104 protein-coding genes, 1 riboswitch and 1 other annotated feature (1 of these 106 only partly in view) are annotated in these 115,343 nt (G+C 33.6%); of the genes, 21 read left to right on the forward strand and 83 right to left on the reverse strand.

What is annotated here, in order from left to right:
- The 3 genes in view from citF to citD are tightly spaced (at most 1 nt apart) and all read right to left on the reverse strand, a layout consistent with a single transcriptional unit that may run on beyond the window.
- Positions 1-733: the 5' portion of a citrate lyase subunit alpha gene (gene citF / locus JK636_RS21025; RefSeq protein WP_202750939.1), read on the reverse strand. It extends 764 nt beyond the left edge of the window; only the first 733 of its 1,497 coding nucleotides appear in the window; its start codon is at positions 731-733; the stop codon falls past the left edge of the window.
- Position 734: 1 nt separating this feature from the next.
- Positions 735-1,634: an aldolase/citrate lyase family protein gene (locus tag JK636_RS21030; RefSeq protein WP_202750940.1), complete on the reverse strand. Its 900-nt coding sequence runs from the start codon at positions 1,632-1,634 to the stop codon at positions 735-737.
- Complete coding sequence (gene citD, locus JK636_RS21035) at positions 1,624-1,980, reverse strand: citrate lyase acyl carrier protein (protein ID WP_202750941.1); 357 nt, start codon at positions 1,978-1,980, stop codon at positions 1,624-1,626. The genes JK636_RS21030 and citD overlap by 11 nt, the downstream gene beginning before the upstream one ends.
- A 134-nt stretch (positions 1,981-2,114) precedes the next feature.
- Between citD and JK636_RS21040 the strand changes: the two genes are divergently transcribed.
- A complete protein-coding gene (locus JK636_RS21040) occupies positions 2,115-2,984 on the forward strand; it encodes a LysR family transcriptional regulator (protein WP_202750942.1) in 870 nt (289 codons plus the stop codon).
- 132 nt (positions 2,985-3,116) lie between these two features.
- Here JK636_RS21040 and JK636_RS21045 read toward each other — a convergent pair whose 3' ends face one another.
- The 5 genes from JK636_RS21045 to JK636_RS21065 all read right to left on the reverse strand — a co-directional run bounded on the left by JK636_RS21045 (position 3,117) and on the right by JK636_RS21065 (position 10,699).
- Complete coding sequence (locus tag JK636_RS21045) at positions 3,117-5,108, reverse strand: methyl-accepting chemotaxis protein (protein ID WP_202750943.1); 1,992 nt, start codon at positions 5,106-5,108, stop codon at positions 3,117-3,119.
- Positions 5,109-5,245: 137 nt separating this feature from the next.
- Entirely contained in the window at positions 5,246-6,550 is a 1,305-nt protein-coding gene (locus JK636_RS21050) for a CitMHS family transporter (protein ID WP_202750944.1), read from the reverse strand.
- A 257-nt stretch (positions 6,551-6,807) separates the two neighbouring features.
- Positions 6,808-7,686: a triphosphoribosyl-dephospho-CoA synthase CitG gene (citG, locus tag JK636_RS21055; protein WP_202750945.1), complete on the reverse strand. Its 879-nt coding sequence runs from the start codon at positions 7,684-7,686 to the stop codon at positions 6,808-6,810.
- 9 nt (positions 7,687-7,695) lie between these two features.
- Positions 7,696-8,388, reverse strand: a complete 693-nt coding sequence (locus tag JK636_RS21060) for a GntR family transcriptional regulator (protein ID WP_202750946.1) — start codon at positions 8,386-8,388, stop codon at positions 7,696-7,698.
- Between the two features lie 100 nt (positions 8,389-8,488).
- A complete protein-coding gene (locus JK636_RS21065) occupies positions 8,489-10,699 on the reverse strand; it encodes a sensor histidine kinase (protein ID WP_243428280.1) in 2,211 nt (736 codons plus the stop codon).
- Between the two features lie 233 nt (positions 10,700-10,932).
- Here JK636_RS21065 and JK636_RS21070 point away from each other — a divergent pair, with 233 nt between their 5' ends.
- The gene (locus JK636_RS21070; protein WP_202750947.1) at positions 10,933-11,628 is read left to right on the forward strand and encodes a response regulator transcription factor; all 696 of its coding nucleotides are present in this window, start codon (positions 10,933-10,935) and stop codon (positions 11,626-11,628) included.
- 97 nt (positions 11,629-11,725) lie between these two features.
- On the opposite strand, the gene JK636_RS21075 is transcribed toward JK636_RS21070, so the two are convergent.
- Positions 11,726-12,811 (reverse strand): AbrB family transcriptional regulator, encoded by a 1,086-nt coding sequence (locus JK636_RS21075; protein ID WP_202750948.1) that lies wholly within the window; start codon positions 12,809-12,811, stop codon positions 11,726-11,728.
- A 234-nt stretch (positions 12,812-13,045) separates the two neighbouring features.
- Between JK636_RS21075 and JK636_RS21080 the strand changes: the two genes are divergently transcribed.
- Entirely contained in the window at positions 13,046-13,936 is an 891-nt protein-coding gene (locus JK636_RS21080) for a LysR family transcriptional regulator (RefSeq protein ID WP_202750949.1), read from the forward strand.
- Between the two features lie 129 nt (positions 13,937-14,065).
- On the opposite strand, the gene citC is transcribed toward JK636_RS21080, so the two are convergent.
- Entirely contained in the window at positions 14,066-15,100 is a 1,035-nt protein-coding gene (gene citC, locus JK636_RS21085; RefSeq protein WP_202750950.1) for a [citrate (pro-3S)-lyase] ligase, read from the reverse strand.
- Between the two features lie 296 nt (positions 15,101-15,396).
- Between citC and JK636_RS21090 the strand changes: the two genes are divergently transcribed.
- From JK636_RS21090 to JK636_RS21100, 3 genes are all read left to right on the forward strand, one after another.
- The gene (locus JK636_RS21090) at positions 15,397-16,419 is read left to right on the forward strand and encodes an ABC transporter substrate-binding protein (RefSeq protein WP_202750951.1); all 1,023 of its coding nucleotides are present in this window, start codon (positions 15,397-15,399) and stop codon (positions 16,417-16,419) included.
- A gap of 187 nt (positions 16,420-16,606) precedes the next feature.
- The gene (locus tag JK636_RS21095; protein ID WP_202750952.1) at positions 16,607-17,569 is read left to right on the forward strand and encodes an L-lactate dehydrogenase; all 963 of its coding nucleotides are present in this window, start codon (positions 16,607-16,609) and stop codon (positions 17,567-17,569) included.
- A 108-nt stretch (positions 17,570-17,677) separates the two neighbouring features.
- The gene (locus JK636_RS21100; protein ID WP_202750953.1) at positions 17,678-17,920 is read left to right on the forward strand and encodes a hypothetical protein; all 243 of its coding nucleotides are present in this window, start codon (positions 17,678-17,680) and stop codon (positions 17,918-17,920) included.
- Between the two features lie 418 nt (positions 17,921-18,338).
- On the opposite strand, the gene JK636_RS21105 is transcribed toward JK636_RS21100, so the two are convergent.
- The 3 genes from JK636_RS21105 to JK636_RS21115 form a co-directional block, all read right to left on the reverse strand.
- Complete coding sequence (locus JK636_RS21105) at positions 18,339-19,160, reverse strand: TIM barrel protein (RefSeq protein ID WP_202750954.1); 822 nt, start codon at positions 19,158-19,160, stop codon at positions 18,339-18,341.
- A gap of 152 nt (positions 19,161-19,312) precedes the next feature.
- A complete protein-coding gene (locus JK636_RS24190) occupies positions 19,313-19,435 on the reverse strand; it encodes a hypothetical protein (protein ID WP_202750955.1) in 123 nt (40 codons plus the stop codon).
- 26 nt (positions 19,436-19,461) lie between these two features.
- Complete coding sequence (locus JK636_RS21115) at positions 19,462-20,304, reverse strand: NAD(P)/FAD-dependent oxidoreductase (RefSeq protein WP_274601633.1); 843 nt, start codon at positions 20,302-20,304, stop codon at positions 19,462-19,464.
- A gap of 262 nt (positions 20,305-20,566) precedes the next feature.
- On the opposite strand from JK636_RS21115, the gene JK636_RS21120 reads away from it, so the two are divergent.
- Positions 20,567-20,926, forward strand: coding sequence for a hypothetical protein (locus JK636_RS21120; RefSeq protein ID WP_202750957.1), 360 nt, complete (start codon positions 20,567-20,569; stop codon positions 20,924-20,926).
- 232 nt (positions 20,927-21,158) lie between these two features.
- On the opposite strand, the gene JK636_RS21125 is transcribed toward JK636_RS21120, so the two are convergent.
- Both JK636_RS21125 and JK636_RS21130 read right to left on the reverse strand, forming a co-directional pair.
- Positions 21,159-21,494, reverse strand: a complete 336-nt coding sequence (locus tag JK636_RS21125) for a cation-translocating P-type ATPase (protein ID WP_202750958.1) — start codon at positions 21,492-21,494, stop codon at positions 21,159-21,161.
- Entirely contained in the window at positions 21,494-21,673 is a 180-nt protein-coding gene (locus tag JK636_RS21130; RefSeq protein WP_202750959.1) for a heavy-metal-associated domain-containing protein, read from the reverse strand. The genes JK636_RS21125 and JK636_RS21130 overlap by 1 nt, the downstream gene beginning before the upstream one ends.
- A 379-nt stretch (positions 21,674-22,052) precedes the next feature.
- Here JK636_RS21130 and rsmH point away from each other — a divergent pair, with 379 nt between their 5' ends.
- Positions 22,053-23,117 carry a 16S rRNA (cytosine(1402)-N(4))-methyltransferase RsmH gene (rsmH, locus tag JK636_RS21135; protein ID WP_202750960.1) on the forward strand — a complete coding sequence of 355 codons (1,065 nt, stop codon included), beginning with the start codon at positions 22,053-22,055 and terminating at the stop codon, positions 23,115-23,117.
- A gap of 294 nt (positions 23,118-23,411) precedes the next feature.
- On the opposite strand, the gene polC is transcribed toward rsmH, so the two are convergent.
- The 16 genes from polC to JK636_RS21215 all read right to left on the reverse strand — a co-directional run bounded on the left by polC (position 23,412) and on the right by JK636_RS21215 (position 42,563).
- Entirely contained in the window at positions 23,412-27,770 is a 4,359-nt protein-coding gene (gene polC, locus JK636_RS21140) for a DNA polymerase III subunit alpha (RefSeq protein WP_202750961.1), read from the reverse strand.
- Between the two features lie 136 nt (positions 27,771-27,906).
- Positions 27,907-28,350 carry a MarR family winged helix-turn-helix transcriptional regulator gene (locus JK636_RS21145; RefSeq protein ID WP_202750962.1) on the reverse strand — a complete coding sequence of 148 codons (444 nt, stop codon included), beginning with the start codon at positions 28,348-28,350 and terminating at the stop codon, positions 27,907-27,909.
- A gap of 26 nt (positions 28,351-28,376) precedes the next feature.
- Entirely contained in the window at positions 28,377-29,135 is a 759-nt protein-coding gene (locus JK636_RS21150) for a flagellar motor protein MotB (RefSeq protein ID WP_202750963.1), read from the reverse strand.
- 20 nt (positions 29,136-29,155) lie between these two features.
- A complete protein-coding gene (gene motA, locus JK636_RS21155; RefSeq protein WP_202750964.1) occupies positions 29,156-29,938 on the reverse strand; it encodes a flagellar motor stator protein MotA in 783 nt (260 codons plus the stop codon).
- Between the two features lie 268 nt (positions 29,939-30,206).
- Complete coding sequence (locus JK636_RS21160) at positions 30,207-30,671, reverse strand: GreA/GreB family elongation factor (RefSeq protein WP_202750965.1); 465 nt, start codon at positions 30,669-30,671, stop codon at positions 30,207-30,209.
- Positions 30,672-30,781: 110 nt separating this feature from the next.
- Entirely contained in the window at positions 30,782-35,092 is a 4,311-nt protein-coding gene (locus JK636_RS21165) for a 2-hydroxyacyl-CoA dehydratase (RefSeq protein WP_202750966.1), read from the reverse strand.
- A 175-nt stretch (positions 35,093-35,267) separates the two neighbouring features.
- A complete protein-coding gene (atpC, locus tag JK636_RS21170; RefSeq protein WP_202750967.1) occupies positions 35,268-35,666 on the reverse strand; it encodes an ATP synthase F1 subunit epsilon in 399 nt (132 codons plus the stop codon).
- A gap of 13 nt (positions 35,667-35,679) precedes the next feature.
- Complete coding sequence (atpD, locus tag JK636_RS21175; protein WP_202750968.1) at positions 35,680-37,080, reverse strand: F0F1 ATP synthase subunit beta; 1,401 nt, start codon at positions 37,078-37,080, stop codon at positions 35,680-35,682.
- Positions 37,081-37,150: 70 nt separating this feature from the next.
- Positions 37,151-38,002: an ATP synthase F1 subunit gamma gene (gene atpG / locus JK636_RS21180; protein WP_202750969.1), complete on the reverse strand. Its 852-nt coding sequence runs from the start codon at positions 38,000-38,002 to the stop codon at positions 37,151-37,153.
- A 27-nt stretch (positions 38,003-38,029) separates the two neighbouring features.
- Positions 38,030-39,541 carry a F0F1 ATP synthase subunit alpha gene (gene atpA / locus JK636_RS21185; protein WP_202750970.1) on the reverse strand — a complete coding sequence of 504 codons (1,512 nt, stop codon included), beginning with the start codon at positions 39,539-39,541 and terminating at the stop codon, positions 38,030-38,032.
- 10 nt (positions 39,542-39,551) lie between these two features.
- Positions 39,552-40,091, reverse strand: coding sequence for a F0F1 ATP synthase subunit delta (locus tag JK636_RS21190; RefSeq protein ID WP_202750971.1), 540 nt, complete (start codon positions 40,089-40,091; stop codon positions 39,552-39,554).
- Between the two features lie 2 nt (positions 40,092-40,093).
- A complete protein-coding gene (locus JK636_RS21195; RefSeq protein WP_202750972.1) occupies positions 40,094-40,573 on the reverse strand; it encodes a F0F1 ATP synthase subunit B in 480 nt (159 codons plus the stop codon).
- A gap of 116 nt (positions 40,574-40,689) precedes the next feature.
- On the reverse strand, positions 40,690-40,923 hold the full coding sequence (gene atpE, locus JK636_RS21200; RefSeq protein WP_202750973.1) for an ATP synthase F0 subunit C: 234 nt from the start codon (positions 40,921-40,923) through the stop codon (positions 40,690-40,692).
- Between the two features lie 120 nt (positions 40,924-41,043).
- Entirely contained in the window at positions 41,044-41,724 is a 681-nt protein-coding gene (locus JK636_RS21205; protein ID WP_202750974.1) for a F0F1 ATP synthase subunit A, read from the reverse strand.
- A 4-nt stretch (positions 41,725-41,728) separates the two neighbouring features.
- Positions 41,729-42,082 (reverse strand): hypothetical protein, encoded by a 354-nt coding sequence (locus JK636_RS21210; protein ID WP_202750975.1) that lies wholly within the window; start codon positions 42,080-42,082, stop codon positions 41,729-41,731.
- 280 nt (positions 42,083-42,362) lie between these two features.
- Positions 42,363-42,563 carry a hypothetical protein gene (locus JK636_RS21215; RefSeq protein ID WP_202750976.1) on the reverse strand — a complete coding sequence of 67 codons (201 nt, stop codon included), beginning with the start codon at positions 42,561-42,563 and terminating at the stop codon, positions 42,363-42,365.
- A gap of 342 nt (positions 42,564-42,905) precedes the next feature.
- On the opposite strand from JK636_RS21215, the gene JK636_RS21220 reads away from it, so the two are divergent.
- The 3 genes from JK636_RS21220 (at position 42,906) to JK636_RS21230 (ending at position 44,998) form a co-directional block, all read left to right on the forward strand.
- Positions 42,906-43,673 (forward strand): ABC transporter ATP-binding protein, encoded by a 768-nt coding sequence (locus JK636_RS21220; RefSeq protein ID WP_202750977.1) that lies wholly within the window; start codon positions 42,906-42,908, stop codon positions 43,671-43,673.
- Positions 43,663-44,460 (forward strand): ABC transporter permease, encoded by a 798-nt coding sequence (locus JK636_RS21225; RefSeq protein ID WP_202750978.1) that lies wholly within the window; start codon positions 43,663-43,665, stop codon positions 44,458-44,460. Before JK636_RS21220 ends, JK636_RS21225 begins: the two co-directional genes overlap by 11 nt.
- Positions 44,461-44,644: 184 nt before the next feature.
- Entirely contained in the window at positions 44,645-44,998 is a 354-nt protein-coding gene (locus JK636_RS21230) for a tetratricopeptide repeat protein (RefSeq protein ID WP_202750979.1), read from the forward strand.
- A gap of 2 nt (positions 44,999-45,000) precedes the next feature.
- Here the strand turns inward: JK636_RS21230 and JK636_RS21235 are convergent, their stop codons facing one another.
- The 9 genes from JK636_RS21235 to JK636_RS21275 form a co-directional block, all read right to left on the reverse strand.
- Positions 45,001-45,873 (reverse strand): polysaccharide deacetylase family protein, encoded by an 873-nt coding sequence (locus JK636_RS21235; protein WP_202750980.1) that lies wholly within the window; start codon positions 45,871-45,873, stop codon positions 45,001-45,003.
- An 86-nt stretch (positions 45,874-45,959) separates the two neighbouring features.
- Entirely contained in the window at positions 45,960-47,141 is a 1,182-nt protein-coding gene (locus tag JK636_RS21240; protein ID WP_202750981.1) for a transglutaminase domain-containing protein, read from the reverse strand.
- Positions 47,142-47,182: 41 nt separating this feature from the next.
- The gene (locus JK636_RS21245) at positions 47,183-50,026 is read right to left on the reverse strand and encodes an ATP-binding protein (RefSeq protein WP_202750982.1); all 2,844 of its coding nucleotides are present in this window, start codon (positions 50,024-50,026) and stop codon (positions 47,183-47,185) included.
- Complete coding sequence (locus JK636_RS21250; RefSeq protein ID WP_202750983.1) at positions 50,023-51,372, reverse strand: metallophosphoesterase family protein; 1,350 nt, start codon at positions 51,370-51,372, stop codon at positions 50,023-50,025. The genes JK636_RS21245 and JK636_RS21250 overlap by 4 nt, the downstream gene beginning before the upstream one ends.
- Positions 51,373-51,474: 102 nt before the next feature.
- Positions 51,475-52,557 carry a 4Fe-4S binding protein gene (locus JK636_RS21255; protein WP_202750984.1) on the reverse strand — a complete coding sequence of 361 codons (1,083 nt, stop codon included), beginning with the start codon at positions 52,555-52,557 and terminating at the stop codon, positions 51,475-51,477.
- Between the two features lie 26 nt (positions 52,558-52,583).
- A complete protein-coding gene (gene ssnA / locus JK636_RS21260) occupies positions 52,584-53,906 on the reverse strand; it encodes a putative aminohydrolase SsnA (protein ID WP_202750985.1) in 1,323 nt (440 codons plus the stop codon).
- Between the two features lie 4 nt (positions 53,907-53,910).
- A complete protein-coding gene (locus tag JK636_RS21265) occupies positions 53,911-54,912 on the reverse strand; it encodes an ornithine carbamoyltransferase (RefSeq protein WP_202750986.1) in 1,002 nt (333 codons plus the stop codon).
- A 22-nt stretch (positions 54,913-54,934) separates the two neighbouring features.
- Complete coding sequence (locus tag JK636_RS21270) at positions 54,935-56,134, reverse strand: YgeY family selenium metabolism-linked hydrolase (protein ID WP_202750987.1); 1,200 nt, start codon at positions 56,132-56,134, stop codon at positions 54,935-54,937.
- A 61-nt stretch (positions 56,135-56,195) separates the two neighbouring features.
- Entirely contained in the window at positions 56,196-57,647 is a 1,452-nt protein-coding gene (locus JK636_RS21275) for a sigma-54 interaction domain-containing protein (protein WP_202750988.1), read from the reverse strand.
- 248 nt (positions 57,648-57,895) lie between these two features.
- On the opposite strand from JK636_RS21275, the gene nudC reads away from it, so the two are divergent.
- The gene (gene nudC, locus JK636_RS21280) at positions 57,896-58,741 is read left to right on the forward strand and encodes an NAD(+) diphosphatase (RefSeq protein ID WP_202750989.1); all 846 of its coding nucleotides are present in this window, start codon (positions 57,896-57,898) and stop codon (positions 58,739-58,741) included.
- A gap of 34 nt (positions 58,742-58,775) precedes the next feature.
- Here the strand turns inward: nudC and JK636_RS21285 are convergent, their stop codons facing one another.
- From JK636_RS21285 to JK636_RS21325, 9 genes are all read right to left on the reverse strand, one after another.
- Positions 58,776-60,131 (reverse strand): PLP-dependent cysteine synthase family protein, encoded by a 1,356-nt coding sequence (locus tag JK636_RS21285; RefSeq protein ID WP_202750990.1) that lies wholly within the window; start codon positions 60,129-60,131, stop codon positions 58,776-58,778.
- An 89-nt stretch (positions 60,132-60,220) separates the two neighbouring features.
- A complete protein-coding gene (locus JK636_RS21290; RefSeq protein ID WP_202750991.1) occupies positions 60,221-61,453 on the reverse strand; it encodes a threonine synthase in 1,233 nt (410 codons plus the stop codon).
- A 317-nt stretch (positions 61,454-61,770) separates the two neighbouring features.
- A complete protein-coding gene (locus JK636_RS21295) occupies positions 61,771-62,301 on the reverse strand; it encodes a flavodoxin domain-containing protein (protein ID WP_202750992.1) in 531 nt (176 codons plus the stop codon).
- A 77-nt stretch (positions 62,302-62,378) separates the two neighbouring features.
- On the reverse strand, positions 62,379-62,597 hold the full coding sequence (locus JK636_RS21300; protein WP_202750993.1) for a glycine zipper domain-containing protein: 219 nt from the start codon (positions 62,595-62,597) through the stop codon (positions 62,379-62,381).
- Positions 62,598-62,599: 2 nt separating this feature from the next.
- Positions 62,600-63,148: a GNAT family N-acetyltransferase gene (locus JK636_RS21305; protein ID WP_202750994.1), complete on the reverse strand. Its 549-nt coding sequence runs from the start codon at positions 63,146-63,148 to the stop codon at positions 62,600-62,602.
- 19 nt (positions 63,149-63,167) lie between these two features.
- Positions 63,168-64,088, reverse strand: coding sequence for a GNAT family N-acetyltransferase (locus tag JK636_RS21310; protein ID WP_202750995.1), 921 nt, complete (start codon positions 64,086-64,088; stop codon positions 63,168-63,170).
- 51 nt (positions 64,089-64,139) lie between these two features.
- Complete coding sequence (locus JK636_RS21315) at positions 64,140-64,943, reverse strand: sugar phosphate isomerase/epimerase family protein (protein WP_202750996.1); 804 nt, start codon at positions 64,941-64,943, stop codon at positions 64,140-64,142.
- A complete protein-coding gene (locus tag JK636_RS21320; protein WP_202750997.1) occupies positions 64,940-65,692 on the reverse strand; it encodes an AAA family ATPase in 753 nt (250 codons plus the stop codon). Before JK636_RS21320 ends, JK636_RS21315 begins: the two co-directional genes overlap by 4 nt.
- A 257-nt stretch (positions 65,693-65,949) precedes the next feature.
- Complete coding sequence (locus tag JK636_RS21325) at positions 65,950-66,576, reverse strand: alpha/beta hydrolase (protein WP_202750998.1); 627 nt, start codon at positions 66,574-66,576, stop codon at positions 65,950-65,952.
- A gap of 316 nt (positions 66,577-66,892) precedes the next feature.
- On the opposite strand from JK636_RS21325, the gene JK636_RS21330 reads away from it, so the two are divergent.
- Together JK636_RS21330 and JK636_RS21335 are read left to right on the forward strand one after the other, a co-directional pair.
- On the forward strand, positions 66,893-67,567 hold the full coding sequence (locus JK636_RS21330) for a response regulator transcription factor (protein WP_202750999.1): 675 nt from the start codon (positions 66,893-66,895) through the stop codon (positions 67,565-67,567).
- Complete coding sequence (locus JK636_RS21335) at positions 67,564-68,607, forward strand: sensor histidine kinase (protein ID WP_202751000.1); 1,044 nt, start codon at positions 67,564-67,566, stop codon at positions 68,605-68,607. The genes JK636_RS21330 and JK636_RS21335 overlap by 4 nt, the downstream gene beginning before the upstream one ends.
- Positions 68,608-68,650: 43 nt before the next feature.
- Here the strand turns inward: JK636_RS21335 and JK636_RS21340 are convergent, their stop codons facing one another.
- From JK636_RS21340 to nagZ, 4 genes are all read right to left on the reverse strand, one after another.
- Complete coding sequence (locus tag JK636_RS21340; RefSeq protein ID WP_202751001.1) at positions 68,651-69,508, reverse strand: 2-oxoacid:ferredoxin oxidoreductase subunit beta; 858 nt, start codon at positions 69,506-69,508, stop codon at positions 68,651-68,653.
- Between the two features lie 48 nt (positions 69,509-69,556).
- A complete protein-coding gene (locus JK636_RS21345) occupies positions 69,557-71,233 on the reverse strand; it encodes a 2-oxoacid:acceptor oxidoreductase subunit alpha (RefSeq protein ID WP_202751002.1) in 1,677 nt (558 codons plus the stop codon).
- Between the two features lie 278 nt (positions 71,234-71,511).
- Positions 71,512-72,504, reverse strand: a complete 993-nt coding sequence (locus tag JK636_RS21350; protein WP_202751003.1) for a patatin-like phospholipase family protein — start codon at positions 72,502-72,504, stop codon at positions 71,512-71,514.
- A 260-nt stretch (positions 72,505-72,764) separates the two neighbouring features.
- Positions 72,765-75,452: a beta-N-acetylhexosaminidase gene (gene nagZ / locus JK636_RS21355; protein WP_202751004.1), complete on the reverse strand. Its 2,688-nt coding sequence runs from the start codon at positions 75,450-75,452 to the stop codon at positions 72,765-72,767.
- A gap of 450 nt (positions 75,453-75,902) precedes the next feature.
- On the opposite strand from nagZ, the gene gltX reads away from it, so the two are divergent.
- Positions 75,903-77,363, forward strand: coding sequence for a glutamate--tRNA ligase (gltX, locus tag JK636_RS21360; RefSeq protein WP_202751005.1), 1,461 nt, complete (start codon positions 75,903-75,905; stop codon positions 77,361-77,363).
- Positions 77,364-77,401: 38 nt separating this feature from the next.
- Here gltX and larA read toward each other — a convergent pair whose 3' ends face one another.
- The 7 genes from larA to JK636_RS21395 form a co-directional block, all read right to left on the reverse strand.
- Positions 77,402-78,676 carry a nickel-dependent lactate racemase gene (larA, locus tag JK636_RS21365; protein WP_202751006.1) on the reverse strand — a complete coding sequence of 425 codons (1,275 nt, stop codon included), beginning with the start codon at positions 78,674-78,676 and terminating at the stop codon, positions 77,402-77,404.
- A gap of 69 nt (positions 78,677-78,745) precedes the next feature.
- Positions 78,746-80,161 carry an FAD-binding oxidoreductase gene (locus tag JK636_RS21370; RefSeq protein WP_202751007.1) on the reverse strand — a complete coding sequence of 472 codons (1,416 nt, stop codon included), beginning with the start codon at positions 80,159-80,161 and terminating at the stop codon, positions 78,746-78,748.
- A gap of 68 nt (positions 80,162-80,229) precedes the next feature.
- Entirely contained in the window at positions 80,230-81,426 is a 1,197-nt protein-coding gene (locus tag JK636_RS21375) for an electron transfer flavoprotein subunit alpha (RefSeq protein WP_202751008.1), read from the reverse strand.
- A 22-nt stretch (positions 81,427-81,448) separates the two neighbouring features.
- Entirely contained in the window at positions 81,449-82,237 is a 789-nt protein-coding gene (locus JK636_RS21380) for an electron transfer flavoprotein subunit beta/FixA family protein (RefSeq protein WP_202751009.1), read from the reverse strand.
- A 31-nt stretch (positions 82,238-82,268) separates the two neighbouring features.
- Positions 82,269-83,819 (reverse strand): L-lactate permease, encoded by a 1,551-nt coding sequence (locus JK636_RS21385; RefSeq protein WP_202751010.1) that lies wholly within the window; start codon positions 83,817-83,819, stop codon positions 82,269-82,271.
- Between the two features lie 238 nt (positions 83,820-84,057).
- Positions 84,058-84,753, reverse strand: a complete 696-nt coding sequence (locus JK636_RS21390) for a FadR/GntR family transcriptional regulator (RefSeq protein WP_202751011.1) — start codon at positions 84,751-84,753, stop codon at positions 84,058-84,060.
- Between the two features lie 81 nt (positions 84,754-84,834).
- Complete coding sequence (locus JK636_RS21395) at positions 84,835-85,299, reverse strand: pyridoxamine 5'-phosphate oxidase family protein (RefSeq protein WP_202751012.1); 465 nt, start codon at positions 85,297-85,299, stop codon at positions 84,835-84,837.
- A gap of 135 nt (positions 85,300-85,434) precedes the next feature.
- Positions 85,435-85,643 (forward strand) — a binding site (T-box leader).
- Positions 85,644-85,692: 49 nt separating this feature from the next.
- Here JK636_RS21395 and proS point away from each other — a divergent pair.
- From proS to JK636_RS21420, 5 genes are all read left to right on the forward strand, one after another.
- Entirely contained in the window at positions 85,693-87,135 is a 1,443-nt protein-coding gene (proS, locus tag JK636_RS21400) for a proline--tRNA ligase (protein ID WP_202751013.1), read from the forward strand.
- 136 nt (positions 87,136-87,271) lie between these two features.
- Positions 87,272-87,802, forward strand: coding sequence for a TetR/AcrR family transcriptional regulator (locus JK636_RS21405; protein ID WP_202751014.1), 531 nt, complete (start codon positions 87,272-87,274; stop codon positions 87,800-87,802).
- A gap of 496 nt (positions 87,803-88,298) precedes the next feature.
- A complete protein-coding gene (locus JK636_RS21410) occupies positions 88,299-88,676 on the forward strand; it encodes a GntR family transcriptional regulator (protein WP_202751015.1) in 378 nt (125 codons plus the stop codon).
- A 14-nt stretch (positions 88,677-88,690) separates the two neighbouring features.
- Positions 88,691-89,581, forward strand: a complete 891-nt coding sequence (locus tag JK636_RS21415; protein ID WP_202751016.1) for an ABC transporter ATP-binding protein — start codon at positions 88,691-88,693, stop codon at positions 89,579-89,581.
- On the forward strand, positions 89,574-90,290 hold the full coding sequence (locus JK636_RS21420) for a hypothetical protein (protein WP_202751017.1): 717 nt from the start codon (positions 89,574-89,576) through the stop codon (positions 90,288-90,290). Before JK636_RS21415 ends, JK636_RS21420 begins: the two co-directional genes overlap by 8 nt.
- A gap of 82 nt (positions 90,291-90,372) precedes the next feature.
- Here the strand turns inward: JK636_RS21420 and JK636_RS21425 are convergent, their stop codons facing one another.
- From JK636_RS21425 to JK636_RS21435, 3 genes are read right to left on the reverse strand one after another with little or no spacing between them, the layout of a single operon-like run.
- Entirely contained in the window at positions 90,373-91,278 is a 906-nt protein-coding gene (locus tag JK636_RS21425; protein ID WP_202751018.1) for a RelA/SpoT domain-containing protein, read from the reverse strand.
- A gap of 54 nt (positions 91,279-91,332) precedes the next feature.
- Positions 91,333-91,944: a GNAT family N-acetyltransferase gene (locus tag JK636_RS21430; protein WP_202751019.1), complete on the reverse strand. Its 612-nt coding sequence runs from the start codon at positions 91,942-91,944 to the stop codon at positions 91,333-91,335.
- 16 nt (positions 91,945-91,960) lie between these two features.
- Entirely contained in the window at positions 91,961-92,515 is a 555-nt protein-coding gene (locus JK636_RS21435; protein WP_202751020.1) for a 2'-5' RNA ligase family protein, read from the reverse strand.
- Between the two features lie 172 nt (positions 92,516-92,687).
- Here JK636_RS21435 and JK636_RS21440 point away from each other — a divergent pair, with 172 nt between their 5' ends.
- Positions 92,688-93,086 (forward strand): VOC family protein, encoded by a 399-nt coding sequence (locus JK636_RS21440; RefSeq protein ID WP_202751021.1) that lies wholly within the window; start codon positions 92,688-92,690, stop codon positions 93,084-93,086.
- An 85-nt stretch (positions 93,087-93,171) separates the two neighbouring features.
- Here JK636_RS21440 and JK636_RS21445 read toward each other — a convergent pair whose 3' ends face one another.
- The 20 genes from JK636_RS21445 to pflB all read right to left on the reverse strand — a co-directional run bounded on the left by JK636_RS21445 (position 93,172) and on the right by pflB (position 115,246).
- Entirely contained in the window at positions 93,172-93,726 is a 555-nt protein-coding gene (locus JK636_RS21445) for an NTP transferase domain-containing protein (protein WP_202751022.1), read from the reverse strand.
- 25 nt (positions 93,727-93,751) lie between these two features.
- Positions 93,752-95,443 (reverse strand): adenine deaminase, encoded by a 1,692-nt coding sequence (gene ade, locus JK636_RS21450; RefSeq protein ID WP_202751023.1) that lies wholly within the window; start codon positions 95,441-95,443, stop codon positions 93,752-93,754.
- Positions 95,436-96,356, reverse strand: a complete 921-nt coding sequence (locus tag JK636_RS24080) for a molybdopterin cofactor-binding domain-containing protein (RefSeq protein WP_202751024.1) — start codon at positions 96,354-96,356, stop codon at positions 95,436-95,438. Before JK636_RS24080 ends, ade begins: the two co-directional genes overlap by 8 nt.
- A 12-nt stretch (positions 96,357-96,368) precedes the next feature.
- Positions 96,369-97,622: a molybdopterin cofactor-binding domain-containing protein gene (locus JK636_RS24085; protein WP_202751025.1), complete on the reverse strand. Its 1,254-nt coding sequence runs from the start codon at positions 97,620-97,622 to the stop codon at positions 96,369-96,371.
- A 4-nt stretch (positions 97,623-97,626) separates the two neighbouring features.
- Positions 97,627-98,094 carry a (2Fe-2S)-binding protein gene (locus JK636_RS21465; RefSeq protein ID WP_202751026.1) on the reverse strand — a complete coding sequence of 156 codons (468 nt, stop codon included), beginning with the start codon at positions 98,092-98,094 and terminating at the stop codon, positions 97,627-97,629.
- On the reverse strand, positions 98,087-98,950 hold the full coding sequence (locus tag JK636_RS21470) for an FAD binding domain-containing protein (protein WP_202751027.1): 864 nt from the start codon (positions 98,948-98,950) through the stop codon (positions 98,087-98,089). Before JK636_RS21470 ends, JK636_RS21465 begins: the two co-directional genes overlap by 8 nt.
- Entirely contained in the window at positions 98,941-100,278 is a 1,338-nt protein-coding gene (locus JK636_RS21475; protein WP_202751028.1) for a 5'-deoxyadenosine deaminase, read from the reverse strand. The genes JK636_RS21470 and JK636_RS21475 overlap by 10 nt, the downstream gene beginning before the upstream one ends.
- Positions 100,279-100,294: 16 nt before the next feature.
- Positions 100,295-101,125 (reverse strand): FAD binding domain-containing protein, encoded by an 831-nt coding sequence (locus JK636_RS21480; RefSeq protein WP_202751029.1) that lies wholly within the window; start codon positions 101,123-101,125, stop codon positions 100,295-100,297.
- Positions 101,118-101,603, reverse strand: a complete 486-nt coding sequence (locus tag JK636_RS21485) for a 2Fe-2S iron-sulfur cluster-binding protein (protein ID WP_202751030.1) — start codon at positions 101,601-101,603, stop codon at positions 101,118-101,120. The genes JK636_RS21480 and JK636_RS21485 overlap by 8 nt, the downstream gene beginning before the upstream one ends.
- 11 nt (positions 101,604-101,614) lie before the next feature.
- Positions 101,615-102,082 carry a (2Fe-2S)-binding protein gene (locus tag JK636_RS21490; RefSeq protein ID WP_202751031.1) on the reverse strand — a complete coding sequence of 156 codons (468 nt, stop codon included), beginning with the start codon at positions 102,080-102,082 and terminating at the stop codon, positions 101,615-101,617.
- Positions 102,066-102,920 (reverse strand): FAD binding domain-containing protein, encoded by an 855-nt coding sequence (locus JK636_RS21495; RefSeq protein WP_202751032.1) that lies wholly within the window; start codon positions 102,918-102,920, stop codon positions 102,066-102,068. The genes JK636_RS21490 and JK636_RS21495 overlap by 17 nt, the downstream gene beginning before the upstream one ends.
- Positions 102,895-105,150: a xanthine dehydrogenase family protein molybdopterin-binding subunit gene (locus JK636_RS21500; RefSeq protein WP_202751033.1), complete on the reverse strand. Its 2,256-nt coding sequence runs from the start codon at positions 105,148-105,150 to the stop codon at positions 102,895-102,897. The genes JK636_RS21495 and JK636_RS21500 overlap by 26 nt, the downstream gene beginning before the upstream one ends.
- Before the next feature lie 11 nt (positions 105,151-105,161).
- Positions 105,162-107,408 (reverse strand): xanthine dehydrogenase family protein molybdopterin-binding subunit, encoded by a 2,247-nt coding sequence (locus tag JK636_RS21505; RefSeq protein ID WP_202751034.1) that lies wholly within the window; start codon positions 107,406-107,408, stop codon positions 105,162-105,164.
- Positions 107,409-107,633: 225 nt separating this feature from the next.
- Positions 107,634-108,341: a ribonuclease H-like domain-containing protein gene (locus JK636_RS21510; protein WP_202751035.1), complete on the reverse strand. Its 708-nt coding sequence runs from the start codon at positions 108,339-108,341 to the stop codon at positions 107,634-107,636.
- Between the two features lie 15 nt (positions 108,342-108,356).
- Positions 108,357-109,088 (reverse strand): HAD-IB family hydrolase, encoded by a 732-nt coding sequence (locus tag JK636_RS21515; protein ID WP_202751036.1) that lies wholly within the window; start codon positions 109,086-109,088, stop codon positions 108,357-108,359.
- A gap of 139 nt (positions 109,089-109,227) precedes the next feature.
- Entirely contained in the window at positions 109,228-110,058 is an 831-nt protein-coding gene (locus tag JK636_RS21520) for a MetQ/NlpA family ABC transporter substrate-binding protein (protein WP_202751037.1), read from the reverse strand.
- A 55-nt stretch (positions 110,059-110,113) separates the two neighbouring features.
- Positions 110,114-110,770 carry a methionine ABC transporter permease gene (locus JK636_RS21525; RefSeq protein ID WP_202751038.1) on the reverse strand — a complete coding sequence of 219 codons (657 nt, stop codon included), beginning with the start codon at positions 110,768-110,770 and terminating at the stop codon, positions 110,114-110,116.
- Entirely contained in the window at positions 110,760-111,728 is a 969-nt protein-coding gene (locus JK636_RS21530) for a methionine ABC transporter ATP-binding protein (RefSeq protein WP_202751039.1), read from the reverse strand. The genes JK636_RS21525 and JK636_RS21530 overlap by 11 nt, the downstream gene beginning before the upstream one ends.
- 121 nt (positions 111,729-111,849) lie before the next feature.
- Positions 111,850-111,966: riboswitch (SAM riboswitch) on the reverse strand.
- Between the two features lie 179 nt (positions 111,967-112,145).
- Positions 112,146-112,868: a pyruvate formate-lyase-activating protein gene (gene pflA, locus JK636_RS21535; RefSeq protein WP_202751040.1), complete on the reverse strand. Its 723-nt coding sequence runs from the start codon at positions 112,866-112,868 to the stop codon at positions 112,146-112,148.
- 155 nt (positions 112,869-113,023) lie between these two features.
- Positions 113,024-115,246: a formate C-acetyltransferase gene (gene pflB / locus JK636_RS21540; protein WP_202751041.1), complete on the reverse strand. Its 2,223-nt coding sequence runs from the start codon at positions 115,244-115,246 to the stop codon at positions 113,024-113,026.
- Positions 115,247-115,343: the final 97 nt, after the last annotated feature.

A 115,343-nucleotide genomic window follows, 5' to 3' on the forward strand; every position in this document is an offset into this window, starting at 1 on the left:
GCGTACAATAGTCAGCCATCATAAGTTCTCTTGGATCACTAGTTAAACGAATAATATTGCTTACAATCTTCTTAGGATCTCCAATCTCATCAACAACTACCACATAGTCTACATCTACAGCCTGAATACTTGGAGGAAAATTAGGATAATCTACTAAACAATCAGTTATTATCACTACCTTGTCCGCATATTTTGCATCCACCATTGAATAAGACAGTACACCGCAATCGGACTTTCCTCCTATGCCTCTTGCATTTCCATAGGGATCAGAAGTTGGTGCTCCAATAAATGCTACATCAATATGAACTTCTCCTTCTTCTATAGCTCTTACTCTGCCTCCATGGGACCTGATAATTGCTGTTTTCTTCAATTTTCCTGTAGAAATCGCCTCTCCGATTTTACCTCTTACTCCGGATGTCTGAATTCCAGTTATAGTTCCGTTCTCTATATATTTGCCAATAGGGTCATGCGCATCCCCTAATGAGCTGGCACAAATGGTAATATCTTTGATTCCTAATTTAGCAATTTCCTCAACCACCATATTAACTACATAATCTCCGTCACGAAAATGATGGTGAAAGGAAATAGTCATTCCATCTTTAAGACCACACTTTAAAATAGCTTCTCTAATGAATGAAATAATTTTATCATTCTCCTGGTTAGGAGTGCCTTGAAAGGCTCTTCTATTTATTAATAATTCGTCAGGAATTTCCCTCAGAGCTTTATTAAGCATCTTACAATCCCCCCTTATATACACCGGCTGCTTTGGCAAGAGCAATTGTTCTCTCAGCACCTTCTAAAAATGCAATATCTATCATTTTTCCTTCTACCATGAATACACCCACACCAGTTTCTGCATTTTCTTTAATAGCTCTTACTATCTTTTCTGCTTGTCGGATTTCCAGCTCGGTTGGAGTGAAAATCCTATGAACTATTTCAATCTGTTTTGGACTTATAATAGATTTTCCATCAAATCCAAGCTGCTTTATAAGCTTTACTTCTGTCTCAAAAACATCCATTTTATCAAGCTCTGTGTACGCAGTATCGAAGCACTGTATACCGGCAAGCTTAGCCGCATTTAAAACCATTCCCCTGGCGAAGGCCATTTCCTGACCATCATCGTATCTTCTGGTTCCCATAGTTCTCATGTAGTCCCCTGCTCCAATGGCAATTCCCATTAATCTGCCAGTAGATTCGCAAAGCTCTACAGCATTAAATATACCTCTTGGAGATTCAATAGCAGCCATCATCAGTGTGGAACCTTGAGGTCTTCCAAATTCCTTTTCTGCCTTTTCAATTTCTTCTTCTACCGCTTTTATTTCGCTGACATATTCACATTTTGGAAGGCGTATGCAGTCGCAGCCGCCGGCTACAGATACTCTTATATCTTCTTTCCAATAAGAAGTGTTCAAGCCGTTAATTCTCACAACTCTTTCAACTCCTCTGTAATTTACTTCTATTAAAGTATGGTACAATGAAAATCTTGCTGTATCCTTCTGATTTTCTGCCACCGCATCCTCCAAATCAAAGATAACAGAGTCTGCTCTGTATACGTAGGCGTCCTTCATAAGACTCGGCTTTTGAGCATTTAAGAACATCATAGTTCTTCTAAGACGTTTTTTATTAGGATTCATTACTTAACCCCACCTCCATGTATTCCTTTTTCTGCACGTTCAGATTATTAATCTTTACGCCCCATGGGATACTATCATACTTCTCTATGGAACGATAAACTGCGCCTTCAACTCTTGCTTTTATAGTGCAGTCTAAAGCCCCCTTATCAACAATGCTGACTTTTGCCTCTGTCACTTCTAAGTTATTTAGAGTTTCCAACACCACTTTTTTAATCTGTTTTCCATACTGTCTGAGCACACTGCTTTTTATTGACAGCTCAATTCCATTACCCTCATTTGGCTCAATGGTAACAAGAACATCGCAGGATTCAAGCGTACCTGCGATGGCAACTTTTTTCAATTTCAATTAGTTAGCCTCCTTTATGAAACCGTTTATTGACTTCTGTAACTATAGTTTAGTACACTATAATCAATAATTAAAATATTAAAACATTATATTTAATCATAAATAAAATTTATATCTAAATTTGAGGGGAATCCATGGATAATAGAGATTGGCTTATCCTAAAACTTTTATATGAAAAGAAAAATATCAGCAAAACTGCTCTAAGCCTTTACATATCTCAGCCCGCGCTGACAAACAGGCTACAGCAACTAGAAAAAGAATTTGGGGTTCAAATTGTGCTAAGGGAAAGAAGAGGTGTATCCTTTACTCCTGAGGGAGAATATTTAGTGAAATATGCCGAGGAAATGCTCTTAAGGCTTGATCGGGTAAAGGAAAATATCTCGAACATGAAAGATGGCGTTTCTGGAACCTTAAGGCTTGGAGCTTCCAAGTTTATGATGAAGCACAAACTTCCACGCATATTAAAGCTGTTTAAAGAGAACTATCCTAATGTGGAGTTTAAAATAGTAACAGGCTGGAGCAGAGATGTATTTAATTTAATATATAATCAGGATGTCCATATAGGCTTTGTCCGCGGAGACTACAATTGGCCTGATAGCAGGCATTTGCTGTTTGAAGAAAATATCTGTGTTGTATCAAAAAGTATGATTGATATGAAAGCTCTTCCCAAACTTCCTAGGATAGAATATAAAACAGACTACCTGTTTAAATCTATACTAGATAATTGGTGGTCAGAAAATTATTCAGCACCTCCTCTTGTAAGCATAGAAGTGGATCAAGTGGATACCTGCAGAGAAATGGTTATAAACGATTTAGGCTATGCTATTATGCATGATATTGTAGTTAAAGAAACGGATGATTTGCATAGGATTAATATAACGGATAAAGATGGTGAGCCTATATTAAGAAGGACCTGGATGTTTTATCATGAGGATCTCTTAAAATTAAATCTGGTTAAAGCTTTCGTTGATTTTATTAAAAGCTGTGATTTAACTAGTTTATAATGTATTTATTAATATTTTAAATAACTCAAAGTTTTTCTTATCTTATTAAGGAAACCCCTGGCTAACCTTTAGCGATATGTCCAAATTATGTAAGGTATGCCGTCTTTTTCTCTCATATGTCAAAAGGTCAAACTAATGCACAATTGAACCCTGCTCATCGAATAACCTTCCATTTTTAACTTTATCCTTTAGAGTTAGCTTTAATTTAGCTACTATCTTATTTAAATCTTCAGCCAGCTTTGACAAAGATTCTGCAGATGAGGCAATTCTCTCAGTAGCACCCGACTGCTGATTAATGCTCGTCGAAATAGATTCTATCTCATTAGTAGTTGCATCTGAGGCTTGTTCGATACGAGCTAAAGCCTCACTTATCTTTACACTTCCTTTTGAAACATTATCAAGCAGAACAGACATTTCAGAAATCTTTTCCGCAGCTTGTTTTGTTTCTAAAGATATTTGCTTAAATGTTCCTCCGGCATTGCCCACTACTAATGCACCTTCATTTATTATCTCCATAAAGTGTTTCATTCCATCAACGGCAGTTTGAGCTTCCTTTTGAGTTTCCTCTACAAGCTCTTTTATAACACTGGCTGAGGATTGGTACTGCTCAGCCAGTTTTCTGATTTCATCCGCAACTACGGAGAAGCCTTTCCATGACTCTCCCGCTCTTACTGCTTCAATAGTTGCATTTAAAGCAAGAAGATTTGTCTGCCGAGCGATTCCTGTAATACTTCCTGTTATGGTTCCTATTTCGTTGGATTTGTCATTAAGCTTACCTATAAACTCATGAAGCTCTTTTGAAGAATTTAGTATAAGATTCATTTGATTAACTGCTTCCTGCATAGCTAATTGACCTTCTCCCGCAACCTTTGCAGTATCTTCTACAGTTTCTACAATCTGTCTGGTGCTTGTTGATAAGTTATTTATCATTGCAAGCCCTTCCTGAGCCTCTGAATTTGACTGCTCAATTGCTGCATTCTGATCTAAATTGTTACCTTGAACCTTCTCAACTGCTACTGACACATATTGAGCTGAGCCATAAAATTCTTCTGTTGTCGCAGTAAGCTCCTGTGAGGAAGCGGCTAGCTGCTCTACCTTGTTAATAATAGCTTTAACCATTTCTCTTAAACTGTTTGCCATTAATGCAACACTTTCTGAAAGCTTAACTATAGGCGAAGTAATTTTGCTGCTGTATATTATGGAAATAAGTACAGCTAAACCTATAAATACGCACGAAACAGTAATAAATGTTAGACTAAGCTTGCTTAATTCCTTAAGAACTTCTTTCTTATTTACAGATAAAGCAAAATACCATATATCTATGCCATTCATCTTAATAGGAACAATCAAAGCTTCAGATTCTCCGTCTGATAAGCTATATGTAATTATTGTATCCTTAGCTTCCTTTCTTTTTTCCCACACAGACTTAAGTTCATCTTTTGTATCTTCTTTTCCAAGCTCAAGCTTTCCAACGACCTCAGCATTTTTCCCATTTGATAAAATTTTACCTTTATCATCAAATGTAAATCCAAAACCACTTTCTCCATACTTAAGCTTCCCTGTCATTTCTTGAAGCTTTGCCAAACTAAGTGTAGCGTATGCAATACCTTTAGCATTGTTTTGATCGTCCAGTATTGGAGCTGCTACAACTACAGAAAGCTTTCCAGTTGTATTTGAAATTAAAACATCCGAAACTTGAGGCTTTTTTGTAGACATTGCTTCAGCAAAATATTTTCTGTCTGCAATAGTATCCTTTTCTCCTTTATAATTCCATCTGACTCCTTCTGCATTTGCAAAAGAAATATTATCAAAGGTATCTTTATAATGAGAAAACACCCTTGAAAGCGCCTTAACTCCTTGTTCCGGATCTGCGTTTTCCAACCCTTCTAAAAGAGCAATACCCTGAACCTTTGTAACTGCATCATTGAGAAAGCTTTGTACTTCTTTACCTCTGCTTTCTACAATACTTTTAATTAAGTCATCGTTTGTTTTTACTACGGTTTTTTGAGAAAAAACAAACCCAGTAATAGAAACTGCACCTAAACTGACTATTACTATTAAAGATACAATCAAGGCTGTTTTAAATCTCATTCCAATTGACTTAAATATTCCTCCAACTATCATTATACTTTACTCTCTTGCAATGCTCTTAATCACTATATTTAAAATGATTCTGCCATATATATTTACTAATATATAATAGAAAAAGTTCCCTAAGGAACTTTTTCTATTATATATGATATTATCAAACTGACTAAATTTTATAAAGGTAATACCCCTCCAATAGCTAATGTAACAACATAGATTACGAATAGCCCCATTGTAATTGGGAAACAGAATTTCTGCCATTCTCCAAGGTCTTGATCTGTTAAATTTAATAGTAGATATATTGATGCAACTAACGGACTTAGTAAGTGAACTGCTTGTCCAGTTAATGCAGCAATACCAATCTGTAAATTGCTGAAGCCATATGCTGCACCGGCTTTTAGAAGTACAGGCAGTACACCGAAGTAGTAGGCATCATTTGATAAGAAGAATGTTCCCGGTATACTTAATAAGCTTGTAATTCCAAGGAAGTGTGAACCCATGGATGCAGGTACTAAACTTACAATGTGATTTCCCATAGCTTCTGCCATCTTGGATTCTGTTAATATGCCCATAAATACACCAGCTGCCAATATCATACCAACAGTATGGATAATGCTGTCAGCTTGAAATGATATTGCTGATCTTTGATCTTTTAGTGTTCTAAAGTTTACTATAAGTGCTAAGGCTGTACCTATTTCAAAGGCTACGTTTGCAGGAACCTTTTGTGAAAGAAGTGCAACAAGAACTAAAATAGTTATAATAAAGTTTACAAAAACAAGTTTTGGTCTCTTAAGAGCCAGTTCTTCTTCTGTTAATGTTGCAGCCATTTCACCATGTGATGCCCCATCAAGAGTAGTAATTCCTAATCTCTTACGTTCCTTTAATCCTAGCCAGTAAGCAACTACCAATATGTATATTATACCAATCACCATTGCTGGAAGAAACGGTTTCATTAGTACGCCGCCATCAATGTTTGTAGTTGCGGCAACACGTGCAGTTGGACCTCCCCAAGGAATAAGGTTAAGAATAGTATTCATTAATACAACTAATGCTGCTAAATACATCTTTTTAATTTTAAGCTTGTTATAAATAGGAACTAAAGCTGAACATACTATAATATCTGTAGTTGCTCCATCACCATCTAAAGAAACAATTGCAGCTAACACAGCTGTTCCAATAAGAATCTTAAGCGGGTCGCCCTTTACTAGCTTAATTACCTTATTAACAAGTGGATCGAATAATCCTACTGTTAACATTATTCCAAAGAAAAGGATTGCAAAGAATAACATAAATGAAGTTGTTGCTACACCCTTAAGACCAGCCTGAATAAATGCAGGTAGCTTATTGGTAAACCCACCAATAATTGCAAATATTATTGGTACAATAATTAGTGATGTGAATGGACTTAATTTCTTAGTCATTATCAATACCATGAAGACAACAACGGTTAAGTAACCTAATCCGGCTAATAATGTCATAAAATTTACCCCCTAATTTTTTTGCTGATATAGCTTTAACAATATTGCGCGCATGATATGGTTTAACTATATCTTATGTAAAAACATTATTGATACGTTTTCATTATATTAAGGGGTAACTTTAATATCAATTGCATTTTTAACAATTTTGCAATTTTATGATGTATTTTCCGTGTATTCTTAAAATATTCTTAAAATACTTTTAAAATATTCTTAAAAACTGTTTTTTTAATGTACTCCTTATTAACTTACTTTATTTATCTGATTATACCTTCTATCAATCCGAGGAAAATTGTTACCGCAAGTAAATCAGCTGAGCCGCCAGGACTAATGTTTCTGTTTATAAAATCTAAATTCATATTCTGCAGTTTTTCTACAGCATTTACCTGGTGCATACCACCTGACATTATAAATTGCTTTGAGATTTTCATTACATAATATAAGCTTTCTATACCGCCTCTTGTAATTATATTTGTATCCTCACTATTAGACATAATATTTAGAAGAATGTCCAAAAACAATTCATTCTTTGAAAGTTCCTTTTTATTTCTCCATTCTCTAAAAACCCTGATTGCATTTTTTTGAACACTTGAAAAACCACTTTCAACTTCTCCTCTTATTCCTTTGAAGCCATACTTTTTATACAGGCTTTCTCCATGCGTAAGCACTGTCTTTTTTTCTACTCCTTTAAAATCCTTATCAGTTAAACCATTTGCAACTTTCTTTACCTCTTCTAAGACCTGCTCAATAGAAAAATTCTCTTTTCCTTCCCGCTCATATAGCCTTCCTACTGCTGTGCAAAGGATACCCATCGAAAATATAATGCCTTTATGTGTATTTATCCCTTCGGTGGCCACAAACATTGCTTTTTCACATTCTATTCCCGGTATTCTTATTCTATCCATAAGTTCTGTGCTTTCTTCACCTTGAAAATAAGCACCTTCTAAGACACACTCATATAAACCTTTGTATAAAGCAGAACTGCTAGCCATAAAAGTAAAAAAATCCATATCTTTATGAGCTCCTGAATCGTCTCTATCAACTAACCCCGGCTTTGGAGTTGTACTAACTTCGTACAATACGGCTCTTTGAGCTAATGCTGCAACATAATGGGCAAATTCTTCCTTAGTTTTCAAAATAAACTCCTACTTTCTTGTTTCATCTATTTCAGCAAGAACAATCTCGAGAGAGTATTCCAAATGCTCTTTAATAATACTATCTATAATCTCTTTATTTTTTTGAGTTATAGCCTTTAAAATTTCTCGATGTTCCTTCAGCGCCTTCTCTCTTCTTTCATTTTCAGAAATTGAAATATTTCTAAATCTTTGAAGATATTCATTTAACCTGCTTATCATTCCTGCAAGTCTTTTCATCCTACTAGCTTCGTAAATCTTTGAATTAAACACTCCAAACAGCCTTATTACTTCCTGAACATCTCCTTCTTTGTTTTTTTGCTCGGTCAAATCCAGTAAATTGGTAATATCTCTTATCTCTTCCTTTGTTATGTTGTCCATCGCATTTATAGATGCCAACACCTCCAGATTATGCCTAATTTTATATATCTCAATTACATCTTCAATAGATATCCTCTTGACTATTACGCCTACTCTAGGTATATTTTCAACCAGTTCTTCCATCTCCAGCATTCTTAAGGCTTCCCTAACAGGAGTCCTGCTTATATTTAGTCTATCAGCATATTCTTTTTCAACTATTCTTTCACCAACAGGAATAACTCCACTGATTATTGTTCTTCTTAAACTTTCATATACTACTTCTCTTATAGGCTTATTCTGACTAAAGTTTGTATTTTCAATTAGAACCTCTATATAATCTCTCATATGATAACTTCCCTTCCTAAGTTAAAAGCTACTTTTATATATAGATTTTAACTTAAAATAAAGAAAAAATCGAGGATATAAAAAAAGTTCCCTAAGGAACTTATAAAAGCCTGCTTATAACTTGGTAAAGTTTATTGAGCTCAATGGGCTTTAGAACATATTCATCAATATCCTCACTATAGTCCATAGCTTCTATATTTTCATCCATATATCCAGTCATAAGGACTATTTTTATATCTTTTCTAACAGCTTTAATAGCTGCTGCAAGCTCATTTCCTTTAAGATTTGGCATCATAAAATCTGTAATAATCAAGTCAGCCTCATGGGGATTTTTCTTAAATCCTTCCAGAGCTTTTGCACTGTCTGTCTCAGTCTCTACCAAATATCCCTCATGCTTTAAGCCATTTTTTAATACCTTTAGTATATCTTTATTATCATCCACTACTAATATTCTTTTTCTTATTCCAGAACTATTATTAAAAGTTACTTTTTTATTTGCTTTTATTTTCTTTTCTGAAAGAGGAAAATATACTTTAAAGGTACTTCCCACATCTTTCTTGCTTGATACAGTTATTGACCCTCCGTACTTATCAATTATACTTTGAACTACAAAAAGACCAAGGCCAGTTCCTTCACTCAATGTTTTAGTAGTAAAGAAAGGCTCAAAAATTCTTAACTTTGTTTCTTCACTCATTCCACAGCCATTATCACTAATAGTAAGTAAAGCATAATTTTTACCAACGGCTAGTTTACCTGTATCCTTCCTAGCCTCTTCTCTGGAAATAGTACATAAACCAATTTCAAGCACTCCATCTTTGTCCTTAATTGCCTGATATGCATTTGTACATAAATTAAATATAACCTGATGCAGTTGAGTGAAGTTAGCATTGACATATCCGTCAACTTCTTCAATACTCTCCTTGATGATTATATCTTTAGGCTTAACTGCCTTTACCAATTTGATAGTATCTTTTGTTACTTCCTTTATATCAATTGGCTCAGTCTTAGTGATTCCACTATCTTTTCTACTGAAAATCAGCAGTTGTTCAACCAGGTCTTTCCCTTTTCGTGATGCTTTGTATACCTCATTGAGTTCATCATGATACTCTTCTCCTTCAGGTATCTGCATGAGCAGCAGTTCAGAATAGCCAAGAATAGGAGTAAGCAAATTATTAATATCATGAGCTATCCCGCCGGTCAAAGTACCAATCATCTTTAATTTATGTGCATGGTTAAGTTCAGCTTCCTTTTTTCTAAGCTGTTCAGAGGTTTCATTTAGCATTTTCAAGTATCTTGTTTCATCTTCAAGTTCTTCTTTATTTTTTTTCATTCTTAGCAAAGTTGTAACGAAGAAATAAATAATAATAATAATTAAACTTACAATACCAACTATTTTAATAAGGAATCCATTTATCGGTCCTTGAATTTCATCATAGGACATAGTTAATGCAATAATCCAAAAATGCTCACCTAAGTTAACGGGAGTATATGCATTCAGCTTTCTAGCTTTTTTCAGCACATTGTCCCCCCACCAATAAGAGTGATAAATCGCTGTTCCTTCATTGCCCTTAAGCTGTTCATCTATTAACTTTTCTAGTTCATTGTAATCTAAATCAGGATATACCTGTTTTCTTGATTCTATAACATCCATGCCTACCTGCTCTTTAACAGTATGCATTATAATGATACCTTTCTGATCCTTTACTAGAGCGTAACCTTTTTCACCTACTTTTACAGGGGCAATTAACTTATCATAAATTATATCCAAATTAATAGCCGAGCAAAACATCCCAATAAAATTTTTACCGTCAAAAATAGGTTCATAGATATTTAAGGTAAAATAATTCTTGTCCTTGTTGTAGTAAGCATTTCCTATATAGGTTTCTTTTTTTGATAGGGCAGTTTTGATATCTTCCAATACTCCTTCATTAACATTGTCTAAAGTCTGAGGATATCGTATTATAATATTTCCGCTCGTATCTATATAATAAACGGAATCTATTTCTTCCCCGCCTGCATCATAATAGGTCTCCAGTTTTTTCTTATAGTTTAAAGAAGTTTTGTTTTGATCTAATTCTTTTACTTCTTTTATGAAGTCCTTGTCCAAAGTAACTACTTTCATGGTGTTTACTGTGTCGTTTACAAAGAGCTCAATGCTTCTTGCGATGGACCTTGAGTTTCCAAGCATATTCTGCAGTTGTTGATTTAGAATAGTTTTCTTGTATCCATCATAAGTAAGATAAATAAGTGTACTTAATATTAAAATTATAACGATAGCTATAGGTGTTTTTATTTTATCAACTTTTACCAACTGCTTGCCCCCCAGCTTGTACTTAAAATTTATATTGATTTATATGTGTTAATTTTATTATAATATAATAAAATTACTTTATCAAAACGTTTAACATTCTTTATTATAGATAAATAACTTCAACTATAAACTTATACCGCGTGAAAAAGGTGAAGATTCGCTATTTTTCCACTGTATAAGTTAAGTTTATATATTGTTTATCTAAATATCATTGTTAATTATGAGAGGTAGCTATGGATAAGTATAAAATTCTTATTGTTGAAGATGACACATCTATAAGTAAACTAGTTGATAAATCACTTTCAGCTCAAGGCATGCTGGTGTTTCAAGCTCCTAATGGCAAAAATGGTCTTGATATGATAAGTAAAGAAAACTTCGATTTAGTAATATTAGATATTTTTATGGATGATATATCCGGTTATGAAGTAGCAAAGGAAATTCGCAAACATAATCTGCAGCTTCCAATAATATTCCTAAGCGGAAAAAGCCAGGACGAATATATAATTAAGGGTCTTGATATAGGTGCTGACTGTTATATAACAAAGCCTTTCAGTCCTTTAGTACTTTGTGCTGAAGTTAAATCTAAAATAAAAAGACACAATGAAATTAAAAATAATAAAATCAAAATGCCTGAAGCTATTGTAAATGGCCCTTTCAGATTAGATCTAAAAAGTTACAAGTTCTATAAAAACGATATTGAGATTAGATTATCTTCAAAAGAGGTTAAGATAATTAAGTTTTTTATGGAGCATCCTAATCAGGTATTTTCTAAAGAAGAATTATACAAAAAAATTTGGAGTGATAATTCCTCCGATGATAATAGTATTATGGTATATATGAAGTATCTTAGAAATAAAATCGAAGAAGTACCAAACAAACCTAAATACATTAAAACAATATGGGGAATAGGCTACCAGTTTTCCGTATGAGTATGTTTCAAGTTAAACTTATACATCTCATAAAAGATTTATAGCTGACTGTTTTATGAGATGTATAAGTTTAATTCCATTATCAAAACTATGCTACTTATATAATTAAGCTTATATACTTTATTATTACAGGGAAAAATGCAATGATACATACATATCTAGCAAGTTGCATTATAGCTACTTTGGGTGCATCTCCTCCTAGGTCTTTAGCTATAAGCGCCATATCTGATACTCCTCCCGGAGCGCTTGCCAGCAGTGCAGTTACTATCTCTATCCCGCCAATCCTGCTTATAAAAAAACCAATGCAGAAGTTAACAAAAATAATGCCTACAAGCATAATAATAGCAGGTACAATTACGCTTTTTAACGCAATTACGTCAGTATAAGTCATTCTGCCACCAATAAGTATTCCAGCAAAAACCTGAGTTGCCCTCCTTAAATTAAGAGGCATATATCCTCTGCCTGTAAATATATTTAAAGTACCCGCTGCTATCATTGCAAAAGTCATAGCTCCCGCAGGAATTTTGAGTTCGAATCCAATAAATCCAAAAATCAGAGCTGTCAGCAAAGTTATTAGCAAGTTTATAGTCCTATCTTTACTAAGTTTTTTTCTATTTTCAATAAACTTATCAGCTTTAGCTGAATCAGTACATACCGCTTCTTCTCTAGCCGTATTAAGAATCTCATCTTTGTACAATTTCGAATGGATCATCTTCATCATTGGAGGCAGTACTATAAATACAATTAATAGTCTTATCATTTGCAATATGGCAACCTTTGAAGTATCTGCTCCCATATCACTGCTTATGAGTGACATATCTACAATTCCTCCTGGGGCGCTGGCAAAAAGGCAGGTAGTCAAATCGACTCCAGTTACTTTATACATGATATATCCCATTAGCAAATCCAGTAGAATCATACTTAATACCATTAAAACTGCAGGTTTTATAACAAATTTCAAATCAACAACATCTTTACGAGTTATACCGGCTCCAATAAATGCTCCAGCGGCTATTTGAGTTACAACTTTCACATCCTGAGGCATAAAAACTCTTCCTGTTGCTATATTAAAGGCAGCAGTGAAAATCATTGATCCCACCATAGCACCTGCCGGAACTTTAAGTCTTAAAGCAATTATCCCCCCCATAAAACCTACTAATATTGTTAAGATCAAATTAGTCATAAGCTTCCCTTTCTAATTTAGACTTGTCTTAATTTCTTAATTATTGTACCATTAAAACTATATTGTATCTAATACTATAATATTTATAAACATTATAGGTTTTAACCTATACAGAAAGCATTAAAATTCTTACATTGTGCCGAGCAAAATATCCAGTCTTCAAAGATTTTTGTAAAAGTAGAATGTAATAGAATTTTTGCTTTGTATATATTGAAATTAGGAGGAATGTATTTTATGGATTTTAGACAGCTCCAATATATGCTTAAAGTTGCCGAAGAAAAAAGTTTTTCAAAGGCAGCACAAAAATTATATATCGCTCAACCATCACTTAGCCAGTATATTCAAAAAATGGAGCAGCAGCTTGGTGTACAGCTTTTTGATCGTACAAACAATCCAATTACTCTCACTTATGCCGGAGAGCTTTATATAGAGACAGCTAAAAAAATATTAGACTTGAAAAATCAGCTTATACAGCAGATGGAGGATATTGTCGAGCTAAAAAAAGGTTGCCTTAAAATAGGTGTGGCGTCCTTCAGAAGTACATACTTTATACCAAAAGTTCTTCCTTTGTTTTATGAAAGATTTCCTGGAATTGAAGTGATTCTTTTTGAAGGAACATCCGGAGAATTGGAGGAATTAGCCTTAAAAGGTACTACAGATATAACAATTATGATGATGCCTGTACCAAAAGAGCTGTTTTCTTATGAAATCATTTTAAAAGAAGAAATACTTCTGGCTGTTCCTCCAAAACATCCTTTGAGTAAAAAAGAAGGTAATAAAATAAACTTAGCTGCACTTAAAAATGAATCTTTTATTTTACTTAAGCAAAATCAAAAACTACATCAAATTGCTGTTAATCTATGCAAACAAGTTGGTTTCAAACCAAAGATCCTACTTGAAACTGAAAGCATTGAAACTGCTCATGCTTTAGTTGCTGCTGGTATGGGCATATCTTTTATTCCTGATATCCTGCTTCTAGCAAATACCTACTCTAAGCAGCCTAAATATTTTTCCATAGAAGATTTTTCGGCAACCAGAGAAATGGTTGTTGCCTATAGGAAAGGAAGATATTTATCTACTGCTTCAAAGGAATTTATTAATGTGATGAAAGAGGCTTTAAGCTGATATAATATTGCAGCAGAAAAACAAAGGGTCTGCCCTGAAAATACTTAAACATAGAGAAGTTTTTATGGACTTCAAATAATACGCTGTAAGTTTAATGTATTTTGGGACAGCCCCAATTTTATAATTATTCTATAGTTCTTTAATTTTATTTATTATAGTTTCAGCTTCTTCTGACATTAAAAAATTATAAGTAGTCCCAGGTACCAAAGTTTTCAGCTCAGTGAAATTATCTTCTTTAATGAGGTTTCTGACTCTTGAGGCACTTACTGCACTATCTCCAATAAATATTCTCGGCACCTCAACAACTTCAACTCCTGATGCAGGAAGAAGTTCCTTCATAGTACTGTTATATACCTTCGTAACCTCACAAAAGGGTTCCTCTCCTACATACCTTCTGTTAATTCCAAGAGCAGGTACAATATACTTTATAAATATTTCAATGTCTAGTAAGGTATGAAGCTTAACAGCCTCGTCCTGCTTTTTCAAAAAGTATGATGGAAAGGTTGCCGAAGAAATTATATATTCTTCACCTTTATGCAATATTACATTTCCAAAATCTTTTTTGCCCTCTTCAACTAATTTAAATCTTATATCTGCAGGGAAAATAGATTTATCCTCTGTAACTACAAACACATGAACAACGTCACTTTCTTTAGAAGCTTTTTCTATTAAATACCTATGCCCTAAAGTAAAAGGATTACAATTTACCACTATACTTGAAACAATTTTTCCATCAACTTTTTTCTTACTAAGTTTTTCTGTAAACTTTTTTATTCCTCTTAAATCATTTTCAAATAAAATAACTTTTTCAGATACCTCAGCTATTTCGTAAAAGCCTAAATCCCTAAAAATATGCTTATTCTCCGGTTTAGTAAAAATAAATAAATGATATCTTCCTCTGCTGTACTGCTCATTAATTAAGTTAGTAATAAGTTTATTGGTAATCCCCATACCCTTATATTCATTGTCTACTGCAATACATTTTAAAACCTTCCCCTCTATAGAGGCAGTTCCAACTATCCTATTGTCATCATATAGTGCAGTAGTATATTCCAAACTTTTATCATATCTCAAGCCTTCTTTTAAGAGAAAGTTTCTCACTTCTTCTATTTTTTTGTAGTCATTTTTCCTTATAATCTCTTCTCTTAGGTTTAACCACTCCATTTCAATCACCCTCTAGTTCATGACTCCTGATTAATTGTAATTTTATCATATAAATTGTATATTCTCAATGCACCCTCTCCGAAGTATCTATTTTTAAAAATAGCTCCAGACCATTAAACTTTACAATAGCCCTCTAGCCGTTTTATTATATTCCTCTTTATTATCCCAAGTGTTCTTATGTTATGACTTATGTATATACTTTCAAAACTCAAATAATAATTTTCAGTCAATTATTAACCGATTTCTCCTTCAAATCATACAATAAAGTATGTTCATATTTATACTGGAGGTGCGTTATGAAAAAGAAACATCTTATTTTGTTTTCCTTTGTTCTGTCATTTTTACTAATAGGTACTTTGTTTACAGGCTGCAGTAGTCAAGCTTCCAAAACTACCGTTAAAGTTAGACTTAACGAAGTTACCCGTTCCATCTTCTATGCTCCTTTCTATGCAGCAATGAATCAAGGTTTCTTTAAAGAAGAAGGCTTGGATATAGATCTTACAACTGGCGAAGGGGCAGACAAAACAATGCAGCAAGTACTTAGCGGCAGTGCTGATATAGGTTTTTGCGGACCAGAGCAGGTAATTTATATTTATAATCAAAAGCGAGAAGATTATCCTGTGCTGTTCGGTCAGCTGACTCAAAAGGATGGTTCATTTTTTGTATCCAGAAAAGAAGAAAAGAATTTTACCTGGGAATCCTTAAAGGGAAGAACTATATTAGGCGGCAGACCTGGAGGAGTTCCTGAAATGGCTCTTGAGTATGTACTTAAAAATCACGGATTAACTCCTGGAAAAGATGTTAACATTATTACTAACGTAGCATTTGCCGCTGCTCCTGGTGCTTTTAAAGGCGGCACTGGCGAATACGCAGCACTTTTCGAGCCAAGTGCAAGTATGCTCACTAAGGATAATTCAGCCTATATAGTAGCTTCTGTAGGAAAAGAGGCTGGCGTTATTCCTTATACCTGCTACTTTACTGCAAAGTCTTATATGGATAAAAACCCTGATGTACTAGAAAAATTTACAAGAGCCGTATATAAAGGACAATTATGGGTTCAGAAGAATAGTGATGCAGATGTAGCAAAATCTATAAAATCCTTCTTTCCTGGAACTGATGAAGCTCTTATAGCTAATGTAATTAAAAATTATAAATCAATTGATGCTTTTGCTCCAAATCTAACACTCAAGGCAGAAGATCTTACTAAGTTAATGGATATAATTCAATCCTACAAAGCCGATCTTATCAGTGAACGACCACCTTTCAGCAAGATAGTTAATAATTCCTTTGCCGATAAAGCAATAAAAGATGTGAAGTAGTTTTGATGGCATGCCAAATTTAAGGCATGCCATTTTAATTTAAAATTCAATCTATATTGATATAAAAATAATTTATCAATCATTATCCTACATAATAATTATTATCAATTGATTATAATCACATTATTTTTGAAATAATAGCTTTATACTATATTTATAAAACAAACTTTTACAAATTAATCGAAGGATGGAGGTTTTAAACTTGAAAAATACTGGAGCAAAAATATCAATTATTGGTTCTGGTTTTGTTGGATCCACTACGGCTTTTGCCCTAATGACAGGAGGAATTGCCTCCAAAATAGTCATAGTTGACATAAATAAAAACAAGGCTGAAGGAGAAGCCATGGATTTATCTCATGGAGCTTCTTTTGTTAAACCTGTTGATGTTACTGCAGGTGATTATATAGATACTAAGGATTCAGATATAATTATCATAACAGCTGGTGCTTCACAAAAGCCCGGCGAAACTAGATTAGATCTTATAGGTAGAAACTTATCTATTTTTAGATCAATTATTCCTGAGGTAGTTAAGTATAGTCCCAACTCAATACTTCTTGTAGTATCTAATCCAGTTGACATTTTAACCTATATCACCTACAAGCTGTCTGGCTTTCCTAAGGAAAGAGTTATTGGCTCCGGAACTGTTTTAGATACTTCAAGGCTTAAATATATTCTTGGGCAAAGTTTCAATATTGATGCAAGAAATATTCATACTTATATTATGGGAGAACATGGTGATTCTGAAATAGCCACTTGGAGCTTGACGAATATAGCTGGCATGAGTTTAGATGAGTTTTGCACTAACTTATGTACTGAGTGTGGAGAAAACAAGAAGAAAGAAATACATGAATCAGTTAAAAATGCTGCTTACGAGGTGATTAAGAAAAAAGGAGCAACCTATTATGCAGTTGCTTTAGCAATAAAGAGAATTGTAGAAGTAATCTTACGAGACGAAAATTCTATCTTAACAGTTTCAGCTCTGCTTAGCGGAGAATACGGAATTAATGACTTATATCTAGGAGTTCCATCTATTGTGGGTTCATCAGGGATTAAAAAAATACTGGAAGTTCCGCTAAATTCTACTGAGCTAAAAAACTTAAAGGATTCGGCAGATACTTTAAAAGAATTACAAATAAGTGCTCATATTTAACAGTCAGCTTTCGAATGGAAGCTGGCACGCTAGGTTACCCAATATTTAGAGTGAAAGGAACGAGCAGTCCTAAACTGCTCAGTGCTTCCGACTAAAAGGAGGAACAAAATGATAATCATAAGCAATAACTGCAGAGACCCGAACTTTAATCTAGCTCTTGAGGAATATGTAGTAAAATATATGAACCCAAAGGAAGATTACGTTATACAGTGCAAAATGAACCTTTGTTCCGCCATGACCTATATAGGTCATGGTGACCTCAGATTCTCCATTATAATTTGCTGCCATAGCAATTCCTACAGCATGAAGAAGCTGAGAGGCTACAGGCTTAACCCCTGTAAAATCAAATAATATCAATGTGCCGCGCTTAAAGAACTGCCGATTTCGATAGAATGTACCCTTAAAGATACAATTGAAAAAGATTATTTCGAAAAATATACTATAGCCCTGGCAGAAGTAAAGGGAAGATATATCTCCTTAGACCTTATTGGAAGTGGGGATCAGCTTTTGTATTCCTATTTGAATCCCGTTCTTTATATAGGAAACGGAAACAGAGGTGCCTACAGATATACTCAGGAAAAACTTATGCACAGACTTCAATCCTTTTTATAACCTCTTATCTTAATGATATACCCCCCCTGATTTACATAAGCACTGTGAATAAGGGGGGTGATTTTATAAAGGAGCATAAATTAAAAATACCCAAATAGTTTAACCTATTGATGGTATTTTTAATTATTTAACTTATTACTTAATCTCTCATAATCTCTCATAATTTCTCATAAGTATTTTTAAGTATTAAGGCATCCCATTCCAGCCTTGGACCCTCAGCAATAATGCAGCCCTTTACTCCAAAGTCCTTTATGGCCTTCAGGCAATCAGTAAAATTAAAATCACTCTCTAATAACGGAAGATGATTTCTTTCACCTTTCTCGTTATAATTTATTCCACCCATATGAATATGAAGATCTTTAAGTGCAGCCTTGCCTAATTCATCGGACACATACTGAAGAATTCTGGCAAAATCCTCATAGGTTTTCAATGCACCATTGCCTCTGGCATGAATATGAGCAAAATCGATACAAAGCTTGCAGGTACTTACTTCTTTACAAAGAGAGACTAATTCCTCAAGAGTTCCAAACTGAGTTCCCTTCCCTGTAGTTTCAGGCCTGTAATCTACTCTATTATAAGGCAGCTTTAATAAGTTATTCTTTATAGTAGAATAAGTTTCACTCTTTGAGTTGTTTAAATAATAGCCTGGATGAAAAATAAGGCTTCTGCCATTAACCTTTTGCAACCCTTCAGACGCTTTTATAATCCTTTCAAGAGATGCCTCCTGCTTGCTTATTTCATCTGAATTTAAATTTATATAATGTGAACCATGCGCAGATAAATAAATATTATTTTCCAGCTTTGATTTTAAAATTTTATCTCTATTATTTTCAGTTACATTTACATTTCTCACAAAAAGCAATTCAAGAGCATCAAGACCTACTGATTTAATATAGTCTATTGCTGTTGAATAATTAAATTTATCCTTCGGGCTGGTTCCTAAGGGAAGTCCTGATATTCCAAATAAAAGTTTATCCATATCATATTCCTTTCAGAATTAAAGATTTTTTTAAGATTAATTATATACTTACTGAAATAGATACTTGATAACATAAATATTTCTTCATTTCTATACATCCCAGATTTATTTTATTACTAAAACTACCTATATTTTTGTCTTTATTAATTTAATTATTTTTTAAATTTCATAATTAACTCATCAACTGATATTCCGGATAAATATATATTAGAAATATCAGTCTTGTTCTCTATCATACTCTTTAATAAACTGGATTGTTTATTATCACCTATCATGATACTTCCTACTATTTTATTGTCTTTTATAAATAGCTTTTATAGGTTAATCCTTCTGAATTATCATCCGTTAAGGTTAAGTCACAGCTGTTTTCATCAATATCTCCCGCAGAAAATAATGATATATTAAAGGCATTCATCATTGTAACCGGAACAGAACCAGTATATACACTCTCCCTGCCTGTAATATTGTAGCCAGCTATTTTTCCCTGCTCAATTGCAGTGCCCCAAAGTCTACCCAGCTTTCCGTAAAGTTCTGCAGTATCGCCAGCAGCATACACATTTTTTACATTGCTCTGCATTTTATTGTTAATAATTATCCCATGATTTGATTTTACAGGAGTATTTTCTAAAAGCTTTTTATTAGGTCTAATGCCAACAGAATAGATTATCATATCGCATTTAATAATATCTCCATTCTTAGTTGCAACACCTTCTACCGCATCTAATCCGGTGATTTCTTTAATCTGTGTGTTTAAAATCAGCTTTATGTTGAAATCTTCAATTGCTTTCCTTAAAATCTCGGAAGCTCTGCTATCTATTTGACGGGGCATTAATCTTTCCAGAGCTTCTACTACAATAACCTCCATACCATGCTGATGAAGAACCCATGCAGTTTCTAGGCCTTGAATTCCACCTCCCACAATCAATACAGCTTTTTTATCCTCAATATTAGCTTTTATATCTTGAATATCGCTTAGTTTCCTTATAGTATATACATTTTCTTTTTCAATTCCTTCTATTGGCAGAATAAAATTACTTGTACCATTTGCTATTAGAAGCTTATCATAGCTAAACCTCATTTCATTGTCTAAGGCAATCTCCTGCATATCAGTTTCAATATCAATTACTTCCATACCTAGCTGCAAATTTATATTATTTAAGCCACCACCTTATGTAATTTTGAAGAAATTAACTATTTGTTTGTTAATTTCTTAACTATATTTTTATTATAGATATAGTTATGTAAAAAAACTGTGATTTGAATCAAAACAAAAGAGCATATTAAATAGTATAATTTCTTTATAATACTTATGTTTCATTTGGGATTTATTAAATAGAACAGGAGTTGAATTAGATGAGTATTAACCAAAAACTACATTCAAGTAATAAGGAAGATATACTTCAAGCTTGACTCCATTAAATGAGCATGTATTGGATAATAGGGAAAGGCTCCTAAAAGCTTTAATACAAAGAGATTATGTTATTGCTCAAGATGGACGTATAAGATGGTCACCTTTCTTATTAAGCGGTAAAATAAAGCCTATAAATAAGTTAACTGAAGAAAAAGTTAAAGAGATAGATTTGATACTTAAGAATAAGGAATTCATGGAGAGAATAGAGTCTTGTGCAGCACAATTTCATCTTGAGATATTAAAATTTTGTGATGGATTTCAAGTTAATTTATCAGCAACAAAAGACATTGATGATGAAAAAAAAGAAGAAGCTTTGCTGGACTCTATATCTTATTTTGTATGGAAATCCCGTTAGCAGTGAACCGCAAAAATATATAAATATTTATAAAAGGCTGTAATAAACAGCCTTTTATACTTACCATATCAATTTAAACATCGTGGACAGTTTCTAGTGCTACTTTATTTAAAATCTTAATTTTTCTTTGTCCTTCCTGCTTAACAATAACTATATATTCCTTTTTTACTTCATCCGCCGGCAGATCTATCGCTTTTCCCTCTCTTAAAACTCTAGCAGTTAGAGGAGCTAATTAAAAAATCGCCTTTATAGCGAACCTGGTCTTTTCAAGAGTTTTAGACTCCAGATAATTTCCAAGCATAAAAAGGAAGGTTACAGCAGCGGCTTCAAAGTTCTCACCTATGAGTACAGCTCCAATAACTGCCAAAGTAACTAAGGCATCAATTCCAAGTATTTTATATCTTGCCGTTCTAATTGCATTTAAAGCAATAGGATATCCGGCAATATACGCTGCAGCTAAAAGTATGATATTTACCTTATTTGTATAAAGCTCCAGTTTCATTAGTATTAATCCTGCAGCTATTATAATACCCGAAGCAGCCACCCTCTGACCCTTACTGATTTTCATTACTTTTCACCTAACACTTCATAGCCTAGCTTTTCAACAGTTCTTCGTATGTCATCTCCATTAACTTGACTTTCATCAAATTCTACCTTTAACTTACTGGCATTGAAAAACACCTCTGCTTTATTAACACCTTCTATCTTCTTGACTGTTCCTTCAATCTTAATAACACAGCTGGGCATATTAGAGTTTCTAATTGGTATGATTTTTTCATATTTAATTCCGCCTTGTTTTTATCTTATAGCTCTTTTATAGGAGGAATGAGTAAATAAAACATTAACTACAGTCAAATTTCATAGTAAATACCAAACAAAAAAACCTTACTAAACAATAATCAATTAGAGGTTTCAACATATCCTTTTACATATAATTATGAATAATAATTGCTATCCATGGTGTTAACCCAGACTTGTAGAGAGAAGAGACTCTGCTATACTATATCAACTTTCAGAGTGGTTACTTATATTGAAAATTAGAGGACAAACTGTTGGTATTGCTTTAACAAATTGTATCTGCTATCATATAATGTAACAAAAATATATGATAAAATGAGGGAAGAAAATGAGCCTAGATAACACATTAGATGAGAAAGCTCCCAAACACCAGAGACGTCCTCGATATAAAGGTACTCATCCTAAAAATTACAAAGAAAAATACAAGGAACTTAATCCAGAGAAATATGCTGACGATATCGCAAAAATAATTCAAAAGGGCAATACTCCTGCAGGTATGCATATTTCGATTTGCGTTAATGAAATATTGGAGTTTTTGCAAATCAAACCAGGCCAAACCGGTTTAGATGCAACACTAGGTTATGGCGGCCATACTTTAGAGATGCTTAAATGTTTGGATTCAAAGGGGCGTTTGTATGCAATTGATGTAGATCCTATTGAGCTTCCGCGCACCAAAGAACGTTTAGAACGTTTGGGTTATGGGTCAGAAATATTAGATATAAAACAGATGAACTTTTCCCAAATAGATGAAGTTACTTCCAAACCAGAATCCTTTAATTTTGTATTGGCTGATTTAGGTGTTTCTTCTATGCAAATAGACAATCCTGATAGAGGTTTTACATTTAAGGCTGAAGGACCCTTGGACTTAAGATTAAATCCAAATATAGGTATTTCTGCAGCAGATCTTTTAAAAGAAATGACACTATTTGAAATAGAAGATATGCTTATCGAAAATTCCGACGAGCCCCATGCAGCAGTAATCGCTCGCGCTATTCTTTCAAGTATAAAAAGAGGAATTGATATAACCACGACAACTGGGCTTAGAAATATCATCAAAGATGCGCTGAAATATGTTAAAGGAATCAAAGAGGATGATATAAAAAAGTCTTGTCAGCGAACCTTTCAAGCGCTGAGAATTAATGTTAATCATGAGTTTGAAGTGCTGGATGAGTTTTTAGAAAAGCTCCCCAATGTACTTGCTAAGGGCGGCCGTGTTGCCATACTTACCTTCCATTCAGGGGAAGATCGTCGTGTTAAGAAATCTTTTCAGCATTTTTTCCGTGAAGGCATCTATTCCGAAATAGCAAAGGAGCCTATTCGCCCATCAGCAGAAGAATGTCATGTCAATAGTCGTGCACGTTCTGCTAAATTACGCTTTGCAATTAAAGCATAAGCTTAGGGCGCAAAATAATTTATCTGGATTTCGCTAAGCACGGAATCCAGTTTTTTATGCAGATTTTTCATAAATAGAAAAAACTGATTTAGATTATCTATGTTTCTTGTTATTATAATTTGCTACTGAACCCTTCAGGAAAAATGTAGTTCCACTCAGTTCAATATAGTTTGGGCATTCCTAAAACATCAAATGAATCTTAAAAAAGGTTTTATCAATAAAAATAGGATGGTAAAATTACCATCCTATTTTTATGCAGAACCTTGAACATATTGCAATTTCTATATTAAAAATTTATGCCAGCAAATCAAAAAGAGACATCTGATCACTTTCTGGAAGACCTTTCAAACATCCAAACTTTTTAAGCAGGTCTACAGCTGAATTACCAATCTTAGATCGCTTTCTTAAATCTTCTATGGAACTTAAAGGTCTTTCTTCCTTGGAAGCTTCTTGAACAGCATTATATATACCCTCAGCAGCCACATTTCCCATTCCAGCTATACTGTTTAGAGGCGGTCTTATGCCATCTTCCTCTACAAGAAATTTTACAGCATGAGATTTGTATAAATCTATTGGTAAGAATTTAATTTCTCTCTCATACATCTCCAAAACTAATTCCAGATCATCATACATATCTTTATCCTTTGGAGCAGCTTGGTTGCCCATCATGTCAATTTCCTTCATCTTCTCCTTGACCTTTTCTTTGCCAAATATCATATACTCTGCATCAAAGGCTTTTGCTCTGATAGTGAAATAGGCTGCGTAGTAAGCCTTTGGTATATGAACCTTAAACCAGGCTATTCTAAAAGCCATCATTACATAGGCTGCAGCATGAGCCTTAGGAAACATATACTTTATCTTTTTACAAGACTCTATATACCATTCGGGCACCTGATATTCTCTCATCAAGGCTTCATATTCAGGAAACTTAGGATCCTTTAATGCCTTTCCTTTACGCACTGTCTCCATTATCTTGAAGGCAGTATTTGGAGGAAGACCTTTCTTAATAAGATACACCATTATATCATCCCTTGTACAAACTGCTTCACTTATGCTGGTTACTATTCCTGCATCGATTAAGTCTTTTGCATTGCCAAGCCATACGTCTGTACCATGGGAAAGTCCCGATATACATATTAAATCCATAAAGGTTTTTGGCATTGTATCCAGCAGCATTCCCCTTACAAATTTAGTTCCAAACTCAGGAATACCAAAGCTTCCTACCTTCGAATTTATCTGCTGCGGAGATACACCTAAGGCTCCTGTGGAGGAAAATATAGACATAGTCTCTCTATCATCCATAGGTATGCTTTGAGGATCAACTCCCGTTATGTCCTGTAGCATTCTTATAACTGTTGGATCGTCGTGCCCTAGTATATCTAGCTTTAAAAGATTCTGATCAATAGAGTGATAATCAAAATGTGTCGTTATAATATCTGAATTCGGATCATCTGCAGGATGCTGCACAGGACAGAATTCAAATATCTCACGTCCCTTAGGGACAACTATAATTCCGCCAGGATGCTGTCCTGTTGTTCTTTTTATACCAGTACATCCTTTTGAAATTCTCATAATTTCTGCTTTATTTACAGTAATACCTTTTTCCTCAAAATATTTTTTCACGTATCCAAAGGCTGTTTTTTCTGCTATAGTACCTATAGTTCCCGCCTTAAAGGTTGTGCCTTTTCCAAAGATAACCTCTGTGTATCTATGAGCTTTGGCTTGATATTCACCTGAAAAGTTTAAGTCTATATCAGGCTCCTTATCTCCGTTGAAACCTAAGAAGGTTTCAAAAGGAATATCTATGCCATCCTTAGCTAGAACTTCTCCGCAAACAGGACAAGTTTTATCCGGCAGGTCAAACCCTATATTATATCCATAATCCGTAAAGTCAGAGTGCTTGCATTTACGGCATCTATAGTGCGGCGGCAGAGCATTTACTTCAGTTATACCAGTCATATATGCAACAACAGAAGAACCAACGGAACCTCTGGAACCTACTAAGTATCCATCTTCATTTGATTTCCACACAAGCTTTTGAGCAATTATATACATAACGGAGAATCCATTTTTTATGATAGAATCCAATTCCTTTTCAAGTCGTTGCTGAACAATTTCAGGAAGCGGTTCTCCATACAGTTCATGAGCCTTTTCATAGGTAATATCTCTAATAGTCTGCTCACAGCCATCTATGTGTGGTGTTGCTTTTTCAGATGAGATAGGACTTATAGGGTCACACATTTCTGCAATCATGTTAGTATTTGTAACTACTACTTCATAGGCCTTATCTCTTCCTAGATAAGAAAACTCTTCAAGCATTTCCTCTGTAGTTTTTAAATATAAAGGAGCTTGATTGTCTGCATCCTTAAAGCCCTGTCCTGCTTCAAGTATACGTCTATATATCTCATCTTGAGGATCAATAAAGTGAACATCTCCAGTTGCAACCACAGGCTTATTTAATTTTTCTCCAAGTGCTACAATCTTTCTGTTAATTTCCCTTAAATATTCTTTACCAGGTACCTGCTCTGTTCTTACCAAGTAGTCATTATTTCCTAGGGGCTGAATTTCCAAATAATCATACTCCTCTGCAATTGCTTCTATTTCCTCGTCGGATTTCCCAAGAAGTATTGCTTGATACAGCTCCCCTTCACTGCAGGCACTGCCAAGAATTAATCCTTCAGAATATTTTTTAAACAGACTCTTCAATATACGAGGCTTTTTATAGAAGTAATGTAAATGCGAGTATGACACAAGCTTATATAAATTTTTTAATCCCTCATAGTTCTTAGCAAGTATTATTGCATGGTAGGTTTTAACCTTCTTATATTCTTCTCTTCTGGCTGTTTCATCAGAGCCGTATATGTCTATATCTTCAAGGGTTTCTGCTCCTCTTTCTTTAAGCTTTTCAAGCATTATCTTAAAAACCTTGACAGTAGTATCTACATCATCTAAAGCTCTATGAGCAACTTCCACTTTTATACCAAGGTTTTTTGCAATTCTACCCAGTTTATAACTTTTAAACTCAGGAAAAATCTCTTTAGCTAAAGATAATGTATCAACATATGTAAAATGAAAATCATAGCCTAGAACTTTGGCATTGTGTCTTAAAAAGCCTACATCAAACTCTGCATTATGAGCAACCAAAACACTGTCTTTAATAAAATCCAGCATTTTAGGAAATACAACTTCTATGGTTTCTGCATCCTTTACCATATCGTCAGTTATGTTAGTAACCTCCACAACCTTTGCTGGAATAGACTTCTCTGGATTTACAAAACAGCTGAAGGAATCTATTACCTTTCCACCTTCATATTTTATAATACCTATTTCAGTAATTTTTTCAGTTACTGGCGAAAAACCTGTGGTTTCCAAATCCAGCACACAATAGGTCGCATCAATACTTTGACCCTTAGGATTAGTCACAGATGGCTTTTTATCTGGTGCTAAATATGCCTCTACTCCGTATATAATCTTCATATCCGGATTATTCCTTCCTAAGAGTTTATGTGCCTCAGGAAAAGACTGCACAACACCATGATCTGTTATTGCTATAGATTTCATCCCCCAGCTCATAGCTCTCTTAATCAAATCAGCTGCACCTGTCATAGCATCCATCTGACTCATTTGAGTATGCATGTGAAGCTCTACTCTCTTTAACTCTGCTTTATCCTGTCTCTTTGCCTTCCTAATTCCTTCTGTTTCTACTATAGTATTTGCAATAAGCTCGACCTCACCTGAAAACTTACTGTAACCTGCATTACCTACAAGTTTTATAGCCTTAGCCTTTTTAAGTCTTGGCAGCACTTCTTCTTCTTCGCCAGGTTTTAGAAAGCTTTTACAGGTCATAGAACTTGAACCATCGTATAAGTCAAATGAAACCAAGGTTTTCCCACTTTTTAATTCCTTCGCTTCTATATTGGATATTTCACCTTGTAAAGCTATTCTTCCTTCATCGGGTGTAATATCAGTAATTTTTATTACAGGTTCTTTAAATTTAGAGTTTCTTCCCAATATGAGTAATGAATCGCCTTTTTTGCCTTCAGTTTCTTCTTTAGCTTCCTGTTTACTTTCAAAAACCTTAGGCATTTTTGATTCGTTCCTGCTCGTCTCCACCCTAGCTTCCTTTTGGATAAATCTCCTTTCACTTGCACGTATTTCTTCTTCAAGCCTTAATATTTCTTCACTGCCTACTTCATCTGAAAAGTTTATTTTATAGGGTGTACCATACAGATTTTTTATCGCTTCATGAATTTTTTTGTCATAATCCATAGCCTTCAAAAAGCCTGATACTGCTATTTTAAAATTAAAATTTATATTATTCTCAGCTACTTTATATTCACTATTACTCAATACTGCTTTTAGAGCAGGATATTTTTCAGAGAGCGTAAATATAATATTTTTCATTTCCTGCTCTATTGGCTTTTTATCCGTTCCTTCATCATATTTTACAATAATTATAGAATTCTCTAAGGCAAATCTTTCTTTTATAAACTTATTTAGACTTTCAAATTCTCTTATATCAATATATTTATCTGAGTTTATCTTTAATTCAAGGGTTTTAGTTTTTTTACTTAATACTACTCCTTCTACTAGAGCAGTCATTATGTTTCCAGACGCTTTATAATCACTAAAAATTTCATTTATCTTTTTCATGTTAATTTAACCTTCTCTCTAAAATTTTTAGTCTGTTACTATTATATAAGATAGGATTTACTTTGTCATGTATCAAAAAAGAGGTATATAGACACTGCTTTGTTAAAAGTGCCTATATACCACATTATTAACTCATCTATGCTCCAATTTTTTCAAACAGTTCCTTTATTGTAGAAAAAGCATCTGAAAGTCGTACTAGCTCTTCCATATCCAATATTCCAAGTTTATCTATCATTTGCTTATCCATAAGACTAATAGATCTTTTAACTACTTCAATTCCTTTTTTAGTGAGTCTTATATGAGTTATTCTTCTATCATTATCATCTTTAACTTTGATAATATATGCTAAATCACTGAGCTGCTGCAAACATCTGCTTGTATTTGGTACAGTAATAGCTAATCTTTTAGTTAAAAGAGATGGAGTTATATCATTTGTATAATAAATCTCACGAAGCACCTTTGACAAAAGAGGAGTTAACTCAGAACTATTCTCTGGAAAAGTATCCAGAACTTCCTTTTGAAAAATTGAATAAAAGCCAGCTATGTTGCGTATGACTTTTTTCTTTTCATCTTCACTCATTGTATTTCCTCCACAAAACTTATAAGCTACTGTGTACTTTTAGTATTATTAGTGTTAAATGTATATTTACGGACGATAAGTATATCTACACTTCTGTTCTTTGCCCTTCCAGCCTCAGATGAATTATCATATTTAGGTCTATATTCTCCATAAGCTTGAATCGAAAATTTGTCAGGTGAAATGTGCCCCTTATCTACCATAAAGTTCATAACATTTGAAGCACGCATATAGCTTAAGTCCCAGTTAGAACGGAATTTATTATTTTTAATAGGGACATTATCTGTATGTCCGCTTATCCTTATCTCATTATCTAAATTCTTAATCATATTTGATATTTGGATAAGTACTGTATCAAAATTATTTAATACATCTGCCTCTCCCGAGTTAAAAATTACTGTATCCTGTATGGATATGCTTAGCCCTTCTCCAGTAAGATCAACTTTAACTTTATCCGCATACCCCTCACTTTTAATCTCTTGCTCTAGTGTATTTTTAATCACAGCCATTTTATCCTGTTCAACTAGGCCATTCGTTTCATTATCAGTACTGGAATCACCAACTGCCACAACATTTGAGTTGTTTGCCCCACTGTCTTTCAGTACTCCGGTGCCTCCTGAAAAAATCACATTAAATTGTTTACTTATCTGTTTCATTTTCTGGTTGTCCACTTTACTCATAGCAAACATAACAATAAAGAGTGCCAAAAGGAGTGTTAGCATATCTGAATATGGAAGCAGCCATGTTTCATCAACATGTTCCTCATGATGTTGTTTTTTGCCTTTCATCATTAATCTCCTTTACTCTATTACTCTTTATTTGCCTCTAAAAACTTTTTTCTATCCTTTGGCTTCACTAATGTTAAAAGCTTAGTTTGAATAGTTTTAGGGTTTTTTCCCTCTTGAAGGGCGAGAATACCTTCCATTATTAATTGTTTATTGCTTACTTCTTCATGAGACTTTCTTTTCAATCTTGAAGCAAAAGGATGCCAAATAACATATCCGAAGAAAATTCCGTATAAAGTAGCAACGAAAGCTGCAGCTATTGATTCACCTAGTTTTTCAGTATCATTTAAGTTTCCAAGGGCACCAATTAGTCCTATAACCGCTCCTAAAACTCCCAGAGTAGGAGATGCTCCCCCTGCTGTTGCAAAAACAGCAGCATTGCTTCTATGTCTTTCTTCCATAGCCTCAATATCATCACTTAGGATTTGTCTAATATATTCCGGCTCAGTACCGTCAACAACCATTTCTAATCCTTGTTTCATAAATTCATTATTTATCTCTTGAATTTTACTTTCCAGCGACAATAATCCATTTTTTCTAGTTTCTGTTGCCATTTCAACAATCTGCTTAATTAGTTCTGCTGGATCTTCCTTTTGCTTGTCCTTAAAAACAGCTCCAAACAATTTAGGGATATTTTTAAATTCATTCTTGGGGAAAGAATTCATTATTGCTGCTGCAGTACCTACAAGAATTACTATCATGGCTTCCGGACTAAATAATATGGAAACACTTGCACCTTTCATAAGTAATCCAGTAAGGACTGCGAAAAGTCCAACAAAAATACCAATTATTAAGAATAAATCCATTTTTCCACCTCTGTAATATTTAAAATTGATTTATTGCGCAAAATTTGTATATGCTTGTACAAATTTGCCGTTTTAATATATAATATATTAACATAATATCTAACTTATGAAAACTATCTTATGATAGATTTTTACAAACATTTTTTAAAATCATATAATTTCATTAAATCATAAAATAATAAAGGCTTGGAAATGTATATACTTATATACATTTCCAAGCCTTAACCACTAAAGTTTTACCCTAAATCAAAAGTAAAGTAACATTATCTTATAAAACTTCCAGTATCTCCACAGTATATGCACCGCTTGGAGCATTGACTTCTACTACATCTCCATCTTTTTTGCCAGCTAATGCTTTTCCCAACTCTGATTCAATACTTATAATCATATTCTCAGGTTCGGCATCCAATGTTGTTACTAAAGATACTATTTCTTCTTCATCATCTTCTTTAAACTTAACGCGGGCTTTACAATTAATCCCAAGTACAGACCTATCTATACTTTTATCATCTATTACAATTGCAGTAGAAATCATAGTTAATAAATATTGGATTCTATTATCATTTTCCCTATAGTTTGCACAGGCCTCTTTATATTCTGCATTTTCCGATCTGTCACCATGTGCTGCAGCTTCCATCTTTTCTTTTGCTATTTCAGCTCTTTTTACAGTCATTCTATATTCTAATTCTTCTTTTAACTTACTTATATTTTCTTCTGTTAGTATATTTTTCATTTAAGGTCTGCCTCCCAGATATATATTATTTTAATATTATATCAAACTAGCTTAAAAATAAAAATAGAGGTCTTAGCAGATTTTACATAAAATCCGCTAAGACCTCAAATTTAAAATCCTATATTTATTGAAGCTTCACCTTCATCAATAATTTTTTTGTCGCTGGCTGCTTCTGTGAACGCTTCCTCTTGTCTATCATAGTAAAGATTTTTAAATGCCACGGAAAGCATAAGTTTGATTCTATTTAGCTGATTAACTTCACTTGCACCTGGATCATAGTCTATAGCAGTTATATTTGCTCCAGTGTACTTCGCCTTTAGAGCTTTTATCATTCCTTTACCAGTAACGTGGTTTGGAAGGCAGGCAAAAGGCTGCATACAAATTACATTCTTAACTCCGCTTTCAACAAGCTCTACCATTTCTGCAGTTAAGAACCAGCCTTCACCAGTTTGATTTCCTAGCGATAATATAGGCTCTGCCCCTTCTGCCAGTTTTCTTATACTCTTTGGAGGCTCAAAGCGCTTGCTTTTATGCAAAGCCTTTTTCATTTCCTTTCGGTAAAATTCCATTCCAAGTATTGCTGCATTACTGTAAATTTGTCTTTTTCTTGTTCCTGAAAGATATTTATACTTAAAATTAGCATCATAAGCACAATAAAGCATAAAGTCCATCAGGTCAGGCATTACTGCTTCTGCGCCCTCTCTCTCTATAACATCAATAACATTGTTATTAGCGGTAGGATGGAACTTAACAAGTATTTCACCAACAAGGCCTACTTTAGGCTTAACAATATCCTTTATAGGAAGATTATCAAAGTCATTTACTATTTTCCTAATATTTTTTGTAAACAGATTAATGTCACCGTTTCTAACAGATTCTTTACAGATATCTACCCAGGATTCATAGAGAAGATTTGCTGAACCTTGGATTTTTTCATAAGGTCTTGTCTTTAAAAGAACTCTCATTAACAAGTCTCCATAAACAATTCCTATCATTGCTTTATTTAAAAGTCCTGCTGATATTTTAAATCCTGGATTCTTTTCCATTCCCAATGCATTTAATGATATAACAGGAATGTTATCATACCTAGCTTCCTTTAAAGCTTTTCTTAAAAATCCTATATAATTTGTAGCTCTGCAGCCTCCTCCAGTTTGTGATATTAAAACAGCTAGCTTATTAATATCATATCTGCCTGATTTAACTGCTTCAATTATCTGTCCTACAACTATTATGGAAGGATAACACGCATCATTATTAACATACTTCAAGCCCTCATCTACAGCCTTAGTGTCAACTGAAGGCAAAACTTCAACCTTATAGCCTGAAGCATTAAAAGCTTCTTCTATAAATTGAAAATGAATAGGTGACATTTGAGGCGCAAGTATAGTATACTGTTCTCTCATTTTCTCAGTAAATACTATTTTACTATCGTCTAAAGACACCCTTTCTATCTTAAAACCGCTTCTTTCTCGCTCTTCCATGGCAGCTTTAAGCGAGCGCATACGAATTCTTGCTGCTCCCAAATTGTTTCCCTCATCAATTTTCAGCACGGTGTAAATCTTATTATATTTACTTAATATTTCCTGAACCTGATCAGTAGTTACAGCATCAAGCCCACATCCAAAAGAGTTTAATTGAACCACTTCAATATTTTCCTGCTTTGCTGCAAAGCTTGCCGCTGCATAGAGCCTTGAGTGGTAAACCCATTGATCTACTACTCTTAATGGTCTTTCAACCTCACTGAGATGATCTACAGAATCCTCTGTAAGAACAGCCATACCAAACTCAGTTATTAAATTTGGAAGTCCATGGTTTATTTCAGGATCTACATGATAAGGTCTACCTGCAAGCACAATACCTTTTCTTCCTGTTTCCTTAAGGTATTTGAGTACTTCCTCGCCTTTTCTTCTAATATCATTTCTTACAATATCCTGCTCAGCCCAAGCTTTTTCTACAGCTGATTCAATTTCAGCTTTCGATATATTAAAGGATTTTAATTCTTCAAATAATCTTTTCTTAAGCTTACTTTTATCATCAAAGCCTACAAATGGATTCATGAATGTTATATCCTTTTCTTTTAGAACATCCATGTTTGTCTTTATGACCTCAGCATAGGAAGTAACTATAGGACAGTTATAGTGGTTGTCTGCATTTGGATGCTCGTTTCTCTCATATGGTACACAAGGGTAAAATATAAACTTAATCCCCTTATTTACTAAACTCATTATATGTCCATGAGTTAATTTTGCCGGATAGCAGGCTGATTCTGAAGGAATTGTTTCTATTCCAAGCTCATACACTGTCTTAGAGGATCTTGGTGAAAGCTCTACCCTGAATTTTAAATCATTAAAGAAAGTAAACCAGAAGGGATAATTTTCATACATATTTAAAACTCTTGGTATTCCAACTGTTCCTCTTGATGCCTCTTCTAGCTTTAAGGGCTTATAGGCAAACAGTCTTTTATATTTATATTCATAAAGATTTGGTATATCTTCTTTTTTACTGCTGAGTCCTAACGGTCTTTCACATCTGTTTCCGGATATAAATTCTTTTTCATCATTAAATTTATTTATAGTCAAAAGACAATTGTTACCGCAAAGTCCGCATCTTCTCATAGAGGTTTGTGAACTGAAACTTTCAAGCTCATCCTTAGAAACTAAAGTGCTTTTTTTAGAAGGCTCGTATCTTTCTCTTGCAATAAGAGCCGAACCAAAAGCGCCCATAAGCCCTGCTACATCCGGTCTTATTACTTCTCTTTCAGATACTAGCTCAAAAGCCCTTAACACAGCATCATTATAGAAAGTTCCACCTTGGACTATAATCTTTTCTCCCATTTCCTTAGGATTTCTAATCTTAATAACCTTTAGCAGAGCATTTTTGATTACCGAATAGGAAAGTCCTGCTGATATATCTCCAACTGTTGCACCTTCCTTTTGTGCCTGCTTAACCCTTGAATTCATAAACACAGTACATCTTGAACCTAAATCTACAGGATTATTAGAACCTACTGCTTCCTTTGCAAAATCAGCTACATCCATATTCAAAGAATTAGCAAAAGTTTCAATAAATGAACCACACCCTGAAGAACATGCCTCATTCAATAGAATGCTGTCGATCACTTTATTCTTAATTCTTAAACATTTCATATCCTGCCCGCCGATATCTAATATAAAATCTACTCCAGGCAGAAAAAATTCTGCAGCCTTATAGTGAGCAATGGTTTCAATTTCACCAATATCTATATTTAAAGCTGCCTTAAGAAGTGCCTCGCCATAGCCAGTTACTGTAGAATTAACTATCGTAGCCTTCTCCGGCAGCATTTGATACAATTCTTTCAATATTTTTATCGTACTTTTTAATGGACTTCCAGCATTACTCCCATAATAGGAATATAATATTGAACCCTCCTCATCAATTAGTACTGCTTTAGTTGTAGTTGATCCTGCATCTACTCCTAAATAACAATTACCTTCATAATTGCTTAACTCTTTTCTTTTAACTTTACTTTTATCATGCCTAGCTCTAAACTCAGTTAACTCTTTTTCATTAGCAAACAAAGGTCTTAGTCTTTGTACCTCATGAGATACTATATCCTTTATCTCCATAGTTTTGTCCATTAATTTTCTAAAAGACATGGGCTCTTGTTCTACTGAAGCTAAAGCTGCTCCAATAGCAACAAAAAGCTGTGAATTATTAGGAAATATTATCTGCTCGTTTGTTAAATTAAGTGTCTCAATAAATCTTTTTCTAAGCTCTGAAAGGAAATAGAGCGGTCCTCCTAAAAAAGCTACTTTTCCTCTTATAGGTTTTCCACAAGCAAGTCCACTTATTGTTTGATTAACTACAGCCTGAAATACAGAAGCTGCAATGTCCTCTTTTGCTGCTCCCTCATTTAAAAGCGGCTGTATATCTGTTTTTGCAAAAACACCGCATCTAGCTGCAATTGGATAAATAACTTTATGATTCTTAGCTAACTCATTTAAACCTGCTGCATCAGTCTGAAGCAGAGAAGCCATTTGATCTATAAAAGCTCCCGTTCCTCCTGCACAAGTTCCATTCATCCTTTGATCTACCCCTGAATCAAAGTAGGTTATTTTTGCATCTTCTCCTCCAAGCTCTATTGCAACATCAGTTTGCGGTATATATCTTTCTACTGTCTTTGTTCCTGCAATTACTTCCTGTATGAAGGGCACACCAAGCCATTTAGAAACAGAAAGCCCGCCTGAACCTGTTACTGTTATAGCAATCTCTTTATCCTTAAACAAATCAAAAGCTTCCTTAATTAAGTTTAATATAGTGTTCTTTATATCCGCATAATGTCTTTCATATCTATGATAAATCAAATTATTATTTTCGTCTAAAATTACTAGCTTAACCGTAGTTGAACCTGCATCAAGTCCTAAACGTAACATTCTACCCATAAATCTATAGCTTTAATAAAGCTATAATCCCCCCCTTCAAGTTAAAATAAAATTAACAAATCTGTAAAAATTACTGATGTTAATTAAAATATATTATTAATTATATTACTTTAACACTTATTGTTCAATATTAAATAAAAGTCCAAATGGCACTCTAATGCCACTTGGACCTTTATTATTCCTTAACTTTAATTCTGGCTAACGCTCTTCTAAGCTTTAACTCTGCCTTTCTATATTCGGCACCTTCTTTTCCGACTAAAAGGTGTTCTGCCTTCTTCCTTGCTTCTTCAGCTCTAGCTAAATCTATTTCTTCAGGCCATTCGGCAGTTTCGCACAAGAAGTCAACCTCATTATTATTAACTTTAAGCATTCCAGTGGAAGTAAAGAGCCTTAATCTTTTATTATCAACTGTAGTAAAGAATGTAACAGTTGGGGTTAATGTTGTTACCATATATTCGTGACCTGGAAGTATTTCAAATCTTCCTAAATCATTTTCTGTTGTAAGTTCTTTTACTTCTCCATTAAATACTTTTCTTTCTGGAGTTAATATACTAAGCTTTATGCTTTCACTCATTTATATTCACTCCTTACTCTCCCATCATTTTCTTAGCGTTCTCAACTGCCTCATCAATTGTTCCGACAAATAAGAAAGCAGCTTCTGGAAGACTATCATGCTTTCCATCAAGTATTTCCTTAAAGCCTCTTACAGTCTCTTTTACTGAAACGAATTTTCCTGGTATTCCTGTAAATTGCTCACCTACGGTAAACGGCTGTGAAAGGAATCTTTGAATTTTTCTTGCTCTTTGTACAACTAATTTATCTTCATCAGATAATTCATCAATACCAAGTATAGCTATAATATCTTGAAGTTCTTTATATCTTTCAAGAATATGCTTAACATCATTAGCAACCTTGTAATGCTCTTCGCCAACAATTCTTGGGTCGAGTATTCTTGATGAAGAATCTAGTGGATCTACTGCTGGATATATACCAAGTTCAACTATTGCTCTTGATAAAACAGTTGTTGCATCAAGGTGAGCAAAAGTAGTTGCTGGAGCTGGGTCAGTTAGGTCATCAGCTGGAACATAAACAGCTTGAACTGATGTAATTGATCCACGTTTAGTAGAAGTAATTCTTTCTTGTAAAGCACCCATTTCTACTGCTAGAGTTGGTTGATATCCAACAGCACTAGGAATTCTTCCAAGAAGAGCTGAAACTTCTGAACCAGCTTGAGTAAATCTAAATATATTGTCAATAAATAAAAGTACGTCTTGACCTTGATCTCTGAAATATTCTGCCATAGTAAGTCCAGTTAGAGCAACTCTCATTCTTGCTCCTGGCGGCTCGTTCATTTGACCAAATACCAGCGCAGTTTTATCTATAACTCCAGATTCTTTCATTTCAAAATAAAGATCGTTACCTTCTCTTGTTCTTTCTCCAACACCAGTAAATACAGAAATACCACCGTGCTGCCTTGCTATATTGTTGATAAGTTCTTGTATTAAAACTGTCTTACCAACACCAGCACCTCCGAACAGACCTATTTTACCTCCTCTTTGATAAGGTGCAATAAGGTCTATAACCTTGATACCAGTTTCGAACATTTCTGGTGAAACTGATTGTTCTTCAAAGGTTGGAGCTGGTCTGTGAATTGGATAATAGAGGTCTGCTTTTACTGCTTCCCCTTCATCTATTGTTTCTCCTAAAACATTAAATAGCCTTCCCAAAGTTTCTTTACCAACAGGAACTGATATAGGTTTCCCTGTATCTATAGCATCCATTCCTCTTTTTAATCCTTCTGTGGAATCCATTGCTATAGTTCTAACTACATCGTCTCCTATATGCTGTTCGACTTCAACTATTAAAGCCTTATCCTTGCCAGTCTTAACTTCAACGGCATTATATATGCTAGGAAGATTTTCTGAATTAAACTTAATGTCTACAACAGGTCCTATAACCTGTATTACCTTACCAATATTTTCAGACATCAGATACCCTCCCTGTATTCCTTCTTCTTCACGTGATGATTATTAATCATCACGCTCCCTGCATTAATTGCTATTTTTGTGCCTCTGCTCCTCCAACTATTTCGCTTATTTCTTGAGTTATGGCACTTTGTCTCATACTGTTATACTGCAACTTTAATTTATCTAACAATTCATTAGCATTTTTAGTTGCACCATCCATGGCAGACATCCTTGTTGACTGCTCGCTGGTCTTTGAATTAACTAGAAAATAAAGCATCTTTTCTCTCAAATATAACGGAATAATATCTTCTAATATTTTGTCTAATCCAGGTTCAAACCTTATAACATCATTTGGCTCTTCAGTTGTATCATATTTTAATGGCAGAAGTCTATTAACTGTAACTTCCTGCTTTGACTGAGTAAAAAACCTTGCATATACAACATTTATTTCGCCTACTTCACCATTTTCATACTTCTTCATGGCAGAATATGCGAAATCATTTGCATCTCCTAAATTCGGCAGATCTGGTATATTTATATACTTGTCTTTTACTTCATAATTAAATCTATTAAAATAAGAAACGCCTTTTTCGCCAACTACAGTTATTATAGAATTTTCTCTATCCTTATTAATTTCTTCTACAGCCCTGTTTAATACATTTAAATTAAAGGAACCACAGAGTCCTGAATCTGAAGTTAGAACAATATATAATTTTTTCTTATTTCCGTTACCATCTTTGTAAATACTGCTTCCATCATGATTTTTCAGAATATCTTCTAGCATTTTATCTAGGGATTCACTATAGAAACTGTTAATTTCCAGCAAATCCTTAGTTTTTCGGAGCTTAGAAGTGGCAACAAGTCCCATGGCCTTTGTTATTTTTTTTGTATTTGTTACAGATTTAATTCTTCTTTTAATACCTAAAAGTCCTGCACCTGCCACAGAAAACACCTCCCTCAGAAGCTATACTTATTCAGCTTTAAAATCTTTCTTGTATTCATTAATTGCCTCTGAAAGAGCCTTCTTTATTTCATCTGTCAACTCTTTTTTATCTATTATCATCTGACCAATTTCCTTATGATGAGTATCCATATACTCTAAAAGACCTTTTTCAAAAGCTTTTATTTTTGAAACTTCAATATCCATTAAAAAGTCATTAACAGCTGCATAAAGAATTATTATCTGTTTTTCAACAGGCACTGGTTTATATTGATCCTGCTTTAATATTTCTGTTATTCTCTTACCTTTTTCAAGTCTTCTCTTTGCTTCTTTATCAAGATCTGAACCAAATTGTGAAAATGCTGCAAGTTCTCTATACTGAGCAAGGTCAAGTCTTAAGGTTCCTGAAACCTGCTTCATAGCTTTAATCTGCGCGCTTCCCCCAACTCTGGAAACTGATATACCTGCATTAACTGCAGGTCTTTGTCCTGCAAAGAAAAGTTCTGATTCAAGGAATATCTGTCCATCTGTTATTGATATAACATTTGTCGGTATATATGCTGTTACGTCACCAGCCAAAGTTTCTATTATTGGAAGTGCTGTAATTGACCCCCCACCTAATTTGGCTGAAAGCTTAGCTGCTCTTTCTAAGAGTCTTGAGTGTAGATAGAATACGTCACCTGGGTAAGCTTCTCTGCCTGGTGGTCTTCTAAGAAGCAGCGCCATAGCTCTATAAGCAACAGCATGCTTAGACAAATCATCATAAATGATTAATACATGCTTACCTTTATTCATAAAATATTCACCCATACTGCAGCCAGTATATGGTGAAAGGAACTGACGAGGAGCTGCCTCTGCAGCAGTAGAAGATACAATAATTGTATAATCCATTGCTCCCATTTCTGTCAATGTGTTATATATATGAGCAACCGTAGATTGTTTTTGTCCTATAGCTACATAAATACAAATAACATCTTTACCCTTTTGATTTATTATAGTATCTAAGGCGAGTGCTGTTTTACCTGTTTGTCTATCTCCAATTATAAGCTCTCTTTGCCCTTTTCCTATAGGAATCATTGCATCTATAGCTTTAATTCCTGTCTGAAGTGGTTCCTTAACTGATTGTCTCTCTATAACACCAGGAGCTATAATTTCTGTAGCTCTATATTCTGATGCTTTTATAGGACCTTTTCCATCGATAGGCTGACCAAGAGCATCAACTACTCTGCCAAGAAGTGCATCACCAACTGGAACTTCAACTACTCTTCCTGTTCTCTTAACTATATCTCCTTCGTCTATACCAGCTTCACTTCCAAGTAGAACAGCACCTACGTTATCTTGCTCTAAGTTAAGTGCCATACCATATACACCATTAGAGAACTCAAGAAGCTCTCCCTGCATACATTCATCTAATCCGTATATTCTCGCAACTCCGTCTCCTACCTGTATTACTGTACCTGAATCTACAGTCTCTAACTTATTCTCATATCTTTCTATCTGTTGTCTTATAATAGACGTAATTTCTTCAGGTCTTATATTCATCATTTCACCTCTATTCCGTTTTAAGGGTTAACTTTCTAATCTCATCAAATTTAGCCTTTACTGTTCCATCAATAACATCATTGCCAATTCTAACAAAAACGCCACCAATAATATCCTTATCGAGCTCTTCATTTAAAATGACGTTCATATTATATTTCTTTTCAAGCTGTTGCTTAAGAGATGACTTTTCTTCATCCCTAAGCGGAATAACTGTTTTAACGTAGGCTATTACGGTTCTTTTTCTTTCAAGATGAATTTTTTTCATCTCTTCTAAAATACCGCTTAAATTAGAGATTCTATTTTTTTCGATGAGAATTAATACAAAAGAAAGTACATCATCGTGAACTCGACCCTTAAATATACTTTCAAACATATCTTTTTTCTTAGATGTACTTAAATGAGGATGTTTCACAATTTGTAAAAACTCCTCATTTTCCTGTATAACTTTTATAATTTCATTTAACTCGTCTAAATATTCTTCTGCTTTACCTTTTTCCTCAGCAACTTCATATAAGGCAAGTGCATATCTTCTGTCTAGATATTCATGCATTTTTATACACCTACCTTACCGATAAAATCCTTAATAAGTCTCCTGTGTTCCTGTTCATCTATAGTAGTTTCTAGAACTTTAGAGGATAATAGTATAGCTAAGTCTATAGCTTGAGTCTTTATTTCTTCGGTAGCTTTTTCTCTTTCTCTCTCTGCATCCACTCTTGCTCTTTCAAGAACAAATTCCGCTTCTTCCTTAGCCTTTACCAAAATATCCTCAGACATTTTTTCGGCCTTGGATTTAAAATCATCAACAATAGTCTTGCCTTGTTCTCGAGAATTTTTTAAATTCTCTTCATTTTGAAGCCTTAAAAGTTCTGCTTTTTTCTCATCTTCCTCAGCTCTAGCAATTCTATCTCTTATTTCATTCTCTCTAGAAGAAATGGTGGTAGTTACTGGTTTAAAGAGAAAATGTCTTAGTATAAAATATAATATTACAAAGTTTATTATTGTAGCTAAGACGGTTAAATAATTTATCTCCATAAAGTCAACTTACCCCCTTACTTTCATAGTAATAAACTTTCAACCCACACAGTAATGAGTTGTAAAGCTCAGCCTTAGGACAAATCATTTTAATAACTTTAATTCACTTAGAAAAACTAACCAGTAATTTTTCCAAGTATCATTAATGCAACAAGCAATCCATAAACAGCTGTTGCTTCTGCGAAAGCATTACCTAAAAGAAGGGCTACAGTTATTTTACCACTTGCTTCTGGTTGTCTTGCAATTCCTTCAACCGCTTTACCAGTAGAAATACCAGTTCCTATACCTGCTCCTACGCCAACTAAAACCGCTATACCAGCTGCTATAGCCATTAATCCTGCATTTGTCATAATAAAAATTCCTCCTTAAATCAATAAATTGTTAATTTTACCTTATTATTAAATTTATATAATCCCGTTATGCCTATTTTAAAAACAAATTAGTGCTTGTGCGGGATATAAGCAATAAAATTAATGCTCTACAATAACTTTTAAATTAATTATAGTAAGCATCATAAATACTACCATCTGTACTCCGCCGTCAAACAAGTCAAAATACATATGAAGAGGTACAGGTATACCTAATTGAGCAACCCATCCAACCTTTGCAAGAGAGGAATAGATTATACCCATTATTGTTGCTCCTGCTGTCATATTACCAAATAAACGAAGACTGAGAGAAACTGGAAGTAAAAATCTTTCTAGTACATTCATAGGTAATAAAAATGCAGCTGGTTTTGCATAGCCCAAAAAATAATGACCTACACCAAGCTTTTTTATTGTATAGCCTTGTATTACAAGAAATGATATTATTGCCATTCCCAGTGCTACACTATAATCCATTGTTGGAGGTTCAAAGCCGACTAAACCAGTCAAATTCATAGTTAAAAGAAAAACAATCAAGGTCCCTACATATGGAACAAGATTTAAATATTCTTCTCCAACATTTGATTTTACAACAGTGTTTACAGACTCTACTAAAAATTCTGCCACAGTTTGTTTCTTATCTGGAATTCTTTTTAATCCTCTGGTTAAAAATATGCACACTGCCGCAACGAGTAAGATTATAACCCATTGAATTATTATATTTCTAGAAAATCCATAGCTACTGCCAAATACTGTAACATGAAATAAATATTCTGCTTCCCCCACCTAATCACTTCCTTTCATTTAACAAATTAACTATTCCATACAAAAATAATGCTATAAAATGTGAAGTGAATCCCATGCTATAAGAAATAACATTATTAATATTATTATTAAATAATGCAACTCCTATTATGCAAATAATAAAAACTTTAAAAAGATTAACCGCTGAAAGCAATTTATTATAAGATCTTTTTTTATCAAGAAGTTTGTTCTCAACTGAAACTCCAGAAATAAAAAAACTTATACTCGCCATAGCTAGTCCTAGTAAAAAAATAAATCCATACGCTTTAAAAACCAATTGTATAATAACAGTTGAAATCAAGCCTATCAATATGTCTAATAGTATTACTTGCTTAAGCATGCTTATTGATTCTCCCTAAAGATTTTAATCCCATATTCCCCATGAATTCATTATAGTCGGTCTAAATTAATAATCAATTTAAAAAAATGACTAAAAAAGTCGATTTAAGCTTGTTTAAACGTTTTAATATGCATGTTTCCATTGAAATCATCGCACTGCAAAAAATATTATATTTTTCTATTATCTGAAAAAAAATCCATGATTACTATAGCTTGTACAATATATCAAGCTCAATTTATTTTATTATAATAATGAATTTTGGTTACTATTTCTTCATTTCTCAGTTAACCATCTCCATGCTGCTTATATGGGTGGGGTTAATTACAAACTGTTCTCCATCAGAATCTAAAGTTATAAGCTTATTCATAAGAGCGTTGTTTTTTTCAAAATAAATCCATACAAACTGATCCATATTATTTACCTTTTGTTTTGGACTAACAATATATTCCTTTCCACTATCCATGATAATTTTAATTTTCATAATATCTCCCCCATTTTTTTGCCTTTTATATATTTATTCTTCAAAAAATCCTTTTTTCCTTTTAATTCGAACATTTTTTCACAATTATCCGACTAATAATTGAACAAACTATTCCAATATTCAGTTACATATAAAGCTTATTAACTGCTTTATTCAAATATACCTTGTTTCTGGAAGTTTTATTAAACAAAAATAGTTATGAAATAGATATATACTTTTTAACAATATAATTATCATTTTCATATACTGAAGTATCTGAAGATTAGTAAGTTGTATTCTTTTTCAAATAAATTGTCCTATGACATTCTATATTAATATTCAACATTATAAGGAGATGATACCATGAGCAAGGTTGATGTAAACCATATATATATGAATTATCATTCACTAAAGGGAGAAACTGAAGCTTTGAAAGATATCAATTTTAAAGTTTCTGAAAGAGAATTTATCAGTATTGTGGGTCCTTCCGGCTGCGGCAAATCTACAGTACTAAATATTATTGCAGGACTTCTTAAACCCTCCTCCGGAACTGTATCAGTAAATGGAGCAAAATATGACATAACTTCAAAGAAAATTGGCTATATGTTTCAAAGAGATTATTTATTTGAATGGCTTACTGTTTTTGACAATGTAGCTTTAGGCTTAAAAATTCAGCATAAGCTTTCGAAAGATTCACAAGAAAAGATAACTACTCTTCTGAAAAGCTATAGCCTCTGGGATTTTAGAAATCATTACCCTGATGAATTGTCCGGAGGTATGAGGCAGAGGGTTGCACTAATACGAACCTTGGCTTTAGACCCGGAAGTACTCCTCTTAGATGAACCTTTTTCTGCTTTAGATTATCAAACAAGGCTAAATGTAAGCGATGAGATATATCAGATTATAAAAAAGGAATCTAAAACAGCCATTATGGTAACACATGATATATCAGAGGCAGTAAGCATGTCAAACAGAGTTATTATTCTCTCTAAACGACCGGCAGCTATAAAAAAGATCTTCGATATCAACTTTGATAAAACCTATAGTACACCTTTAAAGCATAGAGAAGCTCCTGAGTTTAGAGTTTATTTCAATGACATATGGAAGGAGTTGGACTTAAATGATAAATGAAAGTTTAGAGCATAAAAAATATCTTAAAGAAGTCAAAAGTAAAAACATGAAAATCGTAATTACAAGATTAATTATACTTATTGCTTTCTTTGTTCTTTGGGAAGCAGCAGGTTATTTTAAATGGGTTGATCCATTTTTGACAAGTACCCCCTCAAGAATGTGGAAAAGCTTAATTATGATTTATGGTGAAGGAACATTATTTAAACATATACTTATAACATGCTTTGAAACTGTGCTTGGCTTTTTACTTAGTACAGCTTTAGGTGCCTTATTTGCAATACTTCTCTGGTGGTCTGATTTTGCGAATCGTGTTCTAGATCCATATATTGTTGTATTAAATGCACTTCCCAAGGTTGCTTTAGCCCCTATTATAATTTTCTGGGTTGGAAATGGAATGCGTGCAATTGTTCTCGTTACTATATTAATTTCAATTGTTGCTACAATTATAGGAGTTTTAAATGGATTTAAAGAAGTAAATGAAAACAAAATTAAGCTGCTTAAAACCTTTGGAGCTTCAAAGCTTCAAGTACTAAATCATCTTATAATTCCATCTTCTGTACCTACACTTATTTCTGCTCTTAAGATAAACGTCGGATTGTCTTGGGTAGGAGTAATAATGGGTGAATTTTTAGTTGCTAAGGATGGCCTGGGCTTTCTAATTATTTATGGAGGGCAGGTATCTCAGCTTGATATGGTTATGATGAGCATCATTTTACTTTCTATTCTTGCATATCTAATGTATGAAATAGTGGCTCTCCTAGAAAGAAAATTTGTTAAAAGATATTAAAGCAAAGCTGCAGAATAAAGTATGTCTGCAGCTTTATTTTTATAAGTAAACTTGTATAACTCAATTAAAATTTGGATAAGATTTAAATGGAATATTTTGCATACTGTTTAAATATAAATTATTATTACACAAATGAAATTTAAATTTAAACATTTTGTTTAAATTTAGCTATAGGAGGATTTAGATGAACTATTTTGAAAAAGCAAATGATTTATATAATACCCAAGAATACAAAAAAGCCATCTCCCTTTATCAAAAGGCCGCTAAAATAAAAGAAAATGAAGCCGCTTCTTTATATAATGCTGCAGTATGCTTCATAAAGCTAAAAGAATATGAAAAAGCTGTTCCTCTTTTAAAATCAGCTATAAACCAAAAGAGAGAAAGTAAATATTTCTTCAATCTAGGTTATTGCTACGCAATGTTAAAAGACAACAGAAAAGCTCTTATTTATTTTAATACCTCCTGGTCTTTAGATAATAATGATATAGATTGTGAAAAAGCAATTAATTTAATAATTAAAAATTATAAAAAACCCTAGAATTAATCTAGGGTTTTAAATATATATCCTTTTGACTGTAAGTATTCAATAATTTGTGGTAAAGCTTGTACAGTTGTTTGCTTGTTTGGAGCATCATGCATTAAAACCACAAGATGATTAGGATGCTTTGAAGTTTTTTTAACTTCCTCTACCAATTGTTCTGGTGATTTTGGCTTTCCTTCTGCATCTCCATTTAATGCATTCCAATCTATAAAATGAAAACCAGCTTCAGTAATAGCCTTTCTATAGGGCTCTCTTTGAGAACCAAATGATCCTCCAGGAAATCTAATTAACTTTAGATTATATCCATCTATAATGCCTTTTAGTTCATTATCAGCTTTGTTAATATCTTCAACAAAGTTTTTAGGATCTGAATATAAGTATTTATAATCATGAGAGTAGCTGTGATTAGCAACTGCATGTCCTTCATTTTCCTCACGAATTACTATATCCTTATTTATATCTGCCATTTTTCCTATAACAAAGAAAGTTGCTTTAACATTATATCTTTTTAACACATCTAAAATTTCCGGAGTTACACCTTTCGTTGGACCATCATCAAAAGTAAGAAAAGCTTCTTTAATTCCTGCTGAAGCCGATTTTCCATCTAATTGTTTGTCCACTCCGTTTACAGGAACACCGCTTTCTTTACTGTCAGTAATCTTTATATCTTTAATATTTTCCATTTTGCTATCATCATTATGGATTGGTGTATTTGATGTACTAACAACAACATTTTTCTTATCATGTGTTTTTTTAAGAGAACTATAGGCTGCTGGTATAACAACTAAGAATACTAAAATAAATACTGCTGCGGCTGTTAAAATTTTACTTTTTCGACGTTTTTTTGTTTTTTCTAGCTTAATGTTGTACAAAGTACCATCCCCCGAGCATTTGATACTTTTATTATACATCAAAAACTATTAAAAATCTTGATATTCCGCAAACTTTATCAATATTTTTACCATTCACCAGCAATTTTTTCATTTCTATGATCCATGTCAAATCTTTTGCTGTTAAAATAATTTCCACCTTTAAAAAAGGTTGGATCTAAGTTTATCCATTTCTTTTCCTCGGGAATATAAACCTGATTCCATGCATGACTTACCCAGCTTACACCGTTAAAGCCTTCCCCTGTAACAATTCTTACCTTAAGCCCATTTGCCCTCGCCATTGCTGCATAAAGACAGGCATAGTCAAAACATATTCCCTTTTTTGTTTGAAAGGTTGGAATTGCGCCTGATTTAATATCAAAATCATTATTTAATACTTTTTCCGCTTTATCCTGATCATAATTAATATTTGAGCCAACCCAATTATAGAGAAGTCTTGCTTTTTCTTTACTTGTAGTCCCCTTACTTCCGATTTCTTTTGCAAAAGTATCTATTTTTGAGTTAGATTTCACTCCTTCATCCAAGGTCACTCCGTTATAATATACAACTACTCTTTTACTGCCTGCATTTTGAAGGTTCGTCAGACCTGTATTTTGTGTATCCGCATCCTTTATAACTACTTTAAAGGAATTATCTAAGATATTAGGTAATTCTCTTGCAATAGAAGAATTCGTAACAGGTATAACAACTTCTTTGCATAAATAATTATAAGCTTTTGAATCCTCCAAATACTTATTATACTTTCCAGGCACATTAAATATTGCCAATATATTAAATACAAGTGTTATAAAGAGGATATACCCTACAGCTCTCGGCAGCTGAAAAAAAGCACCGCTTACTCTCTTAAACATGCTCCCTTTAGTTTCAATAACCTTTTCTAAAACATTAACCAAAGGGTATAAAGTCAAATGATTTATTCCTTCAATTATTAAACTTATAACTTTATAAAAGCAAAATATCATTATAGGAACTACTACTACATAAAAGATAACAGTGTTATCTTCAATATAATCTAAAATATTAACTGGTATCAACTCACTTAGTTTCGTATAGATTATGCTGTTATGTTCAATAAAAATCTTTTTCGAAAAATATACTCCAAAAATTAAGGACAGTATAAAAGAAATATTACCTCCAGCCTCTCTTATATCGCTTTTTAAATTATGGGAGGAGAATTTAAACATGAATCCCTTTAGAATTGGATATGCAAAAGCAAATATAAGAATTAGAGTAATTGGATTAATCCTCATTATTTCACCTCTCTTCTTCTAATAATACATTAAGGCAATCATTAATTTTTATTTTCTGAAAGTCTGTCAATTAATTCTTTATCTGTACATAAAGAAAACTTTCCATTCTCTAAATTAAAGTACTGTACCTCGCTTGAAACACTGCTTAAAAGTTCTATTAACTTCCCATGACAAGTCAAAATAATAATTTGATTATTCTCAGATAGCTTGGATAAAATTTTTAATGTGTTTTTTGTGTGATTACTATCAAAATTAACAAAAGGCTCGTCAAGTATGATTGGAAGTTTTGGTTCCATAGCCTTAATACGATTTAATCTTACTGATAAATACAACTGCTCTCCGGTACCCCTGCTAAGCATATTTATGGAGTCCTGAACTTCTCCGTTATGTTTCAAGGTTTTATAGTCAGCCTGAAGTAAATTCTCTCCAGGTATTACAGTTTTATACTCACCAGAAGTTATTTCAATAAAAATATCACTGGCTCCAGTCAAAAGACTGTCCTTTGCATTACTCATAAAGTTATGCTGAACATTTTCAAGAATATACTCTGCAGCACTATATACTGAGAACTTAACTGCAAGTTCCTTAAGCTTATCTCTTCCTTCATCAATAATAGTCTGTGCCTTTTCAAGCTTTGAAGACGATGCTAGATTCTGAAGTTCTATCTTTAAAGAATGTTTGCTTTCTTTTAAGTTCCCTATAATTTTCACTTCATTTTTAATTTCATCAGTTAATTCTATATACTTTCTATTCATATGCTCAATGGAGGAATAGCTTGTATAAAACTTATTGAAGCAGTAAATACTGTCCTTTGAATTTAATATTTCTTCACTGCAAACTGAAGCAAAAGCTTGTCTTACGCTTTCAGAATTCATAACTTGAATTATTTGCTTATCTATTAATTCAATCTTTTTACTTAATGCTTCGTAATAACTATACATTTTATATTGTTCAATAATTTTGTCAAGTAAATTAACTAGTTCTTCTTGGTTTTCCTCTAAGTTCAAAAGTTTCCTGATTTTAATTTCTAAATTTTTTAATCTAGCCTCTGTATTTTCAAGCTCTTCAGCATATATAAGCTGCTGTATTATTAATTTTACTTCATCAAACATTAAGAAAGCTTGTTTTTCTATAGATTTTTCATTATATAGGTTATAATCCGAAATTTGTTCAAGCAAATTCTTTATTTTCTCTAATTCTTCTCTTAACTCTCCCTTTTCTTTAGCCAGACTTTTTCCTTCACCACCTAAATAAGTTATTTCCTTTTTTAAACCTTGAACCTCTTTGAAATATTGGAGCAATCCAAGTGGTGAAATATCTTCCTTTAGTGACAGCATATCTTTATAACCCTGTAGTTCTTTATTATAGTATTCTAAACTTGAATCTATTGCTTGTAGTTCCTGATCAAGTATTTTTTCTTTGCTAATTAGACTATCAGCCTGTAGAGATAAATCTCTTCTTTTAGAACCTGCATTATTTGATAAGGTATACTTAATAAAAAAGTATAAGGCTGAAGCCAATACTCCAGACAATGCTAAAATAGTTCCTAAAGATTTATTGAAAAAAGTCAGCAAAACACCAACAAAAAATATTCCTAGTGAAGTATATAAATAATTATTAATAAAAATACCCAAATCTTCAGACTTTGTTTTTTTGCTATCTTCATTTATATTTTTCTTTTGAAGATTTATACTTTCCTTGTCCCATTGTATTTTATTTTTCTTATCGTCAAGCTGTTTTATATATTCAACTAGAGAGATTAATTTATCTTGTTCTATAAAGTCGCAATTCATATTTAATATTATTAGAAAATCTCCCTTCCAGCCCTCGTTTAACGAGTTCATTCTTACAAGTATTTCTTCCTTCTTTCTTTGGTAAGAAGCTTGCAAAGCATAGTAATTGTCAGTTTTTTCTTCAAGCCCTGATAATTTTTTAGAAATCTCTTTAATATCACTTTTATAGTTAATAAGTTTTTCATATAAATTTGTATCAAAATGTTTTATGTTTTTTTGAAAATCTTTGCCGGCTTCACTATAATTTTTATAAGCTAAGTTATATTCCTCCTGTAAAGCTTGAAACCTGTCTAGGGATGGAAAGTCTTTATAGTGTTTTAGTTCTTCTAACTTGACATTTTCTAATTCCTTTAAAGCTTCTATTCTTTCAGTATATTCATCATAATATGCTTTTGTTGTCTCAAAAACTATAAGCTTTTGCTGCTTTTTAAGCAAATTATCTTCTGCAATTTCTATTTCCTTATCTAGTCTCTTTAATTCACTGGTTTTTTTATTATATTCCTCAAGCTCGCTTAATGCCTCTTCTCTTTGCGATACCCCTTCCACAACTCTTTCATAATAGTTTTTAAAGAGCTTTGTATTTGGATTACCAAGCTTTCCTCCTATCTTTTCCTTTTCTTTCCTAAGCTCCTCTGTTATCTTGGGGATATGCACTATATCTCTAAGACCAGCCCCTAAAAGTACAGCCTGAAGCTTTTCTTCCTCAGCCTTTATATTTGATTTTTTAAGCTCGTCCAAAGTAATCGTATATAGCTGACTATACGTAAATCTATCCACGTTTCCATAAATATCTTTTAAAAATGCTTCTTCTCCATTAAATTTCCTTATTATTTTAGGTTCTTTTAAGCCTTCAACACGCATAGTGTAAAGTTGATTAAAGCTGTCTTGAAGGTCTGCTTCCACATAATAGTCTTCCTTTGAATCTTTTAGCCTTTTAGTAAATCCATAAGGCATATGCCTTAATATTTCCAAAAGGGTTGTCTTTCCAGAGCGGTTAAGTCCCCCGATAACAACAATTTTCGAGGATATATTCTCTAAAAGCTCATTTCTGTATATTCCATAGCTGCCTATATAAAGCCTTTTTATTTTCATATATCCTCACTCCTCTCTAATATCATATCCACTGCAAGCTGTTCTGCCTGGTTTATTATCACTTTTAAAAGTTCATTATTCAGTTGAAGCTTTTTAACATTAAAGTCCTCATATTCTTCAGTTACTTCCCAAATACTTCCTAATCTTTTTATAAGTTCCTCCCTTAAAATTTCTTTATTATGAGCTTCTTTTGAAAATGAGCTTATTTCTTTAAAGATTGCATTTTGTTCTTTTAAATTATCTAAATCCTTAATTTCTTTTCCAATATTAATATTAACTGCTTTGGTCAAAACAAATTTATTCCCCACAAGCAGTCTTTCATTTAAGCTTTCAATTAAATATTCGGAAGTTTCATCGATTTTATCCTTCAGCATGCTATAAATTTCTCCGCGTCCATTTATATCCCACTGCACTACAAATCCTTTTATACCTTCATTAATATTATGAGTATAACTTTCAGTTCCTGATGGCACTTCTATTTGCATTAATATTTGCTCAGCCTTGGATAAGATCAGTTTTTCTAAATCACTTATATTTTTTATATCTATTTCACTTTCTTCTATATTTAAATTTATCTTCTTCCATATTACTTCTGATAAAGGTATAAACTTGATATCTTTTATAGAATTATTTGCAACCTCTGCCATAAATGCCCCGCCAAGACCTTCCTCTCCAAAGTCTCTTCCCTGAGGTATGCCTGGGTAAGCTATCAATGGTTCTTTTTCATTTATAATGCTGCATTTATGTATATGCCCAAGAGCCCAATATCCTATATTATCAACTTCTTTTAACTGTACTGCAGTACAAGGTACATAATTATTGCTGCCATCCAGCTGTGTATGAAGAAGAGCAATGTTAAAGGACTCCTTCTGCTCAATTTTATAGTTCTCAAACATTTTTCTGCTGTCCCAATTTTCCCTATAAGATTGTCCAACTATTCTTGAATAAACGTTCCCGTTTATATCCGTTATCTCTTTTATTTCTGCTTTTTCAGAGCTGAATATATGAACATTTGAAGGCAAAGTAAATAATTCACTATTGTTCTTTATAGGATCATGATTTCCCCCAATTGCATAGAGTCCTATTCCTTTTTCCTCCAGTCTTTTTGCCTGCTCAATAAAAAACCTATTTCCTTTAACTGACCTTGCTTCTCTATCATAAATATCACCGCTTATTAAAATAAAGTCTACATTTTCTTCAATAGCTGTGTCACAGAGCTTTTTAAAGGCATTATTAGCTGCACTTTTTAAAAGCTCATTTAAGCTGTTATTTATTTTTTTTCCAATATGCAGAATGCTTCCCAAGTGCAAATCGGCAGTATGAATAAATTTAAAATTCTTTGTCATGTCCCTACATCCTTTGTTTTCATCGTTAACTTTATTATAACACAGTAAAAAAGCTATGGATAATACTCATATCCACAGCTATATAACTTTTTATTAGTATTTTTATAAACAACTTATAGCTTTCTTTGAGCATCTTGTTACACAAAGACCACAACCAAAGCACTTGTCATTATGAATAACAGCCTTAGGCTCTAGCGTAATTGCCTGATAAGCGCAGCTTTGCTCGCAAAGTCCGCAGGAAATACACTTATTTTCATTTACAACAGGAAATTTTGCATAAGTTCTAAAGCTTCTGTTTTCCATTTTTCTTTTGGTTACCCCTATAATATCACTAACATTATCTATGTTATGGTCATCAAGCCACTTATTCATTTCCGAGGCAATCTTACCATATACACAAGGTCCCTTAAGTATTGCCTCTGTGCAGATCTGCACTGCACTTGCCCCAGCCATCATCATTTCTATAGCATCTTTTCCGTCTGATATTCCTCCAACTCCTATAACGGGTACCTTAACAGCGTTCGATATCTCAAATACATGTCTTAACGCTATTGGTTTAATTGCTTTTCCGGAAAGCCAGCCATAGCCAGTAGTACTTCCCATAAACGGAAGGCCTGTCTCAATATCTATATGCAGACAAGGACCTACAGAATTTATAGCAACAAAGCCATCTGCACCTTCTGCTTCCATTCTCTTTGCATAAGCAGCAACATCAGGTATACCTGGACTTATTTTCATAAAGACAGGCAGCCCGGACTTTTTAGCAGCTTTAAGAGAATTAATTATAGGCTGAATATCTTTTCCAACATAGTGAGTTGAAATTTCAAGAGCATCTGCAAATTTTGATACCAACGGTACTAATTTTTCTATTTCTTCTGCAGTGTATCCTAGGCTTACCATTACTGGAAGACCAGCTTCCCTCAAGCGTTCATATTCATGTTCTATCCAATGCTCTGGAGAAAGCTCCGACCAAAGCTCTGTATTTAAAAACCCGCCTTTTATCTCCTCCATGCAGGGTCTTGGAACATCAGCTGCTTTTGCTGATATAGTCTTTGTAACTAATCCTCCTGCTCCGCCCTCTGCACACTTTAGTATGCAGTCTGCATCTCTAACGGTTGGACCTGCAGCAGGCATTACAGGATTAATCAAATTCATACCGCAAATATTTATATTTAAATTCGCCATTAAAAATCCTCCCCAAACCCAATTTATTAAAATCTTTCCCAAAGCTTTTCTGAAAGCTCTCTGCTCTTTTGAAAAATGTCCTCTTCCTCAACACCTTGAAGAATCCTGTTTTTCATAACAAACCTTCCATTTATTATGCTGTCGATTACATTTAAACTATTCATTCCAAAAATTATATGACCGCATACATTATCTCTTGTTATTGGTGTAGGGCTGTCATAATCAAGCATTATCATATCAGCCTTAGCACCTTCCCTTAAAACTCCAACTTCATTTTTAAAAAACTTTGAAGTAATTTTAGAATTATTTTTAACAGAAAGTTTAATTACATCATCAGGAGTCATAACTCTAGGGTCCCCTATTTCATGCTTATGAAGTACATAACAGCATTCCATAGCCCTAAATGGATTTGAGTTAAAGCCATCTGAACCAAGTCCAACTGTAATACCCTTACTCATCATTTTAGCTGCATCACAATAACCAACTGCATTATTCATATTTGATTCTGGATTATGAACCACATTTGTTTTTTTCAGTAAATCTAATTCCTTTTCTTTAACATGAATACAATGAGCAAGTATAGACTTATTCCCAACTATAGAGTAATCAGACAGTCTTTCTGTAACTCCTTTTCCATAGCTACGTCTGCACTGCTCATAATCCTCCATGCCCTCTGCAGCATGTATATGAAAGCCGCTGCCTAAACTATTGCCCTCTTCGCTGCACAGCTTTAAAGTTTCATTACTTAAGGTAAAGGAAGCATGCAGACCAAATATACCCTTAACCATATCATCTTCTATATTCTTTTTAATAAATCTTACATTTTCCTTAATACCCTGCCTTGCAATTTCTTTTCCATCTCTATCTGAAACCTCGTAGCACAGACTTCCTCGTACGCCAATCTGCCTAAAAGCTTTTTCAATAAAATCCAAGCTCCCCTCAACACTGAAAGGACTCGCATGATGGTCAAAAAGGCATGTAAAACCGCTTTTTACAGATTCAATAAGAGTAACCAATGCAGAGTAATATATATCTTCATAACTTAACTTCTTATCTAATCTCCACCATAAATCCTTTAAGATTTCCAGAAAGTTAGAAGCGCTGCTTCCTTTTAAACTCATACCTCTTGCAAAAGCACTGTAAATGTGAGTATGAGTACAAATAAAGCCTGGAAATAATAACTTTCCTTCAGCATCTATTATTTCCTTTTCATAGATATATTCCTCTTCTTTGAATTCCTCCATTGAGGCTATCTTTTGTATAAGGCCCTCTCTAACTAACACAAAACCTTTCTCAATAAACCTGTCTTCATTATCAAAGGTAAATATTTTTGCATTTTTGATAAGCATAAACCTATCTTCCTCCCATAGTAAGAGCCATAATTGCTTTAGCGGTATGAATTCTATTTTCAGCTTCGGGGATAACTATAGAGTGCCTTCCGTCAATTACTGAATCTACAACTTCTCTTCCTCTGTCTGCAGGAAGAGCATGCATGTATATTGAATGCTTCTTTGTTATAGACATAAGCTTTTCATCACAAATCCAATCCTTATACTTTTCAAGATTAGCCTTCATCTGAGTTTTTCCTTCTGACGTAGTTGGATTATCAACTCCCAGGAAGCCTCCCCAATTCTTTGGTATTACAATATCAGCATCTCTAAAGGCTTCTTCCATATTATCAACAAACTTTAAGCTGCCTCCATTTAAGTCCGCATTTTCATAAGCTGTATCAACTATATCAGGCATAAGAGGAAACTCTTTAGGCGCAGCTACAGTTACATCCATTCCGTATCTAGCGAATAATAGAATCTGAGACTGTGGAACTGAAAGAGGTTTAGCGTGACTTGTTGCATAAGCCCAGGATATAGCTACCTTTAGCTTTCTAGGATTTCCAAATCTCTCTTGAATGGTCATCATATCTGCTAAAACCTGCATTGGATGATAAACATCGTCTTGAAGACTCAATATTGGAACCTTTGAATATTTAGCCAGAGTTCTTAAATATTCATTCCCTATTCCATAAAAACAATTTCTAACGCAGATAGCATCTCCAAAAGAGCTTAAAACTTCTGCCGTATCCTTTGGACTTTCTCCGTGATTAATCTGCATTGTGCTCGTATCTATAAAGTGAGCGTGTCCTCCAAGTTGCGTTATACCAGCTTCCATTGAGTTTCTTGTTCTTGTACTCTCCTCAAAGAACATCAAAAATGCTGTTTTATCTTTCAATAAATTAGAAGGTTCATTTAGAGCGTGCTTCATCTTTAAATATTTTGCCACTTCAAAAACCATATCTAAATCATCTCTTGACCAGTCCTGGCAGGTTATAAAATGCTTTCCTCTAAAACTTGTATTCATTTCCCCATCTCCCCTTTTATACTTACTTTAAATTATTTACCAGCGTTTTTGGAAACGCTGCATAAAACTTGCAAGCTTCAACTAGATGCTTAACTGGAATTTGGTCCTTTGGACTATGAGCATAAATTTCATTTGCAGGTCCAAAGCCCATTGTAGGTATATTAAATCTCCCCATAGTTGCAACGCCATTTGTACTAAAGGTCCATTTATCAACCTTTGGTTCGCTCTTAAACATATTTTTATAGGTTTCAACAGCTGATTTTACAAGCACATGGTCTTCCGGTACAACCCAAGTTGGATAGTATTTTTCAGTTGGATATACAAGGCCAGTGTAGCTTGGCTGTGCGTAAGTTAAAACCTCAACAATAGCCTCCTCTGCACCAGGCAAAGCCTTAATTTCTGCTACAGCAGAGTCCATTGTTTCTCCAAAGGTAAGCCTTCTGTCAATCTGAATTGTGCATTCATCAGGAACAGCACACTGTGAAGGTGACTTGAAGAATATCTGAGTAACAGTAGCTGTGCCCTTACCTAAAAATTCATCGTCCTTTAGGTTTTCATTTAATTTTTCTATTCCTTCTATTATAGGAGTCATTTTGTATATTGCATTAATCCCTCTTTCAGGAGCACTTCCATGACAGGACAATCCTTTTGCAGTTACTATCATTTCCATTCTTCCTCTGTGTCCTCTGTATATATTTAAGTTTGTAGGCTCTGTTATTACTACAAAGTCAGGCCTTATCTTATCCTGCTCGATTATATACTGCCAGCAAAGCCCATCACAATCCTCTTCCATAACTGTTCCTGTTACATATAAAGTGTAGTCATCAGTCAGTCCCAGCTCTTTTATAATCTTGCCTCCATAAACCATAGCAGCCATTCCGCCTTCTTGGTCTGAAGCTCCTCTTCCATAGATTATTCCATCCTTTAAATCACCCTCAAAAGGATCTACTTCCCAAAGACTCGAATCCCCTACATCAACAGTATCAATATGAGCATCCATAGCTATAATAGTTTTTCCGTCTCCTATTCTTCCTAAGACATTACCCATTTTATCAATAATTACTTCATCAAAACCTACCTTCTCCATTTCTTCCTTTATCCTCTGTATTACCTTTTCCTCATTACAGCTGGTGCTTGGAATTCTAATCATATCTCTTAAAAAGTTGGCCATATCCTCTGAATATTTTTCACTAAGCTCAGCTATCTTATCTCTGATTTCCATTCATCTCCCACCTATAAAAATAATTCCACAGATATTAAAGCAAAGATTATGCCATAATTATTTATCTGAAAGCAATTTCATAAATATTTATTTTTCTATAAAGACTGGCTAGGCTAATTCCTAAAGCTTTAGCTGCCTGTTTCTTATCTTCTGTATTTGTTCCATATTTTTTTAAAGCTTGGATTATAGTTTTTCTTTCAAGCACTTCCAAATTAAATTCATCTTCTTCAATATAAAGCTTTTTGTTATTAGTAAGCTTTTTAGGTAAATGTTTAGGAAATATGGTTTTCTCGCTTTCAAGCATGTTGATTATATATTCCACAGTGTTTTCAAGTTCTCTTACATTTCCAAACCAAGAATACTCTTGTATATGACTAGTAACCTCTCCACTTATATCAGGTATTTCGATACCGTAACTATCGCAATATTTTTTAAGCAGATAATTAAACAGCAAAAGTATGTCACCTTTCCTATTTCTTAAAGGAGGTATTTCCAGGGGAATTACATTAATCCTATAGTACAAATCTTCTCTAAAGCTTCCTATTTTTATAAGTTCCTCTAGATTCTTATTTGTTGCTGATATTACTCTAACATTAACCTTTATAGGTTTATTGCTCCCAATAGGAATAACAACTCTATCCTGAAGCACTCTTAAAAGCTTTACCTGAAGCTGCAAAGGCATGTCTCCAATTTCGTCTAAAAAAATAGTTCCATTGTTTGCAAGTTCAAACTTACCTATTTTGCCAGTTTTATTAGCACCAGTAAAGGCTCCAGCTGCGTAGCCAAAAAGCTCGCTTTCTAAGAGTGCTTCTGGTATAGCTCCACAATTAACTGCTATAAAAGGACAATTTCTTCGCTTGCCTTCGTAATGAACAGCTCTTGCAAAAAGTTCCTTTCCGCAGCCACTTTCACCTGTAAATAAAATATTTGCATAGCTGTCAGCTATATTTCTTAATTTATTTTTAAGCTCCTTAATTTTGATGTCTTCACCGATAATTGAATCTAGTGTTATTTCATTAACTGCTTCAGCTTTGCTTTGAACAATAATTCTTTCCTTTTGAAGCTCCTCAAAGTTTTCCTTTGCTTTTGAAGCTATGAGCTCAGCCATCTTATCTAAAAAATCAGAATACTCCTTAAGCTTTGCAAGTATTATCTTTTTTTGCTCATCTGTGAAACAAATTAGAGCAATAACTCCAACTACCTCTCTCTCAATAATCACAGGCGTGCAGCATTCAAACTTCTCAGCACAGGAATGTTTCATTCTGCAGTCTGAACAAAATTTATGAAAACCTGGATTTTCTACTACAAGCTTTTTTCCGCTTTCAATCACTCTTTTATAGATAAAACTTTCTCCCTCTAAGCTTTTTCCTATAAAGCTTACATACCTTCCCGTTCCAGCTATTCTTGTCATATTCTTGTCCACTATTTCAACATCAACTCTTATTACCTCAGCAATAAGTTCCGCTAATTTTAAGACATAATCCTTTATGTCGATTAAGCTATATTTAAGCATAATCCTCTCCTTTCATTTAATATATTAATGTTCAAACATATTCTATAGGGCTATGACCATCAATAATCTGTTTCCTATATAAGTATATTTATAATTAGTTCACAAAATGAGAACTTTTTCTCATTTTGTGAACTATTGCAGAGGTTAAAATAAGGTTGATATTTTTTTAATCCAGGTATACTATAAAAAATAAGAATAAATCCTTTATTCTTTACTGAAAATTATCTTAAAGGAGTATCTTTAAAATTATGCATAGAGAAAGTATTTATAAAAACTATATGCCAGCCATTAAGGCAGAGCATGCAAATAAAACCAACAGCTATTGGTTTATATTTTATTCAGATAAACTCTTAATAAAAGCTGATGATAATAAGGCTGATATTCCCTTCGCTAAGAGCTTAGAAGATCTAAATATTACTGCTGAAAGAACTCAGTACCTCGGTACGCTTAAAGGACATCCCTGCTATTCTGCAGAAATTTCTTCAGATATAATTGATTCAAAAAGCTTAAGCTTTAAAAGCCTTCGTTCCTTGTTCAGTATATTAGAGGAAGATGTGTTTATTTTAGCAGGCAAAGCTTTTCAAATAGTAAATTGGGATAAAACACATCAGTACTGCGGAAAATGTGGGAGTGAAACCTATACTATGGAGAGTGAAAGAGCAAAGAAATGTCCAAAATGTGGCTTTACAAGCTATCCAGTGCTTTCACCAGCTGTTATAACTGCAATCATTAAAGATAAAAAGATTCTTTTAGCTCATAACCGTTCTTTTCCCGGAAAAAGATATGGTCTAATTGCGGGTTTTGTAGAGCCAGGAGAAACTCTTGAAGAATGTGTTAAAAGAGAAGCAATGGAGGAAGTAGGAATAAGCATTAAAAGTATACGCTACCTCGGAAGTCAGCCTTGGCCTTTCCCAAACTCCTTGATGATAGGATTTACTGCTGAGTATGAGAGCGGTGAAATTAAAGAGGACGGCGAAGAAATAGATGCTGCAGACTGGTTTGAGGTAAATAATCTTCCTGAAGAACTGCCATCTGAAATCAGTATAGCTAACAAAATTATAAACTGGTACATAGAAAATTTTAAAGTCAAATAAGCATAAAAACTGCAGAAGCCTGCAGTTTTTACTCTTATCTCATTTCTTTAATTTTCTCATTATAATAACTTATCTTTGAGTATTCACTTTCCCAAAATTCTGGATTCTTCATCGAGTCTAAATATTCAACACTATATCCAAACTTAGTCCAATCTTTCTCCTTTTGACTGAATAACTGCTGCTTTACATCTTTTCTCCTAAAATCATAAACATAATCATCTTTCTGACCTAAGAAAATATCCTGAGCCCATCTTCTAACAACAAAATCTTCCACTTCAAGGTATCTTGAATTTAAATTCTCAATAACAGAATTATATCTGTCAAAACTGTCTGTCGCTATAGTAACAACATTATCATCTGGTCCAAGCTTTAGATACTTAGCCATTTTTATAGCTCCTAAAATATTGCATATTCCAGATGGTCCAAATAGTTCTCTCATATAGTTTGCTGTTTCCTCAGGTATTCCAAGTTCCTTAAGCGCATTAATTCCATCATGTATAACCTTAAGTCCTTGAACAGTTTCTTCATCTTTAATTAATATTACAAAGTCAGTGGTTAATATATTGTGTATCAATGTGCACATTTTGTCTCCGATACCTTCAATTCTGTGCTGGCCTCTTCCACCATTAGCCAGCGTTGAACATTCATAGGGCTCTAAAGCAGCTATTTTACATTCAGGGAATTTCTTTTTAATTTCATCTCCTGCTGCAATGGTTCCAGCTGAGCCAGGTGCTGAACAGAAAGCTGCTATTCTTCCATTTCCTATTCCTTTAACAGCTTCAATTGCAGAGTTCCCTGTAACATATCTATGGAATCTGTAATTTGGAAACAGTTCAAATTGTGCTAAAGCTCTATTTTTAGGATCCTCTTTTAATTTATAAGTTCTTTCCAAGGTTAAAATAACATCTGATTCTGAACCTGGCGTTAAATCTAATTTTGCTCCATATTTTTGTATTCTTTCATATCTTTCCTTGCTCATATTGTCAGGCATTATAACTACAGCCTCGTAGCCCATAAGATTGCATATATAAGAAACACCTATTCCGAAATTCCCCGTAGAAGGTCCAAGTATAGTGTGTTCTCCTGGTATTATATATCCATCAACACAGCCTTCAATAAGTGTTGAATAAGCAGGTCCTACCTTATGAGAACCTGACGGGAAACCTTTGCCGAGCATTACAACAATATTTGCATCAACCCCTGTAAGTTCCTTAGGAAGAACTATTTTTCTAACTTCATTGTTTTCATCCTTCCAAGTTATGTTAAATAAGTTTATTGGATCAAGCTCGTCTTCTTTTAAAGCCTTTAAAGCTTTATTCCTAACTTTTTTAAGCATCTTCTTTGGATTAAGCATCTCTTCATAAGTCGGACCAAATGGAATTTTATTCATTTTCAATACCCCCATCAATTTATATATTTATATTTATATTGATATCTTTTTATCGCGATATCTTCTTATCTAGTTATATAGTTATATATTTATATATTTATATATTTTCTAAGTTCACCTAAATCAGGTTTTATCTTTTCAGGCTTCTGCACTGCTTTCATTGCAGACTTTACATCCTTAAGGCCATTGCCTGAAACTATTAATGCCACAGATTCAGCTTTATTTATTGAGCCTTCCTCGACAAGCTTTAATAGTCCTGCAAAGCCTGTTACTCCCGCAGGCTCGCCAAAAACCCCTGTATATCTTGCCAAAGTCTTCATAGCACTTAGTATTTCTTCGTCACTTACATCAACAGTTAAACCTCTGCTTTCATTTAGAGCATTAAGAACCTTGTAGCCGTTTCTCGGTATACCTACAGAAATGCTGTCCGCAATAGTACTTGGAGTTTTATAATCAAATTCTCTGCTGTTTTTTCTATAGGTTCTGTTGACAGGATTAGCTCCTTCTGCCTGCACTGAAACCATCTGAGGCAGCCTGTCTATCAGCCCAAGCTCATAAAATTCCTTAAAGCCTTTCCAAACACCAGCAATAGAACAGCCATCGCCAACTGACATAATCAACTTATCTGGGATCTTAAAATCAAGCTGTTCACAAATTTCAAAAGCTGCTGTTTTCTTACCTTCAACTAGATAAGGATTTATTGCACAGCTTCTGTTATACCATCCAAACTCCTCTGCTGCTTTTAAGCAAAAATCAAAAGCCTTATCATAATCTCCATCAACTAAAATAACCTTGCTTCCATATATTAAAAGCTGTGTTATTTTAGCCTCTGGGGCACCAGCAGGAACAAAAATATAATTTTCTATCCCCATGCAGGCTGCAAAACCAGAAAGTGAAGAGGCTGCATTTCCTGTTGAAGCCGCACATATAATTTTTTTGTCTAATTCTATTGCTTTGGCAATTCCTACAGCTGTTGCTCTATCTTTAAAAGATGCAGTAGGATTTCTTCCATCATCTTTGATATATATGTTTTCTAAATTTAAGAATTTCTCTAACCTTTCTGCCTTGTACAAAGGTGTCCACCCAACCTGAAGCGGAGTTATGCCTCTTTCTTCTTTTAAGGGAAGTATCGGCATATACCTCCATAAATCTTTTCTGTTGTTATTCTTCAAATATTCTTTAGTTAATTTTGTTTTTATAAAATCCAAATCATAAACAACTTCTAAGGTTCCTTCTGTGCCGCACTCATCGCAATGATATAAAACTTCTTCACCAAAGTTCTTACCGCACTTTGAACACCTTAAGTGCTTAATTTTCTTCACCTTATCCCTCTTTTCCTTTTACTACCCACATATAATTAAGCAATTATCATACCAAAAAAATAAAAGAGGCTACCTCAAAACAACTAAACTTAGCGTGTTATTTGAATACGTAGAAACATTTGAGTAATCAGCAATAAGATTTTAATTAAAAAATTTATAAAGCCGTTAAAAATCCTATATTGTTTGAGCAAAGCGAGTTTATAGGATTTAGGATTTATAAATTTTTTAATTATTAGTCTTATCTGAGAAACGAACGTTTCATAGAATTCAAATAACACGCAGTAGTTTTAAGCTGTTTTGAGACAGCCTCTTTGATATTAACTATTTATACATTTTATTATAGGTTCAGTTGCTTTTCTATCTGTCCAATCCACAGGATTATCATAGCATTCCAGAAGGCCTTTACTGTCCTCGTCTAATTCCCCTTCCTTTTTGCTTTTAATCTTAAGTTTTAAAGCATTCATAAGCATTTTATCTCCAATAGATAACTTATCATAATTAAATGCTCCTCTTAAGTAAAAGAAACTTATCTTATCTCTCATATTACCTTTGAAATTGCTTTCAATTACACTCTTAATTGCATCCTCTCTCACAGGTGACGCCCCTACTCCGTATACTATAAGCCTTTTGTCCTTTAATTTTTCAAAGTTATCAGTAATTAACTTTATCCCTTTAATTCCAACAGCATGCAGAGAACCACCAAATACAATAACGTCATATTTAGCCAAATCTTCTATTTTGACTTCTGATGCTTCATGAAGATCAGCTTTTGTCTCCTCAGCTATCCACTCTGCATAGCGTTTAGTGCTTCCATACTTAGACTTGTAAATAACAACAACATTTGACAATATAAATCCCTTCCCCTTTTAATCGCTATTAAATTTATATGCTTATTTTTATATCAATAGGTATTTTTAGTATATTATTAATTTTTATTTTTTCTTACTGCGCTTGAATCCATAGAAATTCCAATAGCAACACCTATGGCTATACCAACAGCTATATTATGAAGCAGCACTCCAAATACTACACCCAATGCAATACCAATACCGATGTATGTTCCCTTTTGATAGGAATTTTTTTCATCTTTTGAGTCATTATCACACGTGCTTTCAATATCATTTCTCTTATCGGAATCTGACATAATTAATTTCTCCTTATAAAATAGTCATCATATTTAATCATCTTTTTCTTTAGTGGTTTATATCCATTATCCACTAAAGAAGCAATCCTTTGAACAGCCTCTTGAACAGCTTTTGTAACAATAGCTTCAACTTCAAAAGCTTCATAAAAATTATCATTAGCAATATCTAAAATATCACTAATAACTTCCTGTGTTTCATACTTACTCTGTAAATCAATTCTTAACACCCCATAATGATTAAATTCATCCTCTGCAATTCTATGAAACATCTCAATGGTTCCAATCTTCTCATTTGTACTATTTAAAATAACTGTCCATCTCACAAAGTATCTATTAGTATAGGAAAAATCCCAAAAATCAATAGCCTGTTTCATTCTTTCAATAGTTATATAGTAAAAATCATCTCCATTACAATTATCAGAGTTGAAAAATGGCACTGACTTTTCATCAGAGTAGCATTTTAATAATTCTTCAGCATCTTCCATAGAAGTTTGTTTTAAAGTAATAATTTCACCTTTATATGCTGGACATTTCTCATAGATATTTATCATAGTATTTCCGCCTTTCATTCTATATCATATATTCATTTGCCTTAGTTAAAATATTTTTATCACTCTCAAAAGTTAACAATTCTAAAGCTTTTTTATACGAAACCCACTTATATTCATCTAATTCTTCTTCTTGAATAATTACTTCTGAGGAATTAGCTTTACCGATAAAATATACTACATTTTTAAATATGTTAGTCGATATAAAATACTCTGTTTCTATTCTAAAATCTTTATCAATATCCACATTAAGACCTGTTTCTTCATAACATTCTCTTAGTGCTGTATCCATTTCGCTTTCAGCATTTTCAACATGCCCCTTTGGAAATCCCCAGTAATTACTTTTACTTTTAATCAACAAAAACTGAGTATCACTATCGTTTACTTTTGTTACTACTACGCCGCAGGATTTTTCATATTTTATTCCTTGCTCATTCATAATCTTAAAGAATCTCTCCTTAGTAAGCTTAAATAAGATTGTTTTATCATTTTTTTCCACAACTTCAAACCCAAACTTTTCTAAGACTTCTTGTCCATTTTTATTTATTACTTCGTCGTATATTACCTGTCCGCCAATGTCATAAAAATAATAGCTTAACATAAGCTTCATAGCTTCTTTCGCATAGCCCTTTCCTCTATATTTTTCTTGTATCTTAATATTAAAGTCCGCTTTTCTCTCCTCAGTATTATATCTATGAAAACTAACTTCACCAACAGGAATGTCTTCCAATGTAAATATTAAACAGTAAAAATTTTTTCCGTCAGAAGGTTGTATCATTTTTCTGTACCAACCCTCTCTTTTTTCTATCGAAAAATTTATTACTCCACCAACATCCTTCATTGTTTCTTCATCATTCCATAATTCTGCTACATAATCTAATTCCTTAATAGAAGGCTGTTTTATGTAAACTAAGCTTGCCCATTTTTTGAATTCAACTGCCATAGAATCTTCTCCCTATTACAAAATAAATTTTATTATTTAAGCATCTGAACATCAGGTTTTAAGGCCATAAGTTATGTTTTTCTTTTTCAATAAATAGATTGACTCCTTTAAAGCCTCTTCTGTCTTTACTTCTACAACCACACTTAAATTATGCATTTGCGCGAAGTTTAACTTTTCTTCTATATTTAAACTTCCACTATAAAGTGTTAAATGATTTTTTGAACCATTATAGTCATGAAGATGCATATGAGCAATTTTATCCACGTTATTATTAAAAAATTTACTTGCCCTGTAATTATCTCCTGCATCATGCCCAACATCCCAGGTAAAATAAATACTTTCTAATTTGTTTAGCTCATAAAATGCCTCTTTTATAAATTCAGGGAAAACTGTATTTTCAACACATACCTTTATTTCATATTTCTTTGCTATTTCCAAAACTATGTTCATAGAATCAACTAAATTATATATAAATTGTTCTTTGTTCACTTCATATATCCAAGCCTTACGATCAGGAAGAGAAAAATATATGCCCGTATTAATATGAATATTAATTTTATCAACATTTAACTTTGCTGCAAAACCTGCCATTTCACTAAACATCTCAATATTTGACCTTCTAACAGAAGGATAAAATGCCGCAAAATCTATTTCCTCTGGAAAATGCATTGTTAATTCTATATTATATTTTTCCTTTAATTCCTTTAACAGCTTTACGTTATTGTTATGAGGCATGCAATAAGGAAGATTCATATTAAGTTCCACAAAACTAAGTCCTAAATCTTTACATAAAATAATATTTTCTTCAATGCTGTTTAATTCAATTAGAGTTGGCATTCCTAATTTATAACTCATTTTTCCTCCTTGATTAAAATGTTTAAAATCTTTTCTTTATTGTTCATAAAAGTTTTCATAACTTGATAATGTTCAGTTTCCTCATACCCTACAAGCCGAATATTATCTTTTATTTCATATATACTTGATTCTGGATAAGCCATAATTATTGGAGAATGTGTAGCTATTATAAACTGAGAATGTTCTTCAACTAAATCATGAATTCTTGAAAGCATAGCCATTTGTCTTGAAGGAGACAGTGCAGCCTCAGGCTCATCTAAAATATACAACCCATTTCCGGAAAATCTATTCATAAATACAGAAAAAAATGATTCTCCATGAGACTGATTATGAAGGGATTTTCCTCCATAGGCTAAAAGAAGCCCTGGGTCTATTTTTTCAAGTTCATCAACATTAGTTGCAAGGTTGTAAAAGCTTTCCGCTCGCAGAAAGAAGCCATCTTTCGGTCTTCTTATTCCTTTAATCAATTTAATGTAATTATGAAGCTCCGAATGAGTGTCTCTGGAAGAAAAACTGAAATTAATAGTGCCTCCCTCAGGATTAAAACCATATGCAGCTGCAACAGCCTCTAATATGGTGGATTTTCCTGAACCATTTTCACCTACAATATATGTAACCTTTGGATGCAGCTCTATACTTGATAAGCTTCTAATTATAGGCAGGCAAAATGGATACCTAGAAAAGGATTGTATACCATCCCTCTTAAGTTCTATGCTTCTTAAATATTGATTATATTGCAACATGTCCATTTTTATAAAGCTCCCCTTATCATCGCCAAAACATATATATCAAATTATACCACTATATAGTAAAATGCATATATGGTATAAATACAATTAATCATATAGATAAACAATACGTAAACTTAACTTACAGACAATAAAAGTAGCAAATATTCAATGCTTTTTTATTGTCTGTAAGTTTATAGTTGAAGTTGTTTATCTATAATAATAGTAAAATAAAAAAACAGCATGTCTTTATTTTCATGCTGTTTTTATTTTCATACTCAGCTTACAAATTTAGCACAAACTTTTGTTATGTACTCTAATATATTTATACTCTCTATATAATCATCATCTATTTCAAGAGAATGTACAGCCTTATCTATTATATGTAGATCAACTGAACTATTTTTTCTTATAGTGTCTATATTATTTTGTGTGAAATGCTTATCTCTTTCTCCTGAGATAACAGTGCATTTTGATCTTAAAATATAAGGAATTGTTTCTTCAGTCGGAGTAAGGAATAAGTTATTTACCTTATCATAACCTACAAGACTGCTGACTTCTCCGGCAACTGCTGTTCCAAAACTTTTGCTTATAAAATAAATGTTATTATATTTATTCTCCACACATAATCTTACAGCTTCATAGCTATCTTTAACAATTTGATTAAAAGGATTGCCCTCCACTGGATTAGTAGCTCTGCAAAAACCATACTCAAGACTTAATACATCACATCCAGATAGAAGAGCTGCTTTTCTTGCATAGTGAAGCAATGGCTTATCACAGCTGTAATCTGCCCCTGGAAAAAGAACAGCAATTGAGTCAGACTTAGGTAAATGTGTCAGCAGCATATTATTAGTGTCATATCCCCAGATTGTTTTAACCTTAATATAAGATTTATTAATCAAATTAAACACCCCATCTTTTTATTTGATTATGTAAAACAAGGATAATCAGTTTTTCTCTCTTTAAAAAATTTAATTCTAGTTTTTATGATGTTTACTAATTGCTGCGCTTTATAACTAATTAGGTTTGTACTACTCATATTCCCTCCTTCAACTTATATTTTAGTTTACTTAATTAAAGTCCAATACCTTAATTCCTTATTTTTGAATTATTACCTTTTATTATACAACAAATCTATTTTACTTTCATACTGTTTTATACTAAAAAATTATTATATAATATCTTTAGTTAAGGTTTTATACCTATTCGGAGGTAACTATGTTTAAAATATTAATAATTGAAGACGATACAAAAATGCGTGAAATAATTCTTGAAAATATAAGACGATGGGGTTTTGAAGGTTACGGTATAACCGATTTTGATAATGCTTTTAAGGATTTCATAAACTATGACCCTCACCTTGTTTTGCTTGATATAAATCTTCCCTCTTATGATGGTTTTTATTGGTGCGGAAAAATAAGAGAAGTTTCAAAAGTTCCAATAATATTTATATCCTCTCGAAACACAAATATGGATATAATAATGGCTATAAATATGGGTGGAGACGATTTTATACAAAAACCTTTTTCTCTTGACGTTCTAATGGCAAAAATCAATGCACTTCTTAGAAGAACATATGATTATATAAGCTCAGAAGTTAATCTTATAGAACACAATGATGTAATTCTAAATTTAAAAGACAGTACTGTTTCTTATAAAAATACGAAGAGCGAGCTTACTAAAAATGAGTTTAAAATCCTATATATGCTAATGAAGGATAAAGGGGTCATTGTAAGCAGGGACAGCATAATGAGAGGGCTTTGGGAAGATGAAAACTTTGTTGATGACAATACCCTTACAGTAAATATTAACAGGCTCAGAAAAAAACTTGAGGATTTAGGACTTGAAAGCTTTATTCAAACAAAGAAAGGTCAAGGTTATGTAATACTATGAACTTCTTAAAATATTTTAAAGAACAAAAATTTTTAATGATTTTTTACATAGTACTAATGACTTTTATATCATCTGTTATATTTTTAGATGGGGATGTTAAAATTTCTTTAGGAAATATACTATACATAAATCTGGTTTCTATTGTATTTTTTATTATTTATTTATGTGGAAAGTATTTATATTTTAGAAGCTATTATAAAGCGCTTAAAGATATAATTGATACTCAAGAAAATGAACTTATAAATCGTATTCCTGAGCCAAAATCCTATAGCCAAGAACTCTTTTATAATCTCTTAAGAAAAATTTATGAAGAGCAAAGCTTAAAAATTCAAAAGCTTTATGATAATAAGAAAGACAATGAAGAATTTATTACCTCATGGGTTCATCAAATAAAAACTCCTATTGCAGTAAGCAGGCTTCTAATTGAGAATAATACAAGTAAGGCGAATTCAGATGTACTTTTAAGTCTTGAAGAGGAACTTGATAAAATAGATAACTATGTTGAACAGGCTTTATATAATTCAAAAATAGATAACTTTTCAAAAGATTATTTTATAAATGAAGTATCTGTTGATAGAATTGTTAAAGATAATGTAAAAAAACATGCTAAGAATTTTATTAATAAAAAAATATCTGTAGAAATTAAGGATGCAGATCTTATAGTATTGACTGATAAAAAATGGCTTTCTTTTATTCTTGACCAAATTATATCAAATTCATTGAAATACACAGACAGATCAGGGAAAATAAGTATTTACGGTATTAAAGAGAGTAAGCTTCAAAAGCTTGTGATTGAGGATACCGGGATCGGTATAACTTCCGAGGATTTAATAAGAGTATTTGATAAAGGCTTTACAGGCTTTAACGGAAGACAAAATTATAAGTCTACAGGAATGGGCCTGTATCTTTGTAAAAAGCTAGCCTTGAAGCTTGGACATGATATAGTAATAGAGTCAGAACAAGGCAAATATACTAAAGTCACAATAATCTTTCCTAAATTATTGGATTATCTTGATGTTTCAAGATATAACCAGAGGTAAAAATTAAAGGCAGATTAGTCAATGCTAATCTGCCTCTATTATTCTATCTAAAATCTTCCATAAATACTCTTGCATCTTGTGGTTTCCACTGTCTTTGAACAAGTGACTTTCCTTGGGTTAAATATGAAACCACCTCTGTATATTCCGGACTCTCTTCTTTGTAAATAATTCCTAGAGGTATTCCATTATCCCATTCCATAGCTTTTTTAATCGCTTCAGCTTTGTTATTATAATCATAGTTTTCATCAAGCTTATAGGTATTTTCCTTATACCACTTGAAAGTATTTACATGGTTAAAAGTCACACAAGGCTGTAAAATATCAACAAGTGCATAGCCTTTATGGAGTATTGCTGCTTTCATAACTCCCTTTAAATGTTCCTTGTCACCTGAAAAACTTCTTGCAACAAAGGTAGCACCTGCTGTTAAAGCAAAAGCTAGCGGTCTGAAAGCTTCTACGTTTGTACCATCAAACTGCATGGAAGTTTTTTGACCCTTGTCAGTTGTTGGAGAGCCTTGACCCTTTGTTAAACCATAAATTTGATTATCATGAACAAAATGAGTTATATCTATATTTCTTCTTATATTGTGAAGAAGGTGGTTTCCTCCCTCACCATAGGAGTCTCCGTCACCAGAGTTTATTATTACTTTAAGATCCTGATTTACTAATTTAATTCCTACAGCTGGAGGTACTGCTCTTCCATGCAGTCCGTTAAAGCCGTTTACATTTATATAATGTGGAAGTTTTGCAGCCTGACCTATACCAGAAGATACTACAACTTCATGTGGTTTCAGTTCTAATTCTGCCAAAACTTCTTTTAATGCTGCAAGTATTGCAAAGTCACCGCAGCCTGGGCACCATGCACATTCCTCATGGGTATCATACATCTTTATATCTAACATTATTTTCCCTCCTGTATTCCTTTAATCTCCCATAATGATTATTAATCATTATGCCTCACTTTTAACTCTGGAATAAATCTCACTTGAACTTAACTGTCTTCCATCATATTTTAGTATGCTGCCTGTTACACCGATTCCTGTTTCCATTCTTATAAGCTTAGCCAGCTGTCCATTAAAATTCTGTTCTACATTAATAATCTTCTTAGCTATTTTTGTATACTTTTCAAGTTTTTTAGTTGGAAGAGGATATAAATCCCCAAATACTAACGCTCCGACTGACTTATTTTCTTTATTTAAAAGTTCTACTGCTTCCTTTAAAGGACCATACATTGAACCCCAGCCTAAAAGCAGGATTTCCGGATCTTCAGTTCCAAAATACTCAGGCTCCAGAGCTTCTTCCTTTAAACCTTCAAGCTTTCTCATTCTCTTTTCCATTTGAGCAATACGAACTTCAGCGCTTTCGGTTATTTGACTGTTTTCGGTATGCTCATCACTATCTATTAAAACAACAGCACTTTCAAATTTTCCTGGAAGCAATCTTGGAGATATGCCGCTTTCAGTAACCTTGTATCTTCTATAACTTCCATCTTCATCTAAAGCTTCTTTTCCAGCTATATGTCTTTCTATTTTTATCTTGTCAAAGTCAAACTCTTCTACATTAACAACCGTATCCGCTAAATACTGATCAGTTAAAAGTATTACAGGAATTTGATATTTATCTGCGAGGTTTAAAGCTCTTGCTGTTCCATAGAAAGCATCTTTAACATTTCTTACTGATAAAACCATTCTTGGGCCTTCACCATGAGAAGCTGTTAGCAAGAAGCTTAAGTCGCTTTGTTCAGTTCTAGTTGGAAGCCCAGTTGCTGGACCCGGTCTTTGAGAATCAACTAATAACAGAGGTGTTTCTGTTATACTTGCAAGTCCTATTGCTTCTACCATTAGTGAAACTCCTCCACCTGAGCTGCCTGTTGCTGCTCTTGCTCCTGCATAAGATGCACCTAATGCCATATTGATAGCTGATATTTCATCTTCTACCTGTTCAACTATCATTCCTGCCTGCTTCTGCTTCTTTGAAAGATAAGTCATTATACTTGTTGCTGGGGTCATTGGATAAGCGGAGTAAAAATCTAGCCCTCCTGCTATTGCGCCTAAAGCAATTGCCTCATTTCCGTTAATCATAATATGCTTATCTTCATGACCTTTTGGAAGTTCAAAATGCTTTCTTGAAGTTTCTCTTCCTTTTTGATAAGCCTTAGCATTTGCTTCTACTACTTTTGCATCCCATTTCTTGCTGAATAAACTTTCTATATTATTAAATTCTATTCCAAAGAGTTCTGTTAAAGCTCCTACTGCAGCTGTCCCGAAAACCTTCGGATTGCCTGCTTCAATAGCTATTTTCTTCATTGGAACTCTTAGAACTCTGCTGTCTTCTATATTAACTGCTTCATCACAAATTAAAACACCATTTTCTTTTAGTCTTTCTATATGACTTTCTGCTGTAGTGTTATCAAGAGCTATAATTACATCTAGCTCTGGATAATGTGAGGTCACTTCCTCCTCACCAAATCTTATCTGAATAAAGTTATGCCCTCCACGTACTCTTGACATATAGTCCTTTGTAGAATAGATATAATAACCGCTCTTCTTTAAAATTCTTTCAAATAGGGCACTTATGGTATCCATGCCTTGACCTGCTGCCCCGCCTATTAAAACATTATATCTCAATTTATTTCATCTCCTCATTTATATTGATATTTATTTTTAATTGATAATAATTATTGTTTAATTTAATTATAGTTTGTTTTAATAATTAATCAAAGCTTATATTTAGTCAAAAAAAGGCAATAATGCAAAATACCATAAAAATACTTTATATTTCTTTATTTATCTGTTATATTCAAAATTAAGAACTGTTATAATTCCATTTCTTTATGCATTGATTTATAAATATTTATGTGACTAATACAGAACAATAAATTTATTGAGTCACTAAAAAAGACAGGCTAATTTCTTAACCTGTCTCTATATTTAAAATAAGCTTTAGCTGCTTCGTAGCCTTGTTTATATAAAAACTTATAGGTACTGTCATTAGTACTTATATTAAAATCTAATACAGATATATCTTTTGTATCTATTTGAATTGATCTTTCAATATCCTTGGGACTGTTCCTGTATATATCCTGCTGAACTTTTGCCAAAGCCATATAAAAATTTGATATATATTCAATAATATTGTTAATCTCAGTAAATTCTATATCATATTTAAATCTTGCTCCTAAAGTTTCTTGGTTTGCCCCTTCTAAATCAAAAATATTAATTGGATAATTTCTCATAACACCTCCATCTGAAAATATATGAGTTAGCGAATCTCTATTAACCTCATAACTTTTTACTTTGTTTGCTTCAAAAAATAATGGTACGGACATAGATATTCTGACTGCTTCAGCTACCTCCATATCTGGAGTAGTACTAAATGAAAATACTTTAGACACTTTACAAGAAATATCAGTACCTACAATATAGAGTTCTAAAAACTTCCTTTTATCTTTATGTATTGAATTGTCTTTAAAATCTTTAAAAGTATAAGGCGGCTGCTTCTTAGTACTGTCAAATTGTGAAGCAATTTGTTTTTGTATCCACTTATAAAAATACTGAGTTGAATACCAGCCATAATTATTAACTAGTCTATATAAACAATCCACATCGCCAAATACTCTTTCAATTTCACTTCTCATAAATACTGATATTCTTTGATTACTTTCATCTTCTTTTTGAGGAACTTGTTTGTAATCTAAAGACTCTACTATATTTTTGATTTCACTAAATGGTAAATTGAAGCTTGTAATACAAGCTGTTATTGCTCCAGCAGATGTTCCTGCCATTTTTTCTATATTATGCATCATATTTTTTTCCCATAAGCAGTCTAAAACCCCAAGATATGAAATACCCAGAACCCCTCCGCCTTCAAAAACCAAATTCTTAATAGTATTTACCATAAATCCCCCTATACTTTAATTACTGTTTCGAACCCTTCAATCACGCAGCTTTTACTGGATAAATCATCTATAAAAAACTTGTAGTGTTTTTCACCTCAAAACATCTTATTGTCAATATATGAAAATTATCTCTACGTTGTGCTTTAAGATTTTTTTTAAATAATGCATCCAACATATGATAAAACTTGGCACAAATATATAATTATATTTATCGCAACTAAACAAAAAAGGCAGAAAGCATATTCTTTCTGCCTTTATAGCTATTTCCTTTTAATTATCAGCACACCTAAGGATGATACCAGGATTCCAAAGAGTATTAATGAACTCATATCTACCGCTGATCCAGTCTTAGGAAGCACACTAGTATTAGCTCCTTGTGAGCTTGTACTTTTTTCATTTATATCTTCTTGAATTTCATTGTACTTTTGCAAAAGATCTGTTTTTTGCTGTGAATCAGGTAAAGAATCTATAATTGCTTTTGCAGCATTAAGATCATTTTGTGACAAATTATCTTTTGCCTTATTTAATGCATCTTCAGCCTTCTTAATTTTTTCATTTACATCTATCTTTGACTGAGCAGCATTTATCCTTCCAAGCAAGGATGCCTTTGTTTCACCATCTTCTAAATTATCCACAAGCTTCTTGGCTGAATCCAGATCCTCTTGGCTGAGACTATTTTCAGCTTTTATGACAGACTGAACTGCATCATTTACTTTTGTATTTAAATCAATTTTATCTAGAACACTCTTTGTTCTAGATGATAAACCAGCCTTCATATCACTATCAGGAAGTTCTGCAATAAGCTTATTAGCCTCATCTAAATCGGCCTGAACTAAACTCTTTTCTGCTTTAGCTACTGCAGATTCAGCTGATATAGCTTTGTCCACATCTTTCTGTACATTATTAATCTTATTAAGAAGTTCCACTTTATCGCTATTATCAGGTAATGAACTTACATAACTTCTTGCATTATCTAAATCTGATTTGATTAAGCTTTTTTCAGCTTTTTCGATAAGACTTTCGGCATCCTTTTTAGTCTGCTCATATATTAATCCAAATCCAAATTCAAGCATATTTTCTTTACTATTTTGAGGATTCGGAACCGCAACAGGCAGCTTTCCTGTTGGATTAAACATACCAAATATTGCATTTATACCTGCTGGGAGATTTGGTGCTGGCGGCGGATTAGTTGGATCATTTCCTAAACCTCCATAGATAGCGATACATGCTTTTACATTTGGAGTATATGCTATATCATATGGATTTCTTACAGCTATATTTACCATAGCTTTATTCTTACTATTTGCATAAGCTGAAACACTGTTGATAAAGTCTATATCATAATAAGTACCTGTTTTAGGATCAGGTGCCATATTAACGCTGTTAGTTATTACAAAGTCCGCAGCATCTATAGCAGCCTTTTGAGTATCAGTTAGTGTTGCTGCTTTTGATGAATAAATAAATGATTGAATAGTTATATTATCAATGCTATTTTTTGATGATATGTCATTAATGGCATCAGTCATAGATTTAATTCTATATTGTGATAATGAGAATAATACTATTTTCTTTCCACTTTCAAGCTTGAATGGAAGCATATTATTTTCATTTCTAAGTAATGTTACAGCCTTTTCTGATGCTTCTTTTTCAACAGCCTTATGTTCTGTACTTCCAACTACTGCTTTAGCATTGGATATTTTCTGTTCAAGAGATACTTGGTTCTGATTTCCAGCTGGGTTATATATACCTCTTTTCATCTTAAGTTCAATAATTCTTCTTGCCGACTCATTTATTCTTGATTCTGGTATTTCTCCTGTTTTAACTGCACTAACTACAGAGTTATATATTTTATCTAAATTAGCAATTTCGCCTGTGCTTTGTACTACTGCCGGCATTAAAACTATATCTGTACCAGCATTTATTGCCATCTTTACAGCATCTTCCTGTCCAAAATGATCTGCTATTGCCAGCATATTAAGAGCATCGGTTGTTATAACTCCCTTATATCCCATTTTAGTCCTTATAAGCTCAGTTAAAACTTTTTTAGAAAGAGTTGCTGGAATATTAACTTGAGTACCATCTTTTTTTGATATTACAGTAGAATTATCTACTGCAGGGAAAGCAACATGGGCTGTCATTATCATGTCAATGCCCTTATCCATTGCAGCTTTAAAAGGTACTAGATCAATTTTATTAATTGTATCAATATCATGATTAACAACCGGAAGTCCTAAATGAGAATCCGTTGCTGTATCACCATGACCAGGGAAATGTTTACCAGTAGCAGCAACGCCAGAATCCTGCACACCTTTTATATAAGCAGTTCCTAAGTCAGCTACTAATTGAGGGTCAGATCCAAATGATCTAACTCCTATAACCGGATTGCTTGGATTAATATTTACATCTAAATCTGGTGCAAAATCTACATTTATTCCGAGAGCTTTAAGTTCCTCTCCAATCACTTTTCCTGATTTGTATGATAAATCTGTAGACCTAGTAGCCCCTAATGCCATATTTCCAGGCATTCCTGTGCCTGTTTGAAGTCTTCTTACAATGCCGCCCTCTTGGTCAATAGTAATTAGTAATGGAACTTTTTCTGAAGCCTGCTGCATACCCTCTACTAGTCTTACAGTCTGCTCAGTTTCTTTAACATTTTCAGCAAATAATATTACTCCTCCAAGATGATATTTTTGAATAACGGATTTAACATCATCATTCATTACAGTAAATGGTATTCTATTGTTTTTACTATCAAATCCCCAGTTTCTAAAGTCGGGCATGAACATTTGTCCAATCTTTTCCTCAAGAGTCATTCCTCCGACCACATTAGCGGCCTGTTCCTCAACAGTAGCTGCAGAAACCCTGTAACTTACTTTTAATCCCCCTGCAGAAAATAATAATGCCAAAATAGTAGTAGCTATTTTTGTTTTCATCTTCGTTCTTTTCATTATTTCTTCCTCCATAAATTATTCTGCTTCTCAATTAAGTCAAACAATTGATTACAATGGAATGCTTGTACCCTTTTTTATCACCCTTCCTTTAAAATATGATGATTTATAAGTCAAAACAAAAATAGCTAAAAGAGTTCTCTCTCTTAGCTATTGCCTTCAATAAAGAAGTTACACGCTATCAATCATTATTACAAATACATATTACCATATTATTACATTTGTGTAAATAATATTTATATGGTTTTGTAAATTTATTTTGTGATATTATCATATCTGCGGAGATTTGTTTTATATCATTTGTACAAACTATGCTAAAACTTGACATTAAAAATACCTTATTATAAGATAAAAAGAGGATATTTTTGTATCAATCCTCTCTAAGATGAGAGGCTTTTATTTTATATTGGGTATAATTTTATTAAGGATATAAATAGAGGAGTGAAAAGAATGTGTAATCATAACATAAGAACAAGATATGCACCAAGCCCAACCGGCTATATGCATGTTGGTAATCTTAGAACTGCATTATATGCTTATTTAATAGCAAAGCATGAAGATGGAACTTTTATTTTAAGAATTGAAGATACTGACCAGGAAAGATATGTTGAAGGTGCTGTAGATGTAATATACAACACAATGAAAATGACAAGTCTAATTCATGATGAAGGTCCAGACATTGGAGGTCCAGTAGGTCCATATGTGCAAAGTGAAAGAAAGCCTTTATATCTAGAATATGCAAAAAAGCTTGTTGAAAGAGGAGAAGCTTATTACTGCTTCTGTTCCAAGGAAAGACTCGATATGCTTAAAGAAAATGCTGAAGCATTAAAGAGACCTTTTAAGTATGACAAACATTGTCTTCACTTAAGCAAGGAAGAAATAGAGCAAAAATTAGCTGAAGGCGTTCCTTATGTTATAAGACAAAATAATCCTACTGAAGGAACAACTACCTTTGATGATGTTATATACGGCACAATAACTGTTGATAATTCTGAACTTGAAGATATGGTTCTTTTAAAGTCCGATGGATATCCTACATATAATTTTGCAAACGTAGTTGACGATTACTTAATGGGAATAACTCATGTTGTTAGAGGAAGTGAGTATTTATCTTCTTCACCAAAGTATAATCGTCTTTATCAAGGTTTTGGCTGGGAGGTTCCAATTTATGTACACTGCCCACCAATAATGAAGGATGCTCATCAAAAGCTAAGCAAGAGAAACGGTGATGCTTCCTTTGAAGACTTAATGGCTAAAGGCTATCTAAAGGATGCCATTATGAACTATATTGCACTGCTTGGTTGGAATCCTGGAACAACACAGGAAATCTTCTCACTTGAAGAGCTTATTAAAGTATTTGATTTTAAGCAAATTAATAAAGCTCCGGCTATATTTGACCCTGTTAAGCTTAGATGGATGAATGGTGAATATATAAGAAAGCTTTCCTTAGAAGAATTCCACGAAATGGCTCTTCCATACTATAAGGAAGCAATAAAGAATCCTGAAATAGATTTAATTAAGGTTAGCAATCTTCTTCACACTAGAACAGAAGTGCTTAGAGAGATTCCTGAGCAAATTGATTTCTTTGATGTACTTCCTGAGTACTCAATTGATCTATATGTTCATAAGAAGATGAAAACCAATGCTGAAAATTCTTTAGTAAGCCTAGAAAAGGTTCTTCCTCTTCTTGAAAGCTTAGAAGCTTGGGACTTAGATACTCTTCACAACAGTGTTCTTAAACTTGTTGAAGAAATGGGAGTTAAAAACGGCGTGATGCTTTGGCCTATAAGAACCGCTTTATCAGGTAAAGCCTTTACTCCGGGAGGAGCCTTTGAGCTTGCTGAAATACTAGGAAAAGAAGAATCCCTAAGAAGAATAAGAATAGGAATTGAAAAGCTTAAAAATGCTTAAAGATAAACGTACCAGTTAAAATGCTGGTACGTTTTGTTTTATTTAACTATAACAGAAACTCCATCAGGAATAACTGCTATCTTTGCATCCCTTCCCTTTATTTCATATGCTCTGTTTAAAGCTTCTTCAAAAGTATAAGCATGTTCAATATGCATGTCCTTAATAATTTTTGGATTACACATATCAGTAACTAATATCACCGTATACTTGTCCAATATTCTTGCTAAAATTTGAAATTCCCATTGATCTGGTGCAGTGTCATTTCTATCTACTTTAAGAACCCTATCTAAAACTTCTCGAGCATTTTTAGAAAAGGCCATATTTTCATAGAAGGATTTTCCGCCGTGTCCATCGCTGCAGGCAGAAACCATTATTATTACTCCACCTTCCCTGCAGGTTGCCTCTGCCGCTGTCATACCTTTAACTGATTGATAAATATTTTGATCTAATGGGTATCCTCCGTTTGTTGAAACTACTATGTCAGACATTATTGGGTCTATTCTTGAAAGTTCTGTTACAAACTTGCAGCCTTCCTCATGAGCAAGCTTGCTGTCACCTGCAAAGGCATTTATTATTTTCTTATCTTTGTCTATTACTACATTTAGTATAAAGGCAAGCTTTGCAGTCTGTGCAGCATACAGCATATCCTTGTGTATTGGATTGTTTTCAACTATTCCAGTCCTTGAATATTCGCTTGCTATAAATTCAGAGCAGTGGTTTGCCATTATTGTTCCAGCTCCTGCAATGCCGGGAAGCACGCTTTTTCTTCCCCCTGAAAAACCAGCAAAGAAATGCGGCTCTATGAAACCTTCTGATATTAAAAGTTCTGTTTCCATAGCCAATTTATTAAGCCAAAGTTCTCCCCCTGAAGGCAAGGTTCCTACTTTGACAAGACTATCTTTATCCTGTGATATATGATTTATCAATACTTCTTTCTCTACTATTTCCTCTCCGTACTTATTTATCATTTCTTCTCTTGTAGAAGGTCTATGAAAGCCTGTAGCTATAAGTATTTTTATTTCTATGTCTCTATTAACACTTCTAATCCTCTTTAAAAGAATTGGAAGTGTTATTTTACTTGGTACTGGCCTTGTATGGTCGCTAGTTATTATAACCATATTCTTTTTGTCTTTAACAAGCTCTTCTAAAGTTTTGCTTCCAATAGGATTATCTAAAGCAAAATTAACAATTTCCTCTTGTGTCAATGTTGCCTTAAAGCTATGAGCTTTAGACTCCAATACACCTGCAAGATTTTCATCAGGGATATCAGCTTCAATAAAGGTTTTATAATACGGTAATCTTATTTTTCCCATTTCCCATCACCTCATTAGTTTTTAAAAAAGTACCTCAAGCTAAATACTTGAGGCTACTTTAAATTTATTCTATTGACATACCTTTCCCGGATTTAACAAATTTTTAGGATCAAAAGCTAGTTTAATGTTTTTCATTAATTCAATATAAGCTTCATCATATTGTTCGAATAGATACGCTCTCTTAGCATAGCCTATACCGTGTTCTCCGGAAACAACACCATTTAATTCTCTAGCTCTCTTGTACATGCACTCAAATACTTCTGAAAGCTTCTTCTTCCATTCTTCTTCAGTTAATTCATCTCTTAGAACATAAACGTGCAGGTTTCCATCACCAGCATGCCCAAAGCTTCTTATTCTAACATTAAACCCTTCCTGAAGCTCATGAGTATAATTAATGAAATCAGCTACTTTGTTCCTTGGAACACAAACGTCGCATTCATCCATTTCAGTTGTTGTTGCCTTTACCGCTTCAAGGAAGGCTCCTCTAGCAGACCAAATAGCTTCTTTTCTTTCATCTGTATCAGATATAAATACATCAAGTGCTCCTTCATTTAAGCAAAGCTCAGCAACCTTTTCATAGTTTCTTTCTATTTCTTCTTTGCTGTTGCCGTCAAAGGTTAATAGAAGGTACGCATCGGAAGTATTATCTGGGAACTTCTTTCCTAAATATTCTTCAGCAGCAAGTATAACTTCTCTTTGCATAAATTCTATTGCAGTAGGAACAGCCTTTGATTTTATTATTTTAGGAACTGTTCCTATAGCCATTTGAAGATTTGGAAATGGTATTAATAGACTTATAGTCTTCTTAGGCAAAGGTAAAAGCTTAAGTACAGCCTTGGTTATTACTGCTAAAGTTCCTTCAGAACCGCAAATCATATCTTTGATGCTATAGCCTGAACTGTTTTTAACTACTTTACCTCCAACTTCAATAACATTTCCATTTGGAAGTACAAGCTCTAGTCCTCTTACAAAATCTCTTGTAACTCCATACTTAACAGCTCGCATTCCACCAGCATTTGTATTGATGTTTCCACCAATTGTTGCTGACTTTTCACCTGGGTCCGGAGGATAGAAAAAGTCTCTTTCTTCAACATATTTTGCTATCTCCATAAGAAGAACTCCTGGCTCTACTGTAAGAGTCAGATTATCTTCATCAAGCTCAAGTATTCTATTCATTTTAGTCATATTAAGCATTATTCCGCCATAAAGTGGAACGGATGCTCCAACAAGACCAGTACCTGAACCTCTTACGACTACAGGTATATTGTTTTCATAGGCATACTTCATAACCTTTGAAACTTCATCAGTGCTTAAAACCTCAACCATAACTTCAGGCATTTTGCTTATTCCGCCTAACTCATCATGGCTGTAGTCTTCATTTATCTCTGCTCCGTAATAAACTCTGTCCTTTCCTAAAAGTTCAACTAGGAAATTTATATCTCTTTCATCTATTTTCTTATATTCATTACTGCATAGTCCGTTCATATCATTACCCCCTCAAATCCTTATTCTATGCATAAAGATTATCCATCTTTATGTCCCTCAAATTCTTATTATGCTCTCTTAGACATCTTTATTTGTTCAATAAGCTGTGGAACTATTTCATATATATCTCCTACAATTCCGTAATGCGCAACATTGAATATTGAAGCTTTTTCATCATTGTTTATAGCAAATATTCTTTCTGAACCATTCATACCTGCTGTAAATTGAACTGCTCCGGATACCCCTAAGGTTATTATAAGTTTTGGCTTAACAGTTCTTCCGCTTAAACCTATCTGCTTCTTAGCATTCAGCAAGCCTGCCTCAATCATAGGTCTGGTTCCAGCCACCTGCGCACCTAGTAAGTCTGCTAACTCATAAACCATCTCCATATCATTTTCTGACTTAACTCCTCTTCCGATAGCTATAATTACTTCAGCATCAGATATGCTTTCTTCCTTTTCTTTATGAGTTACTTTTAAAACATCTATATTGGATACTAATTTGTCCTTATTTATTTCACAGGTAATAATTTCCCCATAAACATCTTCTCTTCTTTCTGGCGCATTCATAACCTTATATCTAACAGTCGCAAGCTGTGGTCTTGTATTTGGAGTATTTATTTGAGCCATAATGTTTCCGCCAAAAGCAGGTCTTATTTGAACCAGGTCTGTATTTTCCTTTATATCTAGTATAGTACAGTCAGCAGTAAGCCCTGTTCTGAAACGTGCTGCCATTCTTGGTGCAAGTGATCTTCCTACAGTAGTAGCTCCGACTAATATCGTTGATGGCTTAACCTTTTTAATAAAATCTTCAAAAGCAGCTGCATAAGGTTCTATTCTAAAATCTTTTAACTCCTCATAGTCATATACAAAAACCTCATCTACTCCATAATGTAGAAGTTCTTCAGCCTTATGGCTGATGTTTGAACCTAGAAACAAGCAGTAAACTGGGAAATTTACTTTCGCGGCCAGCTCTTTAGCCTTACCTATAAGTTCTAAGGTTACAGGATGTATGTCTCCCTCAACATGATCAACATAAACAGCTATCCCTTTCCATAAGCTCTTGTCTATAGTTTTCACTTCATCTTCAACAAATTCCATTACTCCTGCCGGTCCTTTTTTAACACATATTTTACACATTTTACAGCCGGCATTTATTTCTATTTTTCCATCATGATTTTCTATTGCCTTAAAAGGACATATATTAACTAATTGCTCAATAACTTCACTGTTTAACTTATTTTGATTAACTACTAATTTACCCATCTATATCACCATCCCTTAATCATTATGCAAATTTTAACTCAGAAAGTTTCTTATGCATCTTACCGGTAAGTTCATCGCTGCTTCCCTTCCACATCTCTCTGTCATTATTAGCTTGTGGAGGAAATATTCTTTCTACTTGCGTTGGAGAACCATTAAGTCCATATTTCTTTTCATCCTTGTCTTCAAAATCATTAAAGCTTATCATCTTTACTTCCCTGTTCTTAGTTTCAAGCTTTCTCTTGTATGAGGGAAGTCTTGGTTGGAATATATCCTTCTCCACTGTTAATAAGCAAGGATACTTTATTTCCGACAGCTCGATAGTATTCGGCATGTCCATTTCAACTAAAACTGAGTTTTCCTTAAGTTCAACTATTTTAAGCACATTTGCAATATGTGGAATTCCAAGGTATTCAGCCATTTCTGGACCTACTTGGGCTGTATCACCATCAGTAGTCTGCTTTCCACATAGAATTACATCAAATTCTCCCATTTTCCTTACTGCTTGCGATATTGTATAAGATGTTGCAAGTACGTCTGCTCCAGCAAATTTTCTATCTGAAACTAGAGCACCTTCGTCAACTCCCATCATATATGCTTCTCTTATAACTTCAGCCGCCTGTGGAGGTCCCATAGTAACGACGCTTATCTTTCCCCCAACCTTATCTCTAATCCTTAGGGCAGTTTCAATTGCATATAAATCGTAAGGATTCATTTTTGAATCTACACCATCTCTTTTTAGAACCCCTGTTTTTTCATCTACTTCCACCTTAGTAGTTCCTGGTACCTGCTTAATGCAAACTAAAATATTCATTGTATACTTCCTCCTTTTATATCAATCAACATTATTTTATAAACATACTTCCTATATAAACTAATCCCCCTAAAATGATTACATATCCTGCACAGAATTTTAAAGTTTTGTTTAATATTTTACCTTCAGCACCAGCAAGTCCTGTGGCTGCTGTAGCAACCGCTATACTCTGAGGTGATATCATTTTTCCTGCTGTTGCACCAGCAGTATTTGCTGCTGCAAGCCAGACTGGATTTACATGAATTGATGCGGCAACTTCTGTCTGAAGTCTTCCAAACAAGACATTAGATGAAGTATCACTACCAGTTACAAAGGTTCCTAGAGCACCTATAACACTTGATATAAGCGGATAAAAACTTCCAGTAATCGCAACTAACATTTCTGCTAAGTTTTTTATCATTCCGCTATAGTCCATAACCTTAGCCATAGCAACTATAGATATAACTGTTATTGTTGATTTTGTTAATTGCTTGCAGGTCTTTCCAAACACAGTTACAATCTCGCCTACTTTTGCTCCCTGAATTAATCCGCCTAAAACTGTGGCTATTAATATAATTGTTCCAGGAGTAGCAATCCATTTTATATCATAATGCTTTGCATTTGCTCCTGTGTATACTAAAACACTACTTTTAATATGTGAAAGAGGGTTATATATAAATGGTACTAACTGGCTTGATAATATTATGAATACAAAAACTAAAATGTATGGAATCCAGGCAATGATTCCTTCTTTAAAGCTAATTTGTGAATTTGCTGCTGCTATTTCTTCTTTAGCAGCTCCCTTAGTAGCTTTAACTTTGTTACTCATTCTCTTAGCAATGATGATTGTAACAGCCATACTGCATACGCTTCCAAGGAGTGCTGGAAGCTCTGCTCCCATGAACTTTGCTGCTAAAACTTCTGGTATTGCAAAACTTATACCTGAAGCTAACGATATTCCCATAACTCCCTTTAAACCTTTTAAACTCTTTGTTGTAATCAATACTAACACCATAGGTACAACTATAATAAATAATACAAGCTGCAATCCAACATAATAACTTAGAACGTTTACATCAATGTTAGCAATCTTAGCTAAAGATATAACCGGTGTTCCTATCGCGCCAAATGCAGTAGGAACTGTATTGGCTATAAGACATATAACTGCTGCAAAAATCGGCTCAAATCCCAGCGCTGCAAGTATGCTTGCAGGAATAGCTACTGCTGTTCCATAGCCTGCAACAGCTTCTAAAAATCCTCCAAAGCCCCAGGCTAAAATTAAAACCTGTATTCTCTTGTCTGTTGTAATTCCAGATAACATATTTTTTATAGTGTCCATACTCTTAGTGTGAAGTGCCAAGTTGTAAGTAAATATAGCTGCTATAATAATAATTGCTATTGGCCATACTGCCATGACTACGCCTTCTAAAGCTGCTGTAAAAGCATTTAAGATTGGCATTTTCCAAAAAACAATTGCTAGTACTAAAACTAATCCCAAAACCATTGTACAAGCTTTGTGTGCTGGTATCTTTAAAACCCCTAGTGATACCATAAGCAGCACAATAGGTACTAATGCTAATAAAAACAGAACTACGTTATTCATTTTTACCCCCCACTCCATTTTTATTGGTATGACCAATTTCAATTTGATAATATCATAATATTTTTTCAATTTCTACAATTGTTAAGAAGTTAACATCATTATTCAAAATTATTTTAATATTAAATTATGCACTTATTGCAAATACTGGTCTTACCAATTTTTTTGAACCAATAAAAAATAACAAACACAGAAAACGTATACTGTGTTTGTTATTTATCAAACCAAATTCATTTTTAAATTATTTTGACGTCAAATATTCATTTACAAAATCCAGATGTTTCCTCATAACTTCAGCTGCTCTGCCTTTATTATGCTCAAGCAAAGCATTATATAGATTCTCATGATGCTCAATTAAGATTTCTCTATTCTCTATCTGAGTCAAAATAAGCTTTCTTGCATCCTTAATAAATGAATCAACAAGTGAAGATACTGCAGTCAGTATTACTACAACGAGGAAATTTCCTGAAGCGTTTGCAATTTTATAATGAAGCTCCTTATCAAGTTTGGCATTTAATTCTTCGTCATAGCTCTCATTTATCTGATCAATGATACCTTTTATTTCAGTAAGTTCCTCATCATTGATATTTTTAGCAGCTAAAGCTGCGGTTTCTACCTCTATAATTTTCCTAAGCTCTAAGATTTCCTCAGGCCTGCTGTTTTGAAGACTAAACATAATTGAAAGAGGCTCAAACAGACTGCCTTCAAAGCTTTCTCTGATATAGTTCCCTCCACCCTGCCTGCTTTCAATAAGTCCTATAATTTGAAGTGCTTTTAAGGCTTCGCGAATTGAAGCCCTGCTTGCCTGAAGCTGATCCACAAGTTCTCTTTCAGGGGGAAGTTTATCCCCCTTTTTAAGCTTTCCGCTTACAATCATCTCTTTAATTTTTTCAATAACTTGCTCATATACCTTTGTATTTTTCACAGGAGCATCCATATAATCGCCTCATTATTTAGCATATTTTTAACAATCTCTTCTTATCGCGATATCAAGATATCTTTATATCCCGATTTCTTTTTATCTTCTTGCCTTGCCAGTAATTTTATCAATTTCTATTTTTACTACGCATGTTTTATTTATTGCTCTATCTATATATGCAAGTCCTTCCTTTTTAAAATCAGGAGAATACTTATCAGCTATAGCCATAAGTGCATCTTTCTTCTCATCTCCAGCGGTTTCAAATGCATGTCCAAAAATAATAACACTTTCATACTCAGTACTGAATTGTTCAGCAAGTACTTTAGTTTTTCCTACAACATTAAAGGAAACCTTATTGTTATATTTTATGTTATCGAGCTTGCTTCCTTCAACTGCGCAATGAAAATAAACTGCATTATTTAAATAAACATAGCTTAATGGAGTTGCAGAGGGATATCCATTCTCTCCTACAGTAGCTAGAACACCATACTCTCCATTTTTTAATATACTATTTATATCTTCGTTAAAAATTTCTCTTTGACTTTTTCTCATTTCCTTAAACATTTAATCATCCCCTAAATATCAGAATAATTTAATTATAGAAAAAACTTAAAGTTTGGTCAACAAGATAAAATTTTTGCATATAATATTGACATATATAAACTTTTACTCTATTATTGTTTTAATGTAGACATATAACTTGAAACTTTGATGAGGAATAGTAAAGATAAAGTCTTTTTCAGAGAGGAAATCATTTGGTGTGAGATTTCTAAAGTTTTATTTTGAACCCGCCTCGGAGTTCTGTGCTGAAATAAAGTACAGCGGTTTTCTTCCGTTATAGAACTTAAGCTGGACGCAATTATTGCGTCAATTAGGGTGGTACCGCCGATATAGCCTCGGTCCCTTTTGGGATTCGGGGCTTTTTTATATTTAATTTTAAGTTAGGAGATGAAAATTATGGGTAAAGAAAAAGAAAAGAAGTTGGTTGAAGCTATAACTCCTATGGATCAGGATTTTGCTCAATGGTATACAGATGTTGTAAAAAAAGCTGAATTAGTAGATTATGCAAGTGTTAGAGGCTGCATGGTTATAAGACCTTATGGTTATGCTATTTGGGAAAACATACAGAAAAACCTGGATAATATGTTTAAAGAAACAGGTCATGAAAATGTATATATGCCAATGTTTATTCCAGAAAGTTTACTTCAAAAGGAAAAGGACCATGTTGAGGGCTTCGCTCCAGAGGTTGCTTGGGTTACACATGGCGGAAATCAAGAATTAACTGAAAGACTTGTCGTACGTCCTACTTCAGAAACCTTATTCTGCGACCACTATGCAAAAATAATTCAATCCTATAAGGATTTGCCAAAGCTTTATAATCAATGGTGCTCTGTTGTAAGATGGGAAAAAACTACACGTCCATTCTTAAGAACACTAGAGTTTTTATGGCAGGAAGGTCATACAGCTCATGCTACTGCTGAAGAGGCACAAGAAGAAACTATAAAAATGCTGAATGTTTATGCAAAGCTTTGTGAAGAGTATCTAGCTATTCCTGTTGTTAAAGGACAAAAGACCGACAAAGAAAAATTTGCAGGTGCTGAAGATACTTATACAATAGAAAGCTTAATGCATGATGGAAAAGCGCTTCAATGCGGAACTTCACATAACTTTGGTGATGGATTTGCTAAAGCATTCAATATACAATACACCGATAAAAACGGAAAGCTTCAATATGTTCATCAAACCTCCTGGGGAATGACTACAAGACTTATTGGTGCCTTGATTATGGTTCACGGTGATGATAACGGTCTTGTTGTTCCACCTAGAATAGCACCAACCCAGCTTGTAATTATTCCAGTTGCACAGCACAAAGCTGGAGTTTTGGATAAAGCTTCAGAGCTTAAAGATAGATTATCAAAGGTAGTCAGAGTTAAAATGGATGACAGTGATAAGACTCCAGGTTGGAAGTTCAGCGAATATGAGATGAAAGGTATTCCGCTAAGACTTGAAATTGGACCTAAGGATATAGAAAACAATCAAGCTGTTTTAGTTAGGCGAGATAATAGAGAAAAGCTAGTTGTTTCTCTTGATGAATTAGAAAACAAGATTCAAGAAGTTTTAGAAGATATCCAAAACTCACTATTTGAAAAAGCGAAAGTTTCCCAAGTAGAAAAAACAAGTACAGCAGTTAACTTGGATGAATTTAAAAATCTATTAGACATGAAACCTGGCTTTGTAAAGGCTATGTGGTGCGGAGACAGAGCCTGCGAAGATAAGATTAAAGAAGATGCTGCTGCTACAAGTAGATGCATGCCTTTTGAACAGGAGCATATTAGCGATACCTGCGTTTGCTGCGGAAAACCAGCTAAGAAGCTTGTTTACTGGGGAAGAGCATACTAATTTCTTAGGAACAAATCTTCTGATTTGTTCCTTCTTATATATCAAAAAACTTTTTTACAGTTAGTAATTATCACTTATTGACATACCTATTATGGAAATGATATTGTATGAACAAGGTTTACAAAGGAATGATATTATGCCAAAGATAATTGAAAACGTCAAAGAAAGCCTTATATTAGAAGGCAGAAAAACACTAATTGAAAAAAACTATAAAGAACTTAATATAAGAGATATAGCAAAGAGCTGTGGCATTGCAATAGGTACTTTCTACAATTATTTTTCTAACAAAGAGGAGTTTGTTTCTGAGATATTCAGAGATGATTGGAGAAATACTCTCAATCTTGCAGAAAGACTTAAAACCTCTGAAGAATCTCTAAAGGAAAAAATCAGAAAAATTTATATATCAATGCAGAACTTTGTAGATAAGTATATATCTATATTTTATGAAATTGCCATGCTAAAGGGTTACGAAAGCAAAAGAGATTATGATATGCAGGATATATATGTGAAGATAGAAGAAATACTATCCATTGAAAAAAACAGAGGAAGTATTAAATCTTCACTTTCGATGCAAAAGCTGGCACACTTTATAGTTATAAACATAATGGATTTAAACAAAAACAAATATATGTCATTTGACGAATTATATGAGCAAATGAATATATAAATCTTTTTAAAGTTTTATGAGCAAGGCTCAAAAAGAAAAAGGAGAGTTATAGTTTTATCTATCTTTGATAAGTTTTCTGCTAAACTTGTTATAGCCTTAGGTATGGGTTGTACTGCAGCTGGAACCTTATAGAAAATAGCAGAGCTGTAATTAAAATGTATTACAAAGTACAATTAATTCCGGCTATAAAAATATGTTTATCACAGTTGATATAATCGCGTTGGTCGGTCTTGTAATTGCCTTAATGCTTAAAAGTAAAAAAGTTTCACATCCGCAAAAGGCATAAACTTATAAAGTATAAAAAGGTTAAGAGATATTATATTTCTTAACCTTTTTTGTTTATCTTTTACATATATATTGATTTTTTCCACAATTAGTGTTATAGTTAGTTACATAACCATGTAACCATACTACCTGTAAGATTGCTATAGTTTAACGCAGGTTTGTAAGCGGAACCAAGTAAGCTGCTCAGTGTTCCAGTGAAAGGAGAGGTCAGATGAAACTATCTGAAGACGATATAAGACCTATTTATCTCCAAATATCTGAAGGAATAAAAGACGATATACTAAAAGGATTATTAAATGAAGAAGATCAAGTCCCCTCTACTAATCAACTTGTCTCTCTATACAAAATAAATCCTGCTACCGCAGCTAAGGGTATAAATACTTTAGTTGAGGAAGGAATTATTTATAAAAAGAGAGGAATTGGCATGTTCATAGCTTCTGGTGCTAAAAGTGAAATTATTAAAACAAGAAAGAAAGTTTTCTTCGACGAATATGTTTTAAAACTTATGTCAGAAGCACAAAAGCTTAATATTCCTAAGGAAAGCATTATTGAAATGATAAATGATGCTGATATATATTTAAAGCAATAAAGGGGGAATAGCATATGGCTTATGCAGTGGAGTGTATTAATGTAACAAAAAAATTCAGAAAAACCTTAGCTCTAGATAAAGTGAATTTAACAATTGAAGAAAATAAAATATATGGACTTCTTGGAAGAAATGGTGCTGGTAAAACCACACTGTTAAACCTATTATCTGCTCAAAGCCTTCAAAGCGGCGGAACCATTGCAATTTTAGGTGAACAGCCTTATGAAAATTCAAAGGTTCTTAGTCAGATGTGTTTTGTTAAGGAAGCTGAAAACTATCTAGCCATGCTTAAGATTCATGAGATATTAGATATCTCCTCTAAGTTTTATGATAAATGGGACAATAACTTTGCCTTAAAGCTGCTTAAAGAATTTAACTTAACTTCAAATAAAAAATACTCTGCCCTTTCAAAAGGAATGCAGTCAATTTTAGGCATAGTGATTGGACTCTCCAGCAGAGCTCCAGTTACTCTGTATGATGAGCCTTATCTTGGCTTGGACGCCGCCTCTAGATATACTTTTTATGATATACTTCTTAAAGATTATACAGAGAATCCAAGAACTATAATTTTTTCTACTCACTTAATTGATGAAGTCAGCAAAATATTTGAGCATATTATAATTCTTGATAAAGGCAAAGTACTTTTGACAGAGGAAGTTGATAACTTAAAGAGTAAGACTGTTTATTTGTCCGGAAGTAAGGATATTCTTAACGATATTCTTAAAGGAAAAAATGTTATAAACTACGAGCAGGCTGGCCTTTCAGCTTCTGCTGTAATATATGATAACCTGGCTTTTGAAGAAGCCCGTAAACTTAAATTAGAAGGTATTGAATTTAAAACTGTTCCCCTTCAAGATTTTTTTGTATATATGACTTCAATGAGTAATAGAGGTGAATTTTATGAGTAAAATTAAAGCAAATATGTACCTATCCTATAAAAATGCGAGCTTTCTTCCTATGGCTGGTTTATTAGCTACTATTACTTTATTAATAATAATCACATTTTCTGTATTTTCATCAGGTTCGAGCTTCAAGGGTTCCTCTGGCTCTGTGACTTATGTTGGTCTAATTACATTCATAATGTTCTTGTACTCGGTTCTTGATTCAATTACAGCTCCAAAGGCCTCAATCAATTACAGCTTAAGAATGGGATCTACTAGAAAAGAATATTTTTTAGGCAGCTTAGCTTACTATATAGTTATATCCTTAGTTTTTTCACTTATCAATACTATCCTCTTTGCTTTGGAAAATGTTATTTTTAATTATCTTGGAATCAACCAGCTAAATAATTTCAGTTCAATCTTTGAAAAACTTACTTTATTATCAGCCATGAAGTTAACTATTAGTATATTTTTAATATTTCTAACTACTTTTGCAGTTGTAACTATGTTCTCTCAGTTAGCTTATTTTATCGGGGAATATGGATGGTTCATTATTATTGCAAGCTTTATTATTATATTTGCTATAGTGCTTCCAGCTTTAGGTATTCCCGTTAGTCTTATGTTTCCTGAAGCAATACGCACAAATTGGCTTTCAATGAGTGTAGTAAATTTGATAATTGCAGTCATATGCTTTACAACGAGCTATTTTATAATTAGAAGAACTCAGCTTAGATAGATTTTAAAGTGAATCCGCTTGTAAAATAATAAATAGACTAGGAATAACTTCAACTAAATTTATTCCTAGTCTACATTTACTTTTAAAAAGCCTTATTTAAGTCCTCAGCTAAATTTGCAAACTCATCTTTCATAATAATCTTATTTAGACTTAATAGTAACTCTTGTTTGTCTTTAGTTTCTATAGAGGTTATCTTGTCAATTTTACCTATGAGGTTTTCAATTTCTTTATTTTTATTGGCAATTATATTCTCATACTTTGCTTCCATATCAGTCCAATTTCTATTTAACATATTGATAAGAGAAGCCATTTCATCAGAACTCCCTGCAATACGATTTAAAAGCAATAAATTCAATGCAAGCACTTCCGGAATCTGGTCATGAGAATATCTTAATTGATGATCGATTTCCCCGTACCCCTCTTCAAATATAGTCCTGACTTGAATTTCAGCTATTACCTTCTCATTTGTGGGATAGGATTCAATCAAGTAGTGTACTGAACGATAACCAGATTTTCTGGATTGGATTGCTATATTAAGCTCCTCAAATCTTTTGGTATCGTCACCCTCTCTTACATTTGCTGTTATCTCTCCTACCCTCCAAGTATTAGTTATAAAGCTATGTATGTCTTCCCAATCTTCCTTAAATATATGTATTGCTCTAACGCCGATTAAATCTGTTATTTCATGCTTGTAATTTTGGACTGAAAACTGAAAGGAATCTCCATACTTTTTCCTTCTATCAGGAGTTTTTCTTATTATCTTTTCAACTAAATGTTCTGCATCCTTTACTCTAGCCTTAACTGAATGTATTTTATTATGTGTCCTTAATGTATTTGCAATAAAATCCACTTGGCTTTCATAAAGGTTTATATAATCAGTAAAATCATTATATATTCCATTAAGAGTCTCCCAGGATATATTGTTTTCTTTAAGTTCTGCATCTGTAAAATTATATTTCTTTAGAAAGTAATCCTTGGTAAAATTCATTAAAAGTCACCTGCATCCTTCGGTTAATCTTTACTCTGCTTTATATTCAAAGCCTTAGCCTTCAGTACTCTCTTCATCACATATATAATATCTCATCATAATTTTCCATTTAGATCTTCTTTCAGCTATTTCAAAGCCAGCTTCTTCAAAGGCTATGGGTATACCAGTCCATAAAAAAGCATCAGGAACTCTGTCCTCATAAGGCACAGTTGGATAGGCCTCAACTATTTTAACTTTATTTAGTCTGCAGTAATTAATTGCTGACTTAATTAACTCTGTAGAAATCCCTTTTCTTCTATATGATTTCAATATGTAAAGACAAGTAATAGACCAAACTTCCTCATTATCTATCCTTTTAAAAACCCTTGAATTCTCCAGCCTAATATACTTTTCTCTCGGGGCAACTGCACACCATCCAATTGGCTTTCCATCTATATATGCCAATACTCCAATTACTTCATTTTTCTCAACTAAGTTTTTCATTGCGTTCTTATTCTGAATACCTTTTCCCATCTCAAAGTGAGACTTTTTTAATCTCCAAGACATACACCAACAGCCACCGCATGCTCCGTTATCACCAAACAATTTTTCAAAGTCATGCCATATAGTGTTATCCATGGAATACGCAGTTAAATTTATTACTTTATTTTCATAAACAATACCCATAGAATCACCTCAAATTTCACTTAAGTTTTTTAGAGTAAATTATAGGAGCATTTATACATACTCCAGCTTCATTAAACTCTTTGAATTCAAGCAAAGCTATTTCAGTAATTTTACCCTTAATCATTTTTAATTCTTTCGAGCAGTAATCAAATGCCTTTAGCATGTTTTCATCATTAAGTCTGCTTGCAATTGTGCAGTGAGGCACCCATTTTCCGGGAAGATAAAAGGAATTCGGATCATCATTAAATTCTGCAAATTTATCATGATAATTTTTATGAAGCTCATGTAATTCCGTAGTTATTGCTGCTGAAACAAACAAAGTTCCAGATTTTACAAAAGTACCAAGTATGCTGAGGCTTATTTCTATTTGATTTTTATCTTTATATACTTCCTCTGCTAATTCTATAAATGAATTTTTGTCTAAATTATTGTAATCAGCAATAGTAATATGAGCTCTTCTATCCTTTGCCTCTTGTCCATAATTCGATATTCCCTTATCACTTAAGCCATTCCACAAGTTTTTTATACACTTCTCAGTTTCAGTATCAAAAAGTGCAGCTACTGCGTACATATTTATTCTCCTTCTAGAATTCACAATTTTTTATTAAGCAATATTATACCACTAATAGATTTACATTCCTATTAATCTTATACCTAAATACGAAAAGTATATTGCTAAAGATAATTATCATTGATATATTTATTTATACAAGCAAAAAATTCAAAAGATTGGAGATATACATATGAAAAGCATAACACCTGAAATTTATGTTGAAAACTGCAAGGAAGCTTTAGATTTTTACAAAGAATTATTTGGGGGAGAAATAAAAAATCTTCAATTAGCTGATGGAAAAGAAATGTTTAAAGGCTTTGAAGGGAAAATTATTCATTCCGAACTTCATGTTAATACTAATTGTGTATTGTATTTTGTAGATTTGTTCGATGACAAGCAAAAGGGTTCTGAAACTCATTTCGTATTAGAGCTTGAAAGCGAAGAAGAAATAAATAAAGTATATAATTCTCTTAAAGCTAACGGAGTAGTTGGCTTCGAGCTTCAAAAGACCTTTTGGGGAGCCTATCACGCAGTCATAACGGATAGCTATGGAGTTACTTGGGGCTTAAACTATACTTTAAGCAGATAAAATCTCTGAGCCCCGCATAGATACTACATATTCTTTTATTTATAAATATAAGAACGCAGCATAAAATTGCTGCGTTCTTTATCTCTTAGGCCTCTAAAGTTTTATAACTTTCTTTATCATCAATATCCACAAAGATTCCATCATTTCTTACTTCAATTAATTCCACATCATAAGCATTATTTTTAATAATGTCTCTTGCACCCTTATCTCCTGTATTTGTTAAAAGCTCCTGAAAATACTTTTTCCCTATAATAACAGGATTTCCTCTTTTTCTTTTATAAATGGGTGCAGCAATGTTTTTATTGCTTACAGAAAATTCATCATATAATCTATTTATTATTTCAGTACTTACAAAGGGCATATCACCTAAGATAAGCATAACGCCATCACCATCAAAGCCTTCAAGACCTCTTTTGATTGAAGTACTCATGCCAAGCTCGTAGTCTGGATTATAAATTTTTATTATGTCCGTATCCACATCATATTTTCCATAAACTAAAACTACTTCTTCAATCTTTGAAGCTTTAGCATTTTCTATAACTCTGCTTATTATAGTATTTTCTCCAAGCTTAAGCATCAGCTTATTTTCACCCATTCTGCTGGAACATCCGCCTGCAAGTATAATTCCTCTTAAATACACTTATATCACCTTTTTCATTTTGTTGTTAATTAAATAAATCTATAAACCTAAACTGCTCATAGTGGAATAATCCTCTAGCTGTTATTTTTAAATCAGGTATTACAGGTAAAGCCAAAAAACCTAAAGTTAAGAATGGATCAAAATCTTTCTTTACCCCGAAGCTTCTTGCCAAATTATTAAGCTTTTTTATCTTTTCTAAAACGTCATAGGGATTTTCTGAAGTAATAAGCCCGCCTATAGGCAGATTTAACTTTCCTAATACCTTTCCGTCAGAAACTAAAGCAATACCGCCTTCCATATCTATTATAGTATTGACTGCTAAAGCCATGTCTTCATCTTTATCACCAATAACTATAATATTGTGTGAATCATGAGCAATACTTTGGGCAATAGAGCAGTTTTTAAGCCCAAAACCTTCAACAAAGCCAACTGATTTTTTTCCTGTATTCTTATGTCTTTCAAATACAGCTATTTTAAGGCAATCTGAGCTTTCAACTCCTAATACTATTCCTTCACTTTGCGTTACTTTCCTTCTCTGCTTTACTGTTTCAACAGAATTAGGTATCAGCTTAATCGTGTTTACATAATCACACTTATGTCTCACTAAAAAGTCTTCCTTAGAAACCAAATCAAGCTTCACCGAACTGCTTAATTTACAATTTGAAAAGCTTATTTCCTTATTATAGATTTCACCGTTTTTAATTACATGTTTTATATTAAGCTTACATAGATCCTCAAAGATTACTAAATCAGCCTTATAGCCCGGTGCTAATGCACCTCTGTCTTTTAGGCCATAACAAGCCGCTGCATTATAAGAGGCTATGGTATAAGCCTTAATTGGATCAAGTCCCTGCTTTATGGAAAGCCTTATTGAATTATCAATAGTCCCTTCCTCAATTAAGTCCTCAATATGTCTGTCGTCTGTACAGAATAAAAATCTGCTGAAATTATCTTTATTAACTGCTGGAAGCAAATCCTTAAGATTTTTAGTTGCAGACCCCTCCCTAAGCATAACATACATACCCCTTTGTACTTTCTTTAAGGCTTCTTCTGCCTTAGAGCACTCATGGTCTGTTTTAATTCTGCAGCAAAGATATGCATTAAGCCATTTTTGTGAAATTCCAGGGCAGTGACCGTCAATATTCCCTTCATTAAACATCTCTAATTTTTTCAACATATCTTCTCTTCCATTGACTACAGCAGGAGTATCCATTACCTCCCCAAGCCCCAAAACCTTCTCATGATCTATAAATTTAGCTAGTTCCTCTGCATTAAGCACTGCACCTGAATCTTCAAACTCCGTTGCAGGAACACAGGAAGGCAGCATGAAGAATATGTCCATTACGCTTTTTTTACTGTTTTCAAGCATAAACTCAATACCATTTGGACCTAATACATTTCCTATTTCATGTGGATCTGCCACAGCTGTTGTTACTCCTCTTTTTAATAAGAGCTGTGAAAAAACTTCTGGCGTAACCATGGATGATTCAATATGCACGTGAGCATCTATAAAACCTGGAGCTATAAAAAGCCCGGTACAGTCTATCTGTTTTTCTCCCACATAATTTCCAACACCAACTATTTTATCATCATTTACAGCTATATCATTTTTTTCTATGCTTTGTGTAAATACATTTATAACAAAGCCATTTTTAAGCACTAAGGGTGCTTTTACTTTTCCAATAGCTATATCTATATCTTTTTTCAAATCACTCATGCTTTTCCCTCTTACTTGTAAGAGCTTTCAAAACCTTTTCCGGTGATGCCGGCAAGTCATAAATTCTAACCCCCACAGCATCGTAAATAGCATTTATTATTGCAGGTGCAGTTGCAATCATTGAAGGTTCACCTATACCTTTTGCACCATAGGGTCCGCTGTTTTCTATTTCTTCTACAAATATTGTTTTGACCTTTGGAACATCTTTGCTGGTAGGAATTATATAGTCATTAAAGTTTTGATTTTTTATAGTTCCCTTATTAAATATGACTTCTTCCATAATACCATAGCCGATACCCATAGCAGCACCGCCCTGTATCTGTCCTTCCGCCATTAGTGGATTGATTATTTTTCCCGAATCATGACAGGCTGTTATTTCAAGAACATCTACCTTTCCTCTTTCATCATCTACCTGGACTACAGCCTTGTTTGTAGAGAAAGTATAAGGCCAATAAGGATTACCTTCTCCTGTTTCTAAATTTACTGAGGTTGTATTAGCTTTAAAATAACCTTCTTCTCTAGGGCTTATAGCATTATCAGCCATATATTTAAAGACTTTTTCCTTGTCTTTTATAGAAGCTTCATCCATCTTTTCTTTAAGCTTTTTGCAAGCATTTAGCACGGCATTTCCTGTATTGTACGTCTGCCTGCTTGCCGCTGCCGTTCCCGAATCCATCATATAGGAAGTATTAACATTTTTTATTACTATATCTTCAACCCTCATGTCAAGTACTTCACTGGCTATTTGTCTCATTACATTTTTAGCTCCCTGTCCTACATCCGTTACCTCAACAAAAACAGTAACCTTTCCATCAGAAGTAAGCTCTGCGGAAGCCCTTGACTCATCAGGAAAGCCATTTCCATAACCTGTACCATAGATCATACAGGCATATCCTACCCCTATTTTTTTCAAAGTATTAACCCCCTACTCAAGAACTATTTTATCTAATTTTGCTATTTCTTCTATACATTTTTTCATTCCTACACTGCTTTCAAGTACTTGCCCTGTAGGCAGTATACTTCCTATTTTGACAGAATTCATATACCTAAACTGAAGCGGATTTATTTTAAGGAGCCTTGATAGCTCATCCATTTGGCTTTCATAAGCTACAGCTGCTTGTGCAGCTCCAAAGCCTCTCATAGCCCCGCAGAAAGAGTTGTTTGTATAAACGGCTAGGGACTGTATATCTACGTTGGATATTTCATAAGGTCCTGCAGCATGCACAGCTGCCTTTCTGAGCACATTCATACCCCAGGAACAATAGGCTCCCGTATCACCGTATATTCTTGCCTTTAGAGCACAAAGCTTCCCATTTTCATCTACCCCGGTTTTATAATACATTTTTATAGAATGTCTTTTGCAGTGAGTTATGGTTGATTCTTCTCTAGAGTAAACAACTTTTACAGGTTTTTTAGTATAATAAGAAGCTAAGGCAGCATGACACTGCACTGTTATATCTTCTCTTACTCCAAAAGCTCCGCCTATAGTCATATTGATAATTTTAACCTTTTCTTCATTAAGTCCTAAACACCTTGATACATCTTCTCTGTCATAATGAGGATATTGAGTAGCCACATATAATTCTAGGTTACCTTCTTCATCATATCTGCTTACTGCTGCCTCAGGCTGGAGTACGGCATGATCTATGTGAGGGGTGGAATACCAGTTTTCGACTATATATTTTGCCTTTTTAAAACCTTCATCTGCATCTCCTCTTTTTATTTTAAGATCATACAAAATGTTTGTTTTATCACTGATAACAGGAGCACCTTCCTTAAGTGCCTCTTCAATTGTAAATACACCTTTATATTCTTCATATTCAATCTTAATTGAATCTATTGCTTTTTTCAAAACCTGTTTACTTACTGCTACAACTAATGTTATTGGGTCTCCTACCCTTTTTATTAAATCATCTACAAGTATAGGTTGATCCTTTAATACAACTCCGTGTTTCTTCTCTCCAGGAATCATACTATGGTTTATTATCATAACAACGCCTTCCATGGCTGAAGCTTTGGAGCAGTCTATGCTTTTAACCCTGCCAAATGGTATGCTGCTTCTTACTGCTCCTGCATAAAGCATATCATCAAACTCAATATCATCTGGATAAAGAGCTCTACCAGTAACCTTCTCAAAGGAATCTTCTTTTTTTATATTTTTACCTACTGTGTTTAACATAGGATTACCTGCCCCCCATATACTGCTTAGCTAAAGTCACGCCTTCAACTATCTTCTGATAACCGGTGCATCTGCATAAATTCCCTGAAATTCCTTCTCTTATTTCTTCTTCTGAAGCATTAAGGTTTTTATCCAGAATTGCCTTTGCACTTAGAAGCATGCCGGGTATGCAGTAACCGCATTGAACTGCTCCAACTTCCATAAACGCTTTTTGAAGAGGATGAAGTTCATCACTTCCTATACCCTCTATAGTTGTGATTTCAGCATTATTACATGAAGCTGCTAAAACTAAACAAGAGTTTACTGTTTTTCCATTAACAATAACAGTACAAGCGCCGCATTCTCCTTCGCTGCATCCTTCTTTTGTTCCTTTAAGCTTTAATTCATCTCTTAAAAAATCTATAAGTCTAAGGTTTGAAGAAATTTCTGTTTCGTGAGATTTTCCGTTAACCTTCAAACATATTTTATTCATATCTAATCTCACCCCTTGCTAATGCTCTTTTTACTGCTTCAGTATAAACTCCCTTAACAGCTTCCTTTTTAAATGGCATGGTTGGCCTGTTTTTAATACTCTCTTTAACTTTTTCCTCGAGAATAGCCAGTATTTCATTTTTAAACAAATAACTTATATCTTTGTTTCTTGCTAAGTACTCAATTTCATAAACTCTAAAAGGAAATTTTCCAACTGCACCTAATGTTAATTTTAAATCCCATACCTTATCCTGAACCATATTAAAGCTTACTGCAGCATTAAGTCTTGCTATAGAAAGTGAGTTTCTTTTCCCAAGCTTATAAAAGCTGCTTAAGGTATTTTTATCATTTAATATAATTCCAACAAGTATTTCATCACTTTGTACCTTATATTTTTCATGCTTTATAAAATAGTCATCACACCTTACTAGTCTTCTTTCATACATACTTTCTATTATAAATACCGCTTCAAGACTCATTAAGCAGGGCACAATATCTGCAGCCGCTGCAGAATTTATTATATTTCCTCCAATGGTAGCCTTGTTTCTTATCTGCGGAGAACCCATCATCTCTGCACAGTCTCTAAGACAAGTAAATTTATCTCTAAAGATTTCATTTTCTAATATATCTGTAAAGGTCACCATGCTTCCAACTATGATGTGGTGAGCAAACTGTTTAATTTGACTCAATTCATTTATTCTATTTATATCAATAAGATAATCTGCCGAAAGCTTTTTCTTGTTTAAATCTATAATTAAATCTGTTCCGCCTGCTAAAATCCTGCTGTTTGATAAAGTATGGATAAGTTCTTTAGCTTCCTCTAAATCTTTAGGCTGCATAACTGCTTTTAATTCCATGAGATTCCTCCCCTATTCCAAACTCTTTCTATAGCTCTATTACAGTTTTTAATTATGTCTTCCTCATGCATGTACAAAAGCTTTCTTTCTTCCATGAGTATTTTACCATTAATTATAGTAGTATCAACGTTTTCAGCTTTTCCGGAGAAAACAATTTGACTTTCTACGTTGTCTTTAAAGCTTGGAGCATTATAAACTTTATTAAGGTCAAGTAAAATAATATCTGCTTTCTTTCCTTTCTCTATCGAACCAATCTCCTTTTCTTTTCCCATAACCTTAGCTCCACCCATAGTAGCCATGTATAAAACTGTATTGCAGTCCATAGCTTTAGGACCTAATCTAACCTTTTGAATAAGTGAACTCAACCTCATTTCCATAAAGGCATCTAAATTATTAGAGCAAGGAGGTCCATCGGAAGCCAAGCCAATATCAATTCCATAATTTAAAAGCTCTGGTATTTTAGCAACCCCTGAGGCAAGCTTTAGGTTTGAAGAAGGACAGTGAACAATTTTAGTTTTTGAATTTCTAATAAGTTCAATTTCCTCATCATAAAGCCATATGCAGTGAGCTAAAATCAAGTTTTCATCTAAAAGCCCTATCTTCTTTAAATAGGCTATATTTGTCATGCCTCTGTCTTGTTCAACAAACTCTATTTCTCCCCTGTTTTCTGAGGCGTGTGTATGAACCTTTACACCATATTTCTTGGAAAGTCTGCTTACTTCTAGAAGTAAATCTTCTGAACACGAAACTACAAATCTTGGAGCAAATGCATACTCTATTCTTCCGTCGTCCTTTCCATGCCACTTTTTAAGAAGCTCGGTGCTTTCATAAACTGAACTTTGCCAGTTTTCCATTAAGGATTTAGGAACATCACTGCCATAGTCCATCATAACCTTTCCAGTTAAGGCTCTTATACCACTTTCATAAATAGCCTGTATTGCATTGTCTGTATGATGAACTGTTTCCATATCCACAATAGAAGTAGTTCCGCTTTTTATAAGCTCACTTAGTCCAAGCTTAGCTGAGTAATAAATACTTTCTTCATCATGTGCTCCCTCTAGCGGCCATATTCTGTATTTGAGCCAATCCATAAGCTCCATATCATCTGCAAGTCCTCTAAATAGTGTTTGGCAAAGGTGAATATGCGGCTGTACAAAGCCCGGCATAGCCACCTTTCCTTCTGCATCTATTACCTTATCAAATATTCCTTCAATTTCACTTTTGCTTATCTTTTCAATTTTATCTTCCTTGATTGAGATATTTCCTTTAAACTTTGAAAGTTTTTCATCCATGGTTAAAATATAGGCATTTTTAATTAAAATCCTCATTATTTAACCTTCCTTCTTAACGTTCAAGCAACCTTAATATAAGATTTTGGCACACCTTTCTTCTATATTCCGCAGAAGCTCTTAAGTCATCTATTGGAGATATAGCTTTTCCTATTATTTCTGAAGCTTCAAGCAAAGTAATTTCATTAAACTCTTTTCCCTTCAAATAATCTTCTGCAGCGCTTATTCTTAAAACCCTTGGAGATACAGCTCCAAAAGCAATTTTAATGTCGTTTATTTTGCCGTTTTCAAGCTTATATACTACTCCCATTGAGGCTACAGCTATAACCATGGCACCTCTTAGTCCCACTTTTTCAAAATAAGATTTATAGCCGCTGAACTTCTTGTTTAAAACTATATATTTTATAAACTCATTGTTTTTCAAGCAGGTTTTCCCAACTCCAAATATAAAATCTTTCACTGATACTTCACTTTCACCTTCAATACTGGTAAGAATTAAGGAAGCTTCGAGCAAAGTAAGAGCTAAAATACCATCCCCGCTTGGAGATGCATTCTGAACATTACCTGACAGAGTTGCTCTATTTCTTATTTGAACAGAACCTATAGTTTTTAAAGCCTCTGCTAAAATTCTAAAATCTTCTTTAATTAACTTACTATCTATAATTTCACTTAGGGTTACATTACCGCCTATATAAACCCTTCCCCTATCCTCAAATATTCTTTTGATCTCAGTGATGTTATTTATATTTATTACAGGCTTATATTGAAGCTTATTATTTCTAAGGGCTGGTATTATATCAGTAAAACCGGCTGCCAGTCTCTTGTTTTTATTATCTATATTAGGCAGAAGCTCATCTAGGGTTTTAGGAATAAAAACCTCACTCATTGACTTTGCACCTTCTTTCAATAAGGCGTTTTGCTGAAAGCTCTACACCATCTACGATTTTAACGTAGCCAGTACATCTGCATAGATTTCCTTGAAGAGCTTCTCTAATTTCCTCTCTGCGTGGATTAATATTTTTATCAAGGAGAATCTTCGTAGCCATTACCATACCCGGAATACAAAAGCCGCACTGTACAGCTCCTGCATCTACAAAAGCCTGCTGAATTACCTCAAGTTCTTCTAAGGCCTTTTTTCCTTCAATGGTATATAATTCTTTTCCATCAGCCTCATAAGCATAAACCAGACAGGATGGGACAGTTTTGTTATCCATTATGATAGTACAGGCTCCGCATTCACCTTCACCGCAGCCTTCCTTTGTTCCCGTAAGATAAAGTTCCTCTCTTATAAAATCTAAAAGCCTATCCTCTGCATTTACTTCTGCTGTTTTTTCCTCACCATTTATTTTAAATTTTATAAACACCCAAATCCCCCCTACTTTAGTACAACCTCACTAAGTCTTAATTCCTCAACGCTTTTAATTATCTGATTATATCCTGTGCATCTGCACAAATTCCCATCTATTGCTCTTCTTATCTCTTCAGCATCCGGTGCAGGATTTTCATATAAAAGTCCAAGTATGGCCATAATCATGCCCGGAGTGCAAAAGCCGCACTGTACGGCTCCTCCATTTAAAAGCTTTCCCTGGAGAGGAATAAGCACCTCGCCGCTTATTCCTTCAATAGTTAAAACTTCGCAGCCTTCTATCTGTCCAACCATAACCATACAAGAGTTTACAGCCTTTTTATTTATAAGAACTGTGCAAGCACCACACTCACCTATTTCGCAGCCTTTTTTAGTTCCCGTAAGCTTCATATCATCTCTTAAAAAATCCAATAAGCTTTTTGCCGGCTCTGCTTCTACAGTTAAATCTCTTCCATTTAGCTTAAATTCCAGCCTCATGTTTTTGCCCCCATTTCTCTAAGGTTCTAATAATTAATCCTTTAAGCACTGGCTCTTTATATTCAGAAGACCAGCGTTTTCCGCTTAACTCCTCCACTTCACAAGCAGCACTTTCTGCTATTTCATTAATACACTCTGCTAACTCCTTTCCTTTGAATTTATTTTCTGTATCATGAAGTCTGGCATGCTTTGAAAGCATTGCACCAGGGCATATTCTTAAATCCTCTATGACTCCATTTCTTTCCTTTAAAGCAATGGCTAAAGTTAATCTGGATATAGCAAGAGATTTTCTTCTTCCCACCTTAATCAAATCCCATTTATAGCCTTCCAGCTTTTTAGCGGTTAGACTATATAAAACTTCTCCTTTTTCTATAGCGACCATACCATTCCTTTCTAAAAATTCATCTAATCTTATAATCCTGTCTCTTCCAAAATTCTTTAAACAAAGTACAGTCTCACACAAAAGCAAAGGAGGTATGCTGTCAGCACAATTTGCATTATTAACAATATTTCCTCCTATTGTACCTCTGTTTCTTATCAGGCTTGATCCTACTAACCCGCAAGCCTTTGAAAGTATAGGCAGTTCTTTTTTAATAACCTCACTCTTTTCTACTTCACTATGCGTGGTTCCAGCCATTATAGTTATAGTATCTCCGTAGTCCTTGATTCCTTTTAAAGCTTCAATTGTTGAAATATCTATAAGCTTTCCCTTTATCTCTTTTCCATTATGAAACTCTACCATTAAATCAGTTCCTCCTGCAATAATGGTATAATTATCATCCTTAATACTTTGGATAAGCTCCTGAATACCTTTAGGCTTTACAAAGTTTTTTATCATATTTGTTCAACTCCTTACCAAGAACTATTTTTTCTAAGCTAAATGGCAGCGAGGTTATTCTCTTTCCTGTTGCAAATCTTATCGCATTTCCTATACAAGCTGGTACTGGAGTAAGCACAGGTTCTCCTGTTCCTTTTGCTCCAAAGGGACCTAAAGGCTCATTACTCTCATACGCCTCACTATATATTTCAGGTATATCCTCAGAGGTTGGAATAATATAACCGTCAAAATTATTGTTTTCAATTATTCCTTCATGAATCTCAAGATCTTCGGTTAAAGCATAGCCAATTCCTGTTGCTATTCCTCCATTTATTTGTCCTTCCAGTGCTTTAGGATTAATAACCTTTCCTATATCATGAACAGCAAAATATTTATCAATACTTACCTGGCCTGTTATCATATCCACTGTTACATAGCTTACATGGGCACCGTAGTGATATGCAACGTAAGGTATGCCTAAACCTGTATGCTCATTCCAATCAATATTCGGCATATTAAAACGCCCGTATGCCTTAACCTCCTTCTTTGAAGATAAGAGTCTGCAAAAATCAATTATGAATGCTCTTTTTTCACCATTTAAATAAAGGTAACCATCCTTAAAATCAGTTTTACATTCACATATACCTTCATAAATACATAATTCTTTTCTAAGAAATTCGATTAAATTTTCACAAGCTGTCTGCACAGCTTTTCCTCCTACTGTTGTTCCTCTTGACGCTACAGTCGGTCCGCTGTTTAAAATCTTATTTGTATCGTAGTTATTAACTTCTATATAATTGGAGTCTATTCCTAATACTTCACTAGCTATTTGAGAAAATACAGTTCTAGAACCTTGGCCAAGCTCAGAAATACCACAGGTAACTAAAAGCTTTCTTTTATCAGCCATATAAATTACTTCTGATTGAGCAAAATCCTCACCCTCTGCTCCAAGGCTTATGCCGTGATAGCCTAAGGAAACGCCAATCCCCTTCTTGAAATATTTATTATCTCTGTTAAACTTTTCAAACTCCCTTATAGTCCTGTCCCATTTTGACACTTCTCTAATTCTATTCAATACTGCTTCCACTGAAGGTTCCCAGTCTATCTTCTGATTTGTAGCTGTATTTTTTCCTGTCCTCCAAATATTTTTAAGTCTTAAATCAATAGGATCCATATCTAATTTATAGGCCATTTCATCTATAACCGTATCATAGAAATAACATGCTTGAAGTCCTCCGAAGCCTCTAAAAGCACCGCTGTAAACATTGTTAGTATAGTAAACCTCATTTTCTACATCTACAAAGTCATAAACATAAGGTCCTGCTGAATGAGTAGTATTTCTATACTGCACAAAGGTACTGACAGCAGCATAAGCTCCTCCATCCATCTTAGTTCTTACTTTTATCCCTTTAAAAACACCATTTTTATTTGCAGTTAATGCAATTTTGGTTTTCATTGGATGCCTTTTATAGCTTGACACTATGGATTCTTCTCTTGAAGCAATAAACTTGCAGGGTCTGCCTGTCTTATAGGTACCAAGAGCAGCAAAGCAGCACGCCTCATACACCACGTCATCCTTTCCACCAAAGGCACCTCCAACTGTAGATTGAATAACTCTCACTTCGTTTGCACTTAGGCCTAGTACCTTAGCTACATAGTCTCTTGCTGATAAAGGGCTCTGCATAGGAGCATATACATTTAAAATCTCATTCTCATAAAAAGTAACTGCTCCCTCAGGCTCAATATACATGTGTTCCTGATGCTTTGTACAGAGTTCCATTTCCAGAACTACATCTTCCTCTGAGGAATTTTGTTTATCTATATCTTTCTTAACAACTAATTTATTAAAAGATTTTTCAGCCCTATCAACTTCGAAAATAGGTTTATACTTCTCATACTCAACCTTAATTAATTTTGCTGCTTTATCAGCTACAGCCTTACTTTCAGCACATACTACTGCTATGGCATCACCAATATATCTAACTTCTCCTTTAGAAAGTATTTGATTATCGCAAATAGGAAAACCATAACTGTTATCACCCGGGAAATCTTTTGCTGTAAATATATAAATATTTTTTTCTACAAAAGCTTCACTAGTATCAATTAAAGTTATCTTCCCATAAGGTATAGTACTTCTTACTATCGATATATAAAGCATATTATCAAATTTGTAATCGTCTACATACTTTGCTGTCCCGTTAACTTTTTCTTCTCCATCAACTCTTTTATAATCCTTGCCTATATAATTCATACGAGCCTCCTTTAAAAGCTGCTGCTATCTCTTATTATTATTTTTTCTGCAGTTATCGGAAGGCTATAACATCTATAGCCTGAAGCATTGTATATTGCATTTGAAATAGCCGGTGCTGGTGCATCTATGCTTATTTCTCCTACACCTTTCATTCCAAAAGCACCCGTAGCCTCATAAGTCTCTACATGAAGCGTTTCAATTTCAGGTACATCCATAATACTCGGTATAATGTAGGTAGACATTTTATTGTTTAAAACTTTTGAATCCTTAAGCTTTAATCCTTCGTATAATGCATAGCCTATGCCTTGAGCTGCTCCTCCTTGTATTTGTCCTTTAAGTGATTGAGGGTTTATAACCTTACCACAGTCAGTAGCCGTTATATATTTAATTAAGTCTACTTTTCCTGTTAATGTATCTACTTCAACTAAAGCCATATGAGCAGCATAGGAATATATGATGTGGGGAAGTCCATGACCTATTTCATGCTTATCTGCAGCAATAGGATTATCCACATAACATATAGCTGTTCTGTCTTCTTTAGACATATAATTATAAATATCACTAAAGGACATGCTCCAGGTTTTACCTGAAATTTCTTCATTATTAATTGTTAAGTTTTCCTTATCTTCATTTAATACAAAAGCTGCAGTGCTTAACATTTTATCCTTAAGTATTTTTGCAGCTCCTTCTAAGGCCTTTCCATATATATAGGTAGTTCTTGAAGCTGAAGCAGGACCTGAATCTAAAGTATATTTTGAATCCGGGGTAGTGTATCTAACCTTATTTTTATTCATATTAAAATACTCTGCTACAATTTGAACATAAGCTGTTGTGTTTCCTTGCCCCATATCAGATATTCCGCCATAAGCAATTAAACTGCCATCTTCACAAAGCTCTATTTTTCCTTGAGCAAAATCAGGAATATTTACACCTAATCCTCCTCCCTGATAGGAGGCTGCTATTCCTAATCCTCTTGCTTTATGCATTTTATCTATTTTTAAATATTTATCCTTATTTTTATAAAGCTCTGTATTTTCAAGAGCCTCTAAGCATTCTTTAAGTCCTGTGCTGTATATGAAGGTATGTCCTATACATGATGTGTCCCATTGTTTTACAACGTTTTTTTTGCGTATATAAAGAGGTGATATTTTTAACTTTTCAGCTGCTATATCCATTTGTGATTCAAAAGCAAAGTTTACCTGAGGCACTCCAAAGCCTCTGAATGCTCCTCCTATTGGATTATTGGTATAAACTGCAAAGCCCTCTACATGAGTATTTTCTATTTTGTATGGTCCTGCAAAGTGCTCTACGGCTAAATTTAAAACTTCAGCTCCAAGGCTTGCATAAGCCCCCTTATCGAAATATATCTTAGCATCACAGCCAAGTATTATACCATCTTTTCTTACAGCAGTTTTATATTCCATATAAGCAGCATGTCTATGGTAGCTTGAATTGATGGATTCTGATCTCTCTAGAAAAATTCTTACTGGTTTTCTTAGTTTAATTACAGCAAGAGCAATTAATAGTTGAATTGTAATACCATCCTTTCTTCCAAACCCGCCACCAAAAAAGGGTGCAGAAACTCTTATATTTTCCTTAGGGATATTTAGAGCATAGGAAATTTCTGCTATATCTCTGTATATCGTCTGAGTACCAGCCCAAATAGCAAGTTTTCCATCCTTATCAATCCTGCCAAAGCCTGCCTCAGTCTCAAGAGGCATATGATCCTGAAAAGGAACACTGTATTTATTCTGTATTAATATATCAGCTTCATCAAAAGCTTTCTCAATATTTCCTTTTGAAAGCTCAATATGATGCAGCAAATTTCCGCCCTCATGAACCTTTTCAGCATTTTCCTTAAGGCCTTCAAAGGGATTTCTGATTACTTCCAAAAGTTCATATTCTATAACGATTTCTTTTATGGCCTGCTCAACGGCCTGTTTGCTTTCACCTGCAATCAGACATATAGGATCACCAATGCATCGCACCTTGCTTTCAACTAATATTTCCTGGTCTTTATGCACAATACCGTATCTGTTTGTACCAGGTATGTCTTTAGCTGTAAATATGGCTGTTATTCCAGGTACTGCTTTAGCCTTTTCTAAGTCTATACTAATAATTTTAGCGTGAGCTGCTTCAGCTCTTTTTACGCCTAAAATTAAAGTATCCTTATCATACATATCTGAAGGATACTTATGGGTTCCATCTGCTTTTATAATTCCGTCAACCCTGTTAAACTCTTTGCCTATATATTTCAAGGCATCCCCCTCCTCCAATTACCCTATTTCTTAAGTATATAATGCAATAAAGTTCTTGCATTATGGCTATAAACAATATCTAATCTTTATAGATTTTTGTTGAATCATAATGTATTAGAACTTTAGCATTGTATATTATTTTTTTGGTTAATTTATTTATATTATTTTTGCATAAATATATTACAACTTTTAAGGCTTCAAAAAAGCTTTAAGGCTGCGAAGTTTTTACTCCGCAGCCTTATTAATCTCATTATTATCAATTTCCAGTTCTTCAATCTCTGGTTCTTCAATTTTAATAACATTTTCCCAATTCATTATCATATGGAATAAGCTTACTACATCCTGTTCATTGTAAAGAAGAATTTTTTCCTTCTTTTCCTCAGGCATTCTGTTCATATAATCATTATCCTTCATAATCTTATGAAAGGTTTTTGCTAAATTTGCTCCACTTATAAGTTCACTGTCTCTTATTATGCCGAATTCTTTTTCTAAAGCTTTTAACCCAATAGAGGTTTTCTTAATCTTTTCATACTCTTTTTGCATATCTATACTTATAAATTTATCTTCAATTTTAAAATCAAGCTTATACTTATCAAACAGATAATTTATAATAGTATAGTCATTGTTGCCTGAAAAAGTAATCATATACTTTTTATCATTATTGAGCATATTGTTAAAATACTTTTTAGCAAGAATTAATATATCATAGGCTTCTTCCTTGTTTTCAATCATATATTGAGTAACCTTCAAACAACTTTCACTCACGTCAAAATATGAACAACCGAATACTCCAACACAAATTGGTTTTTTATACACATAATGCTCAAGATCAAAGAAAAGTGCATTCTTATATATATCTTTTCTTTCATCAAAAATCAGTGCATATTTAGTATCTAAATTATCAATATAAATTTTATTTTCTCTAGTAATCAATAATACCACTCTTTTCTAATCAATCTGAATTAAATCTGGGGTCAACTTATAAATAACATCTTTTCTTTCAACAACAACTAGTGCTTTCAATCTGGTTTCTTCATTATCTTGAACCTTTTTAATCAGCTCTCTAGTTGGGTTAACGCACACAGGATTTCCTACCATTTGAAACATTGAAAAATCTCCTGCTGTATCTCCATAGGCAAAGCTTTTGCTTAAATCTATGTCATATTTTTCTGTAAAATAGTCAATAGCCTCTTTCTTACTTTTACTATCCCACATAGGTGAAACTTCACCTGTATAAAAGTTTTCATCATTGAGTATATACTCGGCTCCCTTATAATCATCAAACCCATGCTTCAAAGCCATTTCCTTTACAAGTTCAATAGGACTTCCTGAAATAGTTATAAGCACATGTCCCTGCTCTTTATGCCATCTTATTCTGTCTCTTGTAAAGGTATATACTCTATCTCCCTTTTGATTTACTACATTTCTTGCAATAAATTCAATTTGTGATTTGTGAAGTCCCTTAATCGCCTCAATATATATATCGGCCATTTTTAAAAGATAGTTATCATAGTTCCCCTGTCTTTTGTCCCACTTCTGATATTCTATCCTCACATCATTATACCATCTTTCAGACTCTATTATCTCATACTTTACAAGTTTTTTAAAAATTTCTGCTATAAGTCCTTCTCTATATAAGGTTCCATCTATATCATAAAATGCACCAATATTTTTACTCATCTCAGCCTCCAAAGGATTCTTTACTATTATAATATTACAAGTTCATTAATAATGCTATTACTTAATACTAAGTATGCCCAAATTTGTCCAAAAATAATAAAAGTAGACCAAGGTCTACTTTTGTAATTAAGAATTAGTTTTAAAATGCTGGAACTATGCTTCCATTATATTTGTCTTCTATAAACTTTTTAATTTCAGGAGAATTTAATACCTCAGATAATGCTTTTATATAATCCTTGTCTTTGTCTTGTTTTCTAACAGCAAGTACATTTGCATATGGCGAATCCTTTGATTCTATTGCAAGTGCATCCTTTGATGGATTTAGTTTTGCTTCTAAAGCATAGTTTGTGTTTATAACTGCAGCATCAACATCATCAAGAGTTCTTGGAAGCTGAGCTGCTTCTAGTTCTTTTACTTTTATCTTTTTAGTATTGTCAGTAATGTCTAAAGCTGTAACTAAATCACCACTCTTAAGCTTTATGAGTCCTGCTGTTTCTAAAACTCTTAATGCTCTTGCTTCATTGGTTGCATCATTTGGAACAGCAATAGTTGATCCTTCTTTTAAATCCTTTAAGTCTTTAATCTTATGTGAATATACTCCCATTGGCTCTATGTGAATCTTAACTGTGTAATCCAAGTTAAGATTTTTTTCTTTATTCATGTTTTGCAGATAAGGCACATGCTGGAAGAAGTTTGCATCAAGCTCACCATCATTTACTGCTAGATTTGGCTGAACATAGTCAGTAAACTCTCTAATTTCAAGCTTGTAACCTTTCTTCTCAAGTAACGGTACCGCAGCTTCTAATATTTCCTTATGAGGAACTGGAGTCGCACCAACCTTTATTACTTTCTTTTCATTTCCGCCTGAAGCTGCCCCTGTATTTGCTGCTTCTGAATTATTCTTAACTCCGCAACCTGCTAAACCTATTGTTAATACCGCTGCTAATAAAATACTTAATGATTTTTTCATTTATAAAGCCTCCTTTTAATGCAGAAGAATTTATCGCTTCTGCCCCCCTAAAAATTTATTTACTTAATCTTTTATAGGCAATATTGCCTATACTTTGCATTATTTGTACAACTAAAATAAGTATGATAACTGTGTAAATCATAATATCAGTTTTGAATCTTTGGTATCCATATCGTACTGCTATATCACCAAGGCCGCCTGCTCCAACAGTGCCGGCCATTGCTGAATATCCTATAACGCTTATAACAGTTAATGTAATTCCTAAAACTATAGACGGAAGTGCCTCTTTAAGCATAACCTTAAATATTATCTGCATTGTGCTTGCACCAAAAGCTTTTGCAGCTTCAATAATGCCTGAATCAACTTCTTTTAACGCTGACTCTATCACCCTTGCTGCAAAAGGTGCCGCACCAATAGTTAATGGAACAATAGCTGCATTTTTTCCTATTGTAGTCCCTACTATAAGCTTTGTCAGCGGAAAAATTGCTATCATTAGTATAATGAAAGGAAATGATCTTAACAGGTTTATAATAAAGTCCAATATATTATTTACATATCTATTTGGCTTAAGTCCCTTTTCATCGGTAATGACCATAATAATTGCAGGTAAGAAGCCTATTATTACAGCAAACAAAGTTGATATAAGTACCATATATAAAGTATCCCAAAGTCCCGGCAGCAGTATTTGTAATATTAAATCGCTAATCTTCATTTTCTATAACCTCCCAGCTAATTGATTGCTTTTGCAAAAAGTCAAATATCTTTAACTGCTCTTTCTCCTCTGTATTGATAACAAGACTTCCTAAAACATCTTCTCTAAACCTTTCTAATTTGCCCCAAACAATAGAAAAGTCTATATCAAGCTCTCTTGCCATAGAGGTTATAATAGTTTTTTGACTTTGATCCTTAGGGAAGAATATTTTTATGTTAACCCCCTCTTTAGGTAATATTTCTTCTTCTCCCATTAAATCTTTAAGCTCATTTGCTGGATTTAGGAACAGTTCCTCCACCTCTCCTAATGCTTTAATTTCACCTCCTTCCATAAGGGCTGCTCTCATGCAGACTTCTTTTACAACTTCCATTTGATGAGTAACAATTATAATTGTAATGTTTAGCTTTTTGTTTATTTCTTCAATAAGCTTAAGTATTGATTTTGTTGTTTTAGGATCAAGTGCTGATGTAGCCTCATCACACAGCAGCACTTTTGGCTCAAGTGCTAAAGCTCTTGCAATAGCAACTCTCTGCTTTTGTCCCCCGCTAAGTTCTCTTGGATAACTTGAAATCTTTTCCTCAAGTCCAACTAAATTTAATAATTTTTCTACCCTTTCTTTTATAGTGCTTTTATCAACACCCCAAAGTTCCATAGGCAGGGCAATATTGTCATAAACATTTGATCTATTTAAAAGATTGAAGCCTTGAAAAATCATCCCTAAATCTTTTCTAAACACTCGCAGTTCTTTATCACCTAAAGATTTAATTTCTTTACCCATCACTAAGACATTTCCTTCATTATAACCTTCTAGGCCGTTAATACATCTTAAGAGTGTAGACTTACCTGCGCCACTATGGCCTACTATCCCAAATATTTCTCCTTGCTGAATTTTTAAATTTACATTCTTTAAAACTTGCATTTTACCGAAACTTTTAGACACATTTTTAATTTCAATCATTATTATACGTCCCACCATCCAATACAAAATTAATATGTAATATCAACTACTATTGATTACCATTCTAAATTAGATAAAAAAATAAAACCCGAGGAAACCTCGGATTTTAATATCCCAATTTCCCTCATCTCTCAGTATCCATTACGATACCGCAGGAATTGGCACCATTGTATTATTTAATAATAATACCGGTTGCCGGGCTTCATAGGGCCAGTCCCTCCACCTCTCTAGATAAGTTAGTATTCATTTTTATTACTTTAGTATTTTACAGCACTACAATGCCGTTGTATTGATTTTATTATATTAACATCTGGTGTATATGTCAATAGTATTTTTGCAAGTTTTTATTTTTTTACATTCAATTTATTATATTTTCAACCGTAAACGTTTTAAATTGTTAAACTTAAATCAATTTCACTAAGCATACCTTAAAAAATCATTTAATTGCTTTTCTAACTGCTTTGTATAATCTTTATCCATTGGTTCTATATTTTCTAATCTGTATGGTATACCTAATTTTTCATACTTTTGAACGCCCAAAGTATGATATGGAAGTAATTCAACTTTTTCAACATTTTTTATTGTTTTAATTATTTCTTTAAGCTTTTCAATATGTTCTTCAGAATCAGTTATTCCTGGAACAACAACATGCCTGATCCAAACTTTTGTATTGGATCTTTCAAGTGCTTCTAAAAATTGATCCAAACCATGCTTGCTTTTGCCCGTAAGATTTTTGTAGCCTATATCATCAACGTGTTTTATATCAAGTAAAACTAAATCTGTATATTCAAGGATTTCATCATACTCTCCAAAGCCATATCCTGCTGTATCTAATGCTACATGTATTCCTTTTTCCTTACAGAGCTTAAGCATTTCAAGCAAAAATTCAGGTTGAAGAAGAGGATCTCCGCCAGAAAAAGTTACACCGCCGCCGGAACGTTCAAAGTAAGGTTTAAATCTCATTATCTTCCTTAAAAGCTCTTCAGGAGTGTATTCCGTTCCCCCATCCATAGCCCAGGTATCCGGATTATGACAATAAGAACATCTTAACTTACAGCCTTGAAGAAAAACTACAGTTCTAACTCCAGGACCATCGACTAATCCCATACTTTCAATTGAGTGCACTCTGCCTTTTAACATAAAATCCCCTCCTTCAAATTAATTAATAAACACGGAATTGTTGAGATTACACGGAGGACACGGAAATTTATAAATATTTCGCTGCGTCTTCGGTGCTCTCCGCCTATTCCGTGTTTAAATATTTCTACTTATTAGATGATGTTAATATCAACTAATTACATTTTTTCGTGGAATGTTCTGTTTATAACTTCTTGTTGTTGACCTTTAGTTAATCTATTAAAGTTAACAGCGTATCCTGAAACTCTAATTGTTAATGTTGGGTACTTTTCTGGATGTTCCATAGCGTCCATTAATGTTTCTCTGTTTAATACATTAACATTTAAGTGATGAGCATCCTGTCCAAAATATCCATCCATAACTGATGCTAAGTTGTTTATTCTTGTTTCATGATCTTTTCCTAAAGCATCTGGAAGTATGGAGAATGTGTTTGATACTCCATCTTGGCAGCTTGAATATGGAACCTTAGCAACTGAGTTAAGTGATGCAAGAGCACCTTCTAAGTCTCTTCCGTGCATTGGGTTAGCTCCTGGTGCAAATGGTTCTCCAGCTTTTCTTCCGTCTGGTGTTGAACCTGTCTTCTTACCATAAACAACATTTGAAGTTATAGTTAATACTGATAATGTATGCTTAGCATTTCTATAAAGTGGGTGTTTCTTAAGCTCAGTTGAGAATCTTTCAGCTAATTCTACAGCTATGCTGTCAACTCTGTCATCGTCATTTCCGTATTTAGGGAATTCTCCTTCAATTTCAAAGTCAACAGTTACTCCGTTTTCTCTTATTGGCTTAACTTTAGCATACTTTATAGCACTTAAAGAGTCTGCTGCAACTGAGAATCCTGCTATACCAAATGCCATTAATCTTCCTACGCTTGTATCATGTAATGCCATTTGTGATGCTTCATAAGCATATTTATCATGCATATAGTGGATTATATTCATTGAGTCAACATAGATTTTGCTAACATATTCTAATACTTTATTGTAGTTAGCTACTACTTTATCATAATCTAATATTTCATCAGTAATTGGTTCAATTCCAGGAACAACTAGAATACCCTTCTTTTCATCTACTCCTCCGTTAATAGCTAGAAGTAATGATTTAGCTAGGTTGCATCTTGCTCCGAAGAATTGCATTTGCTTTCCAACTTGCATTGCAGATACGCAGCAAGCTATAGCATAGTCATCCCCGTAAGTTGGTCTCATAACATCGTCATTTTCATATTGAATTGAGTCAGTTAATATAGACATTTCTGCACAGAACTTTTTGAAGTTTTCTGGTAAGTTTTGAGACCATAAAACTGTCATATTTGGTTCTGGAGCTGTTCCAAGATTAATTAGTGTGTGTAAATATCTGTAAGATGTCTTTGTAACTAGTGGTCTTCCATCTTCACCAACACCACCGATTGACTCAGTAACCCAAGTTGGGTCTCCAGCAAATAAATCATTGTATTCTGGTGTTCTTAAATGTCTAACAAGTCTTAACTTAATTATAAATTGGTCTATAATTTCTTGTGCTTCTTGTTCATTTATTAATCCTGCTTGTAAATCTCTTTCTAAATAAACGTCAACAAATGTACTTGTTCTTCCAAGTGACATTGCAGCACCATTATTTTCTTTAACAGCAGCAAGATATCCAAAGTATAAATATTGAACTGCTTCTTTAGCGTTAGAAGCTGGTTGTGATATATCAAAACCATAAGAAGCTGACATGTTCTTTATTTTAGCTAGAGCTCTTATTTGTTCATTAAGCTCTTCTCTTAATCTTACTAATTCATCAAGCATATCGCCTTTAAGATTCTTAAGATCTTTTTTCTTTTCTTCTATTAATCTATCTATACCATATAGAGCTATTCTTCTATAGTCGCCTATTATTCTACCTCTACCATAAGCATCTGGAAGTCCAGTAAGAACAGCAGTTGATCTTGCAGCTCTTATTTCTTCAGTATAAGCGTCAAATACACCTTGATTATGAGTTTTTCTATAATTTGAAAACACATCATGCATCTTATCGCTTATTTTGTATCCATAGGATTCAAGTGATTGTTCAGCCATTCTTATTCCGCCCCATGGGTTTGTTATTCTCTTTAATGGAGCATCAGTTTGAAGTCCAACTATAACTTCATTATCTTTATCTATATATCCAGGTGCAAAAACATCTATTCCTGAAACTGTCTCAGTATCAGCACCTAAAATACCTTTTTTAATTTCTTCTAATATTAATTCACTACATTTATCCCATACCTTCTTAGTCTTTTCAGTAGTACCTGCTAAGAAGTTCTTATCGCCTTCATATACTGCATAGTTCTTTTGAATGAAGTCTCTAACATCGATATTATTCATCCAGTTTCCGTCTTTAAAACCATCCCATTGTTTAAACATAACCTTCACTCCTTACTTCGTCTTATTACAGTTCTATTATACAATTATTTTTCATCTGTATCAATAGTATTTTTTGCTGTTTTTATGCCATTTTTTA

Source organism: Clostridium rhizosphaerae, assembly GCF_016765585.1.
Classification (GTDB): domain Bacteria; phylum Bacillota; class Clostridia; order Clostridiales; family Clostridiaceae; genus Clostridium_AT; species Clostridium_AT rhizosphaerae.

Excerpts from the sequence above, each read along its gene's own strand:
- JK636_RS21030 (WP_202750940.1), bottom strand. The coding sequence starts at position 1,634 with ATGAATCCTAATAAAAAACGTCTTAGAAGAACTATGATGTTCTTAAAT.
- JK636_RS21040 (WP_202750942.1), top strand. The coding sequence starts at position 2,115 with ATGGATAATAGAGATTGGCTTATCCTAAAACTTTTATATGAAAAGAAA.
- JK636_RS21045 (WP_202750943.1), bottom strand. The coding sequence starts at position 5,108 with ATGATAGTTGGAGGAATATTTAAGTCAATTGGAATGAGATTTAAAACA.
- JK636_RS21050 (WP_202750944.1), bottom strand. The coding sequence starts at position 6,550 with ATGACATTATTAGCCGGATTAGGTTACTTAACCGTTGTTGTCTTCATG.
- JK636_RS21060 (WP_202750946.1), bottom strand. The coding sequence starts at position 8,388 with ATGAGAGATTATATAGAGGTTCTAATTGAAAATACAAACTTTAGTCAG.
- JK636_RS21070 (WP_202750947.1), top strand. The coding sequence starts at position 10,933 with ATGGATAAGTATAAAATTCTTATTGTTGAAGATGACACATCTATAAGT.
- JK636_RS21075 (WP_202750948.1), bottom strand. The coding sequence starts at position 12,811 with ATGACTAATTTGATCTTAACAATATTAGTAGGTTTTATGGGGGGGATA.
- JK636_RS21080 (WP_202750949.1), top strand. The coding sequence starts at position 13,046 with ATGGATTTTAGACAGCTCCAATATATGCTTAAAGTTGCCGAAGAAAAA.
- citC (WP_202750950.1), bottom strand. The coding sequence starts at position 15,100 with ATGGAGTGGTTAAACCTAAGAGAAGAGATTATAAGGAAAAATGACTAC.
- JK636_RS21090 (WP_202750951.1), top strand. The coding sequence starts at position 15,397 with ATGAAAAAGAAACATCTTATTTTGTTTTCCTTTGTTCTGTCATTTTTA.
- JK636_RS21095 (WP_202750952.1), top strand. The coding sequence starts at position 16,607 with ATGGAGGTTTTAAACTTGAAAAATACTGGAGCAAAAATATCAATTATT.
- JK636_RS21100 (WP_202750953.1), top strand. The coding sequence starts at position 17,678 with ATGATAATCATAAGCAATAACTGCAGAGACCCGAACTTTAATCTAGCT.
- JK636_RS21105 (WP_202750954.1), bottom strand. The coding sequence starts at position 19,160 with ATGGATAAACTTTTATTTGGAATATCAGGACTTCCCTTAGGAACCAGC.
- JK636_RS24190 (WP_202750955.1), bottom strand. The coding sequence starts at position 19,435 with ATGATAGGTGATAATAAACAATCCAGTTTATTAAAGAGTATGATAGAG.
- JK636_RS21125 (WP_202750958.1), bottom strand. The coding sequence starts at position 21,494 with ATGAAAATCAGTAAGGGTCAGAGGGTGGCTGCTTCGGGTATTATAATA.
- JK636_RS21130 (WP_202750959.1), bottom strand. The coding sequence starts at position 21,673 with ATGCCCAGCTGTGTTATTAAGATTGAAGGAACAGTCAAGAAGATAGAA.
- rsmH (WP_202750960.1), top strand. The coding sequence starts at position 22,053 with ATGAGCCTAGATAACACATTAGATGAGAAAGCTCCCAAACACCAGAGA.
- polC (WP_202750961.1), bottom strand. The coding sequence starts at position 27,770 with ATGAAAAAGATAAATGAAATTTTTAGTGATTATAAAGCGTCTGGAAAC.
- JK636_RS21145 (WP_202750962.1), bottom strand. The coding sequence starts at position 28,350 with ATGAGTGAAGATGAAAAGAAAAAAGTCATACGCAACATAGCTGGCTTT.
- JK636_RS21150 (WP_202750963.1), bottom strand. The coding sequence starts at position 29,135 with ATGAAAGGCAAAAAACAACATCATGAGGAACATGTTGATGAAACATGG.
- motA (WP_202750964.1), bottom strand. The coding sequence starts at position 29,938 with ATGGATTTATTCTTAATAATTGGTATTTTTGTTGGACTTTTCGCAGTC.
- JK636_RS21160 (WP_202750965.1), bottom strand. The coding sequence starts at position 30,671 with ATGAAAAATATACTAACAGAAGAAAATATAAGTAAGTTAAAAGAAGAA.
- JK636_RS21165 (WP_202750966.1), bottom strand. The coding sequence starts at position 35,092 with ATGGGTAGAATGTTACGTTTAGGACTTGATGCAGGTTCAACTACGGTT.
- atpC (WP_202750967.1), bottom strand. The coding sequence starts at position 35,666 with ATGAGTGAAAGCATAAAGCTTAGTATATTAACTCCAGAAAGAAAAGTA.
- atpD (WP_202750968.1), bottom strand. The coding sequence starts at position 37,080 with ATGTCTGAAAATATTGGTAAGGTAATACAGGTTATAGGACCTGTTGTA.
- atpA (WP_202750970.1), bottom strand. The coding sequence starts at position 39,541 with ATGAATATAAGACCTGAAGAAATTACGTCTATTATAAGACAACAGATA.
- JK636_RS21190 (WP_202750971.1), bottom strand. The coding sequence starts at position 40,091 with ATGCATGAATATCTAGACAGAAGATATGCACTTGCCTTATATGAAGTT.
- JK636_RS21195 (WP_202750972.1), bottom strand. The coding sequence starts at position 40,573 with ATGGAGATAAATTATTTAACCGTCTTAGCTACAATAATAAACTTTGTA.
- atpE (WP_202750973.1), bottom strand. The coding sequence starts at position 40,923 with ATGACAAATGCAGGATTAATGGCTATAGCAGCTGGTATAGCGGTTTTA.
- JK636_RS21210 (WP_202750975.1), bottom strand. The coding sequence starts at position 42,082 with ATGCTTAAGCAAGTAATACTATTAGACATATTGATAGGCTTGATTTCA.
- JK636_RS21215 (WP_202750976.1), bottom strand. The coding sequence starts at position 42,563 with ATGAAAATTAAAATTATCATGGATAGTGGAAAGGAATATATTGTTAGT.
- JK636_RS21220 (WP_202750977.1), top strand. The coding sequence starts at position 42,906 with ATGAGCAAGGTTGATGTAAACCATATATATATGAATTATCATTCACTA.
- JK636_RS21225 (WP_202750978.1), top strand. The coding sequence starts at position 43,663 with ATGATAAATGAAAGTTTAGAGCATAAAAAATATCTTAAAGAAGTCAAA.
- JK636_RS21230 (WP_202750979.1), top strand. The coding sequence starts at position 44,645 with ATGAACTATTTTGAAAAAGCAAATGATTTATATAATACCCAAGAATAC.
- JK636_RS21240 (WP_202750981.1), bottom strand. The coding sequence starts at position 47,141 with ATGAGGATTAATCCAATTACTCTAATTCTTATATTTGCTTTTGCATAT.
- JK636_RS21245 (WP_202750982.1), bottom strand. The coding sequence starts at position 50,026 with ATGAAAATAAAAAGGCTTTATATAGGCAGCTATGGAATATACAGAAAT.
- JK636_RS21250 (WP_202750983.1), bottom strand. The coding sequence starts at position 51,372 with ATGACAAAGAATTTTAAATTTATTCATACTGCCGATTTGCACTTGGGA.
- JK636_RS21255 (WP_202750984.1), bottom strand. The coding sequence starts at position 52,557 with ATGGCGAATTTAAATATAAATATTTGCGGTATGAATTTGATTAATCCT.
- ssnA (WP_202750985.1), bottom strand. The coding sequence starts at position 53,906 with ATGCTTATCAAAAATGCAAAAATATTTACCTTTGATAATGAAGACAGG.
- JK636_RS21265 (WP_202750986.1), bottom strand. The coding sequence starts at position 54,912 with ATGAATACAAGTTTTAGAGGAAAGCATTTTATAACCTGCCAGGACTGG.
- JK636_RS21270 (WP_202750987.1), bottom strand. The coding sequence starts at position 56,134 with ATGGAAATCAGAGATAAGATAGCTGAGCTTAGTGAAAAATATTCAGAG.
- JK636_RS21275 (WP_202750988.1), bottom strand. The coding sequence starts at position 57,647 with ATGCTTAAATATAGCTTAATCGACATAAAGGATTATGTCTTAAAATTA.
- nudC (WP_202750989.1), top strand. The coding sequence starts at position 57,896 with ATGCATAGAGAAAGTATTTATAAAAACTATATGCCAGCCATTAAGGCA.
- JK636_RS21285 (WP_202750990.1), bottom strand. The coding sequence starts at position 60,131 with ATGAATAAAATTCCATTTGGTCCGACTTATGAAGAGATGCTTAATCCA.
- JK636_RS21300 (WP_202750993.1), bottom strand. The coding sequence starts at position 62,597 with ATGTCAGATTCCGATAAGAGAAATGATATTGAAAGCACGTGTGATAAT.
- JK636_RS21305 (WP_202750994.1), bottom strand. The coding sequence starts at position 63,148 with ATGATAAATATCTATGAGAAATGTCCAGCATATAAAGGTGAAATTATT.
- JK636_RS21310 (WP_202750995.1), bottom strand. The coding sequence starts at position 64,088 with ATGGCAGTTGAATTCAAAAAATGGGCAAGCTTAGTTTACATAAAACAG.
- JK636_RS21315 (WP_202750996.1), bottom strand. The coding sequence starts at position 64,943 with ATGAGTTATAAATTAGGAATGCCAACTCTAATTGAATTAAACAGCATT.
- JK636_RS21320 (WP_202750997.1), bottom strand. The coding sequence starts at position 65,692 with ATGGACATGTTGCAATATAATCAATATTTAAGAAGCATAGAACTTAAG.
- JK636_RS21330 (WP_202750999.1), top strand. The coding sequence starts at position 66,893 with ATGTTTAAAATATTAATAATTGAAGACGATACAAAAATGCGTGAAATA.
- JK636_RS21335 (WP_202751000.1), top strand. The coding sequence starts at position 67,564 with ATGAACTTCTTAAAATATTTTAAAGAACAAAAATTTTTAATGATTTTT.
- JK636_RS21340 (WP_202751001.1), bottom strand. The coding sequence starts at position 69,508 with ATGTTAGATATAAAGATGTATGATACCCATGAGGAATGTGCATGGTGC.
- JK636_RS21350 (WP_202751003.1), bottom strand. The coding sequence starts at position 72,504 with ATGGTAAATACTATTAAGAATTTGGTTTTTGAAGGCGGAGGGGTTCTG.
- nagZ (WP_202751004.1), bottom strand. The coding sequence starts at position 75,452 with ATGAAAAGAACGAAGATGAAAACAAAAATAGCTACTACTATTTTGGCA.
- gltX (WP_202751005.1), top strand. The coding sequence starts at position 75,903 with ATGTGTAATCATAACATAAGAACAAGATATGCACCAAGCCCAACCGGC.
- larA (WP_202751006.1), bottom strand. The coding sequence starts at position 78,676 with ATGGGAAAAATAAGATTACCGTATTATAAAACCTTTATTGAAGCTGAT.
- JK636_RS21370 (WP_202751007.1), bottom strand. The coding sequence starts at position 80,161 with ATGAACGGACTATGCAGTAATGAATATAAGAAAATAGATGAAAGAGAT.
- JK636_RS21375 (WP_202751008.1), bottom strand. The coding sequence starts at position 81,426 with ATGGGTAAATTAGTAGTTAATCAAAATAAGTTAAACAGTGAAGTTATT.
- JK636_RS21380 (WP_202751009.1), bottom strand. The coding sequence starts at position 82,237 with ATGAATATTTTAGTTTGCATTAAGCAGGTACCAGGAACTACTAAGGTG.
- JK636_RS21385 (WP_202751010.1), bottom strand. The coding sequence starts at position 83,819 with ATGAATAACGTAGTTCTGTTTTTATTAGCATTAGTACCTATTGTGCTG.
- JK636_RS21390 (WP_202751011.1), bottom strand. The coding sequence starts at position 84,753 with ATGGATGCTCCTGTGAAAAATACAAAGGTATATGAGCAAGTTATTGAA.
- JK636_RS21395 (WP_202751012.1), bottom strand. The coding sequence starts at position 85,299 with ATGTTTAAGGAAATGAGAAAAAGTCAAAGAGAAATTTTTAACGAAGAT.
- proS (WP_202751013.1), top strand. The coding sequence starts at position 85,693 with ATGGGTAAAGAAAAAGAAAAGAAGTTGGTTGAAGCTATAACTCCTATG.
- JK636_RS21405 (WP_202751014.1), top strand. The coding sequence starts at position 87,272 with ATGCCAAAGATAATTGAAAACGTCAAAGAAAGCCTTATATTAGAAGGC.
- JK636_RS21410 (WP_202751015.1), top strand. The coding sequence starts at position 88,299 with ATGAAACTATCTGAAGACGATATAAGACCTATTTATCTCCAAATATCT.
- JK636_RS21415 (WP_202751016.1), top strand. The coding sequence starts at position 88,691 with ATGGCTTATGCAGTGGAGTGTATTAATGTAACAAAAAAATTCAGAAAA.
- JK636_RS21420 (WP_202751017.1), top strand. The coding sequence starts at position 89,574 with ATGAGTAAAATTAAAGCAAATATGTACCTATCCTATAAAAATGCGAGC.
- JK636_RS21425 (WP_202751018.1), bottom strand. The coding sequence starts at position 91,278 with ATGAATTTTACCAAGGATTACTTTCTAAAGAAATATAATTTTACAGAT.
- JK636_RS21430 (WP_202751019.1), bottom strand. The coding sequence starts at position 91,944 with ATGGGTATTGTTTATGAAAATAAAGTAATAAATTTAACTGCGTATTCC.
- JK636_RS21435 (WP_202751020.1), bottom strand. The coding sequence starts at position 92,515 with ATGTACGCAGTAGCTGCACTTTTTGATACTGAAACTGAGAAGTGTATA.
- JK636_RS21440 (WP_202751021.1), top strand. The coding sequence starts at position 92,688 with ATGAAAAGCATAACACCTGAAATTTATGTTGAAAACTGCAAGGAAGCT.
- ade (WP_202751023.1), bottom strand. The coding sequence starts at position 95,443 with ATGAGTGATTTGAAAAAAGATATAGATATAGCTATTGGAAAAGTAAAA.
- JK636_RS24085 (WP_202751025.1), bottom strand. The coding sequence starts at position 97,622 with ATGTTAAACACAGTAGGTAAAAATATAAAAAAAGAAGATTCCTTTGAG.
- JK636_RS21465 (WP_202751026.1), bottom strand. The coding sequence starts at position 98,094 with ATGAATAAAATATGTTTGAAGGTTAACGGAAAATCTCACGAAACAGAA.
- JK636_RS21470 (WP_202751027.1), bottom strand. The coding sequence starts at position 98,950 with ATGGAATTAAAAGCAGTTATGCAGCCTAAAGATTTAGAGGAAGCTAAA.
- JK636_RS21475 (WP_202751028.1), bottom strand. The coding sequence starts at position 100,278 with ATGAGGATTTTAATTAAAAATGCCTATATTTTAACCATGGATGAAAAA.
- JK636_RS21480 (WP_202751029.1), bottom strand. The coding sequence starts at position 101,125 with ATGAGTGAGGTTTTTATTCCTAAAACCCTAGATGAGCTTCTGCCTAAT.
- JK636_RS21490 (WP_202751031.1), bottom strand. The coding sequence starts at position 102,082 with ATGAGGCTGGAATTTAAGCTAAATGGAAGAGATTTAACTGTAGAAGCA.
- JK636_RS21495 (WP_202751032.1), bottom strand. The coding sequence starts at position 102,920 with ATGATAAAAAACTTTGTAAAGCCTAAAGGTATTCAGGAGCTTATCCAA.
- JK636_RS21500 (WP_202751033.1), bottom strand. The coding sequence starts at position 105,150 with ATGAATTATATAGGCAAGGATTATAAAAGAGTTGATGGAGAAGAAAAA.
- JK636_RS21515 (WP_202751036.1), bottom strand. The coding sequence starts at position 109,088 with ATGAGTAAAAATATTGGTGCATTTTATGATATAGATGGAACCTTATAT.
- JK636_RS21520 (WP_202751037.1), bottom strand. The coding sequence starts at position 110,058 with ATGAAAAAATCATTAAGTATTTTATTAGCAGCGGTATTAACAATAGGT.
- JK636_RS21525 (WP_202751038.1), bottom strand. The coding sequence starts at position 110,770 with ATGAAGATTAGCGATTTAATATTACAAATACTGCTGCCGGGACTTTGG.
- JK636_RS21530 (WP_202751039.1), bottom strand. The coding sequence starts at position 111,728 with ATGATTGAAATTAAAAATGTGTCTAAAAGTTTCGGTAAAATGCAAGTT.
- pflA (WP_202751040.1), bottom strand. The coding sequence starts at position 112,868 with ATGTTAAAAGGCAGAGTGCACTCAATTGAAAGTATGGGATTAGTCGAT.
- pflB (WP_202751041.1), bottom strand. The coding sequence starts at position 115,246 with ATGTTTAAACAATGGGATGGTTTTAAAGACGGAAACTGGATGAATAAT.